The 114,621-nt window shown below is 49.2% G+C and carries 108 protein-coding genes and 1 tRNA gene (1 of these 109 only partly in view); 50 read left to right on the top strand and 59 right to left on the bottom strand.

What is annotated here, in order from left to right:
* Nucleotides 1–63, bottom strand: the 5' end (the start) of a protein-coding gene (ilvG, locus tag ABY802_RS00545) for an acetolactate synthase 2 catalytic subunit (RefSeq protein WP_372624960.1). The gene continues 1,587 nt to the left of window position 1, outside the view; the window shows 63 of its 1,650 coding nt (coding positions 1–63); its start codon is at nt 61–63; the stop codon falls past the left edge of the window.
* A gap of 390 nt (nt 64–453) precedes the next feature.
* On the opposite strand from ilvG, the gene ABY802_RS00540 reads away from it, so the two are divergent.
* Nucleotides 454–696, top strand: coding sequence for a DUF1289 domain-containing protein (locus ABY802_RS00540; RefSeq protein ID WP_372624958.1), 243 nt, complete (start codon nt 454–456; stop codon nt 694–696).
* Nucleotides 697–743: 47 nt separating this feature from the next.
* Here ABY802_RS00540 and ABY802_RS00535 read toward each other — a convergent pair whose 3' ends face one another.
* Nucleotides 744–986 carry a GlsB/YeaQ/YmgE family stress response membrane protein gene (locus ABY802_RS00535; protein WP_217670649.1) on the bottom strand — a complete coding sequence of 81 codons (243 nt, stop codon included), beginning with the start codon at nt 984–986 and terminating at the stop codon, nt 744–746.
* 245 nt (nt 987–1,231) lie between these two features.
* Here ABY802_RS00535 and ABY802_RS00530 point away from each other — a divergent pair, with 245 nt between their 5' ends.
* Both ABY802_RS00530 and ABY802_RS00525 read left to right on the top strand, forming a co-directional pair.
* Nucleotides 1,232–1,714 carry a DUF3015 family protein gene (locus ABY802_RS00530; RefSeq protein ID WP_372624956.1) on the top strand — a complete coding sequence of 161 codons (483 nt, stop codon included), beginning with the start codon at nt 1,232–1,234 and terminating at the stop codon, nt 1,712–1,714.
* Nucleotides 1,715–1,936: 222 nt separating this feature from the next.
* Nucleotides 1,937–3,625 (top strand): DUF4105 domain-containing protein, encoded by a 1,689-nt coding sequence (locus ABY802_RS00525; protein WP_372624954.1) that lies wholly within the window; start codon nt 1,937–1,939, stop codon nt 3,623–3,625.
* Between the two features lie 67 nt (nt 3,626–3,692).
* Here the strand turns inward: ABY802_RS00525 and ABY802_RS00520 are convergent, their stop codons facing one another.
* The 4 genes from ABY802_RS00520 to cysG all read right to left on the bottom strand — a co-directional run bounded on the left by ABY802_RS00520 (nt 3,693) and on the right by cysG (nt 7,321).
* The gene (locus ABY802_RS00520) at nt 3,693–4,274 is read right to left on the bottom strand and encodes an START domain-containing protein (protein WP_372624952.1); all 582 of its coding nucleotides are present in this window, start codon (nt 4,272–4,274) and stop codon (nt 3,693–3,695) included.
* Between the two features lie 25 nt (nt 4,275–4,299).
* Nucleotides 4,300–4,995, bottom strand: coding sequence for a 16S rRNA pseudouridine(516) synthase RsuA (gene rsuA / locus ABY802_RS00515; protein WP_372624950.1), 696 nt, complete (start codon nt 4,993–4,995; stop codon nt 4,300–4,302).
* A gap of 50 nt (nt 4,996–5,045) precedes the next feature.
* Nucleotides 5,046–5,831, bottom strand: a complete 786-nt coding sequence (cysQ, locus tag ABY802_RS00510) for a 3'(2'),5'-bisphosphate nucleotidase CysQ (RefSeq protein WP_372624948.1) — start codon at nt 5,829–5,831, stop codon at nt 5,046–5,048.
* A 68-nt stretch (nt 5,832–5,899) separates the two neighbouring features.
* Nucleotides 5,900–7,321, bottom strand: coding sequence for a siroheme synthase CysG (gene cysG / locus ABY802_RS00505; RefSeq protein ID WP_372624946.1), 1,422 nt, complete (start codon nt 7,319–7,321; stop codon nt 5,900–5,902).
* Between the two features lie 268 nt (nt 7,322–7,589).
* Between cysG and ABY802_RS00500 the strand changes: the two genes are divergently transcribed.
* From ABY802_RS00500 to ABY802_RS00490, 3 genes are read left to right on the top strand one after another with little or no spacing between them, the layout of a single operon-like run.
* On the top strand, nt 7,590–7,796 hold the full coding sequence (locus ABY802_RS00500; protein WP_372624944.1) for a hypothetical protein: 207 nt from the start codon (nt 7,590–7,592) through the stop codon (nt 7,794–7,796).
* A gap of 6 nt (nt 7,797–7,802) precedes the next feature.
* Nucleotides 7,803–9,542 carry a diguanylate cyclase gene (locus ABY802_RS00495; protein WP_372624942.1) on the top strand — a complete coding sequence of 580 codons (1,740 nt, stop codon included), beginning with the start codon at nt 7,803–7,805 and terminating at the stop codon, nt 9,540–9,542.
* A complete protein-coding gene (locus ABY802_RS00490; RefSeq protein ID WP_372624940.1) occupies nt 9,532–10,344 on the top strand; it encodes an SAM-dependent methyltransferase in 813 nt (270 codons plus the stop codon). The genes ABY802_RS00495 and ABY802_RS00490 overlap by 11 nt, the downstream gene beginning before the upstream one ends.
* 85 nt (nt 10,345–10,429) lie before the next feature.
* Here ABY802_RS00490 and ahpF read toward each other — a convergent pair whose 3' ends face one another.
* The 6 genes from ahpF to ABY802_RS00460 form a co-directional block, all read right to left on the bottom strand.
* A complete protein-coding gene (ahpF, locus tag ABY802_RS00485) occupies nt 10,430–11,974 on the bottom strand; it encodes an alkyl hydroperoxide reductase subunit F (protein WP_372624938.1) in 1,545 nt (514 codons plus the stop codon).
* Between the two features lie 213 nt (nt 11,975–12,187).
* Nucleotides 12,188–12,754: an alkyl hydroperoxide reductase subunit C gene (gene ahpC, locus ABY802_RS00480; RefSeq protein ID WP_372624936.1), complete on the bottom strand. Its 567-nt coding sequence runs from the start codon at nt 12,752–12,754 to the stop codon at nt 12,188–12,190.
* 273 nt (nt 12,755–13,027) lie between these two features.
* The gene (locus ABY802_RS00475) at nt 13,028–14,278 is read right to left on the bottom strand and encodes a mechanosensitive ion channel family protein (RefSeq protein WP_372624934.1); all 1,251 of its coding nucleotides are present in this window, start codon (nt 14,276–14,278) and stop codon (nt 13,028–13,030) included.
* Between the two features lie 81 nt (nt 14,279–14,359).
* Nucleotides 14,360–15,127 (bottom strand): phosphoadenylyl-sulfate reductase, encoded by a 768-nt coding sequence (locus tag ABY802_RS00470; protein ID WP_372624972.1) that lies wholly within the window; start codon nt 15,125–15,127, stop codon nt 14,360–14,362.
* Nucleotides 15,128–15,176: 49 nt separating this feature from the next.
* Entirely contained in the window at nt 15,177–16,895 is a 1,719-nt protein-coding gene (gene cysI, locus ABY802_RS00465) for an assimilatory sulfite reductase (NADPH) hemoprotein subunit (protein WP_372624932.1), read from the bottom strand.
* Nucleotides 16,895–18,706, bottom strand: a complete 1,812-nt coding sequence (locus tag ABY802_RS00460; RefSeq protein WP_372624930.1) for an assimilatory sulfite reductase (NADPH) flavoprotein subunit — start codon at nt 18,704–18,706, stop codon at nt 16,895–16,897. Before ABY802_RS00460 ends, cysI begins: the two co-directional genes overlap by 1 nt.
* Before the next feature lie 327 nt (nt 18,707–19,033).
* On the opposite strand from ABY802_RS00460, the gene ABY802_RS00455 reads away from it, so the two are divergent.
* On the top strand, nt 19,034–19,861 hold the full coding sequence (locus tag ABY802_RS00455; protein WP_372624928.1) for a DUF2884 family protein: 828 nt from the start codon (nt 19,034–19,036) through the stop codon (nt 19,859–19,861).
* A gap of 101 nt (nt 19,862–19,962) precedes the next feature.
* On the opposite strand, the gene ABY802_RS00450 is transcribed toward ABY802_RS00455, so the two are convergent.
* From ABY802_RS00450 to ABY802_RS00435, 4 genes are read right to left on the bottom strand one after another with little or no spacing between them, the layout of a single operon-like run.
* Nucleotides 19,963–20,931 (bottom strand): L-threonylcarbamoyladenylate synthase, encoded by a 969-nt coding sequence (locus tag ABY802_RS00450; RefSeq protein WP_372624926.1) that lies wholly within the window; start codon nt 20,929–20,931, stop codon nt 19,963–19,965.
* Nucleotides 20,928–21,722 carry a DUF6671 family protein gene (locus ABY802_RS00445; protein WP_372624924.1) on the bottom strand — a complete coding sequence of 265 codons (795 nt, stop codon included), beginning with the start codon at nt 21,720–21,722 and terminating at the stop codon, nt 20,928–20,930. Before ABY802_RS00445 ends, ABY802_RS00450 begins: the two co-directional genes overlap by 4 nt.
* Nucleotides 21,719–24,139 carry a putative inorganic carbon transporter subunit DabA gene (locus ABY802_RS00440; RefSeq protein ID WP_372624922.1) on the bottom strand — a complete coding sequence of 807 codons (2,421 nt, stop codon included), beginning with the start codon at nt 24,137–24,139 and terminating at the stop codon, nt 21,719–21,721. The genes ABY802_RS00445 and ABY802_RS00440 overlap by 4 nt, the downstream gene beginning before the upstream one ends.
* Nucleotides 24,136–25,503, bottom strand: coding sequence for an NADH-quinone oxidoreductase subunit L (locus tag ABY802_RS00435; protein WP_372624920.1), 1,368 nt, complete (start codon nt 25,501–25,503; stop codon nt 24,136–24,138). The genes ABY802_RS00440 and ABY802_RS00435 overlap by 4 nt, the downstream gene beginning before the upstream one ends.
* A 99-nt stretch (nt 25,504–25,602) precedes the next feature.
* Here ABY802_RS00435 and ABY802_RS00430 point away from each other — a divergent pair, with 99 nt between their 5' ends.
* The 4 genes from ABY802_RS00430 to ABY802_RS00415 all read left to right on the top strand — a co-directional run bounded on the left by ABY802_RS00430 (nt 25,603) and on the right by ABY802_RS00415 (nt 29,565).
* Entirely contained in the window at nt 25,603–26,478 is an 876-nt protein-coding gene (locus tag ABY802_RS00430; RefSeq protein ID WP_372624918.1) for a LysR family transcriptional regulator, read from the top strand.
* 85 nt (nt 26,479–26,563) lie between these two features.
* On the top strand, nt 26,564–27,625 hold the full coding sequence (locus ABY802_RS00425; protein WP_372624916.1) for a M20/M25/M40 family metallo-hydrolase: 1,062 nt from the start codon (nt 26,564–26,566) through the stop codon (nt 27,623–27,625).
* Nucleotides 27,626–27,811: 186 nt separating this feature from the next.
* Nucleotides 27,812–28,636 carry an ABC transporter permease subunit gene (locus ABY802_RS00420; protein ID WP_372624914.1) on the top strand — a complete coding sequence of 275 codons (825 nt, stop codon included), beginning with the start codon at nt 27,812–27,814 and terminating at the stop codon, nt 28,634–28,636.
* The gene (locus tag ABY802_RS00415; RefSeq protein ID WP_372624912.1) at nt 28,636–29,565 is read left to right on the top strand and encodes an ABC transporter ATP-binding protein; all 930 of its coding nucleotides are present in this window, start codon (nt 28,636–28,638) and stop codon (nt 29,563–29,565) included. Before ABY802_RS00420 ends, ABY802_RS00415 begins: the two co-directional genes overlap by 1 nt.
* Before the next feature lie 52 nt (nt 29,566–29,617).
* On the opposite strand, the gene ABY802_RS00410 is transcribed toward ABY802_RS00415, so the two are convergent.
* A complete protein-coding gene (locus ABY802_RS00410; RefSeq protein ID WP_372624910.1) occupies nt 29,618–30,898 on the bottom strand; it encodes an MFS transporter in 1,281 nt (426 codons plus the stop codon).
* A gap of 215 nt (nt 30,899–31,113) precedes the next feature.
* On the opposite strand from ABY802_RS00410, the gene ABY802_RS00405 reads away from it, so the two are divergent.
* The 6 genes from ABY802_RS00405 (at nt 31,114) to ABY802_RS00380 (ending at nt 35,518) form a co-directional block, all read left to right on the top strand.
* On the top strand, nt 31,114–31,560 hold the full coding sequence (locus tag ABY802_RS00405; RefSeq protein ID WP_372624908.1) for an NfeD family protein: 447 nt from the start codon (nt 31,114–31,116) through the stop codon (nt 31,558–31,560).
* Between the two features lie 30 nt (nt 31,561–31,590).
* Nucleotides 31,591–32,529, top strand: a complete 939-nt coding sequence (locus ABY802_RS00400; protein WP_372624906.1) for an SPFH domain-containing protein — start codon at nt 31,591–31,593, stop codon at nt 32,527–32,529.
* 83 nt (nt 32,530–32,612) lie between these two features.
* A complete protein-coding gene (locus tag ABY802_RS00395; RefSeq protein ID WP_372624904.1) occupies nt 32,613–33,305 on the top strand; it encodes an aspartate/glutamate racemase family protein in 693 nt (230 codons plus the stop codon).
* Between the two features lie 154 nt (nt 33,306–33,459).
* Complete coding sequence (locus ABY802_RS00390; protein WP_372624902.1) at nt 33,460–33,876, top strand: hypothetical protein; 417 nt, start codon at nt 33,460–33,462, stop codon at nt 33,874–33,876.
* Nucleotides 33,873–34,070 carry a helix-turn-helix transcriptional regulator gene (locus ABY802_RS00385; RefSeq protein ID WP_372624900.1) on the top strand — a complete coding sequence of 66 codons (198 nt, stop codon included), beginning with the start codon at nt 33,873–33,875 and terminating at the stop codon, nt 34,068–34,070. Before ABY802_RS00390 ends, ABY802_RS00385 begins: the two co-directional genes overlap by 4 nt.
* Nucleotides 34,071–34,162: 92 nt before the next feature.
* Nucleotides 34,163–35,518, top strand: coding sequence for an MFS transporter (locus ABY802_RS00380; protein WP_372624898.1), 1,356 nt, complete (start codon nt 34,163–34,165; stop codon nt 35,516–35,518).
* Here ABY802_RS00380 and ABY802_RS00375 read toward each other — a convergent pair.
* Nucleotides 35,515–36,423, bottom strand: a complete 909-nt coding sequence (locus ABY802_RS00375; protein ID WP_372624896.1) for a LysR family transcriptional regulator — start codon at nt 36,421–36,423, stop codon at nt 35,515–35,517. The two genes, ABY802_RS00380 and ABY802_RS00375, sit on opposite strands and share 4 nt — an antisense overlap.
* A 192-nt stretch (nt 36,424–36,615) precedes the next feature.
* On the opposite strand from ABY802_RS00375, the gene ABY802_RS00370 reads away from it, so the two are divergent.
* Complete coding sequence (locus ABY802_RS00370) at nt 36,616–37,062, top strand: DoxX family protein (RefSeq protein WP_372624970.1); 447 nt, start codon at nt 36,616–36,618, stop codon at nt 37,060–37,062.
* Between the two features lie 185 nt (nt 37,063–37,247).
* Nucleotides 37,248–37,934: a pirin family protein gene (locus ABY802_RS00365; protein ID WP_372624895.1), complete on the top strand. Its 687-nt coding sequence runs from the start codon at nt 37,248–37,250 to the stop codon at nt 37,932–37,934.
* Nucleotides 37,935–38,002: 68 nt separating this feature from the next.
* On the opposite strand, the gene ABY802_RS00360 is transcribed toward ABY802_RS00365, so the two are convergent.
* A complete protein-coding gene (locus tag ABY802_RS00360) occupies nt 38,003–38,290 on the bottom strand; it encodes an accessory factor UbiK family protein (RefSeq protein WP_372624893.1) in 288 nt (95 codons plus the stop codon).
* Nucleotides 38,291–38,414: 124 nt separating this feature from the next.
* Here ABY802_RS00360 and rep point away from each other — a divergent pair, with 124 nt between their 5' ends.
* A complete protein-coding gene (gene rep, locus ABY802_RS00355; protein WP_372624891.1) occupies nt 38,415–40,430 on the top strand; it encodes a DNA helicase Rep in 2,016 nt (671 codons plus the stop codon).
* A gap of 50 nt (nt 40,431–40,480) precedes the next feature.
* Here the strand turns inward: rep and ABY802_RS00350 are convergent, their stop codons facing one another.
* Together ABY802_RS00350 and ABY802_RS00345 are read right to left on the bottom strand one after the other, a co-directional pair.
* Entirely contained in the window at nt 40,481–42,334 is a 1,854-nt protein-coding gene (locus tag ABY802_RS00350) for a diguanylate cyclase domain-containing protein (RefSeq protein ID WP_372624889.1), read from the bottom strand.
* A 162-nt stretch (nt 42,335–42,496) separates the two neighbouring features.
* Nucleotides 42,497–42,889, bottom strand: a complete 393-nt coding sequence (locus ABY802_RS00345; RefSeq protein WP_372624887.1) for a cytochrome c5 family protein — start codon at nt 42,887–42,889, stop codon at nt 42,497–42,499.
* A 607-nt stretch (nt 42,890–43,496) separates the two neighbouring features.
* On the opposite strand from ABY802_RS00345, the gene polA reads away from it, so the two are divergent.
* Nucleotides 43,497–46,274, top strand: coding sequence for a DNA polymerase I (polA, locus tag ABY802_RS00340; protein WP_372624885.1), 2,778 nt, complete (start codon nt 43,497–43,499; stop codon nt 46,272–46,274).
* A gap of 484 nt (nt 46,275–46,758) precedes the next feature.
* Here polA and yihA read toward each other — a convergent pair whose 3' ends face one another.
* Nucleotides 46,759–47,391: a ribosome biogenesis GTP-binding protein YihA/YsxC gene (gene yihA, locus ABY802_RS00335; RefSeq protein ID WP_372624883.1), complete on the bottom strand. Its 633-nt coding sequence runs from the start codon at nt 47,389–47,391 to the stop codon at nt 46,759–46,761.
* A gap of 181 nt (nt 47,392–47,572) precedes the next feature.
* Here yihA and ABY802_RS00330 point away from each other — a divergent pair, with 181 nt between their 5' ends.
* From ABY802_RS00330 to ABY802_RS00315, 4 genes are all read left to right on the top strand, one after another.
* Nucleotides 47,573–48,199, top strand: a complete 627-nt coding sequence (locus tag ABY802_RS00330) for a cytochrome c (protein ID WP_372624881.1) — start codon at nt 47,573–47,575, stop codon at nt 48,197–48,199.
* Between the two features lie 558 nt (nt 48,200–48,757).
* On the top strand, nt 48,758–49,426 hold the full coding sequence (locus ABY802_RS00325; RefSeq protein WP_372624879.1) for a class I SAM-dependent methyltransferase: 669 nt from the start codon (nt 48,758–48,760) through the stop codon (nt 49,424–49,426).
* 31 nt (nt 49,427–49,457) lie between these two features.
* Complete coding sequence (gene yihI / locus ABY802_RS00320; RefSeq protein ID WP_372624877.1) at nt 49,458–50,015, top strand: Der GTPase-activating protein YihI; 558 nt, start codon at nt 49,458–49,460, stop codon at nt 50,013–50,015.
* Complete coding sequence (locus ABY802_RS00315; protein WP_372624875.1) at nt 50,015–50,494, top strand: DUF2489 domain-containing protein; 480 nt, start codon at nt 50,015–50,017, stop codon at nt 50,492–50,494. The genes yihI and ABY802_RS00315 overlap by 1 nt, the downstream gene beginning before the upstream one ends.
* Nucleotides 50,495–50,555: 61 nt before the next feature.
* Here the strand turns inward: ABY802_RS00315 and ABY802_RS00310 are convergent, their stop codons facing one another.
* The 3 genes from ABY802_RS00310 to ABY802_RS00300 all read right to left on the bottom strand — a co-directional run bounded on the left by ABY802_RS00310 (nt 50,556) and on the right by ABY802_RS00300 (nt 52,686).
* Nucleotides 50,556–51,851: an amidohydrolase family protein gene (locus ABY802_RS00310; RefSeq protein ID WP_372624873.1), complete on the bottom strand. Its 1,296-nt coding sequence runs from the start codon at nt 51,849–51,851 to the stop codon at nt 50,556–50,558.
* A 100-nt stretch (nt 51,852–51,951) separates the two neighbouring features.
* Nucleotides 51,952–52,491, bottom strand: a complete 540-nt coding sequence (locus ABY802_RS00305) for a DUF1285 domain-containing protein (RefSeq protein ID WP_372624871.1) — start codon at nt 52,489–52,491, stop codon at nt 51,952–51,954.
* A 119-nt stretch (nt 52,492–52,610) separates the two neighbouring features.
* Nucleotides 52,611–52,686, bottom strand: a tRNA-His gene (locus ABY802_RS00300).
* 158 nt (nt 52,687–52,844) lie between these two features.
* On the opposite strand from ABY802_RS00300, the gene ABY802_RS00295 reads away from it, so the two are divergent.
* The 3 genes from ABY802_RS00295 (at nt 52,845) to ABY802_RS00285 (ending at nt 56,898) form a co-directional block, all read left to right on the top strand.
* Complete coding sequence (locus ABY802_RS00295) at nt 52,845–53,678, top strand: mechanosensitive ion channel family protein (RefSeq protein WP_372624869.1); 834 nt, start codon at nt 52,845–52,847, stop codon at nt 53,676–53,678.
* Nucleotides 53,679–53,680: 2 nt separating this feature from the next.
* Entirely contained in the window at nt 53,681–54,433 is a 753-nt protein-coding gene (locus tag ABY802_RS00290; protein WP_372624867.1) for a YdiY family protein, read from the top strand.
* A 149-nt stretch (nt 54,434–54,582) separates the two neighbouring features.
* Complete coding sequence (locus ABY802_RS00285; RefSeq protein ID WP_372624866.1) at nt 54,583–56,898, top strand: EAL domain-containing protein; 2,316 nt, start codon at nt 54,583–54,585, stop codon at nt 56,896–56,898.
* On the opposite strand, the gene sbcC is transcribed toward ABY802_RS00285, so the two are convergent.
* Entirely contained in the window at nt 56,888–59,932 is a 3,045-nt protein-coding gene (sbcC, locus tag ABY802_RS00280; protein WP_372624864.1) for an exonuclease subunit SbcC, read from the bottom strand. The two genes, ABY802_RS00285 and sbcC, sit on opposite strands and share 11 nt — an antisense overlap.
* Complete coding sequence (gene sbcD / locus ABY802_RS00275) at nt 59,929–61,188, bottom strand: exonuclease subunit SbcD (RefSeq protein ID WP_372624862.1); 1,260 nt, start codon at nt 61,186–61,188, stop codon at nt 59,929–59,931. Before sbcD ends, sbcC begins: the two co-directional genes overlap by 4 nt.
* Before the next feature lie 341 nt (nt 61,189–61,529).
* Here sbcD and ABY802_RS00270 point away from each other — a divergent pair, with 341 nt between their 5' ends.
* Nucleotides 61,530–62,189: a PA14 domain-containing protein gene (locus ABY802_RS00270; RefSeq protein ID WP_372624860.1), complete on the top strand. Its 660-nt coding sequence runs from the start codon at nt 61,530–61,532 to the stop codon at nt 62,187–62,189.
* A gap of 118 nt (nt 62,190–62,307) precedes the next feature.
* On the opposite strand, the gene ssb is transcribed toward ABY802_RS00270, so the two are convergent.
* Nucleotides 62,308–62,904, bottom strand: coding sequence for a single-stranded DNA-binding protein (gene ssb, locus ABY802_RS00265; RefSeq protein WP_372624858.1), 597 nt, complete (start codon nt 62,902–62,904; stop codon nt 62,308–62,310).
* A gap of 18 nt (nt 62,905–62,922) precedes the next feature.
* Nucleotides 62,923–64,287: an MFS transporter gene (locus tag ABY802_RS00260; protein WP_372624856.1), complete on the bottom strand. Its 1,365-nt coding sequence runs from the start codon at nt 64,285–64,287 to the stop codon at nt 62,923–62,925.
* 458 nt (nt 64,288–64,745) lie between these two features.
* Between ABY802_RS00260 and uvrA the strand changes: the two genes are divergently transcribed.
* Nucleotides 64,746–67,568, top strand: a complete 2,823-nt coding sequence (gene uvrA, locus ABY802_RS00255) for an excinuclease ABC subunit UvrA (protein WP_372624854.1) — start codon at nt 64,746–64,748, stop codon at nt 67,566–67,568.
* Nucleotides 67,569–67,621: 53 nt separating this feature from the next.
* Here the strand turns inward: uvrA and ABY802_RS00250 are convergent, their stop codons facing one another.
* Complete coding sequence (locus ABY802_RS00250) at nt 67,622–68,083, bottom strand: isoprenylcysteine carboxylmethyltransferase family protein (RefSeq protein ID WP_372624852.1); 462 nt, start codon at nt 68,081–68,083, stop codon at nt 67,622–67,624.
* A gap of 180 nt (nt 68,084–68,263) precedes the next feature.
* On the opposite strand from ABY802_RS00250, the gene ABY802_RS00245 reads away from it, so the two are divergent.
* The 3 genes from ABY802_RS00245 to ABY802_RS00235 all read left to right on the top strand — a co-directional run bounded on the left by ABY802_RS00245 (nt 68,264) and on the right by ABY802_RS00235 (nt 69,780).
* Complete coding sequence (locus ABY802_RS00245; protein ID WP_372624850.1) at nt 68,264–68,596, top strand: hypothetical protein; 333 nt, start codon at nt 68,264–68,266, stop codon at nt 68,594–68,596.
* 87 nt (nt 68,597–68,683) lie between these two features.
* Entirely contained in the window at nt 68,684–69,181 is a 498-nt protein-coding gene (locus tag ABY802_RS00240) for a hypothetical protein (RefSeq protein WP_372624848.1), read from the top strand.
* Nucleotides 69,172–69,780, top strand: a complete 609-nt coding sequence (locus ABY802_RS00235; RefSeq protein WP_372624847.1) for a hypothetical protein — start codon at nt 69,172–69,174, stop codon at nt 69,778–69,780. The genes ABY802_RS00240 and ABY802_RS00235 overlap by 10 nt, the downstream gene beginning before the upstream one ends.
* 79 nt (nt 69,781–69,859) lie before the next feature.
* Here the strand turns inward: ABY802_RS00235 and ABY802_RS00230 are convergent, their stop codons facing one another.
* Nucleotides 69,860–70,015: a hypothetical protein gene (locus tag ABY802_RS00230; protein WP_372624845.1), complete on the bottom strand. Its 156-nt coding sequence runs from the start codon at nt 70,013–70,015 to the stop codon at nt 69,860–69,862.
* A gap of 151 nt (nt 70,016–70,166) precedes the next feature.
* On the opposite strand from ABY802_RS00230, the gene ABY802_RS00225 reads away from it, so the two are divergent.
* Nucleotides 70,167–70,385 carry a hypothetical protein gene (locus ABY802_RS00225; RefSeq protein WP_372624843.1) on the top strand — a complete coding sequence of 73 codons (219 nt, stop codon included), beginning with the start codon at nt 70,167–70,169 and terminating at the stop codon, nt 70,383–70,385.
* A gap of 123 nt (nt 70,386–70,508) precedes the next feature.
* Here the strand turns inward: ABY802_RS00225 and ABY802_RS00220 are convergent, their stop codons facing one another.
* From ABY802_RS00220 to ccoG, 9 genes are all read right to left on the bottom strand, one after another.
* Nucleotides 70,509–71,789, bottom strand: a complete 1,281-nt coding sequence (locus ABY802_RS00220) for a type II toxin-antitoxin system HipA family toxin (protein ID WP_372624841.1) — start codon at nt 71,787–71,789, stop codon at nt 70,509–70,511.
* Nucleotides 71,786–72,091, bottom strand: a complete 306-nt coding sequence (locus ABY802_RS00215; RefSeq protein WP_372624839.1) for a helix-turn-helix domain-containing protein — start codon at nt 72,089–72,091, stop codon at nt 71,786–71,788. The genes ABY802_RS00220 and ABY802_RS00215 overlap by 4 nt, the downstream gene beginning before the upstream one ends.
* A gap of 203 nt (nt 72,092–72,294) precedes the next feature.
* Nucleotides 72,295–73,041, bottom strand: a complete 747-nt coding sequence (locus ABY802_RS00210) for an RES family NAD+ phosphorylase (protein ID WP_372624837.1) — start codon at nt 73,039–73,041, stop codon at nt 72,295–72,297.
* Nucleotides 73,038–73,409: an antitoxin Xre-like helix-turn-helix domain-containing protein gene (locus ABY802_RS00205; RefSeq protein WP_372624835.1), complete on the bottom strand. Its 372-nt coding sequence runs from the start codon at nt 73,407–73,409 to the stop codon at nt 73,038–73,040. Before ABY802_RS00205 ends, ABY802_RS00210 begins: the two co-directional genes overlap by 4 nt.
* A 215-nt stretch (nt 73,410–73,624) precedes the next feature.
* On the bottom strand, nt 73,625–74,095 hold the full coding sequence (locus tag ABY802_RS00200; RefSeq protein WP_372624833.1) for a hypothetical protein: 471 nt from the start codon (nt 74,093–74,095) through the stop codon (nt 73,625–73,627).
* Nucleotides 74,088–74,621 carry a hypothetical protein gene (locus ABY802_RS00195; protein WP_372624831.1) on the bottom strand — a complete coding sequence of 178 codons (534 nt, stop codon included), beginning with the start codon at nt 74,619–74,621 and terminating at the stop codon, nt 74,088–74,090. Before ABY802_RS00195 ends, ABY802_RS00200 begins: the two co-directional genes overlap by 8 nt.
* A gap of 62 nt (nt 74,622–74,683) precedes the next feature.
* A complete protein-coding gene (locus ABY802_RS00190; RefSeq protein WP_372624829.1) occupies nt 74,684–75,325 on the bottom strand; it encodes a thiol:disulfide interchange protein DsbA/DsbL in 642 nt (213 codons plus the stop codon).
* A 51-nt stretch (nt 75,326–75,376) separates the two neighbouring features.
* On the bottom strand, nt 75,377–76,396 hold the full coding sequence (locus ABY802_RS00185) for a serine/threonine protein kinase (RefSeq protein ID WP_372624827.1): 1,020 nt from the start codon (nt 76,394–76,396) through the stop codon (nt 75,377–75,379).
* The gene (gene ccoG, locus ABY802_RS00180) at nt 76,383–77,705 is read right to left on the bottom strand and encodes a cytochrome c oxidase accessory protein CcoG (protein WP_372624825.1); all 1,323 of its coding nucleotides are present in this window, start codon (nt 77,703–77,705) and stop codon (nt 76,383–76,385) included. Before ccoG ends, ABY802_RS00185 begins: the two co-directional genes overlap by 14 nt.
* A 253-nt stretch (nt 77,706–77,958) precedes the next feature.
* Between ccoG and ABY802_RS00175 the strand changes: the two genes are divergently transcribed.
* On the top strand, nt 77,959–78,324 hold the full coding sequence (locus ABY802_RS00175) for a hypothetical protein (RefSeq protein ID WP_372624823.1): 366 nt from the start codon (nt 77,959–77,961) through the stop codon (nt 78,322–78,324).
* A 26-nt stretch (nt 78,325–78,350) separates the two neighbouring features.
* Complete coding sequence (locus tag ABY802_RS00170) at nt 78,351–78,773, top strand: DUF3010 family protein (protein ID WP_372624821.1); 423 nt, start codon at nt 78,351–78,353, stop codon at nt 78,771–78,773.
* A gap of 29 nt (nt 78,774–78,802) precedes the next feature.
* Here the strand turns inward: ABY802_RS00170 and ABY802_RS00165 are convergent, their stop codons facing one another.
* The 5 genes from ABY802_RS00165 to ABY802_RS00145 form a co-directional block, all read right to left on the bottom strand.
* Complete coding sequence (locus ABY802_RS00165) at nt 78,803–79,114, bottom strand: replication protein RepA (protein WP_372624819.1); 312 nt, start codon at nt 79,112–79,114, stop codon at nt 78,803–78,805.
* Nucleotides 79,101–79,799: a division plane positioning ATPase MipZ gene (locus ABY802_RS00160; RefSeq protein ID WP_290612048.1), complete on the bottom strand. Its 699-nt coding sequence runs from the start codon at nt 79,797–79,799 to the stop codon at nt 79,101–79,103. Before ABY802_RS00160 ends, ABY802_RS00165 begins: the two co-directional genes overlap by 14 nt.
* Nucleotides 79,800–79,996: 197 nt before the next feature.
* The gene (locus ABY802_RS00155; protein ID WP_372624817.1) at nt 79,997–80,764 is read right to left on the bottom strand and encodes a peptidylprolyl isomerase; all 768 of its coding nucleotides are present in this window, start codon (nt 80,762–80,764) and stop codon (nt 79,997–79,999) included.
* 144 nt (nt 80,765–80,908) lie between these two features.
* Nucleotides 80,909–82,894, bottom strand: coding sequence for a DNA topoisomerase III (locus tag ABY802_RS00150; RefSeq protein ID WP_372624815.1), 1,986 nt, complete (start codon nt 82,892–82,894; stop codon nt 80,909–80,911).
* A 1,813-nt stretch (nt 82,895–84,707) separates the two neighbouring features.
* Nucleotides 84,708–84,809, bottom strand: a complete 102-nt coding sequence (locus ABY802_RS00145; protein WP_372624968.1) for an AgrD family cyclic lactone autoinducer peptide — start codon at nt 84,807–84,809, stop codon at nt 84,708–84,710.
* Nucleotides 84,810–84,935: 126 nt separating this feature from the next.
* Here ABY802_RS00145 and ABY802_RS00140 point away from each other — a divergent pair, with 126 nt between their 5' ends.
* A complete protein-coding gene (locus ABY802_RS00140) occupies nt 84,936–86,006 on the top strand; it encodes an MBL fold metallo-hydrolase (RefSeq protein ID WP_372624814.1) in 1,071 nt (356 codons plus the stop codon).
* Between the two features lie 11 nt (nt 86,007–86,017).
* Here ABY802_RS00140 and ABY802_RS00135 read toward each other — a convergent pair whose 3' ends face one another.
* Both ABY802_RS00135 and ABY802_RS00130 read right to left on the bottom strand, forming a co-directional pair.
* Complete coding sequence (locus ABY802_RS00135; RefSeq protein ID WP_372624812.1) at nt 86,018–86,296, bottom strand: superinfection immunity protein; 279 nt, start codon at nt 86,294–86,296, stop codon at nt 86,018–86,020.
* Between the two features lie 50 nt (nt 86,297–86,346).
* Entirely contained in the window at nt 86,347–87,807 is a 1,461-nt protein-coding gene (locus ABY802_RS00130; RefSeq protein ID WP_372624810.1) for an amidohydrolase family protein, read from the bottom strand.
* Between the two features lie 181 nt (nt 87,808–87,988).
* On the opposite strand from ABY802_RS00130, the gene ABY802_RS00125 reads away from it, so the two are divergent.
* Together ABY802_RS00125 and ABY802_RS00120 are read left to right on the top strand one after the other, a co-directional pair.
* Nucleotides 87,989–88,513 (top strand): RNA polymerase sigma factor, encoded by a 525-nt coding sequence (locus tag ABY802_RS00125; protein ID WP_372624808.1) that lies wholly within the window; start codon nt 87,989–87,991, stop codon nt 88,511–88,513.
* Complete coding sequence (locus ABY802_RS00120; RefSeq protein WP_372624806.1) at nt 88,503–89,096, top strand: hypothetical protein; 594 nt, start codon at nt 88,503–88,505, stop codon at nt 89,094–89,096. Before ABY802_RS00125 ends, ABY802_RS00120 begins: the two co-directional genes overlap by 11 nt.
* A gap of 54 nt (nt 89,097–89,150) precedes the next feature.
* Here the strand turns inward: ABY802_RS00120 and ABY802_RS00115 are convergent, their stop codons facing one another.
* Entirely contained in the window at nt 89,151–89,960 is an 810-nt protein-coding gene (locus tag ABY802_RS00115; RefSeq protein ID WP_372624804.1) for a kinase, read from the bottom strand.
* Nucleotides 89,961–89,997: 37 nt separating this feature from the next.
* Between ABY802_RS00115 and ABY802_RS00110 the strand changes: the two genes are divergently transcribed.
* A complete protein-coding gene (locus ABY802_RS00110; RefSeq protein WP_372624802.1) occupies nt 89,998–91,305 on the top strand; it encodes a short-chain fatty acid transporter in 1,308 nt (435 codons plus the stop codon).
* A gap of 9 nt (nt 91,306–91,314) precedes the next feature.
* On the opposite strand, the gene ABY802_RS00105 is transcribed toward ABY802_RS00110, so the two are convergent.
* Nucleotides 91,315–91,935: an FMN-binding negative transcriptional regulator gene (locus ABY802_RS00105; protein ID WP_372624800.1), complete on the bottom strand. Its 621-nt coding sequence runs from the start codon at nt 91,933–91,935 to the stop codon at nt 91,315–91,317.
* A 3-nt stretch (nt 91,936–91,938) separates the two neighbouring features.
* Nucleotides 91,939–92,337 carry a GNAT family N-acetyltransferase gene (locus ABY802_RS00100; RefSeq protein ID WP_372624798.1) on the bottom strand — a complete coding sequence of 133 codons (399 nt, stop codon included), beginning with the start codon at nt 92,335–92,337 and terminating at the stop codon, nt 91,939–91,941.
* Between the two features lie 87 nt (nt 92,338–92,424).
* Here ABY802_RS00100 and ABY802_RS00095 point away from each other — a divergent pair, with 87 nt between their 5' ends.
* Entirely contained in the window at nt 92,425–93,876 is a 1,452-nt protein-coding gene (locus tag ABY802_RS00095; protein WP_372624796.1) for a PLP-dependent aminotransferase family protein, read from the top strand.
* 147 nt (nt 93,877–94,023) lie between these two features.
* A complete protein-coding gene (locus ABY802_RS00090; RefSeq protein WP_372624794.1) occupies nt 94,024–94,686 on the top strand; it encodes an SDR family oxidoreductase in 663 nt (220 codons plus the stop codon).
* 47 nt (nt 94,687–94,733) lie between these two features.
* On the opposite strand, the gene ABY802_RS00085 is transcribed toward ABY802_RS00090, so the two are convergent.
* The gene (locus tag ABY802_RS00085) at nt 94,734–95,018 is read right to left on the bottom strand and encodes a hypothetical protein (RefSeq protein ID WP_372624792.1); all 285 of its coding nucleotides are present in this window, start codon (nt 95,016–95,018) and stop codon (nt 94,734–94,736) included.
* Nucleotides 95,019–95,068: 50 nt separating this feature from the next.
* On the bottom strand, nt 95,069–95,272 hold the full coding sequence (locus tag ABY802_RS00080) for a hypothetical protein (protein WP_372624790.1): 204 nt from the start codon (nt 95,270–95,272) through the stop codon (nt 95,069–95,071).
* Between the two features lie 273 nt (nt 95,273–95,545).
* Between ABY802_RS00080 and ABY802_RS00075 the strand changes: the two genes are divergently transcribed.
* Nucleotides 95,546–96,925: a sensor histidine kinase gene (locus ABY802_RS00075; RefSeq protein ID WP_372624788.1), complete on the top strand. Its 1,380-nt coding sequence runs from the start codon at nt 95,546–95,548 to the stop codon at nt 96,923–96,925.
* Nucleotides 96,922–98,265, top strand: a complete 1,344-nt coding sequence (locus ABY802_RS00070) for a sigma-54-dependent transcriptional regulator (protein WP_372624786.1) — start codon at nt 96,922–96,924, stop codon at nt 98,263–98,265. The genes ABY802_RS00075 and ABY802_RS00070 overlap by 4 nt, the downstream gene beginning before the upstream one ends.
* A 9-nt stretch (nt 98,266–98,274) precedes the next feature.
* Here the strand turns inward: ABY802_RS00070 and ABY802_RS00065 are convergent, their stop codons facing one another.
* The 4 genes from ABY802_RS00065 to ABY802_RS00050 are packed head-to-tail and all read right to left on the bottom strand — an operon-like array spanning nt 98,275 to nt 102,661.
* A complete protein-coding gene (locus tag ABY802_RS00065; RefSeq protein ID WP_372624784.1) occupies nt 98,275–100,062 on the bottom strand; it encodes an amidohydrolase family protein in 1,788 nt (595 codons plus the stop codon).
* Nucleotides 100,062–100,811, bottom strand: coding sequence for an ABC transporter permease (locus ABY802_RS00060; RefSeq protein WP_372624782.1), 750 nt, complete (start codon nt 100,809–100,811; stop codon nt 100,062–100,064). Before ABY802_RS00060 ends, ABY802_RS00065 begins: the two co-directional genes overlap by 1 nt.
* Nucleotides 100,808–101,746: an ATP-binding cassette domain-containing protein gene (locus tag ABY802_RS00055; RefSeq protein WP_372624780.1), complete on the bottom strand. Its 939-nt coding sequence runs from the start codon at nt 101,744–101,746 to the stop codon at nt 100,808–100,810. The genes ABY802_RS00060 and ABY802_RS00055 overlap by 4 nt, the downstream gene beginning before the upstream one ends.
* Nucleotides 101,747–101,749: 3 nt before the next feature.
* The gene (locus ABY802_RS00050) at nt 101,750–102,661 is read right to left on the bottom strand and encodes an alpha/beta fold hydrolase (RefSeq protein ID WP_372624778.1); all 912 of its coding nucleotides are present in this window, start codon (nt 102,659–102,661) and stop codon (nt 101,750–101,752) included.
* Nucleotides 102,662–102,862: 201 nt separating this feature from the next.
* Between ABY802_RS00050 and ABY802_RS00045 the strand changes: the two genes are divergently transcribed.
* From ABY802_RS00045 to dgt, 3 genes are read left to right on the top strand one after another with little or no spacing between them, the layout of a single operon-like run.
* Entirely contained in the window at nt 102,863–103,954 is a 1,092-nt protein-coding gene (locus ABY802_RS00045) for a sensor histidine kinase (protein WP_372624776.1), read from the top strand.
* Entirely contained in the window at nt 103,951–104,547 is a 597-nt protein-coding gene (locus ABY802_RS00040) for a response regulator (RefSeq protein WP_372624774.1), read from the top strand. Before ABY802_RS00045 ends, ABY802_RS00040 begins: the two co-directional genes overlap by 4 nt.
* A 3-nt stretch (nt 104,548–104,550) precedes the next feature.
* Nucleotides 104,551–106,005, top strand: a complete 1,455-nt coding sequence (gene dgt, locus ABY802_RS00035; protein ID WP_372624966.1) for a dGTPase — start codon at nt 104,551–104,553, stop codon at nt 106,003–106,005.
* 23 nt (nt 106,006–106,028) lie between these two features.
* On the opposite strand, the gene ABY802_RS00030 is transcribed toward dgt, so the two are convergent.
* On the bottom strand, nt 106,029–107,807 hold the full coding sequence (locus ABY802_RS00030; RefSeq protein ID WP_372624772.1) for an alpha/beta fold hydrolase: 1,779 nt from the start codon (nt 107,805–107,807) through the stop codon (nt 106,029–106,031).
* A gap of 138 nt (nt 107,808–107,945) precedes the next feature.
* On the opposite strand from ABY802_RS00030, the gene ABY802_RS00025 reads away from it, so the two are divergent.
* Together ABY802_RS00025 and ABY802_RS00020 are read left to right on the top strand one after the other, a co-directional pair.
* A complete protein-coding gene (locus tag ABY802_RS00025) occupies nt 107,946–110,093 on the top strand; it encodes a winged helix-turn-helix domain-containing protein (protein WP_372624770.1) in 2,148 nt (715 codons plus the stop codon).
* A 109-nt stretch (nt 110,094–110,202) separates the two neighbouring features.
* Nucleotides 110,203–110,775 (top strand): DUF3617 domain-containing protein, encoded by a 573-nt coding sequence (locus ABY802_RS00020; protein ID WP_372624768.1) that lies wholly within the window; start codon nt 110,203–110,205, stop codon nt 110,773–110,775.
* 55 nt (nt 110,776–110,830) lie between these two features.
* Here the strand turns inward: ABY802_RS00020 and ABY802_RS00015 are convergent, their stop codons facing one another.
* Nucleotides 110,831–112,480 carry a methyl-accepting chemotaxis protein gene (locus tag ABY802_RS00015; protein ID WP_372624766.1) on the bottom strand — a complete coding sequence of 550 codons (1,650 nt, stop codon included), beginning with the start codon at nt 112,478–112,480 and terminating at the stop codon, nt 110,831–110,833.
* Nucleotides 112,481–112,704: 224 nt separating this feature from the next.
* On the opposite strand from ABY802_RS00015, the gene ABY802_RS00010 reads away from it, so the two are divergent.
* Nucleotides 112,705–113,682 (top strand): aldo/keto reductase family oxidoreductase, encoded by a 978-nt coding sequence (locus ABY802_RS00010; protein ID WP_372624764.1) that lies wholly within the window; start codon nt 112,705–112,707, stop codon nt 113,680–113,682.
* A 63-nt stretch (nt 113,683–113,745) separates the two neighbouring features.
* Here ABY802_RS00010 and ABY802_RS00005 read toward each other — a convergent pair.
* A partial coding sequence (locus ABY802_RS00005; protein WP_372624762.1) for a substrate-binding domain-containing protein occupies nt 113,746–114,621 on the bottom strand: 876 nt, incomplete at its 5' end.

The raw sequence follows: 114,621 nt of genomic DNA, 5'->3' as shown, positions 1-114,621 counted from the left end.
ACCAAAAATGGTATCCACACCATGCTGCTGCAACACCTTTAATACCAACTCTGCGCCTTTCATCTGTAACCTCTGTTGCTAATATTTTTTTAAAAGCCCTGAAACGACAAAACCCCCGGTCCTTGCGGAGCGGGGGTTTTGTTGGATTTCGCTTTAAGCTACTTTATTTTTCCAAAACACCGCCCCCGCGGAGATTAATAATCACCACGACCACGAGGACAATAATGTTCAGAACGGCAGCTAAACGCATAATTTGATTCTTACTTATTTGCTTGGTTGAATTCGTTTTTGTTATTCGGCTCTGTTTCGCAGAGCAATTAGCCTATAGAAATAGCCGTCTATCAGTCTGAAGTCAACCCATTTTTGTGATCTTGCTAAAAATAATCCACCATTTGCACCTTTGGCCTGCCACAACGTACACTAAGTATATTCAGCAACCAGCGCAGTAGCACTATGGATCAGCTAGAGCTATTCGACATAGCCAACCCCTGTATTGGGGTGTGCCAGAGCAACAACCGTGGTTATTGCCTGGGTTGCCTGCGCTCGCGTGACGAACGTTTTAACTGGCACCAGAAACCGGCTACCGAGCGGGCACATATTCTTAAGCTGCTGACCCAGCGCCGGGCCCGGCTTAATGCCAAAGACAACAAGAATCAGGATATACCGGAACAAGGTGAATCATTGGATTTGTTTTAATGCGAATCAGCGCGCGTTAGAACCCCGAACTGGGCGCCACAGAGTGGCTAGCTCTTTTTAATTAAGCTCACCACATAAATCAGCACTATCGCACCGACCGTCGCGGTAACCAGCGAACCAATAAAACCATATGACGCCAGCCCCAGTAAACCAAACAAAAAACCGCCCACAAAAGCACCGACAATGCCTACCAGCATATTGCCTAATAGACCAAAGCCTTTACCTTTCATAATATTGCCAGCAATCCAGCCTGCCAGCGCACCGATGATTAAAAAAGCGATAAAATTCATACTTCATCCTTATTAACTTAATGCTGAGTTAGCATAATTTGAGCGTAGTAGAAATAACAGGTTTTAAAAAGTCTTTTTATTCATCTTTATAAAATGAGCACCTTACAAATAGTCTTTTTTTCAACGTTAACGTTTACATTATTTATTTTTAAAAACAGCTAGATTTGCAAATTTAGAAAATGTATAAACTACGCGCCTCCATTTTCTGGGGTTTTGTAAATAATAAAAAATGAAAAGGAATTAACATGAAACTTTGCGCTATTTTAACACTATCCGTCACTATGGCTCTTTCTGCATCTGTACATGCAGCTAAAGCACCAGGTTCAGGCCCAAATCCATTTTCAGATTGCGGTATTGGCGCTGCTTTATTTTCAGAAAATAAAGTTTTAGCGGTAACATCAAATATTATCTGGGATATCGGTACTACTGCTGTAACGTCAGCAACAGCAAGTCCAGAGACATGTTCAGGAAAAAATGTTGATGCCGCGGCATTTATCTTAAACTCATACGACAGCATCATTGAAGATACAGCTCGTGGCGAAGGTGAACATTTATCTGCTCTGATGAACATCCTTGAAGTAGCACCTGCTAACCAAGCACAGATCATCAATGATGTGCGCGCACAGATGAGTCTGCATATTGCTGATGAATCCTATACTGCTGCTGATAAGCGTGAAAAATCAGAGTTATACTACTTCACTGTTATCAGTGCTGTAACCTCTGCATAATTTTTAAACAGAATAGGGAGCAAGCTCCCTATTCTGTTTTTGAGTCTATTGATGAATCGATTTATATTACTCTGCTGCCTTGCTTTTTTTTGCAATCTTATTCAAGCATCTACCTTTACGGCTACCGCTGAACTTGAACGAATTGCCGCCTCATCAACCTGGAAAAAACTGCTTGTATATTCAGACAATGGTCAAAGCTACATCAAGTCTAAGCACTTTTTTTTGTCAGAAGCTGGAAATACCGATCCGTTAAGTGAATTGCGCGCCACCTTAGCAGCCTTTTCTGCTCCTGTTAACGAAGCAGGTCCGGATAATCACGCGCAATGTAAATTTCCAGCACGTTTTAACTGGCTGAAACAACACGTTAATATCGCTGATTTTGGCATCACTGAAATTGAATGCCCAGAGTTTAGCCAATTTCTGCAGCAACAAAACGTCAAATCCATCAGTGTGATTTTTGCTACTGGCTTTCTCGGCAACCCAGCCTCTTATTATGGTCACTTATTACTGAAGTTAAATACCGGCGATGTAAGCAGCCAACAGAACATGCTGCAGGATACGGCCATAAATTATGGCGCTGACGTCCCGCCAGACGAAAATATGGCACTTTATGTTATCAAGGGTATTGTTGGGCAATACGATGCTTCATTTACGCAACAAAAATACTTTTATCATGCTGAAAACTATGGCGAGTCTGAACTGCGGGACTTATGGGAATATGAACTTGCGTTAGAGGCGCAGGATATCACCCTGCTGCTGGGGCACTTATGGGAATTACTTGACGCTGATTATCAATATTACTTTTTTAACCGCAATTGCGCTTTCCATATGGGTGAGCTGCTACAACTGCTGTTAGACAATAAGGTGACAAGCAGTAAGCGTCTTTGGATAACACCCCAGTCCATCATGCAGAATTTATCTACGACCACCTACCAAGGGCAATCATTAGTCAGGGAAATCAGATATCACCCATCCAGGCAAAGCCGGCTGTATCAACGCTTTTCGTTGCTTGATCGCCAACAAAAGATCGTTTTGTTTAACCTTGTAAAGCAACCAGAGTTACTGACTAATACTGATTTATCGCAATTTAAATTAACCGAACAACATCAGATAATTGACACTCTTATCGATTATTATCAATTTTTGCGTAAAGAAAGTGCAGGCTTAACGGATCCCAATAACAGCTACTACAAACAGGCAGTACTGTTGCGTTATCAATTGCCCGCGGGGCAATCTGCCGGCAATTTTAACGCAGACTCCCAACCTCATTTAGGCAGAAAGCCGAGTTATTCTGCAATACACATTGTCCGTTCAAACGATGAGAGTTATGGCCAATTGCAGCTTCGCCCCGCCTATTATGATGCGCTGGATGCAGCTAACAGTCATGTCAGATTTTCAGCATTGAGTATGGGAGAGTTGATCCTTGGATTCACCCATACCAAGCTTTTTCTAAAAGAGTTTTCGTTATTGAAAATTGAAAATATCAGAGCAAACTATACCGGCCTGCCTGGCGACCGGAATTACTCCTGGTATCTGGATATTGGTGCAAGCCAAACCACGGTTGGCTGCTTAGATTGTGAAGCCTATAAAGCCAATACGGGCATCGGTTATGGTTTCGAAGCTCTGTCAGCTTTTAATATTTCCGGTTTTGTCGGCGTTGGTTATCTTGGCGAAAAAATAGATAGTGCTGGCGGTTACCTTAGCACCAGACTGATTTCAACCTGGTATATCTCCGAGCAGGTATCGTCCAGGTTTGAACTGGAGCATCGATTTTTTAATGGTGGCACAAACGATCATTTGGCAAAGTTAAATGTCCGTTATGCCGTTTCGCAAGATTCGGATTTTCGGATCACCGTGAATAAAGACAGACATGCAACTGAACTGGGCTTAGTGTTGGGCTGGTACTGGTAATGTAGGTAAGGCTTACAAATGATGCAAATCAAGACGTTTCAGGTGACTTAAGTGGAACTGCTGGTGCTTACTGATATTGCTGTAATACAGCCGGTAGCCGCTCGAATGTGGTAAAAATCGACTTCAGCGCCACTTTGTCGGCAAGGAAGTGCGGTAAGTTACCAGCCGGATCAGCCTGCCCCTGATAATTAATCAGCAAGCTACCATCAGGCTGCGGCGTTAATGTCCATTTTGCCTGCACCTGCTGCATCCGGATATACCCTTTTGCCGTCGGGTACTCCGCGCCAACATCCTGTATATTCAGGGTCAGCTCGCCACTTTCTTTGTGTTGCGTCCAGACAGATTTGGTCACCATATCGCGATCCGATACTGGCCACATGGCGCTAAAGTAGGTATGAACGATATTAATGTCAGCGTCCGGATGGCTTATCAGTTCAGCTTTATCTGCATTAGCCGCCCACTTATCGATATTGCCGGTATCTTCAAGTAAGCGTTTAAAAGCCTCTACTTTGGAGCTGACTCTGGTTTTTGCCCGGATCTCTAGTAAATTATCTGAATCACGACGATACTCCACCAGCACGTCGCCGGCAGTTTTATACAACTGCCAATCATTTGTCTGCGCCAGCGCTACGCCACTGTGAAAAATCAAACAAGCTGCAAGCCAACGCAATGGTTTAAGCTTGCAGCTGCGACAATTCAGCCGCAGTAAGTGGCCGGTATTCACCTTCGGCTAAATCAGCCGGCAACTGCAAACCGCCGATTCTCTCGCGGTGCAATTGCTCCACCTTATTGCCAATAGCGGCAAACATCCGTTTCACCTGATGATAACGGCCTTCATGGATGGTCAGCAGCGCTTCACGCTCTGCCACTAATTCCAGTTCAGCAGGCAAGGTTGGGTCTTTTTCACCGCGCAGCATTACGCCATCAGCAAACAGGCTAGCAGCATCATCAGCAATGGGGTCGGCGGTCCATACCCGGTAAGTTTTAGCAATATGATGTTTAGGCGAGCTAATCCGGTGTGACCATTTACCGTCATCGGTTAGCAGCAACAAGCCGGTGGTGTCTAGATCGAGCCGGCCAACGGTATGCAGTCGCTCAACTATAGGTTCATCCAGTAAATTAAAAACAATGGGGTGCTCTGGGTCGTCATTGGCGCACAGAAACCCCGCCGGTTTATGTAGCATTAAGTAGCGCAGGCCAATAATGGCCAGTGGTTGGCCGTCCATCACTACGGAATCGCTGTCACTTACCTGCAACGCTGCTTGTTTCACTACTTCGCCATTAATACTGACCAGCTTCTGGCGGATCACTTTGCCAGCCTGACTGCGGGTCAGGCCGGTACAATCACATATAAATTTATCTAAACGCATAGCACTAGTCACCTGTAAATTAGGTGGTTAGTGTACCCTACCGGCTCGGATTAGTCGCCTGTTGCCGATACGAGTGCTGATACCATAAAGTTAGGGTTGAGCAGCTGTTCGCGCTGATACACCCTGCTGGCTATCCCATCAAAGCTGACGGAGGCACCGGCTTCAGTCGCCACAATATGACCGGCGCCGGTATCCCAGGCCATGGTGGGGCCAAAACGCGGATACACATCAGCGGTGCCATCGGCAACTAAACAAAACTTTAAAGAACTGCCGACCGGGACCATTTCATGCTGGCTAAACTGCGCCAGATAGCCGGCTAAATCGGGACTGGGGTGGCTGCGACTGCCCACTACTTTAACCAACTGATCGCGACTAGCCTTATTCACTTTTATTGGCTTGACGCCAGTTGCTTGCTTTAAAAAAGCCCCCTCATCTTTAGCCGCATAGTAAGTTTTCGCCAGCACCGGAGCATGTACCACACCTAACACCGGTTCGCCGTTATCGATTAGCGCAATATTTACCGTGAACTCGCCATTACGCTTAATAAACTCCTTGGTACCATCCAGTGGGTCTACCAGCCAGTAACGCTGCCAGCTTTTGCGAATATCCCAGCTGATATCAGCCGCTTCTTCCGATAAAACCGGCAAATCGGGGGTTAACTTTGTCAACTCAGCCACGATCAGTTTATGCGCCGCTAAATCAGCTGCAGTTAATGGCGAGTCGTCGCTTTTGGCGCTGATATTAAAATCGGCCTGGTCACGGCCATAAATGGTCAAAATGGCCTCGCCTGCCTGTTCGGCAATCTTAATAATGGCTGGTAATAAGGTTGCGGTCATGATGTCGTCCTTGAAAGGTTTGAAAGAGTAGTTGTTGCAATATATTTTGTGCTGCGAGTGTACCAGAATTAACGCAGCCGGGTTAACGGCTGGGCAAATACCGCGCTCTGTGGCCGCTTGCCAAACCAATGCAACTGCTGTTGTAAACTGACCACCTCACCAATAATCAACAGCGCCGGTGATTGCACCTGCTCGCTGCTGACTTTCGTGGCCAGCTCACTTAGCTCGGTGGTAATAATCCGCTGCTGCAGCCGGCTACCATTTTCGATAATCGCTACCGGGGTAGCTGGCGAGCGCCCGGCACTTATAAGCTGCTGCTGAATATGGCCTGCTTTCATCAACCCCATGTAAATTACCACGGTCTGATTAGGCTTACTCATGCTGCGCCAGTCGGGCTCGCTGCCATCAGGCCGGCAATGGCCTGTAACAAACTGGACGCTTTGCGCATGATCGCGATGGGTTAACGGAATGCCCGCATAGGCCGCACACCCCGCTGCAGCCGTTACCCCCGGCACCACCTGAAAGGCAATGTTGTGCGGCAACAGTGCCTGAATTTCTTCGCCGCCACGGCCAAAAATAAAGGGGTCGCCGCCTTTTAAGCGGCACACTTTTTTGCCTGATAGCGCTAAATCAATCAATATTTGGTTGGTATCCTGCTGCGCCACCGAATGCGCACCGGCTTTTTTACCCACGCAAATAAGCTCGGCATCACGGCGCACCAACTGCATAATTTCAGGCGAGACCAGATAGTCATACACCACCACATCGGCTTGCTGCATCAGCTGCAATGCTTTTAAAGTCAACAATTCCGGATCGCCGGGGCCGGCGCCTACCACATACACTTCACCGTCAAGCTGCTGCGGCTCTGCCAGCAACTCATTAAGCCGCCGTTCTGCCTGAGGTAACTGATTGGCTTGTACTTCGCGTACTACGTCGGAATTAAATACTTTTTCCCAAAACTGACGACGGGCGGCAAAGCCCTTTATTTTCGCTTTGACCTGATCACGAAAACGACCAACAAGTTGCGCCAGTGGCCCCAGGTGTTGGGGTAACAAGGTTTCCAGCTTTTCGCGTAACCGCCTGGCCAGCACCGGTGCAGTACCAAAACTGGATATGGCAATAATAATCGGGTTGCGGTCGATAATAGAGGGGAAAATAAAACCACACTTGGGCTGGTCGTCCACGGTATTGACCAGCATATTACGTTCAGTCGCGGCCTCAAATACTGCAGCGTTAACGTTATCGTTGTCGGTCGCGGCAATCACCAGTAATTTACCGTCCAGCATTTCCTCGCGGAAATAGCCGCTAATCAGCTGTGCTTTACCCTGCTGCTGCCATTCAGTAAATTCCGGGGCAAACTCGGGCGATACTACATAAAGCTTAGCGCCGGCACTTAACAAGGTGCCCGCTTTACGCAGCGCCACCGAGCCACCGCCAACAATCAGCACTGGTTTATCGGTTAATTTCACGAATAAGGGAAGATATTGCACGGCCGCTCCGCAAGCTGAAATCGTCAGCTGTTATTAGTGCTTAGAATAGCGCTGCAAGCCTATTTCGCAAAATAGCTTATAACGCTCAGATATAACCAAACGGAATTAGTGGCAAGCCACTTATGCAAAAGTTTCAATAATGGGTTGTTGTTAGCAAGTGCTTTTTGACTTACATTAGAGTGCAAAATAGCAGCAGTAATCGCCTTTGTAACCGACAACATGCTAACACTGCTTATGATACCCATCGCAGCATCTAACAGGATGTACTATGTCGACGTTAAGCCAGTTTATCAGTGATTTAGCCACCAACCTGAAATTGCAACAGCAGTACCAGCAAGACCCTGCGACCACCATGCAGAATTATGGCCTGCAAAGCCATGAAATAGACGCCGTGGTAGCGGGCGATAAAGCCAAAGTTGAGCAGTTAACCGGACATCCGGTGCAACCTGTTACTTTTATCTTCCCGGCAAAGTAATACGCTGTGCAACGGGCAGGATGGGTGTATATACCGCTGATAGTGTTGTTAGCGGCGTTTTCTGCTTTCAGTGCAGCTGACACTTTTCAACAACAGCTGGACAAGGCAGAAGCATTACGCACTCAGTCACCAACCCAAACCGCTGACATCGTTGCTCAGCTGGAGTTAAATTACCAGGCTCTGACTCCTTATCAGAAAGAGCAATTTACCTTTCTAAAAGCCTACATCTATGCATTTCAGGGCAAACAGGAAAATGCGATTAGCTGGGCTACCAAGGTTGCAGATAGTAAATACCCGGAAATCACCCTTAAAGCCAACTTGTTGCTGGCAACAGTTTATGAGCACAGAAAGGATTTCAGTAAGGCCTACTCGTTCTTGTTTGATGCACTAAAAGCAGGCATTTATCTGAACAACGAACCTCTACAGGTCAGTTTGTATACTGTTGCGACCCAATTACATATCAGTGCCAATGTTTACGACAAAGCCTTGGAATATGCGTCCAACATCGTCGATGTTGCCCGCTCTCCTCGCAGCTATTGTGTTGGCTATGCATTACAATTGAATGCAACAATAAAGTTAAACCAAACGTATACAAATGAAGCAGTTAATACAGCGAGACAAGCCTGCATCACAGCAAACGAGCCATTATTACTACACACCCTTAGCCTGTACATCGCTGAAATTGATGTAGATAAGGTGCCGGCTCAGGTTAAAACGGACATGCTGTCAGTAATGCCTGAGCTTAAAAAAACCGGCTATTTGTATTCAGTTATTCAGGCTGAATTTTTCCTGGGATCAGCTGAGCTACATCTGCAGAACTATGCAGCAGCAGAGGCATTACTTGAAAAGGTTTATCAGCAGACAATAACGTTAAATGATACGAAAACCGCCAATAAAGCGATGCTGTTATTAGCACAAACACATGAAAAATCAGGAAATACCGCAGCTGCTGTTAAGGCATATAGCCAACATTCTGTAGCGCTGATTCATTATATTGATGAGTTTAAAAAACGCAGCGTCGCCTACCATCTGGCACAGGCTGACTTTATGGAAAGTGAAAATAAACTCGCGCTATTAGAGAGTGCAAATGAGTTGTTGCAACTCGAAAGCAAGTTACAACAGGAACAAAAACTAAAAGCTCTGATGTTTGCTGTCGCTTTATTAGCATTGTTACTGCTGGTTATTTATGTTCTCAATAGCAAACGAGTAGCGTTAAACCGGCTGGCCACCACCGATTTTTTAACCCGCTTATTTAACCGCCGCTATTTTAACGAAACGGTTAGCAGACATCTCGCTAACCGTCGCCAGCAAGGCGAGTACAGCCTGATTATGTTTGATATCGATTTATTTAAACAAATTAATGACCAGTATGGCCATGCCGCAGGCGATAAAGTACTAAGTGCTATTGCCAGCTGCTGCCAGGCACTCATTCGGCAGCAGGATATTTTAGCCCGGGTGGGCGGTGAAGAGTTCGCGTTGTTTTTACCGGGTTGTGCCCTTCCACACGCGCAAGAGATAGCCGAGCAATGCCGGCAGAGCCTGGAGCAACTTGATATAGAGGTTGGTGATCGGAGCATTCAAATCACCGCCAGTTTCGGGGTTGCCACCAGCAGTAGCGCAGATTTTGACAATTTATTAAAACAAGCTGACGATGCGTTATATCAGGCCAAAACCGGTGGTCGCAACCGGATTGTGGTTTATCAACCGACCGATAGCAGCGCCAGCCAGGGCACCAATGTTAGCTGAGCAACGCCGTGGCAGCTTGTTGTGTCTGGGGCTGGGAGTTACTTTGGGTAGTCAGTTGACGATACTGGCGCGCGAACAACTTGCAACCGCTGATGTAGTATTTTTTCTCAGCAACAGCCATTACCTTGCCGGCTTTTTGCAGCAAATAAACCCCAGCTTAGTCGATTTACAGCCGTTTTATCAGGCCGGTCAGTCACGGCTCGAAAGCTACCACGCCATGCTGGAGGCAGTGATCACCGCGGTAACTACCGGCAACAATGTCGTCTGGGCCTGTTACGGCCACCCCGGCATTGCCAGCTGGCCACCGCATGAAGCCATACGTCAGCTAAAAGCCCTGGGCTACCAGGCGAAAATGGCAGCTGGCATTGGCGCCGACGCCTGCCTATATGCCGACCTGGGCATCGACCCGATGGCTGAGGGCTGCCAGCAATTTGAAGCCAGCCAGTTTTTATTTTATCAGCGCACTGTCGATGTCAGTGCTTATTTGCTGCTATGGCAGGTAGCGATAGCCGGCGATTTCAGCTTAGCGAAACTGGAAAGCGAAAGCCGCTATATTGAGACCCTGGTGCAGCACCTGCGGCAATGGTACCCGCCAGACCATCAGGTAATTTTGTATGAAGCCGCCGACTTACCAATCTGGCAGTTCCGTGCCGAGCAAGTCCGCTTAGCCGAATTACCGCAGGCAACCCTGAATCAGATCACTACCCTGGTGATCCCGCCACTTCGAGCGAAAACTATTAACCACAAGATGCTGGACCAACTCGGCGTGCCGGCCGACCATCCGCTACGGCAAAAGTCTTAACACTATAAAGAATAAAAAAAGCGGCAACCGAAGTTGCCGCCAAAGAGGGATGAGAGAGGTATCCCGTATTGCTAAACCTTAAAAGCTATTGCCTAATCAGATAATCAAATGCCCCCAGCGAGGCATTGGCGCCTGCACCCATGGCAATAATAATTTGCTTGTAAGGCACAGTAGTGGCGTCACCGGCGGCAAACACGCCAGGTAACGATGTCTGGCCGCGCTCGTCGACAATAATTTCACCACGCGGCGACAGTTCCAATGCGCCGCGCAGCCACTCCGTATTAGGCACCAAGCCAATCTGGACAAAAATACCCGCCAGTTCAACATGATGCGACTCGCCGGTTTTGCGGTCGGTATAATTAATGCCGTTTACCCGCTTACCATCACCGGTCACTTCGGTACTTTGTGCTTCGGTAATAATAGTAATGTTGCCCATTGAATTGGCTTTTTTAACCAGTACCGCATCGGCACGCAGTGTGGCGGCAAACTCCAACACGGTAACGTGCTCAACAATACCGGCTAAGTCGATAGCCGCTTCAATACCAGAGTTACCGCCACCAATTACGGCCACTTTTTTGCCTTTAAATAACGGGCCGTCGCAGTGCGGGCAGTACGCCACACCTTTACCGCGATACTCTTGTTCACCCGGTACATTCATTTCTCTCCAGCGCGCACCCGGAGCCAACACTAACGTTTTACTTTTTAATACCGCACCGTTAGCCAGCTCCAGCTCAACTTTGTCGGCTTTGCTTAACTTAACCGCGCGCTGGTTGTTCATAATATCGACGTCATATTCCCGCACGTGCGCTTCCAGCGCGTTTACCAGCTTCGGGCCTTCGGTGTATTTCACTGAGATAAAGTTTTCTATACCGACGGTATCCGCCACCTGACCACCAAAGCGCTCGGCCAAGATACCGGTATTCAGACCTTTTCGGGCCGCATATACCGCAGCAGACGCACCAGCAGGGCCGCCGCCAACCACTAATACATCAAAGTCGCCTTTGCTTTTCAGCGCCTCGGCCTGACGTTTTTCAGCGTTGACATCAATTTTCTGGATAATTTTTTCCAGGGTAATGGCCCCCTGGGAAAACAGTTCCCCGTTTAAGAACACAGACGGTACGGCCATCACGTTACGTTTAGCCACTTCGTCCTGGAACATCGCGCCATCGATCATCACGTTAGTAATGTTCGGGTTCACTGCCGACATAATATTCAGCGCCTGCACCACTTCCGGGCAGGTCTGGCAGCTTAACGAAATATAGGTTTCAAAAGCAAAACTGCCGGATAACTGGCGAATTTGCTCAATGGTATCGGCTTCTACCTTAATCGGGTGGCCACCTGAGTGCAGCAGAGCCAGCACTAACGAAGTAAATTCATGGCCCAGCGGCACACCGGCAAAAGTAATGTGGGTGTCTTTGGCTACCGAGCGCACCAACATAGCAGGCTTACGCTCCATAGCAGCATCATCGCGACGCAACGACACTAAATCTGACAGTTCGGCAATCTCAGTTGCCAGTTGTTCTACTTCTTTGGCTTTGGCGCTATCGTCTAAAGATACCACCAGCTCAACTTCCGTTTTTAGGTTCTGCAGGTAAGTTTTAAGTGTTTGCTTCAGGTTAGTATCTAACATAAAAACTCCAGAAAAATTAAGACGATAAAAAATCAGCGTAACAAAGCCTCAGCCTGAGTTTGCAGGCTGTAAGCATAATATTCGGGATAGTCCGGGCAGGCATTGCCTGCCCGGGTACCAAACCGTAGTTTGGCAGAAGGAAGCTGAGCTACAGCTTCTTAAGAAGGGCTGTAATCAGTTCCTGCTGCAGATAACTGCAGAGTGTTGCACTGCTTAGATTTTACCAACCAGGTCCAGTGAAGGCGCTAAAGTCGCTTCGCCCGGAGTCCATTTTGCCGGACATACTTCGCCATCATGGTTAGCTACATACTGAGCAGCCTGTACTTTACGGAACAGTTCAGCTGCAGAGCGGCCGATACCTAAGTCATGAATTTCAGCAACCTTGATTTCGCCTTCAGGGTTAATCACGAAGGTACCACGCAGTGCTAAACCGTCTTCTTCGATCATTACGCCAAAGTTGCGGGTAATGGCACCGGTCGGGTCGCCAATCATTGGGTAATTGATTTTTTTGATAGTCTCAGACGCATCATGCCACGCTTTGTGGGTAAAATGAGTGTCAGTAGATACTGAGTATACTTCAACACCCATTTCCTGGAACTTGGCGTAGAAATCAGCCAGGTCACCCAATTCTGTCGGGCACACGAACGTGAAGTCAGCAGGGTAGAAACATACTACTGCCCACTTGCCCAGAATGTCCTGCTCAGTTACCGGAACAAATTTGCCCTGATGAAATGCAGTGGCTTTAAATGGCTTAATTTTAGTATTGATAATTGAAGACATAGTCTTGCTCCTTTTTGTTGGTAATCTTAGTTAATACTTTCATTTAGTAATAACAGTTCGTAAATTTGTGCGTTCTCAATGCCCGTTATACTAACCAGTCAGCTTAAACTTTTAAAACGAATTAAATTAATCGGATTAATCGCTTTTATGAATTAGAAGCGAGTCACGCTGCTATTATCCCGGTTAACGGTGTAGGTTGCGTGCCAAACCAGTGCTAGAGATGAGGACAGGACGCTGATTTCTCAAGCGCCCTGTAGCTGTTTTTGATTAAGATTAGTCGTTGGCCTGGCTTAATTTAATGGCCCGGATATCCATACCACTGGGATGCTGATACACCCGAAGGCCAAACTCCGGTAAAATCGCCAGCAAATGATCAAAGATATCCGATTGAATACCTTCATACGCCAGCCAGGCAGTGGTATTGGTAAAGCAATACACCTCAAGGGGCAGGCCATTCGAGCCCGGTTCGAGTTGACGGGCCATTAATGTCATCTTTTGATGCACCCCGGGATGACTAGCTAAATACCGTTGCACATAGGCCCGGAAGGTTCCAATATTGGTGATGCGTCGGGTATTTACCGGCTCTTTACCTTGCTCTGCCAACTCACTGTTCCAGCTTTCAATTTCCTGCTGCTTTTCGGCCAGATAATCCTGCAACAGGCTAAAACGATTGAGCCGTTTACGCTCGTCACTATCTAAAAAGTGGACACTTTGCTGGTCTAGCATCAGGCTGCGTTTAATACGGCGCCCACCCGATTGCTGCATGCCGCGCCAGTTTTTAAAGGCATCCGTCATAAAACGACGGGTAGGTATGGTGGTAATGGTTTTATCAAAGTTTTGTATTTTGACCGTATGCAGCGCAATATCTATCACGTCACCGTCAGCATTAAGCTGCGGCATTTCCACCCAGTCGCCTACCCGGATCACGTCGTTTGAGGAAATCTGAACGCTGGCCACTAAAGATAAAATGGTGTCCTGAAATATCAACATCAGCACGGCTGCCATGGCACCCAGACCTGAGAGTAAGATCAGTGGGGATCGATCTATCAGCGCAGCAATCATCAGAATGATGGCAACGGTATACACCAGAATTTTTATGACTTGCACATAGCCTTTTATCGGCTTGGTTTTGGCCTCTGGCCGCTCTTCATATACCCGGTTAACCAGGGTCAGGATATTGGCGATGGCCAGAGCGATGGTTAGCACGACAAAGGCGTTGCAAACATTCACCACGATGGTGGAAACGGTTTCTGACACCCCCTCGATCAGGGCGATACCCTTTGAAATGATCAACGCAGGAACAATATTGGCAAGCCGGGCGACAAAAGCGGAATGCTGAATAACCTGATGCTGGCCATAAGCACTGGCCCGCAAGGCCCTGAAAATGCCGCGGATCAATACTTTTTTGACGATATAGTTACTGAGCCATGCTACCAGCAACAACAGGCCAATACTTAGCCAAAGACTGGCCTCAGGGTGTTGCTCCAGCAAGCCCTGGATAGTGCTGAAATCGTAATCCAACATATAGTTAACCAATCCGGGTTAATAACGATTTAAAGGTAGTCGCTATTATGCCCCGTTAAGTCACTTTTGCAACCCGCCGGCCTAGATGCCATCGCCATCCATATGCAGACCACACTCACGGCCAAAACCGTTAAAGCGGGTGTCTTCTTCGCTCATGCCAGGTTCAAATTTAACCGTGGAATGGGTATCACCTACCGACAAGTAACCCTGCTCCCATAACGGGTGATATGGCAGGTTATGTTGCTTTAAATAGTAAAATACGTCTTTGTTGCTCCAGTCGATAATCGGCTGCACTTTCACCACGCCCCGATTTATTTCAACTATCGCTTTGTCTGCCCGGGTACTGCTCTGGCTACGGCGTAAGCCGGTAAACCAACTGCCCGCATTTAATTCACGCAGGGCCCGCTGCATCGGCTCGACTTTATTTAACTGATTGTATTGCTTAGTGCCCTCGGCGGTTAACCACTGCTCGCCATAGCGCGCTAATTGCCAGTTGGCCGATAGCGCTGCCCGGTACACTCGTAAATTCAAGCTAAGCAGCTCGGTCAGCTGATCAATAAACTGGTAGGTTTCCGGAAATAAATAGCCCGTATCGGTTAATACCACCGGTATATCCGGCTGCTGCACCGTGATTAAATGCAGCATGACTGCGGCCTGAATACCAAAGCTTGAGCTGAGGATCGGCTGTGCCGGTAAATTAGTCAGCGCCCAGCGCACCCGCTCACTGGCACTCATCGGGCTAAGCAGATGATTAATGTCTGCCAGCCAGGCCTGCTGGGTAGCGCTATCCTGCTGCAAGATCTGCCGATAATCGGTTTCGACACTTTTGTACATGCTATTTCCAGCCATCGTATTCTCCGTTGGCGCATCAGCTTCACTAAAATGACGGTTCAGTGCATCAGGCATGAAAGTCAGTCTTGGATACTTTCACTTCAGCCACCACGCCTTTGCGAATGACAAAATCACCGAAACATTCTTTGCCATCGCGCTCAGCCGCCCATTGGCCAATTAAGGTATCCAGCTCAGCCAGAATTTGTGCTTCGCCGACATTATCCAGGTACAGCTTGGGAATGCGGGTACCCACCAGATTGCCACCCAAATACACATTGTATTTACCCGGAGCCCGGCCCACTAAGCCCACCTCGGCCAGCATCGCCCGGCCACAGCCATTCGGGCATCCGGTTACCCGCAGTACAATGTGATCATCAGCCAGCTGGTGCTTGGTCAGTAAGGCTTCTACTTTGCTAACCAACTCCGGCAAATAACGCTCTGCTTCTGCCATCGCCAGCGGACAGGTGGGAAACGACACGCAGGCCATCGAGTTTTTGCGCTGCTCACTGTGGTTGTCGTCTATTAAGCCGTGCTCACGGGCCAGTTGCTCAATTAAGGCTTTTTGCTCTGGTGGCACGCCGGCGATAATCAGGTTTTGGTTCGCAGTCATCCGAAAGTCGCCCTGGTGCACTTTGGCAATCGCAGCTAAACCGGTTTTAAGCGGTTTACCCGGAAAATCCAGCACCCGGCCATTTTCAATAAACAAGGTTAAGTGCTGCTTGCCATCAATACCGTCTACCCAACCAAAGCGGTCGCCACGCGTGGTAAACTCAAAAGGTTTCGCCGGCGCAAAGGGCACACCTACCCGCAGTTCCACTTCGGCTTTAAAGGTATCAACCCCAATCCGGTCGATGGTGTACTTGGTTTTGGCATTTTTACGGTTAACTCTGTCGCCATAATCCCGCTGCACGGTGACCACATGCTCGGCCACTTTTAAGGTGTGCTCCAGGCCAATAAAGCCCAATACTTCAGCTTTACGCGGATAGGTAGAATTATCGCCAAAGGTCATCGCCAGGCCACCACCGACCAGCACATTAAAGCCAACAAGCTTGCCGTGCTCGGCAATCGCCACAAAGTTTAAGTCGTTTGCATGCACATCTATGTCGTTATGCGGCGGGATCACCACCGTGGTCTTAAATTTGCGCGGCAAGTAGTTTTCACCCAGCACCGGTTCGGTTTCAGTGGTTTCAACTTTTTCTTCGTCCAGCCATAACTCGGCATAGGCACGGGTTTTTGGCAGTAAGTGCTCGCTTATCTGCACGGCCCACTGATACGCCTGCTGGTGCAGCTCAGACTCGACCGGGTTGGAGGTGCATAACACGTTGCGGTTAACGTCACCGGCAGTAGCAATTGAGTCAATACCAATGCTGTTTAAGAACTGGTGCATTGGTTTAATGTTTGGCTTTAATACGCCATGAAACTGAAACGTCTGGCGGGTGGTTAGCCGAATACTGCCATACATGGTTTTTTCAGCGGCAAACTGGCCAATAGCCAGCCACTGCTGCGGGGTAATAATGCCGCCGGGCATCCGTGCCCGCAGCATCACGTTATGCAGCGGCTCCAGCTTCTGGGCAGCGCGCTCGGCCCGGATATCACGGTCATCCTGCTGATACATGCCATGAAAGCGCACCAGCATAAAGTTGTCACCGTTAAACCCACCGGTAATCTCGTCGCCCAGGTCCTGCTTAATGGTGCCGCGTAAATGTTCACTTTCGGCTTTTAAACGCTCGTTATCAGACAACTTGCCGCTAACCTGCAGCTCGGGCTTAATGGGGTATTGGCTCATTAGTACACATCCTTCTGGTAACGCTTGGCTACCCGTAATTCATCTAAATATTGCTGGGCCTGTTCGGCAGTTTTATTGCCATGTTGCTGCACAATATCCAACAAGGCCTGATGCACATCTTTTGCCATACGGTTAGCATCACCACAAATATAGACGTGAGCACCCTGCTCCAGCCACTGATACACTTCGCTGGCATGCTTACGCAATTTATCCTGCACATACACTTTTTCTGCGGTATCACGGCTGAACGCCACATCAAGCTTAGTTAGTAGACCTTGTTTTAAATAGCCCTGCAGCTCGGTCTGATATAAAAAATCCTGGGTAAAATGCGGGTTGCCAAAAAACAGCCAGTTTTTACCGCTGGCACCGCGGGCATCCCGCTCCTGTAAAAAGGCCCGAAACGGGGCAATACCGGTACCGGGCCCAATCATCAGCACTGGCGTGTCGTCATTGGCCGGCAAACGGAAGTTATTATTGTGTTCAACAAATACCCGTACTTTGTCGCCCTCGGCTAAGCGCTCGGCTAAAAAGCCCGAGGCGCCACCCAGATGCGGCTGACCAAAGGCGTCGTAACGCACCACGGCGACCGTCAAATGCACTTCGTCTTCAACTTCTGCCTGTGCTGAGGCAATGGAGTAAAGCCGTGGTTGCTGTTTTCGCAACGCGTCAACCAATTGCTGCGCGCTAATGGTGCCGCCGGTTGCCGGATGTTCACGCACAATATCAATAATTTGCCGGTCGACCAGATAAGCCCGTAGTGCGGTTTTGTCTGCTGCTAATTGCGCCAGGGCCTCATTGGCGGTTGCCGCCGCGTATTTGTCGACAAATGCCGGATACGACTGGGTGAGCTCCAATTGTTCGGTTAGCGCCTCAGCCAGGCTTAAGCTCTGGTTAGCCAAGCTAACTTCAACTGCCGCTTCAAGACCGGTCAGGCTCAGTAATTCGCTGACCAGCGCCGGGGCGTTATTAAAATATAAGCCCAGGGCATCGCCTGGCTGATATGTTAAGCCCGAGCCTTCCAGCGAAATTTCAATATGCCGGACATCTTTGCTTGAATCGCGGCCGGTTATTTTCTGGTTGGTGTAAAGCTCAGCAGCAAAAGGTTGTTGTTTACTATACTGACTTGGTGCCGCAGTTGCCGCCTGTCCCGGCCAGTTAATCACTTCCGCCGACGGCGCGCTGGCAAATTCCGGCTCGACCACCTTGATCAGGGCATTATTCCAGCTGGTGGCAGCAGCATCGTAGTCTACGTCAAGATCAGCCCGGGCCTGTAGCCGCTGGCCGCCTAATTCAGCCAATCGCTCGTCAAAATCAGCAGCCGTTTTACAGAAAAACTCATAGCTGGTATCACCCAAGCCCAACACGGCAAATTTAAGTTGCGGCACTTTGGGGGCTTTTTTACTGAATAAAAAGTTATAAAAACTCACGGCATTTTCCGGCGGCTCACCTTCACCATAAGTAGAGGTGACAATCACCAGATACTGCTCATTCTTCAGCTGACTGCTTTTATAATCGGCTAAATCCACTACTTTCGCCGCAATATTTTTCGCTTTGGCTAATGCCGCCAAATTATCAGCAACATGGCGGGCATTCCCCGTTTGCGAGCCATACACTATGGTCAGGGTTGCGCTATTCGCTGCAGATGCGGCAGGCGCAGTAGCCTGACCACCCGCCAGTTGGGCACTGGCAGCAAGATAGCCACTGACCCAGGCCTGCTGAATAGGGTTCAACTGGCTGACCAGCCCCTGCAGTTGCTGCACCTGCTGCTCTGACAACGGGCTGGCTTGTGCCACTAACGATGATAAAAGCATAAAAACACCTGTATTAACTTTATACCGACATTTTAGCCATCCAAACGTATGCCAGTAAAAGAATGGATCTCTCTGCGTTATTCCAAATAGTAATTAAAAAGCAGAATTGTCGGGCATTGGTACGCCGCTCAGTCAAATAGCTTAGCGCCGCACTGCCGAGCTATCAAATTCGCTAATAAATGGCGTAAAAGGCTAACATCAACGCTGAATACAATTATTGCAGACTAAATAAACAAATAAAAACAAAGACATAAAATCTGGCATTGTCTTTGCGTTGTTACGTTGTCAATTAATAAATTGTGTCACAACCTAGCAAGGAACAACAAAATGAAAATATCTCTTATCGCCAGCGCAGTGGTTTGCAGCACCCTTAGCCTGAGTACCCTGGTATATAGCAACAGCGCCGCGGCACATAGCAATCAAAGCTGTAATATCGAATTTGATAAAGATTTAGTCATTAATAGTCGCAGTGTGCAGTTGCAGGACAGCGGCAACACGCTGTGGCTAATCAGCGACGAGGGTCGGCTAACCCTGCACGGTAAAACCATGAAAGTAGATAACGAAACCCGTGAATTACTGCGTGATTATCAGGCCGGCATTCGTCAGCAGACGGTTGAAACTGTTGCCCTGGTAGAAGATGCCCTGCTGATGGCCAGCGAGGCGCTAACCACGGTACTTAACGAGCTAAGTGGTAAATCACTGGATGAGTATCCGGCGATGCAACAGGCTTTAGCAAAAATCAGCGACGCTGCCAATCAGGTGGTGGTGCAAGATGGTGACAATACTTACCTGTATGACAGTCGGCTGGAAAACATCGATCAGGCATTTGGCCCTGAATTTGAACAGGCAATTGAAGAAGCTGTTACTCAGTCGATGGGCAGCATTATGATGCTGGTGGGCAAAGCGATGACCAGCGGTGAAGGTAATTTTGAGCAGCGGATGGAAGCCTTTGGTGCAAAAATGGAAAAATTTGGTGAAAACTTAGAGGCCAAAATGGACATCAAAGCCGCCGCACTAGAGCAACGGGGCGACGCACTCTGTGCCCAGGTAACCGAGCTGGATGCCCTGGAGACCCGGATCCAGCAACAGATCCCGGCGATGCAACAATATGATTTATTTCAAAAAGGCGATGGTGCATTCAGCGCTCACCGCTAAGCGGTAACTCCCAGCCACAACCTTTAGCGCAGGGTTTTTGCCTGCGCATTTTTTATGTCTTTTCGTGTACCTATATTAACTTAAAATGGGTCAGAGTGATTTTACGTGTAACTGGCTCTGCTTAACCGATCATGTATCGCGTTCCAGTCATCCCCGACTGGAGGCAGCTCACAAAAAATAGCCGTAACTTCCGACTGATCTGCTGCAAATAAAGTTTGATAAAGTAACTGGCCATAAGCGGCCGAAGTTTTTGGCATCGGGTATGACATAACCAGAGGCTGAGCGGCAAAATGACTGTAGTGAAGCAACGCGATTGGTTGCTTCAGCTTTGCCAGCTTTACTTCTAGCTCTGCAACTGAGTAACAGTACAATTTTTTATTTGGCTGATAGTGGGCGTCAACATTGCCCGGTACCGCAACGCTATGTTGTTTTGGTTGGGCCACAGGTTCGCCCAGCACTGCTGCAATGTCTGCAGCAGTGACCGGCCCGGCCCGGACGATAACCGGCTTGCTGCCGGTCAGGTCAACAATGGTTGACTCTAATCCATACTGGCATACTCCACCATCAAGCACCGCTGATATTCTGCCATGCATCGTTGCCAGCACCTGAGAAGCCGAGGTTGGACTCAGTTTTTTGTAAAGATTAGCAGAAGGCGCAGCAACACTGAGCTGGTATTGCTGCAGCAATGTCAGCAGCGCCGGATGTGATGGCATTCGCAAGCCGATAGTGTTCAACCCACCGGTGACCACTGAGCTGACATGATCAGCTTTTTGCAGCAATAACGTAAGCGGTCCAGGCCAAAAGGCATCGGCCAGCGCAAATCCGGCATTGCTGACATTTTTCGCCCACTGACCGATAGCCTTTTTATCCGGTACATGCACAATCAGTGGATGATTAGCCGGCCGGCCTTTGGCTGCAAAAATAGCTTTAACTGCCTCGGGGTTAGCAGCATCTGCCGCCAGACCATATACAGTTTCCGTCGGCACCGCGACCAACTGACCGTTTTGCAGAAAATTAGCGCATAATTTTATATCAGAGGCTGAATCTGAGCTTAGTAGCAGGGTCTTCAAGGGTTACATTCCTGACAATATTGCTGACTTGCATGAAGGGCAGCCACGGCAGTAGTGGTGGTATGATCACACTTTATACAACGTGCCTGGCGCTGCCGGGTCAAATTGGTTGGCGTTCCGCACGCCTCGCAGGGTAACCCCGGCAAGGCTTTATCTGGCCAGAACCCCGGGGTAGCGCATCGCGGGCAATCACTTTGCAAACGCCGGGCTAAATCATCCGCTGCTTGTTGAATATGCACGCGACGCTGCGGACTTAAATGAGCACGCAAGTCATAACTTAAGGTAACGTCGCCATTTGCGAGCCTCAGTAGTGCCAGATTATGCGCCTGGGATACTGTCAGGGCTTTTTTTAAATAGTCACCTTGCTGTAACAGCAAATGCTGCTCTGGCTCAATATCGGCCAGTGCCAGCTCTAAAGCTGCTGCGTCTTTAAGCTGCCATTGCCTGGCCAGCGAAGGACCGTAAAACCGCCCGGTGACCACCCAGCCCTCAGCGACGTTAACACAGCAGATCAGCTCCAGATTGTAGGTACCTATGCCGAATGGACCTACAGAGAAACTGCCTTCGCTGCCTAAGCCAATATCCAGCCCGGATAATTCAGCAGCGAGCGCGGCTTTGCGAAACGCACATTCCTGCGCTGTCATAAAACGCGGATATTCACCGGCAAAGCTGCCAAGGCTATCCGTGTCGAAACTATCAAGCTCGGTCAGTTGCCAGCCAAGCGGCCTAAGTGCAGGCGCAATTAGGCGTGCCTTATCATGCCGGGTTAACATCGCCACGGACAATGTCACATTGCCACCTTATGCCAGCCTTCGTGCTGCCACTGATGCAAAGTGCCATGCTGGTCCAGCTGATACAGCCACAGCCATTGGTTGTTTACCAGCGCCGCAACGTCATCTGAGCGGTGAATTATATTGGCAATGGCGTCTTTTGGCGCCGCAATCACCACCGTCAAACGTACAGGCTGATGCCGCAATTGTTGACCATCGTGTACCGACTGCCAGGCTAAACCATTGCGTAAATCACCACCATTTCCTTCAAAAACCCCAATATGGCCAGCAACCACATTGTGCAGCAACTTATTACCACTGCCGTATTTTTCCGGCGCTACCACCGAGGCGTAATATTGCATATTGATCCAGTTGGTTACCACCATTGGCGCGGTCATTATGGTGTGCAATAAGCTAAATTCCGGGTCTTTTTCGGCATGGTAATCATGTAAAAAACAGCGCCCCTGTAAATCCAAATCTTTGGTCAGGGTGCGCGGCGCCACGATAAACGCCGCATTGTTCGCCAGACCCCATTCTGGTCGCAGTTGTGCCCAATCGCGGCTTCGCGTCGTAAAAAAACGACTTAAGGCCGACGCGCTGGCCGGCTGCTCAGTAAATTGACTGGCCCGCTGCTGCCTGGCTGACTCACTGGCCTGGTGCAACCAACCAAGCCAGTTTGCCTCAGCGGGAGCCTGAAATACCTCCAGGGTGTCGGTAGTCGTGTGATGCATTGCCCCGTAGAACCGGGTGTCATTGGGAATATGCACGGTGTTTTGGCTATTAATCTCAGCCCGCACCTCACTACTATTGAGCAGCTGCGCCAGCACTTTTACATTAACCTCACCGGTCTGGCCACCACAGGCACCGCAATCCAGCGCTGCGGCATGCGGGTTATTACAGCTTGTGCTGCCATGCCCCACCAGCAATATGGTCGCTGCCAGGTTTTCAGTAAGACCCATCGCAGACAAAATACCACTTGCCAGCTCGGCTTGTTCCGCAATAGTAAGGGGTTGCTGCTCCTTGCAAAGATACCATTGGCCATCATCCAGATACCGGTTCATGGCGTGTGGTGCAGCGCTGCGAAAAAAAGTGCGCTTGATCAGACTGAGCAGTTTCGTGGGGCCGGCGGCTTCTACCATGCCCAGGCTGGATGATGCCAAGTCAAAGCTTTGCTTCCAACCCAATGCAGGTTGGCGTAACAGCGTGGCTTTTTCCGGACGCACCTGACGAACTTCCAGGGTCGGTGCCAGTAAGCCGGGTAGCTGGGGCCGGCTTAACTTGCTGTCAGCGGCTTTGTACGCAATAGGCAGGCCGAAGAAACCAGCAAAACCGAGGGTCTGGATCCCGGCATCCTGCTGCTCTAACACCCGGCGCATCGGCTCTGAACGAACATCGATGCAAAACGCGGCCTGCAGCGCCGGTCTGCTGGTCGTTGCACTCTCCTCGCGGGCCGACTGGCGCAGCTGCTGAAATAATGGCTGTTGCACGCTCAGTTCCAGTGCCCTCTGCCACACCTGACGAATACTCTGCTGAGCCTGAGTGTTAAGCATCATGGCTGTATACTGGGTACTCTGCCGGGTTAAGGCAGTGCTTAAGCGCTCATGACAACCCCCATCGCGCATACTGTGTTGCCATAATACCCAGTCCCAGCCCAGTAGCATATAAAGCAACTGGCATACTGCCTCATGCCCCTGCCGCCCAGCCAGTTGCTGTTGCCAGTCAAGCCAGGCCTGCCAACCTGCCCAGCCAGATAAGCTTTGCAGCAGATTTTCCAGATAAGCCAGTTTTGCCTGTTCATCGGGGCACCAAATTTGCAACCAGGGACTGAGCTGCTGTAGTAACAAAGACGGTTTTGCGGGTACAGTGGCAAATAACGAGGTTAAATTAATTCCGGTGAGTACCTGCAAGCCTTTGTCGTGGCAGACCACCGATAACCAGCTTTGGTAGGCATGATCTTCGCTGTCAGCCTGCACGCTAAAGCGTTCAGGATACTGATAGTAGAGTCCCATAAACTGGCTTAGCTGCTGCTGGATCAGTTGCGGCCAAGGTAAGGTTCGCTGCGCCGGGGTTTGTTCTGACAACAGTTGTGCCAATGATTGCCAGCGCCGCAACTCCTGGGTCTGTGCCAGCGCGGTTACCGCCTGGTCAAGCGACATGGTTAATTCCGCTTGCTGCAATGCCTGTTGCAGGTGTACCGGTGTTATTTGATGTTGCCACTGTGCTAAGTACCACTCTGCACTCATCAGGCAACTGGTACCGGCCAGCAGCTGCTGCTCAGCACACACCGAGCCAAAATGATGCTGGCGCTTCGGCCACCACGGATTTACTGCGATCATCTGATCCAGAGGCCATGCCGGAGCAATTTGACTGGCGGCCCTGGCAACCAGTGTTTGTAAATCACACGCTGTGCGCTGCTTTGCCATAGTGACGGTACTCATTTTACACTCTCCACCTGAGTCAGGGCGCTGATGTCCGCTGTCTTTTTGCTATGATAAGGCCATATTTTCAGGGTAACTCTGGTAGCCCACTCATCGAGGTAGCCACCGGCGTTCAACCAAATAAATACCCGGTTAACCGCCCGGTGCCGGCTGTGGTAGCGCAACAACACCGCCATCACAAACAGGCCGGAAAATACCAGGCTGGTTACAATATCAGCCAGCGGCCCTAAGACGCTGCCGGTTGGTATGATGTGCTGCAACAAATATTTGCCACTGAGGTAAAGTGCTAGTAATCCAACGCCATAAGCCAACGCCAGCATAACCCGCACGGGTCTGCGACTATCGGCCCGCGCCATGGATGGCATCAGCAGCACCGTAATAGCCAATACCAACAGCACCGCACTACTCAGGCTGGAAAGGGGCAGTAACTGATGGGCCAGTGCCACCAGCAATGCGGCAGCCAGCAACGCCAGAATCCAGTGACGGGTTCGCGGTTCAATTTGATCGGCCAGCTGCGCCGCCAGGTAATGATTGACCGCATTGCCGCTGTATAAAAAAGCATAAGCTTTGTAGCATGAGTGCGCCAGCAAGTGCAGTAATGCCAGGGTGTATAAACCCAGCGCAATTTCTACCAGCATCAGCCCCATTTGCGCCACCGTTGACCACGCCAGACGCACCTTAATACTTATCCGGGTAGTCATGATCAGTGCTGCCAGCACTGAACTTGTCAGAGCAGCGACCAGCAGTAGCGTAGCGGCGGGAGCACTGAGACTAAGCAGCGGTGAGAATATCAGCAGCAAAATACCACCGAGATTAATGATACCGGCATGCAGCAGGGCGGAGACTGGCGTGGGTGCCTCCACCACTTGGATCAGCCAACCGTGCAGGGGCAGCTGGGCGCATTTAATCAGCGCCACGATGACCAGCAAAGCAACGGCAAGATGGCCGGTTATGCTCAGACTGCCCAAAATACTCGCCTGGTTAATCAGATTGCTAATATCTGCGGTATTAAACTCGAGATATAACAGGATAAACGCCAGAGCCAGCAGTATTTCACCGGTGCGGGCACTTAAGGCTTTTTTATGGGCTGCCAGCTGGGCACGGGGACGTTCAGGATAAAACAACAATAACTGTTGCAAGCTAAGACTGATCCAACACCAACCTAACCAGAACAGCAACAGATGGTTGCTTAACAGAGTAAATACCGTTGCGCTCAGGGTCAGTGCTAACGACCGCATAAAACGCAGCTTGTTCGGCTCGCCAGCTAATGCGGTTGCGCTATAACGCCAGATAACCACAGCCAGTAAGGCTATTAGCGCCAGCAGCACCATCTTTAACGGGGTGACAGTCAGTAACGAATTCATCGCAAACCTTTAATTTTAATTAACTGGCGCTATTGTGTGCAGCAAACTACTATAAGTAAAATACATAATAAAAAACAAATCATTCACTAAAAGAGAACTATGAGCCGGTTAAACTATCATCATCTCTATTATTTCTGGCAGGTAGCCCGCGGCACCAACCTGACGGAAACCGCACAGCGCCTGCATGTTTCACAATCTGCATTGTCTTCTCAGATAAAGCAGTTAGAGCACAGTATGCAGGTACAACTGTTCCGCCGTGAGAACCGCCGATTGGTATTAACAGAAAGCGGCTACCAGACCCTGAAATACGCAGAAGATATTTTCAGTCGTGGTGCCGAGCTTGAACAATTACTGTCGCAGGGCATGCAACCTCAGCACAGCCCCATCCGGATTGGCACCTTAGCGACCATGTCACGAAACTTTATCGAAAGCTTTATTACCCCGCTGCTAAGCAAAAGTGAGGCACGCTACAGTTTGCTCTCAATGAACCAGACCACGCTGTTAAATGCGCTGGCTCAACATCAGCTGGATTTGGCATTGACGAATATTGCGGTGCAGGGCAATGATAATCAGTTGTGGCAATGCCGCTTACTAGCCAGGCAACCTGTCGCCGTAATTGGCCCGCCTGGCAAACATGCTGGTAATAAGCTCAGCGACTACACAAGACAGCGCTGGGTGTTACCGCCTGTGCAAAGTCCGGTGCGCACGGCGTTTGATGCTCTGGCAGCACAATTCCAGTTACAGCCTGACATCATCGCCGAGGCCGACGATATGGCGATGCTGCGCTTGCTGGCCCGCGACAGCGGCGCGCTGGCCGTTATCCCGGAAGTGGTGGTAAAAGACGAGTTGCAAAGCGGCCGCTTGCATAAGTACCTGGCGCTACCACAGATTTACGAAAACTTTTATATTATTACCACCCAGCGTGAGCTGTTACACCCACAACTAAACCTGCTGCTGCAGGCGTTCGCACATTAAAATGGGTCAGAGTGATTTTTTTGCATCGGCAGCAGGCTGTTATTTGGTAAGCTGTCTGCAACTTAAAAAGCAGTAAGGAATATTAATGTCTGTTGTGAAAAGACTTTACCTGGCGGGCGCGGCTGCGTTAGTGATTGCCGCTATTTTGTTATACACCCTGGCCTGGCCGGCGTGGCAGCAACAACTTACCCAACAGGAAAGCGAGCGGCTGGCGCAGTTAGTTGCCGAGGCCAAACCTGCTGCACCGCAAAATCGGTTAAACCCACAGCGGATGTTGGCAGATTTAAACTGGCTGGCCCATCCTGATCGTCAGGGACGCAAACCTGGCACTGCCGGCGGCATTGAGGCCCGTAACTGGCTGGCCCAGCAATTTGCCGATATTGGCTTGCAGAGCGCTGGCACTGATGGTTATTTTCAGCCTTTTCGCGTAGATGAGCACTTTGTATTCAGCCGCTGGTTAGCGGGCAAAACCGCCACCGTGCCGGCAGCAGAAAATGCTGCAAATGTGCTGGGATTATTACCAGGAACTAACCCGGCCTTAAAACCGATAGTACTGACGGCGCATTATGACCATCTGGGTAGCCATGATGGTAAGCTGTTTGCCGGCGCTGATGACAATGCCTCTGGTGTTGCCACCTTATTGGAGTTGGCGCGTTATTTTAGCCAGCACCCGACGGCTCATCCATTATTGTTTGTGGCACTGGATGCCGAGGAAGGAGGCTTACAAGGCGCGGTCGCGTTGTTTGAGCATCAGCTGTTGCAACCAGAGCAGCTGGCTTTTAACGTCAATATGGATATGCTCAGCCGCGATACTAATCAATTACTGTTTGCCGTTGGCAGCTACCAGCAACCCTGGCTGACGCCGCTGTTACAAAAGCTGCAGCAGCAAAGTGCGGTAAAAATCATTGCGGGTCACGACCGGCCCTGGTACCGGGCTGGCAACACCCAGGACTGGACCTTAAGCTCAGACCATGGCGTATTTTTTCAACAGCAGGTACCCTTTATTTATTTCGGGGTGGCTGATCATGAGGACTACCACACTGTGCGGGATACAGCCGATAAAGTCGACCGTGATTTCTATGCTCAGGTCAGTGAAAGCATTTTAAGCTTTATTCAATTGCTGGATCAGCGCCTTAATCAGGGTTAAACCGTTGACGGTCTGATAGCTGACGAAGTGGTGAGAAAAACCACTTTGTTGGCCATTATTACACTAAGCAGCACGTTCATGCCTCACATAACTACTTAAGATACTAATATATAACAACTTAAAATATGGCACTCTTTGTGCAAAATCACGGATAGCACAACATAGAAATAATAAAAGGAAGTGTTTATGCCAATGATAATGTTACTACGGCAGATCCGGCTATTCAGTCAGGTCGAGCTATCCCGCCTTTGGCTGACCCGCCGCGGCTTGATGACCCTGGCGGCGACTGCGGTAGTCTGGTTTTTTTTGCTACGTTATGCCATTGCTCCGGCCAGCGACATTTTGCAGGAACCTAATTTTCAGAAATCCTTAACCGCTGCCTTTGGCATGTTGGGCTTAAATCAGCTGCTGAACTGGCCAGCGCCAGAACTCACCTTGTACTGGATGCTAAGCCTGATATTACTGCCCTTTTTAAGCCTGGTATTTACCGCGAATCAGCTATCGAGCGACGCCGCTCGCGGCACCTTACGCTTTATTAGCCTGCGTAGCAGCCGCACTGCGATTGTGCTGGGCCGTTTCTGCGGTCAGTTACTGGTACAGCTGTGCCTAATTCTGTTGTCACTGGCTGCAACCCTTGCCATCAGCGCGGTGCGACAAGGCGGCCTCAGCTGGCAGGCTATTGAAGCTGCCTTACTGATCAGCTGTCATCTGCTGATTGTGTTAATGCCTTTTACAGCCCTGATGACCGTATTCTCGGCCTGGGCCCGCTCGTCACGGCTGGCACTAAGTTTAGCCATTGTTAGCCTGGGGGTAATATTTGGCTTACTTAGCTGGCTTATCTATCATCAGCCAGATACCGCATTTTTACTTCAATATATGCCGGGCGCTCAGATATGGCAGCTTATTCCGGCGCAGGGTTGGCAAAGTTTGCAATTGGCGGCGCTGCCGCTGGCACAAACTGCGGTATTTCTGGTGATTGCCCAGCAAATTTTAAGCCGGAGGGCGCTGTAATGAAGAACATTATCAAGGTAACAGACTTATCAAAAAGTTATGGCCGCCATCAGGTACTGAACAAAATCAGTTTTGAAGTAAATAAAGGCGAAACCGTGGCGCTGATTGGCCAGAACGGCGCTGGAAAAACCACCTTATTCAGCCTGTTATGCGGCTACATCAAAGCGGATAGCGGTAAGATGCAGCTACTGGGAGGACAAGCTGGCAGTCAGGCGTTATTTGGCCAGGTTGCTGCCCTGCCGCAAGACGCCCAGCTGGATCCGGCGTTTAGCATTGGCCAGCAACTGAGCTTTTATGGCCAGTTACAGGGGCTTGGCGCCAGTGAGGCAAGGGCAGAAACCCAGCGGGTATTAGCGCTGGTAGACTTAGCAGCGCACTATCATACCAAAGCCGGTGCCCTTAGCCATGGTATGCGTAAGCGCGCGTGCATGGCGCAGGCTTTTATTGGCTCACCAGCACTTATTTTGCTGGATGAACCCACGGCCGGGCTGGACCCTGCCAATGCCTTGCATATTCGGGAACTGATCGGCGATTTAAGCCAGCACGCCAGCTTTTTAATCAGCTCTCATAATATTTTCGAGCTGGAGCGGCTGTGCAACAAAGTGCTGTATCTGCAAGATGGTAAGCTGCAACAGCATCATGCTAATACGGCAGAAGCTGCGGCATACCTCAGCTTGCAATTGCTTGGCAGCACCACCGTTGACAGTAATGAGGTTTGTCAGCAACTGCGTCAGCTGTCTGGTGTACTGGAGGTAACTGCCAACCGTAATCAAGAATATCAGCTTAGTTATCAGCCGCAGGCAGTAGATGATTTTGACATCAGGTTATTGCAATGTCTGGTTGCAAACGGTTGGCAGTATAAAACACTTAGCAAGGGCAAAAGCCTGGAGCAACAGTTGTTTGCTCAAAAGAACGCGGCGATGGTCTGAACGGGATAACATAAGTTAGATAAAATCAGTTAAACAGTGTTGTAACGCAATTTTATGCCTCTGGCAACGTTACCGCATACCACAAGCCCGCCAGGCAACTGGCGGCAAAAAACCACAACACCGCGGGTAAAGACCACCAGGCGATAGCACTGCTAACGCCTCCCACAACTAGCAGTAACACGCCGATTATTGAGTTACTTACTGACACATAGTCGGTGCGTTTGTTGCCGGACGCCATATCCAGCAGATACGTTTTGCGACCTACCCGTACTCCCGCGTGGCCAACACTGAGCAATAAAAACACCAGTAAATAAACATACAACGCCAGTTGGTCGAAAAACAGCTGCAGCGCCGCTAACACGCTGCAACCTACCAAGGCCATTGCGGCAGCGATAATCATCACGCGCCGGCTGCTGTTATCTGCCAGTTTACCCCAGAACACCGCACTGAGCGCGCTGGCCAGACTGGTGCAAATCAGAAACCACGCCAAGGTCTGGCCATTGCCATGCTGTTGCTGCGCAAGTAATACCAGAAAAGGCGACACCAGTGCCGAGCCCAGCAACAAGGCACGGCAACATAAAAACTGGCGAAAATGACTGTCGGTTTTGAGTAAGCTAAGGTTCTGCCATGCCTGTTGCAGGGCATTACTGCCGCCATCGGTTTGCCCGGGCTGCTCCTGCACCTGACTGAATAATGCCGCTGCACTAAACCACAGCAGCGCTGCCGCGGTTAACAGCACCACATATACCGTCAGGTTGTCGGGCTCCTGGCGTAATAACCACAGCGATACCAGCAGTGTTAGCACCCCCGAGGCTGTGCCGGCAATGCCGGTAAGCTGCCCCCGCTGTCCCTTGGGTACGGTTTTTCCTTTCACATCTTTCATCGCTACCGAACACAAACCACGGCCCAGACTAAAAAGCACCAACAGGCCAATGATTGCCAGACCAGCGGCTGCGCCCTGCCATGCACTGACCGCCAGCGCCATTCCCAGCACACAACTGCCTTGTACTATACTGCCGGCAATCCAGAACGTTTTACGAATAGCATAGCGGCGCACCCAGGCACCAATCAGCAGTTGCGGCAACATCGAGCCGGATTCACGAATAGGAACCAGCCAGGCTACCATTGCTGCTGGGGCACCAACCACACTCATCAGCCAGGTCAGCACCGTTTTCGGGCTGGTTAATAAATCTCCCAGACTTAGCAATAGCTGGCTTAGCAGCAGCAACACAAAGTTTTTCGGTACTTTGGTACAGGCACTGTCCGGAATATCCTTACAGGCCCGGGCGTCTTCTTCATTTACCAGTAATTCGTATATTTTTCGCTCTGCCATCGCCTTAATTCATTAATCCTCGAATATCCATAAAGTAACCCCCTGCATGGCCGGGTGCAAGCCACAACTTATATTGCAGAAGTTGATAACGGCAACAGACATAGTTTTTTACAAATCAGTCTCTCTAAAATCAGTAGCAAGCTATTAAAATGATTGACCCTTTTATCTAACATCAGGTACTGTTTGTGGCTGAATTTCTTCTACAGGATAAAGCTATGAGTATCGCAATGATCTGGATCATCGTTGGCGTGCTATTAATTCTGTCAGAACTGCTGGCAACCAGCATTGTTGCAGTATTTCTGGGTATCGGGGCTATTGTCGTCGGCATTTTACTGCAACTGGGCTGGATAGAGTCTGCCACCATGCAATACCTTATTTTCGGAGCGGTCAGCCTGGCACTGTTGCTGCTTGCCCGAGGCCACTTTAAACGCTGGTTTACCGGTTATACGGCTGACAGCGGCGAACAACCCAGCAGGCTGAAAGATGATATTGGCAACCGGGTTATTGTGCTGGCCGATTTTCAGCAGGGAGCCGGCCGGGTAGTGCTGAACGGTGTACAATGGGACGCTCGCTCTAACGAGCACCTGAAAGCCGGCGAAGTTGCCTGGGTTATTGCTAATGAAGGCATTCATTTAATTGTATCGGCGCAACAGCCGGTTTGATATTTAGTCATTTAAAAGGAAATACGGAAAATGGAAGAATTTGATATTCAAACCGTACTAACGCTGGGCTTTGCAATAGCGGTAGTCATTACCATTGTTAAATCTGCCCGGGTAGTACCACAAAAATCTAACTTTGTAATTGAACGCCTTGGTAAATACTCCCGCACGCTCGACTCTGGCTTTCATATTCTTATTCCGTTCATCGACAAAGTGGCCTATACCCACAGTTTAAAAGAAGAAGTTATAGACGTAGAGCGCCAGACCTGTGTTACCAAAGATAACATTCAGGTAGGCATTAACGGCGTGCTGTATTTGCAGGTAGTCGACCCACATAAAGCCAGTTACGGCATTAACGATTATCGCTATGCCGCATCACAATTAGCGCAAACCACCATGCGTTCAGTGATCGGCCAGACTGACTTAGATAAAACCTTTGAAGAGCGGGCAAAAATTAATGAAGAAGTGGTTAAAGCACTGGACGAAGCGGCATCGCCGTGGGGCATTAAAGTGCTGCGCTATGAAATTTCTGACATTGAACTGCCACTAAGTATTAAAGATGCCTTAGAACAGCAAATGCGCGCCGAGCGGGAACGTCGGGCGGCTATCGCCAAATCGGAAGGTGAACGTCAAGCCATGATCAACGTATCTGAAGGCCAGAAGCAGGAAGTGATTAACCTGTCAGAAGGTGACAAGATGCGTCAGATCAACGAAGCCGAAGGTCGCGCCCGCGAAATCGAGCTGATCGCTATTGCCACAGCTGAGGGTATCCGCCAGATTGCTGAAGCGATTAACCACCCTGGTGGACAAGAAGCAGTGAGCCTGCGGGTAGCCGAGCAATATGTAAAAGAATTCGGTAACCTGGCCAAAACCAACAACACCATGATAGTTCCAGCAGAACTGGCTAATATCGGCGGTGCGGTAGCTGGCTTAACCGAAATACTGAAAATTGCCCGGCCGGGTGGTAAGTAAAAACTGGCCACGTTAAAAAGTTTTATTTTTGAGTTATTTAAAAGCCAGCTGCATGCTGGTTTTTTGCTTTTTGAGTACAACGTATGAAAACAATTGGCTTAATCGGTGGCATGAGTTGGGAGTCGACCATTCCTTACTACCGCATCATTAATGAAACCGTTAAACAGCAACTTGGTGGGCTGCACTCGGCCAAAATTGTCTTATACAGCGTTAATTTTGCAGAAATTGAGCGCATGCAACGCGCTGGCGACTGGCACGCTGCCGGCAAGTTGCTGGCTGATGCCGCAACACGCCTTGAAGCTGCCGGTGCCGACTTTATTGTGCTGTGTACCAATACCATGCACAAAGTGGCAACTGCTATTGAGAATGCGACAACCCTGCCGCTACTGCATATTGCCGATGCCACCGCCTTGGCGGTTAATGCTGCAGGTTATAAAACGGTTGGTCTGCTAGGCACCAAATTCACCATGGAACAGCCTTTTTACACGGCCCAGCTAAAAGAGCAGCACGGCCTGAACGTACTTGTGCCCAATGAAGCAGCGCGCCAGCAGGTGCACCAGATAATTTATAATGAGCTGTGTTTAGGAAAGGTTTTAGCAGAATCGAAAGAACAATATCGGCAAATCATTACCGAACTGGTGGCACAAGGTGCCGAAGCCATTATTCTAGGCTGCACTGAAATATCCCTACTGGTATCGCAGCAAGACTCACAGGCGCCCTTATTTGATACCACCAGTATTCACGCCCAAAGTGCGGCTGAATTGGCGTTGGGGTAAGAAAAGTGTAGGCGACTATTTAAAACCCAGAACCGCAACATCTATAAAACCTTACAAAATGATAAGCAAGCTTGACACGTCAGCAATATTACTCTAACCTGCAAATGTCAAACACACTTTACTTAAAGTCAAGCAACATTTACGAGGTATCATTATGAACGACACGACATCCACTACGTTGGCGCAGCGCTATAAAGCGTCTAAAAAATCACTATTTATCTGGACATTGGGATGGTTATTGTCTCTAGCGCTGCTGGCTTTTGGACCTAAGCTAATCTGGGACTTTAACGTCATTGTTAGCCTGAGCATTATTGTCGTTAACTTGTTTTTTGGTTATCGGATGATTATCACTAATAAAAAATACCTGGATGGCTTAGATGAGCTGCAACGCCAATTGCACTTAAACGCGATGGCGATATCGCTTGGGGTTAGTGTGGTATTTGGGGCTATTTATGGCTTATTGGAACCCGCCCGTTTACTCGAGTCGACACCGAGCCCTTCTAACATTTTATTTGTTATGGGCATTTCATATTTTGTCAGTTTGGTACTTAATTTTCGGAAATACCAATGAAGAACCGGCTAAAAGTGTTGCGGGCAGAACGCAACTGGACCCAGTCTGACCTGGCAAAAGCACTTGATGTGTCGCGCCAAACCATTAATGCGATAGAAAATGGCAAATTTGATCCCAGTTTACCGCTGGCGTTTCGTGCCGCCAGGATCTTTGGTTTGGCGATTGAACAAATTTTTGATGACAGTGAGCATTAATCAGCGTCAGCACAGAGCAGGATATCTCTGCTTGCCTGACCGATTATCAGGCACTATGGTTAAGCTATTGTTTTAATGAAAGTGAGAAAGCTGTGTTTTTAAAGCAGGCGCTGTTACCCATTTCGTCGTTATTTATTTCGATAGCCTTTCTGGCTACTGGCTACGGCATGCTGATGACCTATATCGGCTTGTATTTAAAGCAAGCAGGCCTGTCAGAAATGGCTATCGGTATCATTAACTCGGCCTTTTTTCTGGGCGCCTTGCTGGCAGCGGTATTTAGCCAGAAGCTAATTGTTACCGTAGGACATGCCCGCAGTTTTTCAGCCTTTTCGGCACTGATGGTCATGGCCTTTTTAGGCCATACCTTGCATTACGATCCCTGGCTATGGGCGGGTTTACGTCTGCTGTCCGGCTTTGCGTTTTATGCCTTATTAATTGTGCTGGAAAGCTGGCTGAACGAAAAAAGCAGCTCGGCAGACCGCGGCCGGGTATTGGCGGTGTATACAGTGGTGTTTTTTATGGCGACGGCCATTGGTCAGCTGATTTTAAGTCTGGATGTCGCGTCGCATGTGGTATTTGTGCTGGGGTCCGTGCTGGTGCTGGCATCGCTGTTTTTAGTGGCCATTACCCGGATCAGTCAGCCTGTGCTGCCACCATTTGAGCGTTACAGTTTACCCCGGGTATTACATATTGCACCGCTGGCACTGGTAGGCAGTGTTATTGGTGGTTTTTTTGTTGGTGGCTTTTACACCATGGTGCCGGTGTTTGTGCTAAATACCTATGGCCAGCAATCGGTAGTGGCCACTTTTATGGCCATTTCAATTTTAGGAGGCTTGCTGGCGCAGTGGCCGGTCGGTACCCTGTCTGATCGCTATGGCCGGCGTAAATTACTGGCCTGGGCCGGTTTATTTAGTGCGGCAATTTGCCTGTTACTGGCGCTGTTGGCAACGCAAACCTGGTTATTCTATTTGCTGGGTTTTTTACTTGGAACCAGTTTATTTAGTATTTATCCGCTGAGTGTGGCCCGGGCCAACGATAGATTAGACCATGGTAAAGATCTGGTAGAAGTTAGCCGCAGCTTATTGTTTGCCTATGGCATAGGCTCTTTTTTGGCACCGTTGCTGCTCGGTGCTGTATTAGGCATATCTGGCGGGTTGTTTTTTAGTGTGCTGGCCGTAGCAGCACTGTTACTGGGTGGTTATGCCTTAACCGCAGAGCGTATTGCCAATGAGCAGTTAAGCGTGTTTGTCGCGGTACCCGCAGCCTCTGGCGCATCCCTTGCCCAACTGGACCCGCGCCAGGATGACGGGTGGGTCGAAGACCATAAACCGGCATATCCTGCACCGGCAGACAGCATGCCCCGCACTGAACCCACCATTACAGATATCACTGAAACCAAAGACGCTGCGCCAGCTTCGGCACAACCAGAACGACACAATAAGGATTAATTAGCGCTGAAAACCTGCGGCCATGGGTAACTGCATAACTGCTGGCAAAACCAGCTTAGTGCGTTGCCCTGTTGTTGTTTATGCCAGGCCAGATAGAGCTTTGCGCTGTCGCGCGGAATACTGTGCTGCTTGGCAATCAGCTCACCACATGCTAACTGCTGTTGCACCAGATGTCGGGGTAAAAAGCCAACACCCAAGCCCTGCTGCTGAGCGCTAATTTTTTGAGCCAGATTAGCCACCACCACTTTTTGTCTGGTATCGAACAAGCCACTGGACAGCTTTTGGCTGTCGATAGCCGAGTCAGCAACGATAATGGCAGTTTCCTGTTGCACGTCAGCCAGTGTAATCACTTTGTCACGTTCAGCCAGCGGGTGGTGTGGCGCTATCGCAAAGACAAACTCGACCTCCCCCAGCAGCTGTAACTGATAGGCCCCGCTATGCTGGCTAGCCGGCACGCCTATCGCAATATCGGCCCGTCCAGTGTGAAGTGCCTCCCAGCCTCCGGCCATTACCTCCTGACGCAGGGCCACCCGGGTTAACTTGCCCAGCTGCAAAAACTGGCTGATTAAGGCAAATACTGGTTCCACTGGCACGACGCTGTCGAGTGCCAGAGTAAGCTCCGTTTCCCAGCCACTATCCAGTTGCTGCACGGCTTTTTGCAATTGGTCGGCGGCTTTGAGCAACTCGCGGCCCTGTTGCAGCAATAACTGGCCGGCCGGGGTTAAGCGGGCCTTTTGTTTCGTGCGGTCAAATAAACTGACCCCGAGGTTTTGTTCCAGCTGTGCCATGGTGTAACTGAGCGCCGAGGGCACCTTGTACAGTGCCTCGGCCGCTGCCGCAAAACTGCCTTTGCGATCAATTGCATCGAGCGCCCGCAGCGCATCTAAATTAATCAGTTGCTGCATATTCTGCTTAACCTATACCGATTACCAACTCCTAGCTTATGTCATTATTCAAAATATTTGAACCAATAATGCAAAATGCTCCGCTTTTTAATTCAGGATAACAGGACTATCTTTAGCATATCGACAGGTTGCTTGTGGTCGAATAAACAATCCGGCTTTTACTAACCATTAAATAATTTGAAAGGTGATATGATGAAGACATTAATTGCAAAGCTTACTACTACCCATGCTGGCTGGTCAGCGCTGGCACTGCGCATTCCAGTCGGTATTATTTTTGCCGCACACGGCGCTCAAAAACTGTTTGGCTGGTTTGGTGGTTATGGCCTGCAAGGCACTGCCGGCTGGATGGACAGTATTGGCTTAAGCCCGGGCATGCTGATGGCATTGTTAGCCGGCGCGGCCGAGTTTTTCGGCGGTCTTGCTCTGGTGATTGGCCTGTTAACCCGGCCGGCCGCAGCAGCCTTGTCGGTAGCCATGCTGGTGGCTATTTTTGCGGTACATTTTGAAAATGGCCTGTTTATGGCGAATAACGGTTATGAATTTGGTTTGGCGCTGTTAGCAGCCAGTGTTTCGCTGCTGTTTAGTGGCGCAGGCAAATTGTCGGTTGATAACTTACTGGCCCGTAAACTAATTAGCTAACTAGCCCGAACTACAAGCCAAACCTGCAAGCAGGGTAGCTGGTGTGCTGACGAAACAGCAGCAGGGATGCTGCGCAGGCTGAAGGGGCACAGGGATGTGATCCTTGAAGCCGGTAGAGTCAGTATTCCAGCTATCCTGCCAATACGCCAAAACTAATATCTGTTTAACAAAGTTAGGAGTGCCTGATGATTACCCTACGCAAAGCTGAAGAACGTGGCAAAGCGAGTTTTGGCTGGCTGAAAAGCCGCCACAGTTTTTCCTTTGGCAGCTATTACGACCCGGCGCATATGGGCTTCTCAGCCCTGCGAGTCATTAACGATGACTGGGTAGCCCCCGGTGCAGGTTTTGATACCCACGGCCACCGCGATATGGAAATTATTACTCTGGTGTTGCAAGGTGCCATTGTTCATAAAGACTCCGCTGGTAATGAAAAAGTACTGCCGGCCGGCGAATTTCAGTTAATGAGTGCCGGTAGCGGCGTGTACCACTCGGAATTCAATGCCAGCCAGAGTGAACACCTGCGCTTTTTGCAAATTTGGATAATGCCTGACCGACAAGGCGGTGCGCCCGGTTATCAGCAAAAGCATTTTGCCGAAAAAACCGGCTTAACCCTGATTGCCTCAGCCGATGGTCGTGACGGCAGTTTAGTACTAAAACAACAGGCCCAGCTGCTAAGGTTAAGCCTGAATACTAACGATCAACTTAACTACCCGATGGCCGGCAGAAAATGCTTTTTGCAGCTGATCAGCGGCGAGCTAAAGGTGGCTGACCAGATTGTGCGACCGGGTGATGGATTAATGATCAGCGCTGAAAGCGCGTTGCTGTTACACGCGGCTAAGCCTAGCGAAGCACTGTTGTTTAATTTGCCATAATAGCCAGTCAGGCGCCATCCAGAGTCACCGGGCGAGCGCGTCAGCCGCTATCGCCCTGTACAGGAATTTTACTGCTGATCGGCCGTAGGTAAATCTGTTTGTGGATCGGCAGTCACATTTTGGGCCAGTAAGGCCGCTACCTGCTGTTCCAGTTGTTCCACCTTTTCCCGGGTGCGCAATAGTACCTGGCGCTGCACATCAAACTCTTCCCGACTGACAAAATCCAGATTAGCCAGTTTTTGTTGCAATACCTGCTTTACTTTGGCCTCAGTATCGTCGGCAAACTGCTTTATTTGTGGCGGCAAGGCATTGCCTATTTGTTTAGCGATATCTTCAATTTTTTTCGGATCAATCATAATGGTCTCCAGTTAGCCGGTTTAGCGCAGTAATAACGCTATTCTACGGAGATAAATCCAGAACGCGAATGCTATTTACTGCTAATTTTGGTTACAATGCCTGCCCGCTGGTAAGGTACAGGTTATGCAGTTAAATTCGCAACAAAACGCCGCTGTTACATTTATTGCCGGGCCCTGCCTGGTGCTGGCTGGCGCCGGCAGTGGTAAAACCCGGGTTATTATTAATAAAATTGCCTACTTAATTCAGCAATGTCAATTGCCTGCCCGCCATATTGCGGCGGTAACCTTTACCAATAAAGCAGCGCGGGAGATGCGCGAGCGCATTCAGGCGCAATTGCCCAAAACTGCGACCCGTGGCCTGACTATCTCTACTTTTCATACCTTAGGCCTTGAGATCATTAAAAAGGAATATCGGCATATAGGCTATAAAGCTAGCTTCAGCCTGTTTGACGATCAGGACAGTATGGCGTTGTTAAAAGAGCTGACCGCCAATGAATTTCAGGGCGACAAAGACTTATTAAAAGCACTGCAAAGTAAAATATCCGGCTGGAAAAATGATTTAACCCTGCCGGCTCTGGCGATAAAGCACGCCAGCGATCCGCAGAGTATTAACTTCGCCAATTATTACCAGCAATATAGCGACCAGCTGAAAGCTTACAACGCACTGGATTTTGATGACTTAATTCTGATCCCGACCCTGCTGTTTCAACACAATACGGAAGTACGGCAAAAGTGGCAGCAGAAAATTCAATATTTGCTGGTCGATGAATATCAGGATACCAACACCAGTCAGTACGAACTGGTTAAGGCACTGGTGGGTGAGCGCCAGCGCTTTACCGTGGTTGGCGATGATGACCAGTCTATTTATTCCTGGCGCGGTGCCAGGCCGCAAAATCTGGTGCTGCTTAAAACAGACTTTCCGAATTTAAAAGTAATTAAGCTGGAGCAGAATTACCGCTCGGCCGAGCGAATTTTAAAAGCAGCCAATATTCTGATTGCCAATAACCCGCATGAATTTGAGAAAAAACTGTTTAGCCAAAATAGTTACGGCGTGCCATTAAGGGTACTGCCCTGCAAGCATGAAGAAGATGAAGCAGAGAAAGTGGTGGCGGAAATTATTTCGCACCGCTTTATTAACCGCAGCGAATATCGTGATTATGCCCTGCTGTACCGGGGCAACCATCAGGCAAGGGTGTTTGAAAAGGCGCTGATGACCAATCGAATTCCTTATAAAATTTCCGGTGGTACCTCGTTTTTTGCCCGCAGCGAAATTAAAGATGTCATGGCCTACCTGCGGCTGTTGGTTAACCAGGATGATGATAACGCCCTGCTGCGGATTATCAATGTACCACGACGAGAAATTGGTGCCGCCACATTGCAGCAGGTTGGCAATCTGGCCAACGAGAAGCATATCAGCTTATTCGCCGCCTGCTGCGATATGGAATTATCCATGCACTTGTCGGCCAGGGCGCAGCAAGCGGTGCAGCAGTTTGCTAACTGGATTAATCAGGTGGCTGATAACGCGAAACGCGCGGATCCAGCTGAGGCGGTGCGTGATTTAATCCGGCAAAGCCACTATGAAGCCTGGCTGTTCGAAACCAGCAATAGCCCTAAAGCGGCAGAGATGGCGCTGAAAAACGTTAATGAGCTGTATCGCTGGATCAGCACCATGCTGGAAGGTGATGACGAACACGAAGCCATGACCCTGCCAGAAGTGGTCACCCGTCTCACCCTGCGCGATATGATGGAGCGCCAGCAACAGGAAGATAATGCTGATCAGGTGCAGTTGCTTACCCTGCATGCTTCTAAGGGCCTGGAGTTTCCTTATGTGTTTATGGTGGGCATGGAAGAAGGTTTGTTACCGCATCAGAGCAGTATTGATGAAGATAATGTGGAAGAAGAGAGACGGCTGGCTTACGTGGGCGTTACCCGCGCTCAACGCGAATTAATTTTCACCTATGCTAAAGAGCGTCGCCAATATGGTGAAGTAATACGACCTGAACCAAGCCGCTTTTTGCACGAATTACCGCAAGACGATCTGGAGTGGCAGCAGGCTGCTCCGGTCAAAACCGAACAGCAACGGCAACAAACCGGCCAGGCCCATCTGGAACGACTGCGTCAGATGTTGAAAAAAGAATAAATTGCATTGTGCCGGCAAGACAATAGAAGGACCCTGCTTCAGCGAGTATGTTATTCGGCGCCCAGAGCACGGAGCATCTGATCGCGCATCTTGTCCTGGAATATGGCATAACGGCCCCGGCCCAGTGCCTTGGCATGATACATAGCAGCGTCGGCATCGCGTAATAATTGCTCGCCGTTACCGTACTCTGCTTGCATTAACGCTATACCAATACTGACCCCGGAATTTACCTGCTGGCCTTCCAGGTAATAAGGTTCACGGACTTTTTCAATAATCCGCTGCGCTATATCCTCAGCGTCATGCTCGCCCTGCAGGTTCTGCAACAAGACGACAAACTCATCACCGCCAAGCCGGGCAGCCAAGTCGTGCTCCCTTACCGCACTCAAAATCCGTTTACTGGTTTCTATCAGAAAGGCGTCACCAATATGGTGGCCCAGCGTGTCATTAATTAATTTAAAGCGATCCAGGTCAAGAAACAGCAGTGCCATTCCAACTTCTGGTTGCCGTTTATAAAGTGCAAACTGGCGTTTGAGCTGTTCCAAAAACATCTGACGATTGGCCAAGCCAGTTAACAAATCATGGTTAGCTTCGTAAAATAACTTTTGCTCGGCTTTTTTCCGCTCTTCTACCTGTAACCGTAAGAATAAATTGGTTTGACGAAGCTCGCGAGTACTCTCGAATACTTTACGTTCCAGTTCTTCCTGATGCTGTTTTTGTTTTTCTGCTGCCAGCTTGCGCTGAATGGCAACGCCGATGTGCTGCGACACAAAGCGCAATATATTAAGCTCCTGCTCTGTGTATTCGTAGGCATTGTCATACGATTGCACAGCAATAACCCCGATAACCCGTTGGTCTATCAGTAAGGGTGCGCCTAACCAGCATGAAGACAGTCTCGCACGCTGCATGGGGTCTGCCATCCCACGGCGGATCTCGCCCTCTGATGCTAATTGTTCAGCCGCATCGGTGTTAATTAAGCGCGCCTCAGCACACCGAATAACATACTCTGTGAAACCGCGGCTAATCGGCCTCTCCCGCGCCGGGGGCGAGTATTGATCAAGATAAAACGGAAACGTTAGTTTTGTCTGATCGCTATTGAGCAATGCGATATAACAGTTATCTGCCGACATTAATCCGGCCAGTACTTTATGCATGGCTTTATAAAAGCTTTGCATATCACGGCTGCTGGCTGTCAGCTCAGAAATTTCATACAAGGCAGCCTGCAATCGTTCAGCGTTAGTACGCTCTTTAATTTCTTTCTGCAACGACTGGTTTATCAGCTGTAATTGCTGGGTTCGCTCCTGTACGGTCAGCTCAAGCAATTCACGGCTTTTTACCCGATCGAGTGCCGTAACAGTATGACCGCCAATGCTGAGAAACATGGCCAACTCTTCATCGCCATAACGGTAATCACTGTCGTAAGTTTGAATTGCCATGACACCGATAAGTTGCTCATCACGCCACAATGGAATACCCATCCAGTGGGTACACTCGGAGCCCTGCGCCTGGATATCGCCGTTAGCGAGCATGGCATTGAACTGCTTATTATCACACAGCAGTGGCTGGCGGGTTTTAGTAACGTATCCGGTAAGGCCTGAGGAGAAAGAACTGGAAGGAACTTGTTTGATAATTTGCTGATCTTTTTCGTCGGAAAAATACTGCAGCGAATATTGTTCGGTAGTGCCGTCATAAAGGACCACATAAAAATTTTCGGCATGCAGCAGCTCTGATACCATTTTATGGATAGCCGGATAAAACTCCCGCATATCACTGATGGTGCTGGCCAGTTCAGACAGTTTTAGCAGCGCTCCCTGAATCGTATAAGCCTGCTTATAGCGGCTAATCAGGGTCGTTAGCCGGCGGGCTTTGGCTTTTATCAGTTGGAGTTGTGATCCGTTTAGCTTCAACGTATTTCTGCTCTGCTTCTGCGGGTTTGACAATGACTCTTATTATGCACAAAGTTTCGCCACATGGAAGCAGTCAAGGGTTAAACATGTGGTAAACCGTGCCTTTTTTAAAAACAAAAGCCGTGCACTGCACGGCTTTGTCAATTTAACGCAATAACCCTGTTACACGCCGTCGGTCATAAACCGGATAGCAGCGGCAATTTCGTCTTCACTACAGGTGGCACAGGTACCCATCGCCGGCATATTGTTAAAACCTTCTATAGAGTGTTTTAACATCACATCAAACCCCTGGGCAATCCGTGGCTTCCAACTATCAGCACCTGGCTTAGGGGCATCTAACGCACCCGTACCGTGACACGCTATACATGCGCCGTTGTATACTTGCTCACCCGACCGCGGGCCAGTGGCGGCAGCAGCCACTTCAACTTGCTGGCCAGCAATATACACCTGACCTACCGGCGCAATGCGTTTGGCTAATTCTTCGTTATTGTCAGTGCTGGCGGTCGCACCAACCGCCAGCAGCATTGTGGCCAGCGCAAAAGTTAATTTCTTCATTAAATATTTCCCATAGCTCAAGGCAGTTTCATATTGATGGCATTATAGCCTGCAAGCTAATGCAATTAAAAGACTGCATTGCCGATCTGAACTGTTGATTAATTAATCAGTCCGGCATCAACGGTAATTACGGATAAATGATCCGGTGGGATCAACCAAGAATTTGCCAGTGCAGTACCCCGCTAAGCCTTGCCAGTATTGCTATATGCTTTTAGCGTCTTTAACAGCTAACCTTTAATAGCGAAATTATTTAAAACAACTACTATGCTTCGGTCAGGTTTGTGGTAGTCTATTCGACCTACTCAGTCAGGGAATGATTAAGTTGCCACATTTCCCCAGACCTCGTAGAAAGTTTTTCCACAAAGTGGATGTAAAAATAATAATAACAAGGGCGTTCGCGATTTCCCCCTCAGTTACTATATAGATCAAGCAGTTAATCAGTATTCTTACCCATCATTTTTTTAAATGCGTGGTATTTCCCTATTAGTTTTACACAAAGTTATCCACAGCTTATCAGCCAAAATTCATCTTCGCTTGCTGCAGCAATTCTGGCTGTCACCTGTTGGCTGTGGCATCCTATAAAAAATTTCCAGAGGACAGCTTAACCATGGTCTATATTCCAAAGAATCCGTTGATCTTAGTTGATGGTTCTTCTTACCTCTTTCGCGCTTATCATTCTCCGCCGCATTTAACCAATTCCCGTGGAGAAGCCACTGGTGCTATTTATGGCGTGATTAACATGCTGAAAAGCTTGGTACGTCAATACAATCCCAGCCATATGGCTGTGGTTTTTGATGCCAAAGGCCCAACTTTTCGCAATGAAATGTACAGTGAATACAAAGCTAACCGCCCGCCAATGCCCGACGATTTGCGCAGTCAGATTGAACCGATACATCAAATTGTGCGAGCCATGGGCCTGCGACTGTTGTGCATCAGTGGTGTAGAAGCCGATGATGTTATTGGTACCTTAGCAAGACAAGCCAGTTTAGCTGGCCGCCATACCCTGATCTCTACCGGCGATAAAGATATGGCGCAACTGGTGGACGGGCACGTTACCCTGATCAATACCATGACAAATACCCTGCTGGATCCGGAGTCGGTGGTCAGCAAATTTGGCGTAGGTCCCGAGGCGATAATCGACTATCTGGCACTGATGGGCGACAAAGTCGATAATATTCCTGGTCTGCCTGGTGTTGGTGAAAAAACTGCATCAGCGTTATTGCAGGGGCTGGGATCAATTGACAACATTTATCAGCACCTTGATAAAGTTACTGAACTTAACTTTCGTGGTGCCAAAACCATGGCTGCGAAACTGGCCGAGCACAGACAGCAGCTGGAATTGTCATATCAGTTGGCCACGATAAAAACCGATGTGGAACTTAATTGTCAGCTGGATGATCTGGCAATCGAACCAGCAGACCGCCAACAACTTGCTGAATTATATAAACTTTGTGAGTTTAAACGCTGGCTTTCTGAGATACTGCAGGATAATCCGGCGCAGACATCATCGGCCGGTGAATTAACGCCAGCAGCAGAGCTGCTGGAACCGGCGGCTGTGCCACCGACCTTAGATCGCAGCCAATACCAAACCATCCTTGAGCAGCAGGAATTCGAGATACTGCTGGAGGCAATAGACAAAGCTGAACTCACTGCATTTGATACCGAAACCACCAGCCTGGATTATATGCAGGCCGAGCTGGTCGGGATGTCTTTTGCGGTCGCGCCGGGCCAGGCCTGGTATTTACCATTGGCGCATGACTATGTTGGTGCGCCTGAGCAACTGGACCGCGACGAGGTGTTAGCCGCCTTAAAGCCCTGGCTGCAGGATAAGAACAAAGCAAAAGTTGGCCAGAATCTTAAATACGATAGCAGCGTGCTGGCACGGTATGACATTGCGCTACAAGGTATTTGCTTTGATACCATGCTGGAGTCATACGTGTTTAACTCGGTAGCGAGCCGGCATGATATGGATAGTCTGGCGTTGAAGTATCTGGGACACAGTAACATCAGTTTTGAGGACATTGCCGGTAAAGGTGCTAAACAACTTACCTTTAATCAGATTGCTCTGGAACAGGCAGCGCCGTACGCCGCAGAGGATGCCGACGTTACCCTGCAATTACATCTGAAGCTGTGGCCACAACTTAGTGCCGAGCCCGGTCTGAAAAAAATCCTAACCGACATCGAAGTACCGCTACTGACGGTATTGAGTAAAATTGAGCGTAATGGCGTGCTAATCGACAGCACCGTTCTAGCTCAGCAAAGCCAACAGTTGGCTGAACGCATTGATGAACTGGAAAAACAGGCGTACGAGCAGGCAGGCCAGACCTTTAACATGGCTTCGCCTAAGCAACTACAGGAAATTCTCTTTAACCAGATGGGGCTTCCGGTATTGAAAAAAACCCCGGGCGGCACCCCGTCTACTGCAGAAGATGTACTGGCAGAACTGGCGCTTGAATATGAGTTTCCCAAATTGATTACCGAGCACCGCGGTTTAAGTAAATTGAAATCCACTTATACCGATAAGCTGCCAAAAGTGATAAATCCGACAACAGGTCGGGTCCATACCTCGTACCATCAGGCTATTGCCGCCACGGGCAGGCTAAGCTCTACCGAACCTAATCTGCAAAATATTCCTATTCGCAGTGAAGAAGGCCGCCGCATCCGCCAGGCTTTTATTGCACCGACAGGGAAAAAAATACTGGCAATCGATTATTCTCAGATTGAATTACGGATAATGGCGCACCTCTCAGGCGATAAAGCCTTACTCGATGCCTTTGCAAAAGGCTTAGATGTCCACAAAGCAACTGCTGCTGAAGTGTTCGGTGTTACTCTCGATGAGGTCAGCAGTGAACAACGTCGTCAGGCTAAAGCGGTTAACTTTGGCTTAATTTACGGTATGTCAGCGTTTGGTCTGGCGAAACAACTGGGGATCAGCCGTAGCGACGCCCAAAGTTATGTCAATCGTTATTTTGAGCGGTTTCCGGGAGTGCTACGTTATATGGACGATACCCGCAAACAGGCGCATGAACTGGGCTATGTTGAGACCCTGTTTGGTCGCCGTTTATATTTGCCTGATATTAACGCCCGAAATATGGGGCGGCAAAAAGGTGCGGAACGGGCCGCTATTAATGCCCCAATGCAGGGTACGGCAGCCGATATTATAAAAATGGCCATGATTAAAGTAGATAGCTGGCTCGACAGCCAACCCACATCTGAGGTGAAAATGATCATGCAGGTACACGATGAACTGGTGTTTGAAGTACCTGCCAGCGACTTACAGCGGGTACAAACTGAATTAGTTGCCGTTATGGAAACTGCAGCCAGCCTGAAGGTGCCGTTACTGGCTGAAGCAGGCAGTGGCGACAACTGGGATCAAGCACACTGAGCATGTTCATACCCCCTGCAAAATGGTAATTAAATTACATTAAATAGCTAAATAGCTCTGAAAATGATTTTTTGTTGTTTTATTACATAAAAAACTTGCAATCGCTGGCTGAGTGGTTAAAATTTGTCGGGTAGGGTACAGAGGTAAGATGTTCTATCTTTCAGCGCGAGGCCACTGGTTAAGCCAGGTTCGGTAAGCAATAGAAAGTAGGCTTATTTAGCCGCCCCGCTGTTTTCAGCGGGGCGTTTTTTTATCTAAAATTCAGTAAACGGTAAAAAATCACGATAAAGCTGAAATTTTGCAATATATTTTAGAGTAAATACTTCAAACCGAGCGGATTTATTGTATAATGTTACAGTCTTAGCAATAGGACACCCTGTTGATTTGAATTATTAGCTTCTCCCCGATTGCTATAACCGACACCTGCTGGTGTCGGTTTTTTTATGGCTGAAGCTTTATTAAGTTCGAGGTAGCAACATTATATTCATTCGGGCGGATTGTGCTCATTACTGTCATGACTAAACCAGTGATCCAACGTCTGCTCAAATTCATCCATCCCCAGCTTGGTCAGCGAACTAAACATATGTACTGTAACATCACCCATAAAAGCTAACGACGCTTCACGAACTTCCAGCAAGGTTTTTTTACGGGCACCGGATCCCAGTTTGTCGGCTTTTGTCAGTAAAATAAGCACCGGTAAATCACTTTGTACCGCCCAGTGCACTAATTGTTGATCTAAATCCTTAAGAGGATGACGAATATCCATCAGTACGACCAACCCTTGCAAACTCTGCCGCTTCTCCAGATACTGCGACAATGACTTTTGCCACTTTTCTTTTACCGCCAGCGGCACTTTGGCAAAGCCGTAACCCGGCAAATCGATCAGTCTTTTATTTTCTGCAAAGGTAAAAGTGTTAATCAGTTGAGTACGGCCAGGTGTTTTACTGGTTCTGGCTAAACTATTTTGTCGGGTAAGCGTATTTAAAGCACTGGATTTTCCTGCATTGGAGCGACCGGCGAAAGCGACCTCAATACCACTATCTGCCGGTAATGCCTTAATATCGGGGGCGCTGGTTAAAAAACTAGCTTGTTGGTAATTGAATTTTGCTTTGTACACAGCCTGCTCCGGCGGTTAAATTTGGGCCATTGTAACGGATCTGGTGGATCGGAAGAAGCTTTTGCAGCACAGATGGGATTTTACTTTGGGCAGTTTCGTGTAAAATGGCGTAATAAATTCTTATAAACTCACTTGGTTGCCAGTTTGCTGGCGGTTTAATGCGGACAGAGACGGATATAAAATGAAAAAACTTGTACTTCCACTGACGCTGTTAATCGGTTTAATCGGTACAGCCCACGCTTTTGATGGCGATGCTGAAGCAGGCAAAGCAAAAGCAACAACCTGTGTCGCTTGCCACGGTACTGACGGCAATAGCATGGTTGATATTTACCCTAAAATTGCGGGTCAGCATGCTGAGTACCTGTATAAGCAGTTAACTGATTATAAACTGGGTATGACCACTGGCGGCAAAGAAGGCCGTAACAATGCCATTATGTTTGGTATGGTCGCATCGCTAAGTGATCAGGATATGAAAGATCTGGCAGCTTATTTTGCTTCGCAAACCATGAGCAGTGGTACAACCCCGGAAAATGTGATTGCAAAGGGCCAGCAGTTATATCGCGGTGGTGACGAAGCGCGCGGTATCGCGGCCTGTATCGCCTGTCATGGTCCACGCGGTGTAGGTACCAGCCTGTCGGGTTTTCCCAGAATATCCGGTCAGCATGCCGCTTACCTGAAAGCGACGTTGCAAGAATTTCACAATGGCACCCGTGCTAACGATATGAATGGCATGATGGGTGATATCGCCAGAAAACTGACCGATGAAGATATTGAAGTATTGTCGCAATATTTAGGCGGTTTACACTAATCTGTTCCGCCGGACAGAGGTTAAATCTTGTCCGGCGCGTTATTTTTGTGAGATATCTCTCACAACTCTGTGCGAAATTAACCAAATTAATTTTAAAATTGAACTTTTCTGACTTCGCCTGAAATCTCTAAATCATTGTTTTTAATGATATACCCGCATATTAAACCATTAAAATTGCATTTTTTTTCAACAGAGACTTGTCATCTGCTCAGATCAGAGTAGATTAACTACAGTTACGTTTAGTAACAAATAACAACAGGGACATGCGCAAGCGGCAAGGAAGTAAGTGCCGATATCGGTACACTCTATTTGGCATCAGGAAGGTGCATAGCGTTGTAAAACGCCCAAGGATGAGTAATAAAGTACCAGGATGGTCGTAAAGAATAAAATTTTATACACGGAAGATAAGCAACAATATAGGGAACTTGAATTAACAGGGTCGTTGTAAACGCATCAGGATGATTTAGCGAAATTGAGAGAAGTGTCCACCTAGACACGAGTATAAACGGGGCGATAAGGCTATCTTATCGCCCTTTTGTTTTGTTGAAACTGCATTTTTTGAGAAAAACCCAACCAATGCCTGCCAATCTCTATTGCCCGCTGTGTCAGACAACTCATACCCGTTTTTATGTTCAGGATAAGCAACGTCAGTACTTTATTTGCGACACCTGCACATTAGTCTATGCCGATCGCGCCAGCCTGCTAAGCACGCAGGCCGAACATGCTCAGTACCTGTTGCACAATAATGATTTAAACGACGCCGGTTACCGGCGTTTTCTGAGCAGAGTAAGTGAACCATTGTTGGCCAGGCTTAACCGTACCGGCTTAGCAGGGCTTGATTTTGGTTGTGGGCCCGGTCCATTACTGGCAAAAATGCTGACAGAGGCTGGCCATCGCATGCAGGTATGGGACCCGTATTTTGCGGCTAACCCCGCCGCCTTGCAGCAACAGTACGATTTTATCAGTTGCACCGAAGCAATGGAGCACTTCATTAACCCTGCTATTGAGTGGGCAACCTGGCAGCAGCTGCTAAAACCTTCGGGCATACTGGCAATAATGACTAAGCGCTATACCGATCTGGATGCATTTAGTCGCTGGCATTATAAAAATGATCCGACTCATGTCAGTTTTTTTCATAACGATACTTTTTGCTATTTGGCGGCGCAGGCAAAAATGACTGTAGACTTTGTCACGAATGATGTGGTGATCCTGCGGAAATCTGGTTAAAATATGCGCCCTTTTTTACAGGTATCCTGTTATGACGCGTCAAAAGAAAAGCCGTAATGCCGGCGACAATGGTCAGCGCCATTTGCCAGCTGCAGAAGCCCGCAAACTTCGCCAACCCAAAGAAGAAACCAAGAAAAAAGGCGCGGGCAAAAAATCCGGTAGTCGTAATTCGGTTATCGAACAACAAGCAGAGCAACTGGCTGGCCAAAGTGGGCCCAAAGATCCCAGAACCGGCAGCAAAAAACCGATTGCGCTTGTGGCAGAGCCGGTAAAGGCGCCACAGGTTAAAGCAGATTTGCAGCCTAAAGCGCGGTTAAGCAAAGCGGTAGTGACAGGTCTAAGCGCAGCAGAAGAGCTGACGCTGATTGAAAACGATGCAACGTTGCAGCAATTGCTGGAGCGGGTTGAGAATAATGAAATTCTGACCGGTAAAGAAGCCAAATACTTTAACGCCAAGACCGCCAGATTGGAGCAACTGCTGGAGGAGCTCGGTCTGACGGACAATGCAGTGCCTGACACCGATGACGATCCATTAGCTCAGCTTGAGCGTACTGATTGGCGTAAGTCAATATTAGGTGATGAGGACTAATGCAAAACGTTTGGGTGATCATACTGCTGGTAGTTGCGGTAGCAATAGTAGCAAGTCTGGCGTTTTACGCTGGTAAGCTATTGTTGCTGTTACAACAGCAAACTAAACATCAGGCGCAGTTAGCGCAAAGAGAGCAGCAACAGCAATTACAGAATCAGCTGTATGTTGAGCAAAGTATTTATACCATTTGCAAGGCCGTGGATGCCGACCAGTGTGAGTTGTCAGAAGGTGCATTACGGGTATGGGTGTTGCTGAATCGCTTGCCAGAGCAGCAACAAGGCCCGCTTACTGAAGATTATCCCGGTATGTATCAGATGTATCAGGTAGTAAAAGAAATGCCAACTCATGACGTACGGAAACAACAGAGTAAACAGGCCACGGCAGAGCAAGATAAGCAACGGCTACAGGCTGAAAAAGACCTGGCGCCGCAAATTCAGGCCGATGTCAGCAGATTACTGCAGCGGTTCAAACCCGCTTAACCGGCTTTAGCTTTACGGCCTGAATGTTGCGCTTTTCAGGCCATTTCATTCAGCAGTTTATCTAATTAACAGTAACGGGTTTATAAATCGTACCGGCTTTCATTACAAAACTGACATCACCCATCGCCCGGATATCCTGTAACGGATCTCCGGATACCGCAATAATATCAGCAAATTTACCAGGTTTAATGCTACCCAGTTCTGTTTCCACTCCTAACAGGCGAGCTCCTTCTATCGTTGCCGACTGAATAGCAACCATGGCAGGCATACCCGCCTCTGTCATATAAATGAACTCCCGCCAATTGTCACCATGAGGAAACACCCCGGCATCGGTGCCAAACGCAATTTTTACTCCGGCTTTATAAGCCTCACCAAAGGTTTGTTGAATCAACTTGCCGATATTTGCGGCTTTAGGTCGCACTAACTCCGGGAAAAAGCCGTTTATTGCTGCTTTTTCTGCCGCCCATTTGCCAGCGCTAATGGTGGCAACATAGTAAGTACCGTGTTTTCTCATCAGAGCAAACGTCTCTTTATCCATAAAGGTGCCGTGCTCAATAGAGTCTACTCCGGCTTTTATCGCCCTTTCCATACCCTCTTTGCCGTGCGCATGCACCGCAACCTTCATATCATAATCGCGGGCAGTTTCCACTACAGCGGCAAACTCAGCATCGGTAAACTGCGGATTAGTGCCGCTTTTAGCCACGCTAAGTACGCCACCGGTACCGGTAAGCTTTATCAGGTCGGAGCCCTCTTTGTAGCGCTGACGCACGGCTTTTCGTGCCTCATCCGGTCCATTAATCACCCCATCCTTCGGGCCAGGATCACCCATCTGAGCATAAGCTACCCCATTAGTGGGATCGGCATGACCGCCGGTAGTAGCAATAGATTTGCCTGCTGCATAAATTCTGGGGCCGTTAACATAGCCCTGCGCTATTGCCTTGCGCAATGCCACACTAATCTGATAATTGTCACCCAGTTCACGCACCGTGGTGAAACCTGCCATCAAGGTCTTTTCGGCAAACACCGCTCCACGCAAGGCAAAATCTGCCTCATTCAAGCGATGTCCCTCACTGTACACGGTGGGGCTGAATTGGGTGTAAAAGTGGGTATGCATATCCATCAGGCCTGGCATCACCGTCTGTTCTGTCAGATTTATTACCTGATCACCACTGGCTGGCTGACGATAGCCCGATTCTAAAGCGGTAATGATCTCACCTTCAATAACGATGGTTTGCTCGGTTAATACCTTACCGCTCTCAACGTTAATAATCTTGCCGGCATGGATCAGTGTCGCCGCATTTAAGGTAGTGCTGCAGCAACAAACAGCGACTGCAATGGGTAATAGTGCTCTGCGCATAATGAATTCCCTTATTAAGATGGCTCAATGTGCACCTGCCCGCTGTTGCTTAGCAACCATACTGCGGCACAGCCCATCATTTGTCAGTTGAAATGCAGGTTCAGGCCAGCACCCCCAGGGTAAACGGATAACCGGCACTTTTCAGTTGATAATGACGTGCACCATCGCAGTAAACTTCACTGGCTTGTTCAATCAGCTGATAATAGGTATTGCGATTTAACCTGGCCGATAAACCCCGCCACAATTGCAGATAGGGTAAAGGTTGCTGCTGAAAAGATTTTAAACGTATCGGATACTCTGGAGTAACACTTACCGCGTCGCCAATATTCGTAGTAAGCGTAAGCAAAGGCCCGTTTCTGGTGTCTTGCCACTGGCTGGCAACCACCAGAAATGGCGCGTCTTCAACCTGGATCCGCACCTTTTCCACCGGCGTTTGCAGAAAGAACTGCTGTTGCTGACAAATTAATACCGAGGCAAATAATCGCACCATCGGTTGGCGACGAATTTCACTACCCTGATACAACCAACGACCATCTGCAGTAATTAACAACGGTAAATCGCCGCAAAATTCAGGTTGCCAGCTTTCTACCGGTGCCAGATTTGGGCGCTGTAACTGTTGTTGAAGCGAGGCTAAATCCATGTCGAAAGTATATTTTACAAATCAGATAATAACCATAGGGCGCAGGTCGCTTGGGGTCAAGCTTAACTCTCAAAACCAGACATGCAGCAAGGAAGACGGCAAAAGTGGATAGATAAAGATGGGGTGACTGATGGGGCTCGAACCCACGACAACCGGAATCACAATCCGGGGCTCTACCAACTGAGCTACAATCACCGCCGTTTACGCTGCATATTTTAGCTAAAATTGCTGCGGCAACCAAGTTTTTTTAGATTAAGAATGTCACCAGCGTACCATCCGGACCATATCATTGCTAAACTTGCCGGGGTTTTGCAAAAATTGAACCTGATTTATTTTAAATTAAGGGGTATTTAATGGAAGAGATAACAACGTTATATCAGGAAAATCACGAAGTCATCCTGGGCTACTTGCTGCAACTGGCCGCCGCTATTGTCATCTTTTATATTGGCCGCTTTGTCGCCAAAGGTTTGTCTCGCTTACTGGAGCGAGGCCTGATTGCACGTTCCGTAGATAAAGCTGTCGTCGCCTTTTTGGTCAGCATTGTTTATGCCATTATTCTTATCGCGACGGTATTAATGGCCTTGTCGCAAGTTGGCGTGCAAACCACGTCCTTTATCGCTATTCTGGGTGCAGCCGGTCTGGCTATTGGTCTGGCGCTGCAAGGCTCGCTGGCTAATTTTGCCTCCGGAATATTGATTATTCTATTCCGCCCATTTAAAGCCGGTGATTTTATTGACGGCGGTGGTGTATCCGGTACTGTCGAAAAAATAGAGATTTTCCAGACGCAAATGAAAACCCCGGACAACAAACGGGTTATTGTGCCAAACGCCCAGATCACCAGTAACCCCATCACAAACTACTCGGCAGAGCCGATCCGGCGCGTCGACCTGGTGATCGGTATCAGTTACGATTCAGACTTATTACTGGCAAAGAAATTACTGGAAGACATGTTGAAAAACGATGAGCGAGTACTGGCAGACCCGGCATTCAGCATTAAGGTTGGCGCGTTAGCTGACTCATCTGTAAATTTAAACGTTCGGCCCTGGGTAAATTCGGCTGATTACTGGGGGGTTTACTGGGACACTCTGGAAAAAGTGAAATTAACCTTTGATGCTAACGGCATTGGCATTCCATTTCCGCAAATGGATGTGCATTTGTTTAAAGATCAAACAGACACTAAGGAGTAAGCATGAGGTTATTCACTGTATTGGCGCTGGGCAGCTTTGCCGTTAGCAGTGCCCTCAGTGCCCAGGAAGCAGGTACAAAAGATGATAAGATTTGGAAAACATCTGCAGAGCTGGGGGCTATTACCACCTCAGGTAATACGGTAGGTACTTCAATTACCGGTAAAATTGATGCCCGCCAGGAGCTGGAATCGTGGAGTAATCAGTATATTTTCAGTGCGTTCTTTAAAGAAGATGAAAAACGCGATGCCGAAGGCAACACAATCACCGAACGCTCTGCTGAACGTTATCTTATTTCGGCCAAAGGTGCGTACAAGCTGGACACTGAGCACGATAATTTATTTATTATCGGCTCGCATACCAGCGATAAGTTTGGCGCCTTTGAAAAATACAATACTGTGGCTGTCGGTTACGGTACGCGGTTGTATCAGGCCGAAACGCAGCATTTGGACGCAGAAATAGGTCCGGGTTATTTTTCCGGCACCCGAGCTACCGGTGAGTCAGAGAGTGGCTTAATTGTCCGTGGCGCTGCGGCATATCAGTGGCAGATTAGCGAATCGGCTGCGTTCAGCCAAACCCTCAGTGTGGAATACGGTGGCGACAACACCCGCACCATCGCTGAAACGGCTTTAACCGCAAAGATTAATGGCGCCATGCAAATGAAAGCCGCTTTTATGATCCAGAATGACTCTGATGTTCAATCAGATAAAGAAAACACCGACACCCAAACCTCACTTACCCTGGTCTATTCTTTTTAACCGTTCTGTGCCTTAGTCAACTGCCATGACTAAGGCATTCTTATCTAATAAGAATTTCTATTAATTAATGTTTTATTTTCTATTTTTACACTATGCTTAACCTTCTCATCACCGATAACGGTGTTTCACTATTTGTGCCAGAGAAGTAAATGATGAAACATAAAGGCGCCGCCAAAACACTACGGTTTTACCCGATAATGGGTGGATTAATTTATGTTTTGCTCGGTGTTAGCTGGATATTGTTCAGTGATAATGTCTTGATCATGCTCACTGACAATCCAGAACAGCTTAACCGATATCAAACTTACAAAGGGCTTTTTTATGTTGGCCTGACCGGATTACTGGCCTGGCTGCTATTACGTCAGCATCAGCGTCTCACTGTTTCTTTGCAAGCGAGCGAACAAGCGTTCAGCGAAACGTTTGAGTTTGCCGCCGCAGGTATCGCCCACGCCAACACAGAAGGCCTGTTTTTGCGGGTAAACCAACATTTTGCTACTATGCTCGAATACAGCCCCGCTGAGATGCGCAATTTATCTTTCCATCAGATCACCCATCCGGAAGATTTGGAGCACGATCAGCAGCAGTTTAGCCAGCTGCTGCAAAAGATCACCACAAGCTACACCCTCGAAAAACGTTACTTTAGCAAAACCGGTAAAGTGGTCTGGGTGAAACTCGCGGTTTCCAAAGCACCAGAAAGTGCGAATACCGCCCCTTATTTTATCGCTGTGGTACAGGATATTTCAGCGCAAAAAATGGCTGAACAGCAATTACTGGAAAGTGAGCTGCGTTTTCGTACCCTATTGGATAATGCACCGCAAATCTCAGTGCAGGGATACGATGAGTCGGGCACCACTATTTATTGGAATCGGGCCAGTGAATTGATTTATGGCTACACCAAAGAAGAGGCGCTCGGGCAAAGCTTGCTGGAGTTAATCATACCGGAGGAAGCCCATGATGAAGTTCGTCAGGCCATGACCTATATGGCTGAGCACGCCGAGCCGATCGCTGCCGAAGAATTAACCTTAAAACGTAAAGATGGTTCGCTTATTTCAGTGTTTTCTAATCATGCCGTGGTCAAGTTACCAGATAAGCCTCCACAGATTTTCTGCATCGATATTGATTTAACTGAACGTAAACGTCAGGCGAAAGAACTGGCGTTTTTAGCCGAATTTGACCCGCTAACCCAGCTTCCGAATCGGCAACATTTCAGCAATCGTTTAGCGAGTGCGGTCAAACTGGCCAAGCGCAACCAGCAATTTCTGGCGGTAATGATCCTCGATCTGGATCATTTTAAAGATGTAAATGACAGCTTTGGACATCAGACCGGAGATGCGTTGTTATTACAGGTAACGGATCGTCTGAATCTTTGTTGCCGGGAAACCGATACGCTGGCCCGCCTTGGCGGTGATGAATTTGTGTTTCTGGTGGAGCAGCTGGCGCAGCCTGAAGATGCCGCCAGAATAGCAGATAAAATTCTGCAGCAACTGCACGCCCCCTTCACTCTGGGCCGCCACAACGATATTACCGTGGCAGCTTCGGTCGGTATCTGCATTTATCCTACCCACGCCGATAGCGCTGAAGCCCTGTTACAGGGAGCTGATGCCGCGTTATATCGCGCTAAAGCGGATGGTCGCAATACGTATAGCTTTTATTCTGACAGCCTGACTCTGCAGGCCAGGGCACGTTTAGTATTAGAGCAGCGCTTACGTAACGCGATGAAACAGAATCATTTAACCTGTTATTACCAACCGCAACTGGATATGCAAAGTGGTCGGATTATTGGCGCAGAAGTACTGCTGCGCTGGGTTGATCCTATTGATGGCATAATAGGTCCGGATACGTTTATTCCGCTGGCTGAGTCGACGGGCCTGATCCATCCAATTGGCAACTTTGTGTTGCAGCAAGCCTGTAAGCAAGGCCAGGCCTGGCACCTGGCCGGCTTGTCTGACATTAACCTTGCCATCAATGTCTCAGCCCAGCAATTTAATAAAGGTGACCTGCAACAAAAAATTACCAGTATTTTGCGCGAAACCGGGTTTAACCCGACCTGCCTGGAACTGGAAGTTACCGAAAACGCCTTGATGGGTGACGAAGATGTGGTCATTAAAACCATGACCGCACTGCGTAAGCAAGGTATAAAAATGGCCATAGACGACTTTGGTACCGGCTATTCATCTTTAGCCTATTTAAAACGCTTGCCTTTGGATGTGTTAAAAATCGACAAACGCTTTATTGAGAACTTGCCCCACGCCGAAGACGATCAAAGTATTACCAAAGCAATCATCGACCTGGCACACAACCTGAGATTTAAAGTGCTGGCCGAGGGTGTCGAAACAGCTGAACAGCTGGATTTCTTACGCGAGCAACATTGTGACTATTATCAGGGCTATTATTTTAGCAGACCGGTGCCCGCTCCAGAATTTGCAGAGCTGCTAAAAAAACAACGCAACCCTGCTACTGACTGATCCGGATTTGGCTGTAACCTAACCCTTGTTGTTTCTCAAGCCTGATTTGCACCGGCAACCGCTGTTTCAGTGCTTCAACATGGCTGATAATGCCGATCATTTTACCGCTGGCATTAAGCTGATCCAACGCTGCCAATGCACTTTCCAGTGTATCAGCATCCAAGGTTCCAAAGCCTTCATCCAGAAATAATGAGTCAATGCTGGTTTTGGTACTGACTAAATCTGATAACGCCAGCGCCAGCGCCAGGCTTACCAAAAAGCTCTCGCCCCCAGACAAGGTTTTGGTATCCCGGGCGGCATCGGCCTGCCAGGTATCAAGCACCTGTAACTCTAACTCTGCACTGGGGTGACGCGCCAACTGATAGCGGTTATGCAGCAATTGTAATTGACGGTTGGCCAGCACCACTAGCTGTTGCAGCGTCAGGCCCTGAGCAAAACGCCGGTATTTAGCGCCATCTGCCGAACCAATCAAACTGTTAAGCCTTTGCCAGAGCGCCAGCTGCTGCTCTGATTCAGCAATTTTTGCCAGCAAACTTTGCTGATTGGCACGCCGTTGCTGATCGCTGTTTAGCTGATGTTGCAGTTGCCCTTGCTGCCCGGTAAGTTGCTGTAATTGCTGTTCCAGCTGCTGTAACTGCTGCTGCACTTGTTGCTGCGGTAGTGATGTTAGCTGTTGCTGCTGCAATACATTGAGCTGCTGCTGGCGATCGCTGAGCAAGCGATTATTGGCCACTTCCGCTTGCTGCAATTTTTGCTGCATCGTAGTCAGCTGTTGTAATTCAGCATCAGTTAGCAAGGCCGCCAGAAATGCAGCCTCATCAGCGAAGTTACTCTGTGTCAGCGCCTGTTGCCACTGCGTAGTAGCTTGCTCAGTCTCAACAACTAGTTGCTTAAGCTGGCGCTCTAGTACTTGCTGCTGACCCTGCCAGTGCTGCAATTGCTGTTGCTGCTGTTGCAGCTGTTGCTTCAGCTCTGCCAGCTCAGTGACATTACCACTCACCTCAGGCTCGGCTTGCTGTAAGGCTTGCCATTGCTGACGCCATTGGCTCACTTCGCTCTGCTGTGCCGTTTGCTGCTCTGTTAAGCGTTGCTGTTGCTGCAGAATTAACTCCAGCTTGTATGTCAGTTCAGTTTGTTTGCGCTCGGTCTGCTGCTGCGTTTGAGCCAGCTGCTGCAACTGTTGCTGCTGTTGCTCCAGCTGCTGTAATTGCTGTTCGGTCATCGTCAGCTGTTGCTCCAGCTGCTGATAATGCGAGCTTAGCACCTCAGCCAAGCTCGCCGTTGCGGCGTGCTCTGGCAGCGTAATATCAACACCTTGCTCCAGTCCCGTTAACAAAGCTGTCAATGCGGTGCTCAGCTCAGCTAACTCCTGCTGCCGCTCAGTGCTCTGACGTTGTAGCTGCTCTGTTTCACTTTGCAAACGGGCCTGACTGGCCCGGGCAGCCTCGCCGGCTTGCTGGGTCTGGCTTAATTCGGCCTCTTTTGCAGACAGTTGGCTGGCGGTAGCCGAGCCATCTAGCTGCTGATATTCAGTCACCGCCGGATGTTCGATGCTGCCACATAACGGGCACGGCTGCTCTGGTTGCAAATGATTACGATGCTCAGATAACTGCATAATCAACTGTTGCTGTGCCAGCAATTGTTTCTTATCCGCGATTTGCTCGCTCAGTGCTTTGAACTGGCCGCGCAAGGTTGTTAACTGCTCGGTCAACACGGTTAGCTGCTGCTGTTTGCTGTGAAGTGACTGTTGTACTTCGGCCTGCTGTTGTTGCCATTTGTGCTGTTGTGCGACCAGCTGCTGTGCTTGCTGCAGCTGGTACAAGCGCTCTCGCTGTTGTTGCTGACGCTGGCGCAGGCTGCTGGCATCGCTGCCGTTGGTTAAGTCGGCAATGTTCTGCTTTAAGGCCTTGTACGCTGCGCTATCTTGTTGCAGCGTCGTTTCAAGCTGACGTTGCTGCTGCTGCATAGCCTGCTGTTGCTGGTGCAGCTGTTGCTGTTGTTGCTCTGCCTGCTGCTGCAACCTTTCCAGGCATTGCCAGCCTTGCCACAGCAAGCGGCCTTGCTCAGTGCTGGCAGCTGTAATTCTGGCCTGCACTTGCTGCTGCTCATCAGTGAGCTGCTGTTGTTGTTGCTGAGCCCGTTGCCTTGCCTGATAGAGCGGCAATAACTTGCTGGCGGGCTGGTACCGCTTTAAACGGTCTAACGCTGGCTTTTGTCTGGCCTGTTCTGTATTGAGTTCAGCGGCTTCCTGCCGGGTTTGCTGTAATGCCTGTTCTGCCGCAGCCACACTTTGACACCACTGCTCTAATTTGCGCTGGTTATTTACGGCATGTTGCTGTGCCTCCATCTGTACCTGAATGTTGTTCAGCTCCATTGTCAGGCTTTGTAGCTGCTCAGCAGATAATAATTCGGTGGCCGAGGCTTTCGCTTGCAATAACTCCAGCGCTGTCTTGTGCTCGCGGGCATCGCTGAATACCTGCATCGATATCCGGCCATAAATATCGGTGCCGGTCAGCTCTTCTAGCAGCTCGGCCCGCTCATTAGCATCGGCATTTAAAAACGCCGCGAAGCTACCCTGCGCTAATAGCATTGATTTGGTAAAGCGGCCAAAATCCAGACCCGTCAGATCGGTAATCAGTTTTAGTTTTTCATTGGTTTTTTCGGCTAGAATTGTGCCATCCAGCCTCGCCAGCTCTACTTTTGCCGCCTGCAGATTACCTTCCGCCTGACCGCGCGCCCGGCGCTGACTCCAGAACGCCCGGTATCCCTGACCGGCCACTTCAAACTCCACTTCTGCCAGGCACTCGCTACTGTGTCTGCTCATCAGCTCATTACTGGTGGGCGAGGTTTTTAGACGTGGGGTTTGGTGATACAACGCCAGGCATATCGCATCTAAAATGGTGGTTTTACCGGCGCCGGTAGCACCAACAATCGCAAACAGACTGGTGCTGTCAAAAGGAGGCTTGCGAAAATCGATGCTCCACTCACCTCGCAGTGAGTTCAGGTTTTGCAGTCGTACTGCTAAAATTCTCATGGCTTCGCGGGCTCTTTCTTTGGCTCTGGTTCAGCTTGCTGTGCTGCATCCTGCACGGTGGCCAGTACTTGTTGATGCAACGCACTCAGCTGCTGTTGCTGCTCAGTCGTCAGTGTTTCGTCTGCCAGCCGCGCTTGCCAGACGTCAGCTGGCGCTAGCTCAGCCAGACTGGTTTGCTTGAGTTGCTGCAAGCTTGCGCCACTATTATTGCGCTCACGGCGCAGCCGCAGCAATTCTACCGGCTTATCGATAAGCAGCTGCTCTACCCGCGGCTGTAGATCGGTTAAATAGCCATCACTGCTGCTGATCACCACTTCCAGCCACAGGGTATCATTCACGGCCAGCTTATCCAGCTGCGACGTTAACATGGCCGGTAAGCTGGCCAAATCGGTTTTGATACTGGCTAATGACTGAAAGCACGGAATAGCGATGCTGCTGATTGTTTTTTGCTGGTTGCTGAAGTCGACTAACCAAAGCTGTTTTTGCTGCCGGGCTTCATCAAAGCTCAGTGGTATCGGTGAACCACTGTAGCGGATGTCAGTATTACTGTTAAGCTGCTGTGCCTGATGAATATGGCCCAGCGCAATATAGTCGGCTGGCGGAAACGCACTGGCCGAGAACGCCTCTAAAGTGCCAATGTAAATATCGCGCACCGACTCAGACTGGCTAACCCCGACAGTGGTTAAATGGCCCGTCATAACAATGGGTAACTGTAGCTGGTGCTGCTGATTATACTGCTCGGCCAGGGCAAACAGCTGCTGGTAATGGCTGGCAATCGCCTGTTGCAGGTTTTGTTGTTTCTGCTGACCGCTCTGGCCGGCCTGACTTTGCAATAGATCGCGAGAACGCAAAAAGGGTACCGCCGCCAGCAAGCAGGCGGCCTTGCCGTTTTTATCCTGCAGTACTAATAATTGCTCAGTCAGCTCAGCTGGAATAGCGGGTATCACCGTGGTATTCAGTTTTGCTAACAGCTGTTTGCTCTCCGCCAGCACCGCCGGCGAGTCATGGTTACCGCCCAGGACCACTAACTGACAAGCTGTTGGCTGCAGTTCAACAATAAACTGGTTATATAATTCGCGGGCGTAACTGGGCGGGGTGGCAGTATCAAATATATCGCCTGCAACAATAATGGCATCTATATTCAGCTCTGTTACTTTCGTCACCAGCCAGCGCAAAAACGCTGCATGTTCGCCAGCGCGGCTTTTACCAATAAAGTGCTGGCCTAAGTGCCAGTCAGACGTATGAAGAATCCGCATATCAGCGCTGCTGCCCACCTAATGTAAAAAGCCTGACGATGCAGGCTTTACTTATTACTTCGTGCAATTTTAGCCTCCGTTTTCGCTTACTCTGTTATCACTTCAGTGAAAAGTCAGGCTAATACAATACAGTGAATTAGCGCTGATTTCCTAGACACACCTCTATTTTATTTAAGCTAAAAACAGCCAAAGTGTCAGTTATTTTTACATCTTGATAATTTCAGAACGCCGAATTTAGTTAAGCAACTGAATTTATTGATTTTAATTTTATGGCATTAAATTTGCTAATCGTGCCACGCAAGATAAAAAGCTAATAAATTCAATATTTTAAGGAAGTGTTAATGAATTTTTTATGGATTAAAGGTGCAATTGCTGCATCAGTGTTGCTTTTCTCTGCTGTAGCCAATGCAGGATTAATTATGGTTGAGCAATATAACGGATACCAAAGTAATAACGTAAACAACCTGATTAGCTATGCTAACAATAATATTGCCACTACAGTTAGCTATTGGGAATATATAGACTTTACTGATGACCCAGCAGGCTTTGCCGGATTAATCCCTGGAAGCAGTCCCTGGCCTTCTGCTGCCGCAGCAGGTGTATCTGGTACTGCACATCCGTTAAATAATACATTTTTCGCTAAAATAACCGGTGATTTTACTGTTTTGGCGTTTGATCAATATTACTTCCGGACATTTAACGATGACGGCGTATTTTTGTTCGTTGATGGCGAGTTGATTCTGGCGGACACTAATTATCACCCAGAAGAACTGTTTATCGTTAGCAAAGAATTAGCGGCAGGGTTGCATTCGTTTGAGCTGTACTTTTTCGAAGCTGGTGGAGAAGCGTCTTTAGAATTCAGCGTTGCAGACTCATCGCAAAACTTTGTGCACTTTAATGCGCCAAATAGTCCATTCATTATCGTTGACGTACCAGCACCTGCGTCATTGGCTATATTTGCTCTTGGCTTACTGTGTTTGGTCCGTCGCAAAGTCCTCTAGCCACAAGCTGATACCACAAAAAGCCAATAGTACGCTATTGGCTTTTTTTATTGAAAAAAAGGCCGCAAGAATTGCGGCCTTTAGAGAAGAAAGTATACCAATTAAAAACTATTCCAGTTTAGAACGGAATATCGTCGTCAAAGTCGATTGGTGGTTCCATTGGTGGGCGTTGTTGCCCCTGAGCTGGCTGGTTGCCACCTTGCTGCGCCGGCTTCTGATAGCCGCCTTGTTGCGGTGCATTCTGAGATGGCTGCTGATAGCCACCGCCTTGTTGCGGTTGCTGGTAACCGCCACCTTGCTGGGCCGGTTGTTGTGCCGGACGCTGATAACCACCTTGCTGGCCGCCACTCATGCCGCCACTCTGTTGCTGACCATCACCGCGACCATCCAGCATTTGCAGCTCGTTAGCAACGATTTCAGTGGTATAACGTTCAACACCGTCTTTGTCAGTCCACTTACGGGTTTTCAGCTTACCTTCAATATAAACTTTGCTACCTTTACGCAGATACTCACCGGCAATTTCGGCCAGGCGCTGATAAATCACCACCCGGTGCCATTCGGTTTGCTCTTTTTTCTCGTTGGTATTTTTATCGGTCCAGCTTTCTGAGGTTGCCAGCGTCATATTGGCAACAGCACCGCCCTGTGGCATGTAACGCACTTCCGGGTCAGCGCCCAGATTGCCGATTAAGATAACTTTATTAATTCCACGCGCCATGCGTTTTCTCCTGAAAAATTAGGGTTGGCCGATGCCAACTAATGATCTGGCCTGTGCCAGATCAAATTGCTGCGAACTGACTTTTAAATAACAGCGTTGTTCAGTCAGTAAAATTGTCACTTCCTGCACACCGCTAAGGGCCGCTAACTGGCCAGCCAGCTTGTTGGCGTCTTGCTCTGATGCCACCTGCACCGCCAACGACAAGCGCTGAGCCCGGGCAGGCACCCGCATCGTCCGGGCAATAAGCAACCATATTAAACCAATACCGGCCAGCACGGCAAACACCATTACATAACTAAATTTCTGGGCAACCAGGCCACCAATAACGCCGCCGGCGAAGGCTCCAAAAAACTGACTACTGGAATAAATACCCATGGCGCTGCCACGCTGGCCGGCAGGCGCTACCCTCGACACCATTGCAGGTAAGCTGGCTTCTAAAAAATTAAAGCCGGTAAAAAATAACAATAACGCGGCAATTAACCAGGCCAGTCCGGTGGCAGTAAACGCCAGCAGCATAGCAATAATTAACAGCGCAATCGCCAGCAGAAAATAGCCTTTTTCCTGCTGACGGCGCATAGCAATGATCATCATCGGCACCATCAGCAGAAATGACCCCAACAGCACCGGCAAATAAACTTGCCAATGCTGATCAGCGGCCAGCTGATATTGGCTGAACAACACCGGCAGTGCCACAAACATAGCGGTTAACATTAAATGCAGCAGCATTACGCCAATGTCCAGCTGTAACAGCTGACGGTGTTTTAACATATTAAGTAAAGTGGCCGGCACCGCTAATGTCTCAGCAGCCGGCGCTTTACTAACGCTTTTCGGCACCAGAAAGGCAACAATTAACATGGCGCAACAGGCCAGTGCCGCGGTAAACCAGAATACACCACCAAGGCCCGCCCACTTTGCCAGTAGCGGCCCGACAATCATCGCCAGCGCAAAGGATAAACCAATACTGGCACCAATAATCGCCATTACTTTTGGGCGCTGCTCATCGCGGGTAAGATCAGCTGCCAGCGCAAGTACTGCGCCGGCAATAGCACCGGCGCCTTGCAGAATTCGGCCAAAAGTGACCATATAAACCGACTCCGCCAGTGCGGCGACAACCGAGCCACCGGCAAATAACGCCAGGCCCAATAACATGACTTTATGCCGGCCAATCCGATCAGATAACCAGCCAAACGGAATTTGTAAAATAGCCTGCGTCAGACCATAGGCACCAATGGCCAGGCCTATCCATAACGGCGAGTAGCCAATCAGTTCCGTGCCATACAGCGCAAAAACCGGCAGTAACATAAACAGGCCGAGCATCCGGGTCGAGAAGACCAGGGCCAGCGACAGCGCAGCGCGTTTTTCCAGAGGGTTCAGTTGATCCATTAATTTTAATTAACAACCAGAATAAGCGCGCAAGTGTAACATAGAAGCCGCGCGCGTTAACGGGATAAACGCTAACAAACAGCCGTTTTGCGCTATTGTTATGGTCTGAGTTCAGTTTTTATATTCAGCTTGTAAGCCAGTTTAGTCTCCATGCCGTATTGGCATAATCTGATCATAGTACCTGGTGTTTCGGGTTACACCATGATCAGCTACGCGAGGATTAGAACCCCATGCGCTTCGGGTTACAACACCCGCCCCGGCTCGCCACAGCAACTCGACTTTACTGGCGTAAAGCCTCAGACACTCTGTGGCGACCGAAACGGGGTTCTAACCCTTCGCTAGCCCAACCAATATAACCCACCAAACTAAGTAAGCTGGGTTGGTTGGTTTTTTATTAATGCCATGTAGTGTATATTTGTACAGCTTCGTGCCTTTACTGCTGATAACCGGAAACCGCTATGGATAAAATCGACATTCGGGGTGCCCGTACCCACAACCTGAAAAACATTTCGCTGCAAATACCGCGCGATAAACTTATTGTGATCACTGGTTTATCCGGTTCTGGTAAGTCGTCTTTAGCATTTGATACGCTGTATGCGGAAGGGCAGCGCCGCTATGTCGAATCGTTATCAGCGTACGCCCGGCAGTTTTTAAGCATGATGGAAAAGCCCGATGTCGATCATATTGAAGGCTTATCACCGGCTATTTCTATTGAGCAAAAATCAACCTCGCATAACCCGCGCTCGACCGTTGGCACCATTACTGAAATATATGATTACCTGCGGCTATTGTTTGCACGGGTGGGCGAGCCGCGCTGCCCAATACACGACCAGCCATTAGCAGCACAAACTATCAGCGAAATGGTGGATAAAGTGACTGAGTTTCCGGAAGGCACCAAATTAATGGTATTGGCCCCGGTGGTGCAGGAGCGCAAGGGGGAGCATGTCAAAACCCTGGAAAACCTGGCGGCGCAGGGCTATATCCGGGCAAGGATTGATGGCGAAGTGTGTGACTTATCAGACCCGCCAACCCTCGACCTGCATAAAAAACACACTATAGAAGTGGTCATCGACCGGATTAAAGTGCGTGACGATATTAAGTTGCGCTTAGCAGAATCATTTGAAACCGCGCTGGCGTTGTCCGGCGGCGTTGCCAAAGTAGCGTTTATGGACGAGCCTGACGCGGCCGAGTTGGTGTTTTCTGCTAACTTTGCCTGTCCCACCTGTGGCTATTCGATGACCGAGCTGGAACCGCGACTGTTTTCATTTAATAATCCGGCCGGCGCCTGCCCCAGTTGTGATGGCCTGGGGGTAAAGCAGTTTTTTGACCCGAATAAAGTGATTGTCAGCAACCAGCTGAGCCTGGCCGGCGGTGCTATTCGTGGTTGGGATAAACGTAACTTTTATTATTTTCAAATGCTTAAATCTTTGTCTGAGCATTTCGGTTTTAAGCTGGACGTGCCCTTTAGCAGCCTGACTAAAAAACAGCAGGACGCCATTTTACAGGGTAGCGGCAGCACTGTGGTCGATTTTAAATACCTGAACGACCGCGGTGATGTGGTACTGCGCAGTCATCCGTTTGAAGGTATTTTGCCTAATATGGAGCGGCGCTACCGCGAAACAGAATCTAACTCGGTGCGCGAAGAACTGAGTAAATATTTGGCGACTCAGGCCTGCCCCAGCTGTCATGGCACCCGGCTGCGCACCGAAGCGCGCCATGTGTTTATTGGTAAAACCAACCTGCCCGAAATAGTTGAGTTATCTATTGGCGACTGTCTGGCGTTTTTCCAGCAGCTTAGTCTGCAGGGACAAAAAGCGAAAATTGCCGAAAAGGTATTAAAAGAAATTCAGGATCGGCTGAGCTTTTTGGTCAATGTCGGCCTTAATTACCTGAATTTATCGCGCAGCGCCGAAACATTATCGGGCGGCGAAGCGCAGCGTATTCGCTTAGCCAGTCAGATTGGCGCCGGTTTAGTCGGGGTAATGTATGTGCTGGATGAGCCATCGATTGGCCTGCATCAGCGTGACAACGAACGGTTGCTCGGCACCCTTACTCATCTGCGAGACCTGGGTAACACCGTTATCGTGGTAGAACACGATGAAGATGCGGTGCGGCTGGCCGATCACGTTATTGATATCGGTCCCGGCGCCGGAGTGCATGGTGGCTATATTGTGGCGCAGGGCAGTCTTGAGCAAATTATGGCCGAACCGGAGTCATTAACCGGCCAGTATATGTCGGGTACCCGCAAAATTGCCGTACCGGAAAAACGCACGCCGTTAACTGATAAATGGCTGGAAGTGACCGGTGCCACTGGCAATAACCTGAAAAAAGTTGATTTGGCCATTCCGTTCGGGGTAATGACTTGCATAACAGGGGTGTCTGGCTCAGGTAAATCGACCCTGATTAACGACACCCTTTACCGGGTAGCGCACCGGGTACTGAATAAAGGTGAAGGCGCAGATCCGGCGCCACATCATGAAATTAAAGGCCTGGAGCATTTTGATAAGGTAATTGATATTGACCAGAGCCCAATCGGCCGCACCCCGCGCTCGAATGCAGCCACTTATACCGGCATTTTTACTGCGGTGCGTGAGCTGTTTGCCGGCACCCAGGAAGCGCGCTCGCGCGGTTATCAGGTCGGCCGCTTCAGCTTTAATGTTAAGGGCGGGCGCTGTGAGGCCTGTCAGGGTGATGGCTTAATTAAAGTAGAGATGCACTTTTTACCTGACGTATACGTGCCGTGCGATGTCTGCAAAAGCAAACGCTACAACCGCGAAACGCTGGAAATAAAATACAAAGGCAAAAATATTCACGAAGTGCTGGATATGACCGTGGAAGATGCGCTGGCCTTTTTCGAAGCGATCCCGGCGGTTAAACGTAAACTGCAAACCCTGCAGGATGTGGGCTTAACCTATATTAAGCTGGGCCAGTCAGCGACCACCTTATCGGGCGGTGAAGCACAACGGGTAAAACTGGCGCGTGAGCTCAGTAAACGCGATACCGGCAAAACCCTGTATATACTGGATGAACCGACCACCGGTCTGCATTTTTACGATATTCAGCAGTTACTGAACGTACTGCACCGGCTGCGCGATCACGGCAATACCATCGTGGTGATTGAGCACAACCTGGATGTAATAAAAACGGCTGACTGGATAGTAGACTTAGGTCCCGAAGGCGGCAACGGCGGCGGCAAAATACTGGTCGCCGGTACCCCTGAGCAGGTCGCGGCATGCAAAAAGTCATACACCGGCCAATATTTAAAGCCGTTGCTTGGCTAAGTGTAAGGCGGCGAGTTGATGACGGGTTAAAGCTTTAAATTAAGGCGCTGGTATTAAAGCCAGCGCCTGACCTGTGCCTGATACGCCTGATACTCCGCGCCAAATTTTTGCAGTAAAAATCGCTCTTCCGGTGCTATCTGAAAGCGGTTCATGTACAGCACAAACAGCGGCAGCAAGGCAAAGGCTGCCACATTTATTAAGTAACAAGCCCATGCCGTTAACAGCAGTAAAAACCCCAGATACATGGGGTTGCGGCTATAGCGGTAAATACCTTTAATCACCAGGCTGGACGTTTGCTGCGGCACACGCGGGTCTACTGTTGTTTCAGCGCGGCGAAATGCCAACACGCCAAGTACCGCCACCGCTAAACCCGCACTAGCAAAGCCCACCGCTAGCACCCAACTCCAAATAGCAGGCAAAGCCAACGACGGTAGCAACTTTGCCAGTAACCACATTAACAGCGCAAAAACCGCCACCAGAATCACCGGCGGTACTTTAAGTTCTAGTTCTTGCATAGCTGTCGTCCAGGATTTTTTATTTGGGCATAATACTACTTATCATACCTTGTAGGCACCTGCTCTCCGCTACTATCACTGAAGAGCTGGCACATAAAAGCACACAAAATATAAACAATATAATTGCAATTTATTGATTTATTATTAAGATACTAGTTTCGACTGGTAAAAGGAATAGCTATGGCAGCTCGTAAGGGATTAAAGCAGGCGCAGCGTTTTCAATCAGAACAGAAGTTGGCTGAAGATTTGGCTGAAAGCAAAGCGGATATTTATGTGCTTAACGCACGGGAGCTTGCTGAGTTCTGGTTGACAGTGCAGCGGCAAGAGGGCAAATCACAGCCTCAAATCGAAAATACATTCAAACATCTGACAGGTTCAGATTCAACAACTCAAATATTAACTCTCGGCCGTGATTATGGAGCTGCGGGCAATGATCTGGCCACTATGTTAGTTCTGGGAACAGATTTGAAGCGTGGTAGCCGCTTCTTCGAAACTTACAGCATGGTTACTTAGAATGGTCGGAATTACATTATTTTTAAGGGTAATCATCGGGCTCGTCTAATAGTTAAAGGCACTCGCTATCTGGCGACAAATACCCTGATGATAAAAATGGCAGTGGGTACAGAGGGTCTGAAAAGCTCAGCCAAAAGTGGTTTTCTTGTTTCGGTGATCTTCTCCGTATCTTTACATAGCATTCAATGGCTGTTTGAAGATGAGTATCGTTGGACGCACTGGCTGGGAGGTATTTCTACAGATCTAGTTAAGATTGCCATCGCCAGCACTGCTGGGTATTTAGCCGCTGCAGGTGCCGCTCTGTTTATGGGTTCAGCTGTTGTTGCTGTAGTACCAATTATTATCGGGGTTGCTGTATCCTTGCTGGTTGGTTACACACTTAATGTAATCGACAAAAAATTTGAGATTACTAAATCTTTGATTCAGTGGTTTGAATATCAGGAAAAATCTTTACTGGATAAGGTCAATGCAGGTATTGTTTATATCACATCCTCAACAGTCCGGTATGTTAAGCGTAGCCTTTATAAATCTGCGACAGACAAAATCAATCAGTTGATACGAAGAAGACCTGAACTATGGCTTTAACGAGTAAGCAGAATGCTGCAGGTATTGGTTTGTTGCTGTTTTGCCTGCTTTTGTTGCCGCTGATTATCTGGGGTTTGCTATACGATCTGTCGAATCAACACCAGCTGGTTAAAAGTGGAAATCAGTTAATAATTCACAGCAGCATGCATGGTTTAGCATTTGGCGGCGGCATTTTCTGCTTAGTACTTATCGTTTGGATCGCAACCAGGTTAATTATTCACAAGTTTAATGTGCTTGCCTTGCCCTCAGAGAAAAAACTTAACCGGGTTTTCAGCGGGCTATTACTAGTTAGTTTTGTGCTAATGCCCTTAGGCTATTATGGTGTTAGCCATTACTGGGAAAACCAAATGGCTGCAAAGGGCTATCAATCCTGCCCGGCGTCAACGTTGCTGTTTACCCGGGTCACTTATAGCGCCTGGACGCTGAACCCCGCCCTTTGTTACGACAGTGACGTAAAACGCCTGGTAACCCGTGGCTCATGGAATGAATCTGATCAGGTTGAACAAGTGCTTGAGCAACGGACGAAACAACAAGAAGCGCGCAGGCAGTTTTTGTTGCAGGAGGAGCAGCTTAAACGCTCCCAGGATACTCAATCATAATAATCAGATTACGGTTATTACAGCCAGTGAAGCCATTAGCCTCGATTTAAAACCATAAACTACAACCAACGCCTGAACTTTACTCTACAACTTCAGGTAGCTCAGCAAAGCTACTACCATGGTGCAGCCAAATGGTAATGTCATTGGTAAGTTGTGGCAACGGCACCTTATTCTTACCTTTTAACGCACACTCCCAAACCAGCAATACCCGCCAGCCCAATTCGCGCAGCTTCAAATCTCCGTCAAACCACAGTTAATCAAAAATTGAAAAGTGCCATCATAAAACAGATCCTGATGCATAACTCTATCCAAAAACTTAAGAGCTAACATCGTCCAGCGATGTGACTTATAATGCTACGGACTATAAGACACATTGGGTGTCAATTATGGATCTAGAAAGTAATAATAACGATTATTTTAAGCTGCTTAGTAAAAAGCTCGAGCATGTGTACTGTATAAACTTTAACGACACTGGCTATACCGAGAGCGAATGGTTAGATCGGTTTGGCGATATGCCATTAGACGAAGCTATATTAGCCTACGCACAAAAGTATGACCTTACTCCACTAAATAATTTTGCGATAACACCCAATAATAATTGTTAAATCAAGCCGGCATGGGCAGTTTGCCATCCACCAAAAATTGAGTAGCGTTGAATTGGTAAATTTGTGTGTCGCCATTTTGTTTTAACGCTACCTGCCCGGCGATCTCTTTTAACATAAGGGTAATTAAATATTGAACGCAGATTCCTTCATTATTTGCTCTGCCCGGCTAATCCCCAGCCGCTTCGCAACGGCTTGCCAGTGTTTAACCGCACTTAGCACTTCGTCGTGAATTTGAGTTGCCTGGATTTGAGAAAGCCGAAAGAAACCTTTTACATCAAAGGCTAACTGGTAGTCTAAGGCGTTGTCTGTATCAGTAATGTTCAGGTGTAGGCCTTGTTTACCAACGATGGGGTTTAAGTCATAAGCAGGTGATAACTTCCAGCCATTCTTAGTAAGTAAAAAACCATGATTGCGCAGGTGATCATCCGTATTAGACACCGCAATATTAAAGACGATACGCCGCCACAATTGTGCTAAATCAGCTTCTGTTTGTGCTCCCTGTTTGGAAAGAAACTCAGCAATTTCCAAATAACTGGCACCTTGAGATTGTTCGCCATCATAGTATTGCAGCTGAGTCATAGCCGATGAAAAATGCAGCCGCTGCTCTCCCTGCCGGTCAAAGCGCTTTGTTAAAAAGGTATGGTGTTGCGATGAAAACTGCCTGATCTCACTTGGAAACATCTCAACGCCAGCCGCTAAAGCTAGCTCATAACAGACCATCTCCCACGCACCAACATCATGGGTATCATTTATATTAGGAAATTTAGCTATCCATAATTGATTTTGTTCATCGGTTACACAGGCTTTTGGTCTGGCACCGCCTAAAGATGAACCTGGCGCAATCAGCATTTTTAGCCAACGATAATACTCGTCACTGTCGATGTTATCGTCTTTTTCAATTTGCATGGCGGCGTGCTCTAACTCACGTAAAGATGCCATTGGCGGTGCAACAAACTCGACATGATTGTCTAAGAAAGGGTTGTCTGAAAAAGAGGCATCTAAACAATCAGTATTGTCAGCTCGCTTAAATCTGATCCCTCCCATTCGGTAAGAATCATGTACGCCCAGCAAGTAATCCAATTCATTTAATCGACTCGTTGCCCGAATGTCCTTACGCGCTTCAATAGCAGCGCGGCGTTGCATCAAAATTCGCCCCCAACGATCGGGAGATGAGTCCAGAAAAGCCCGGAAGTTTTTATCGGCTTCGTCATTGTAAAGTTCACCAGCATATAGTGTCAGCATAGGGTCTATTTGCAAGCGATAAGGTGACGTAAGAAATACTTTATTGTACGCAAAGCTAAACACACCACCCCGACTTGATTCACTGTAAGCAAGGTGCCCAACCAATAATGGCTGTTCAATTGGATGCCAGTCGGCATATACCTCGACGATTTCACGGCTCATCTTGAACCTTCCAGCAATTTTATATTCTGCAGCTTGATGCCAACTTCATCATGAGCAGCCATTTCTGCAAAGTTACTTTCCATTCCCAACACGGCCATGATCTTCAGGTAAGTGCCGATAGCAACACCAGGGTCACCAGCGAATACCTTGTTCACGGTTTTATGATCAAAGCCAGTTCGCTCACACAATAATTTTTTAGTAAATCCACGGCGTTTCATGGCTAACAACAAGTCCTCACCAAAATGCGTAAGGATTTTTCGCTGTTTGGGAAACAGAACATTGTGCAAATCACGCTTAGCCATACATCACCTTGTAGGACTATATTCCTACTATTCTATAAATAATAGGAATATAGTCCTACTTCATCACATTGGCAACTATTAGGAGAAATTAAGAGGACTATGATCCCATATAAGCGCTATTAATAGGGTTAATATCCCACTATAAGATACTCCATACATAATTGATGAAGTTGATAGCACGATTTCCCAGCTTTGCTAATTATTCAAGCCGGCCGTGGCAGTTTTCCGTCAACCATAAATAGCTCTGCGCTGAATTGATATAGCGCGCTGTCGCCTGCTTGTTTAAATACCACGTGTTCGGCGCTTAGCTCGCACAGCCACTGGCTGGTGCTGTCGGGTTGCTTGTGGGTAAACGCAGCTGCGCTAAACAGGCCAATACACAGTTGCTGTTGGGGGTGGCGGGCAGAGCAATACTGAAATAATTCTACCCCGGCGCTGCGCATAGCAGTACCTAATGGCTGGGTTTGCTGGTAACTGGTTTTATCGGTAAGCGTTTGCTGATAAGCGCTAAACGGTGGTTGCTGTAAACACACTCCTTTGTCGGAGTAATAGCTGGCACTAAGCAAGGTATGTTCGGTGCGCAAACTGGCTTTGGGCGGCGCGGCGTCCATCGAGTGCCAGAACAATAGCCGGTAGTAAGCTGACTCAGCCAGACAAACTTCCGCTGTGCTGCCAGCATAAAAAATACCATGCTCGTGCACGCTACCAAAACGTGAGCCCCACTTTAGCGGTGGATAACGAAACGGCGTTTTCAGCAGATAGTGTAAATCAGTCGCCGCAGCGGGTAACGCTGGCTTGGTGCTTTCCAGCAATTGCTCAAGCAAGGCCTGCTCTGCCAGGGTATCGACCAGACTGAGGGTAGCCACCTGTTGCTGGCTTTCTACCAGCCGGTGCAGCTGGCCACTTAGCTCAGTAATATGTTGCTCACCGCGGCAGGCCTGCCAGATCAAAGTTTTCCTCTGAGTGCGTCAACCACCTGCAATACCTGAAACAGGCCACTAATGCTTTGCACCTGCTGTGCCGGCACGCCACCGGTAATAGTATTGTTAGTGTGCATAAAGTGTTTAATCCAGGCTGGATCACCGCCGGCCAGGGTATACACCGCCCGGGCAACCCGGATAAACAATAGTGCGAGCTCGCCCTGCTTGGATGCCGGGTCCAGCGACAAACTCTGTTTTAAGCGGCTAACCGCGGTACGATGCACACCTAACACCGCCGCCAGCTCGGCTTGCTTTAAGCCTAATTGCTCACTTGCATTAAGTACGGCTTTTGCCAGCACGGCATCAGCCGTTGCTACCGGTTTTAGTAATGCGCTCATATCACTCACCATTTGATGAAATTTCACAAATAATAGCTCAAATGTGTAAATAGCACAATTTTTGCGGCAAATAATACTGGCTGATGCCACAAAAAAGCGGCAACAAAATTTGTCACAAAAACCGCTTATGCGACGGGCCTGTTAAAAGTATAGGAGCAAGGCGAGGGTGAAGCTGCTGGTTAACAGCTGGTGCCCACTGCGGTGGAAATAGCCGACTAGCCAACCGTGCCAAGCCGTAATTTAACCAGGTAATGCCGTAGCTGAGCCACCCGCTCTGAACGGTTAAACAGCTGATATAGCGTTAGCCAGTCTGCAGGTGGCATCCAGCATACGCCATTTTGCCAGTGGCAGCGCTCTGGGTTAAAGTGCCAACGGGTTATGCTGTCATCCTGCCTTACCGCAATGCCCGCCATCAACTCTATATCTGGCCAGCCTGCCCGGCTAAAGCGGGCGAAGTGTGCAGTGGCGTATTCACTATGAGGTGGTGAGTGTTGCAACTGATACTCTGCTGTTAATATATGACAACTAGCGGCAAAGTCATCCTCGCTACATACAATATCAATATCATTTGGTGTCACTTCCAACCCTAAGTGCCACAGCAGACAACTGCCACCAACACCAAACTGAAATGGGCGCAGTAAATCAGACAACTGCTGCAGCTGTATCAGTAACTTATTATTATTCATCTAATGCCTTTATCAGTTGCGCTAAATACGCCAGTTTCTCATTGTTTAATTGGCGGTAGTCAAAGTACGGACACACCAGCAGCCGGTTAAACTTGTCTATCGCAAACTCGTTATTCAGCCAGGTTAACTGCGCCGCCAACCCTGCATCAAGCAGGGCCTTAGCATGGGTTCGGCCGGCAATAATATGCACGGTTCTTAATTCGGGTTGCAGTTCAGGCGCGCTAAAAAGCAGCGCAGTATTACTGCCGGTCTGCAATAAAAACTGATCCCGATACTGCTGCCAACTGACAGCCTGGCGGCTAAAGGTAAACTGCTGAGCATCCAATACAAACAGCAATTTGCTATACACATTAAACACCTTGCGCCAGCCATTGCCGCAGGCACTATTTATCAGCGCAATTTCGCCGCTTTGTAGCGGCTTTAGTTGTTGTAACTGAGCGTATTCTGCCATCGGCGGCCGCCTGGCAATATATACCCGGATGTCAGCTGTATCTTCGCCAAAACCAATGTCTGAAGTGTTATTCATACTGACCCGACCAAAAATAAAAAAGGGTGGCCACGGCCACCCCAGAAAATACAATGTAGCAATTAAGCGTCTTTGGACAACAAATAGCTAATTAACTCCTGCAGCTCGTTTTCCAGATCGCGCTGGTTCAGGGCTTCATTCAGAATTTTGTATTTGTCGTTTACCACCAACATGGGTACTGCACTTAACACACGGCTTTCTGATAGCTCGGTTTGTTCTTTCTTCATCTGGTTGGCCGCGCCACGCACTGAGAAGCTGCGCATGGCTTTTTCATACTCTTCAGCAGTAATGTCGTTAATCAGCATCAGACTGCGCACGTCATCTTCATTTACGAACGGTACCCGGCTACGATGGATCTGATTAAAAATAGCCGATGCAACCTGATCGCCCTTACCCATGTTTTTGCCAACAAGGTAGGCACGGGCCAGCATATTCTGAATTTCCGGCGACGCGGCACGGATAAAATCGACGTGGACTTTCTGAAATTCGGCGTTGTCAGGCAATTTTTTGGCCAGGCTTTGCGCTACCGGTTCAAACCCATAGCAGCCGCCACAAAAGAACGAAAAATATTCTTTAACTACCGGCTTAGCTGATGCTTTCTCGGCAATCACCTGATAATGCTTACCTTCAACAAATTTTGAATTGGCACTTACTGCTAATGGCAATAACAGTGCAACCAAACATAGTGATAACAGCTTTTTCATTTTAACTTACATCCTTAATCGGGCCGACTCAGCCGCTAGCTTAACAAATTGTCAGTAGCCTGGCACCAATGATAATGGCGGTTGCTGCAATAATGCCAGTTGTTCTTTCAGCACCAGACATTGTTGCTCCCAATATTTATCAGTAGCAAACCAGGGGAAGCTCTGCACAAAAGCCTGATCTTGCCAACGCCGGGCTAACCAGGCCATATAGTGCACTATACGCATTGCTCTGAGTGGCTCGATCAGTTTTAGTTCCGCAGGATCGAAATCACAATATTGCTCATATTCGTCAAGCATCAGCTCTAAGGTCAGTCGTTGCTCTTGCTGATCACCGGACAACATCATCCACATATCCTGAATTGCCGGCCCGGTGCGACAGTCGTCCAGGTCTACAAAGAAGGGTCCCTGGTCAACGTAGAACAGGTTACCGGCATGACAATCACCATGCAGTCTAATTTGCCGGCCGGGTTTATATTGCCTGCCCGCCTCGGTAATGACCTGTTGCAGCACCGTGTCAAAAGCCAGTCGCATATAATCGGGGATCAATTCCAGCTTGTTCAGTACTTGTTGGCTTTGCAGCAGGTGGCTGTCGATGCTGAAGGTTGGCCGGCTGACAAAGGTTTTTTTGGCGCCAACCTGATGCATCCTGCCAAGAAAGCGCCCTAACATCGCCAGCTGTTCGTCGTTGTCTACTTCCAGCGTTCGCCCACCGCGGCTAGGGAACACCGCAAAATAATAGCCCTGATACTGCAGTAAACTGTCGCCGTTAAACCGCAGTGGCGCCACCATAGGAATATCGGCATCGGCCAGTTCAAAGGCAAAATCATGCTCTTCCTGAATTTGCTGTGGACTCCAGCGCTCTGGCCGGTAAAACTTCACCACATATTTTTGCGCTTGCTCGCTGTGATCCGGGTAAGCCGTAAACTGATATACCCGGTTCTCATAGCTGTTTAATGCCAGTAAGCCGCTACTGACATCCAGACCTAACTGCAATAACGCATCCAGAATAAGTTCAGGCCCAAGGGTGGCAAAATCAAACCGGCTGATGACTTCACTGTTAACGGCCGGCAAAGAATTTATTCCCCTGGCTGACGCTGTAGCCATCTTCTGACAATTCAGTCACCTTAAATTCAATATCCAGAATGGGTTTAGCAGCGCTGTAAGGGTCAAGTGCCAGGCTTACCGGCACATTAAGATTGTCGCCGCCAGCGATGGTAACTTGCGTCAAGCCAATCCAGGTTATCCCCGCCACGCCCGAAACCTCAAGCTGATAACGTTTTTCCTGCTGCGATTTATTAATAATGCTAAGGGTGTAAGTATTTTCGACCAGCCCTTCAGGTGTTTCACGATACAGGGCACCCCGGTCGCGAATAATATCCAGCTCCAGCGGTTTGCGCAGGTACAGGTTGGTGGCAAAAGCACCGCAAACAATAAGCAGAATAATAAAGTAGCCTACCAGTTTTGGCCGGAATACCTTAGTGGGTTTGCCGTTTAAGCTATGCTCTGTGGTGTAGCTTATCAGGCCGGGTGGGTAGCCCATTTTTGCCATTGTATCGTCGCAGGCATCAATGCAGGCGCCACAGTTAATACATTCATATTGCAGGCCATTGCGGATATCTATCCCGGTTGGGCAAACATGAACACACAAGTTGCAGTCAATGCAGTCGCCAAGGCCTTTTTCTTTATAATCGTTATCTTTGCGGCTGCGGGGACCGCGGGTTTCGCCACGTTGCTCATCATACGTTACGGTAAAGGTATCTTTATCAAACATGGCGGACTGAAAGCGGGCGTAAGGACAAATGTGAGTACACATAATTTCCCGCATCCAGCCGGCGTTGCCATAAGTACAGGCTGCAAAAAACAGCACCGAAACAACAGCCCAGAACCCGGCCTGAAAAGTAAAAAACTCGATAAATAAAGGGCCTACGGGCGTAAAATAACCAACAAAGATTAATGCTGTTAATAGCGCGAAAGCCAGCCAGCACACGTGGGTCAGCGCCTTTTTAACAAACTTAGCGATTGACCAGGGGGCCTGGTCCAGAGTCATGCGTTGGTTGCGGGTGCCCTGAATTTTTTCTTCAAACCACATAAAAATAAAGGTCCATACCGACTGCGGACACAAATAGCCGCACCACACCCGACCATAAAAAGCGGTAACAAAAAATAAGGCATAAGCAGCTATAACAAAAATCCAGGCCAGGATAGTGAAATCCTGTGGCCACAAGGTCAGGGCAAAAATATTAAACTTTTGCTCGCCAATGTTTAGCAGGATAGCCTGTTTGCCGTTGTACTGGATCCATGGCAGCAGCATAAACAACGCCATAAAAATAAAACCCATATTGCGCCGCAAACTCTGATGTAAGCCTTTAACTGAGCGCACGTATATGCGGTCCCGCGAAGCATATTTCGCTTGGTTTAATTGCTCAGGTTTATAGGTTTCCACCTTCACAGGTATATTTTTTATATCGATGCGGTTGTTATCCACTGCTACCTCTTACCAGCTGCTGTGCTGGGGCAAGTATAACAGCCTTGACCAGATAATATTTGATATAAAATAAGCCTCAGAGCAGCAGATGCACCGTTGCCAAAAATACTTTACAATAGTGGCTGCGATTTTTGAGGTGCGCTATCAGATGAAAAAGTTTTTCTGGCTTGCTGTGATTATTTTGTTACTTCTTACGTTCTCTGATCATGAGTTACTAAGACCCTATCGTGATCAGTTATATGGCCTGATTCTGGATAACGCCCCCAGTTCCGGAAAAATGTCTGATGAGCAGGCACTACGGCAAATTAAAAAGCAACTTAATGAGCTTGCTGCTAACTGGGGCGAAGGCCAGCAACAACAATTAGCCAAGGCTGCAGAGACGAAACAAAGCGTATTAACTTTTCATCAGCGTTACTGCGTAAATCGCGACTTTAATCCTATTTTATTTGGTGAGCCACTCCGGCAAAGCTGCAGCATTATCAGCAGCCATATGGAAGCCCTGACCAGCCCTTAACCGGGCAAAATTGACTGAGAAATACTATGCGTGTATGTGGAATTGAAATTAAAGGCAGTGAGGCAATTTTATGCCTGATGACATTAAAAGACGGTTTGTTCGATTTACCGGAATGCCGGCAAACCCGCTTAGCCCTGAGCAACGATAAAGACGCTGAAAGCTTACAAAAATTTCAGTTTAATCTGGCCAAACTAATTGAAGATTATAAAATTGAACAACTAGTGGTGAAAGAGCGGCCACAAAAAGGTAAATTTGCAGGCGGTGCTGTTGGTTTTAAAATCGAGGCGGCAATCCAGCTCATCAGTAGTTGTCCCAGCGTGATATTGTCCGTCAATGCCATTAAAGAGAAACTGAAACAGCATCCGCTACCTGTTGATTTTAAAGACACCGGTTTAAAAGGGTTTCAGGAGACTGCTTTTATTATTGCCTACGCATTTTTAGCAAAATAAGCAGCGTCACCGTAAATAAAGAGGCCGGCTTAGTCAGCGCCGGCTTTATTTTTTCTGTCGGGAATGTTCTGAAACTCAACGTCCGCTCCCTGAATGGCACGCAGAATTAACCGGCGTACTAATTTAGACTTCGCTTCACCGGTCAGCTCGCTAAGCTCATTTAACGCGGCTATCGCTTCCTCACTTAAAGTAAAGGTAGCATGGCGCATCGGCAGACGGCTGTTTTCGCCCTCTTCCGGCATTTGCTTACGTAAACTGACTATACGCGGCAAACCCAGCGCATAGTTATTTGCGTCATCAATAAACTCGTCAGCAGTAAAAGCCGGTTTACTTGACGGCAAACACTTTTTCTTCAGGTCGCTCAGCGCCATCTTCTTGTATCGCCTTCATTGCCAGAAGTTCTTCAATAATTGCCCGGATTTCATTGGCAGCTTTGCCGTCGCCATCGACATCCATTACCGATAAGCCTTTCTCTTCGCTATCATCATAAATATTCCTGCTGTAGGTAATATTTTCCAGCACCCTGATGTTGAACGACGCGCAAACCTCTTTGGCATCGAGGATCCGGGCAGCCTGATTAGGTAACGAAGGACATTGGGTCATGACGCATCCAACAATCATATCCGGATTAACGACATTACAGGCACTGACCAGATCTTCCAGATGTTCCAGGGTTTTCAGATCGCGCCGCTTAGGGCGCAACGGAAACAGCACATGGCTGGCTACAACCATCGCAGAACGCAAGGCTACGCTATCCTGGCCACCACAATCGACCACCACCACGTCGTAATGTTTCTCAAGGCTTTTTAACTCGAACCGAATTTTGCCGTACATCTGAACACAATTAATCCAGGCCAGGCTGGGATCGGTGTGCCGCTCTTGCACCCAGTCTGATGTGGTTCGTTGCGGGTCGCAATCTACCAGCATGACATTTGCCTGTTTTTCACGGGAGAAATACACTGCAATATTCTGCGCCAGACAACTTTTACCACTACCGCCTTTTTCACCACCAACTAACACGATCATTCACGCCACCTTTTTGAAATGCAATGACATACCCATGTCATTATGACCACAGTATGGTAAGTGTAGGCGAGGAAATGAACAGTAATGCTGACTATGAGGAATTATTTTCTATAAATATGGCTTTTTAGCGAAGCTTGTCTGCTAAGTAGCGCGTCAATATAAGCAACACTACTTAGCTATACCCAAATTCCAGCACATTACTGCTGGCGGCGGCGCCACCATAATAGTGGCCCAAGCAACAGTAACCCCAGGCTGCTGCTGCCGCTGCTACTTTCCTCGGGGTCGGGTAGCAGGGTATTGGGTTGTGGATTTAAACCTGCAGCACTATCTGGTCTGGCATCTACCACAGTAATACTCTCAACCGTAACCATATTTGCGGCACTGAGCGGCACATTATTCGCACGATCATTGGCAGTATAGTTGCGCAGTGGTAATCCCTGAATTCCGTTAAAACTATAGGTAGGCAGGCTGGCAATGGCCATCACCACTTCCATGTCTGCAGCGCTTATCTGACCGAAAACGGTATAAGCACCTTCAACAGTATCCAGTTTAGGGCTGCCGGCACTGTTATCCGTTAAATTAATAAACCACTGACTGGTTGCACTATTGGGGTTACCCGGAACTTTCGCCATCGCGATGGTAGCCCGAACGTTAGAAAGTTTTGGTTCGTTAACAATAGCGGCATTTGTTTGGATCGGGGTCAGCGGCAGTTGTTCTACAAATCGAAAACCGCCGCCCTGGATAATAAAGCCGGGAACGGAACGATGCACAACGGTCTGATCATAGCGGCCACTATTCACGTAAGCCAAAAAATTCTGTACCGTTACCGGTGTGGTTTGATCAAATAAATTAACCTCAAAATCACCCAGACTGGTTTTTACCTGAACGATGGTTGCTACTGCCTGCTGGCTGGCCAGTAGTAAAGTTACCGCAACCACAGATGAAACAAATATATTCTTAATCAAAGCGCTCTCCCGCACAGGTCGTTAAATTTGTGCAGTGAGCATAATCAGCTATCACCCCGCTTACCAGCGCGATTACACTTATTAACTAATTCATACAGTTGCCAGCGCCTTTGTACCTGCAATAGATCCAGATCGGAGTGTCACTTAGCCGCGATCAGTTTGCGGCTTACTGGCCGTTTTTTTATCATTACCTTTGAACAACACTCGTTTTTTCGTTGTTTTTTTGGGCCATTTTTTCATCTGTCCACTGCCCAGCCCTTGAGGTATAACCGCACCAGCCTGACTAATTAACTGTTGCAGGTTAGCCGTTAAAGGCTGCATAAAGGACTGGTAGCTTTGTTCGCGCTGACAAATATTATTCAGTCCCGCTTCCCATTGGGCCGTCATATCCGGCAATGATGCTTCAGGCGGTAATGCCGCTATCAGTGCCTTACCGGCAATGGTTGAGCGAATGTGCTTACCTTCCCGCTGCAAGAAATTCCGTTTAAACAGCAGCTCAATAATTCCTGAGCGCGTTGCCTCAGTGCCTAAACCATCAGTGTCTTTTAAAATGCGTTTAATCTGAGGGTTCGTGACATAACGGGAAATGCCGGTCATTGCGCTTAACAAACTAGCATCGGTAAATGGCGCCGGCGGCTGCGTTTGTTTTTCAAGTAAGACACTGTCAATACACAGTAGCTGCTCGCCAGGTTGCAGTTTCGGTAAGCCTGTTTGTAACGGCGGTTCAGTATCCGTAGCGGCGCTTTTACGACTTTCATTATTACTGGCCGCAGGTAACAAGGCTTTCCAGCCTGCTTGCTCTTGCTTACGAGCTTTTGCCACAAAACAACCACCAGCAATCCGAACTTCCACCGTGCTATCGGTAAAGGTGCATGCCGGATAAAACTGCATCAGGTACTGACGGGCAATCAGGGCATAAAGCTTGCGCTCTGTTGCATCAAGCCGATTGCCAGACAGCGTTTTGGCTGTCGGAATAATGGCGTGGTGCGCGGCGACTTTGCTGTCATCCCAGGCTTTACTTTTTAACTGTAAATTTGCACCTGCAAGCGCGGCTTCTAACGCGGGTTCGTTTGCTGCTATTGCCTGTCCGACTTTACCCGCCTCGGAGAAGTGCGCGGTGGGCAGGTGGCGGCTGTCTGATCGCGGGTAGGTAATTAACTTGTGCCTCTCATACAATTGCTGACAGCTGTCTAACACCTGCTGAGCGCTGAAACCATATGCCTTGGCAGCGTCAATCTGTAATGCTGATAAACTGTAAGGCAACGGTGCATACTGTTTTTTATCTTGTTGCTGCACTCTGATAACCTCTGCCGGCTGGCCTTTTACAGTCCGTTGCACTTTTTCCGCCAGTGCTTTAAGTAGTACCCGGCCTTCGCTGTCCTGGTAGGGCTCACATGCTGCGCTAGGTTGCCACTGTGCGTTAAAGGTGGAGCCGTTATTGGTTTGCAGTTCCGCCTGCACCTGGTAGTAGGTCGCGCTGTTAAAACTGGCGATTTCCAAGTCACGTCTGACTACCAGGCCAAGTAACGGGGTTTGTACCCGGCCAACTGACAATACTCCCTGATATCCTGCAACCTGGCCGCGCAGCGTATAAGCCCGCGTCATATTCAAACCATAAAGCCAGTCGGCACGACTACGGGCCAAAGCTGAAGTAGACAACGGTACAAAGTTGGTATTAGGTTGCTGCTGTTTTAGTGCCTGGCGAATTGCTGCCGCATTAAGATCATTGATTAATAAACGTTTAACATTATCACGTTTCGTTTTAGGTACTTTGCACCAGGCGATAACTTCATCTACCAGCAATTGCCCCTCACGATCAGGATCACCGGCGTGGACCAGCATATCTGCCTGCTTTATTAATGTCTGCAGGATACTCAACTGCTGCCGGGCAGACTTTCTGGCTTTCAGCTGCCATTGATCCGGAATAATAGGTAGATGCGCAGCCTGCCAGCGTTTATAATCGGCGTTGTAGTCCTGCGGTTCTGCTTGCTCCAGCAAGTGACCGATGCACCAGCTGATAACATCACCATTGGCCAGTCGGATACATCCTGTGTCTTTGTGCTGAGGTTTAGGCAACACGGCAGCAATGGCACGTGCCATACTGGGTTTTTCAGCAATGTAGAGAATCATAGCAGCTACCAATACTGTATAAATTAACAGTTAATTTAGTTGTTCTGCCAGATAAATGCAAAAATTATGTGATAAAAATTTAGTTTTTCTACAAAAAAGACTACAGTATGCTTCTTGCGACTGTTTAAAGTTGTTCTGCAAAATCAAAGTAGTGAATCGGATGTATAACTATGACCCAATATAGTGAAGTCAAAAAGATCTGTGACGAATTGCAGCAAGCTGGCAAACCCGTCTCTCTTGATTATCTTTTGGCAAAAGTGTCTGGTGCCCAGGCCAGCCTGGTTGTGCATTATCAAAAATGGCGTAACGAGCAGGCAACCCGGATCCCAACGGCAGCTGAAACTGCGTTTAGTGAAGACTTTGTTACAGCTTTTCAGCGTGAAGCGCAGCAACACGCCAGTAAACAACTTGAGCAGTTAAATGAACAGTTAGCCCAAGCTATCCAGGCTGAAGTGCAGGCGGCAGATCATAATCAGCAAATTCAGAAAGATCTTGAGCAATTACAACAAAAACGCTCTGAGCTTGAAGTCAGCCTTGCCCATCAGCAACAGCAACTGGCAGTGCAGTCTGAGAAATATAGTGCGGTAAAGGATGAGCGCGATCAGGCTTTGCAGCATGCCAAAAGTCAGCAGCAGGAACTGGCCGACTCAAAGCAGTTACAGGAAGAACAGCAGATGCGGCTGGATCAGCTGCATAATGAACTGGAAATTGCCGCCACCGAACGCCAGCAAAGCGAACAGCAATTACAGAAACAACTTGACGCTGCGGCCAACGACTTGCAACAAGGCGAGCAAAAGCTGCAGCAATTGCAGCAACAGTTAGCAGACACCAATAACCAGTTAGCCGCCAATGAACAGGCTGCCGCCAAGGCTGCTGATGATCTCAAAGCATTGCAACAGAGCAATGAACAGCTACAACAGCAATTGCAGCAGCAAAGCGAACAACACAGCCAGCAGCTGGCTGAACTGCAACAACAACTTAGCGCAGCAAATTCAGAGCAACAGGCCTTACAGAATAAACTGACGGAAGCGCTGGAGCTGGAGCAGAAACTACTTGAGCAACAGCAACTCAACAAGCAGCAGTTGCAGGATTTAGAGAAATATCAGGCTTCAGCTAAAAAATTTGCCGCTGAGCAACAACAAAGCAGCAACGAAATTGTTGAACTGCAAACCATGCTTAGCGAGTTTGAGAATAAACTGCAGCAAGCTACCAAGACAGAAATGCAGGCCGTGGCACAAAGCCGCCGTTTGCAGTTGCAGCTGGACCAACTACAGAAAGCTCAGGAAGAGGGCGGTAATGTCAGTACGAACAACGGCCAGCAAGATGCTATTGTTGCTGAGCGTGACAGAGCCTTACAACAGATTGCTGAACTGGAAGCACTACAAGCCAGCCTGACTGAAGAGCGGGATGCCGCGCTGGATCAGGTGGCGATTGAACAGAAACAGTTGGCTAAGTTACAGAGCAAGCAACAGCCAGATAATAACGCTGAACTTGAAGCCGCGCTGATCGCCCAGCAGCAATTGGTAGCCGATCACAAGACGGCATTAGACAGTTTGAAAGCAGAGCGGGAAGCGGCGCAGCAAGAAGCCGACGCCCAACGCAATCTGGTGAGTGAACTGCAACAGCAAATTGACCACCTGCAGCAGGTACAAAGCGAACAAGGAAGCGATCAGCCAGATCTACAGCAACTGGTCGATCAGCTTCGTGCCAGCAATAATATGATGAAAGATCAAAGTGCCATTACTGCTAACCATCAGGCCGAGCAACGCGAAACCATTAAGCAACTGCGGGATGAGTTACAGCAACAGCGGGATCAGATGCAGGAAATGCTGGTTGATAAAAATGGTTGGTCAAAGCAAAAGCAGCAATTAGAAGAGCAAGTGAGTTTCGTGAAAAGTAATGCCACTGCTACCATTGAACGGCTTACCCGCTATCGTGAACAGGCGCAGGAGAAAATTGAAAAGCTGGAACAAAAATTACGTGATCAGCAAAAAGATTCTGCTAAAGCCCACTAAAAATAAATATATATTTTCATGTACTTATGAATAACTCCTATTGCCGGCAAGCTGCTTTTCTGTGGCTTGCCATTTTAATAAGCAGTGGCTGTTCTACCCCCAATAATATCGATAGCCGAACCGGACAACCTGACAATGCCGCTGAGTTGATTGCTAGTCAGCAGCCATTTCGCAATCTGTACTATGGCAATATTCCTTATCCGGCTAATTGTGAGCAGGACTGCTACCTGCCACACCCGCTGGTTGACTGCAAAACCCCGGCTGAACAATGCCGATATACCGGCCCGCAACGCCCACCTGAAATAAAAAGTGGCTTCAGTGTCCACTGGCTGGGCCATGCCAGTTTCAATATTACGACGCCTGATGGCCAGCAAGTATTGCTGGATCCGGTAACCGGACAATTTGACTGGCCGGTAAACTGGGCAGCACATTTAGTGGGTACCAAAGCACGGCCGGCCACACCAATGGTCAGTGCTGAACAATTGGCCGCCACTGATGCAGTGCTGTATTCCCACCTGCATTATGATCACTTCAGTACCCGCGACATCAGACGAATTGGCAGCAACGCCCATTACTACCTGCCCTATGGCATGGCAGCCTATCTACCAAAGGGTGGTTATAACGCTACCGAGATGGCCTGGTACAGCAGTGCCCAGCAAGGAAAACTGACTATCCATGCCCTGCCTGCCCGCCATTTTAATAGCCGCACCTTAAGTGATGAAAATCAGGCGTTGTGGGCTGGCTGGTTACTTCAGCATGGTGATAAGAAGCTGTTTTTTGCCGGGGATACCGGCTATTCGCAGCATTTTAACGATATAAAGCAAAAATACGGTGCTATTGATATTTGTCTGCTGCCAATAGCCTCCTACCATGGGCCAAATTACCGTGCCGTACACATGACCCCGGAAGATGCCTTGATGGTGGCCGGCGAGCTGGACTGTAAAGTGATGATACCCTGGGGGTATGGTAATGCCAGCTGGCAGATGGGCGATATCAGCTCGCACTCGCCACTACTACGCTTACTGAATATGCAGCAGCAACTGGATAGCCAGGTGCCGCTGCTTATTTTAAATGAAGGCGATGCGGTAGCATTATAACCGTGCGCAGATTATGCCACCGGCTTTAAGCGGGCTTTGGCGGCCAGCTTGTCACCCAGTTTACCGGTCACTGCCCAGACACATAATGCCACCCAGGCAATCACCGAAAAACCCGCTGGCACATTTAACAAAGCAATTTTACCGGCATGCCGGCGATTCAGCAGTAGCGCTAGCAGGCTGGGTAAAAACCATACCACTAGAAAAAACAGACCAAATACCAGCAGAAAAGCCCAATCCGCTTGTTGCCAGGCGCTGCTAAAAGTAGCGATAAATTGATTTAAAGTTTCCATTTTTTATCCTTATTTTTTATCAGTAAGTTGTAAGTTGTAAGATGTTGTGGTTAAAGCTCAATATCAGTCAGCGAAGCTAATCGTGCTTTTAGTTCGTCTACTCGCCAGCGGGTGCCTTGCTGCACTACGGTATGCACTGTATTCAAAGCGTCGAGCGCTGCCAGTGGATTGGCTTGCAAGACAATAAAGTCGGCAACATAGCCGGCCTTCAGTTGGCCGTGGTCATGCAACCCCAGATGATTTGCGCCGCCATGGGTGGCAAGTTGTAATACCTGCCAATTGGTTAGGCCGGCCCCTTGGCTGAGCTCAAGCTCGCGCAGGTAAAAGGGCCCGCTGGCTACACTGTCGGTACCAATTGCCAATGGCACGCCGGCGTCATACAACCGTTTAAATAATTGCTGCACTTTAGGTAATTGCTGTTTTGCGGTAGTGACTTCTTCCGCAGTCCAGTCGTAACTTGGTGCTGCCAGTGTGGTACGCCAATTTTTACGCATTTTCGGGTGAAACACCCACATATCAGGCTCTGAATACAAACTGTCCAGCTCCCGGGCGAAATAAATCAACTCGTTCGCTACCAACGTTAAATCAATCCGTGTTTGCTGGTGTGCCAGTGTGGTGAAAAGCCGTTGCATCGGGGCGTTGTCATAGTCAACATGCTTGAACCAGCTGTAAGTGAACCGGCCGCTATGCGGGTTTTTACGCTCAGCAAGATAAGCCGCTTTGCCCTCACCGTTTAACAGCTCGGCGCTGGTGGGCAGCGCATGAGTTAAGGCGTCGATCCCAAGGTCTGCCGCAAACTGCCAACTGACACTATCAAGATGAGCAATGGCTTTCAGCCCTTCGGCATGAGCTAATCGAATACCCATCGCCACTTCATCTTTGCTCAGACCCTGATAAAGCTTTATATACTCTGCACCCAGTGCTTTTTGCCTGGATATTTCAGCTTGCCAGGCCGCTTCATTTTTGGGATAGACTGAGCCGCCCAGTATTGGTGTCGGTTCAAACACAAAACCGGCGTAACTCAGTTTAGGACCGGGCCAATTACCGGCCTGCTGCTGATGAACATATTCAGCATTGGCCTCTGTCTCACCGGCTGGACTAAATGCTGTTGTTACGCCAGTAGCCAGCGTACTGATGGCATGATAGCGGGTGAGCTCACTGTGGCCTTTTAAGGTAATGACCGGATTGCCATTTTGCATTTCTACGCGCATAGGCCCGGCGGTCAGGTGCAAATGCACATCAATCAAGCCGGGCAACACATACTGATCCTGCAAATCAATTTGCGTTGCCGCTATCGGTAACGAATTATTTGCTTGCAGCTGACCCATTTGCACAATGCGCCCGTCCTGCACCAGCAGCCAACCATCATTAAGTTGCTGCTCAGTAGCCGGATTAATTAACGTTGCATTGTGATACAGCACCGCCACTTGCTGTGCTGGATTTAAGCTATCCGCCTGAACTCCAGCCACCAACACATTAGCTATCAGACAAACTAATAAAGATTTTTTCATGGTTCGTTTCTCGCTTTTAGATGTTTGTTGGTTAAGTCGTGGCGGGGTTACCAGCTGTTACAACATTTTTTTTATTTATTTATGTAACACTTTGCCAACACCGGCAGACTTACCGATGGCATAGTGATAACGTTGATATGTAAATCAAAACAATAATAAGACATTGAGCGGAGAGGCTTTTTTGACTCGTTCTAACACCAGCACAGCAACGCCTGAGCAGTTTTTACTGGCGCTATGGCAACAATATCAGGGCGCCATCAGCCGCACATTAATGGCATCGGAAGCAGACGCCGCTGCACGGCAGGATTTAAAACAGGATATTTTTCTGGCGCTGCACCAGTCGGCTGAGCGGTTACAAACGGCTGAGCTGCCGCGGGCATATCTGTTCCGGATTGTGCATAACGTCACAGTTGATCATATTGCAAGGGCGCAGCGCCATAAATGGCAACCGCTGGATGACGAGACTCAGCAACAGATGCTGCAAGATTGTCCTTCTGCAGAGGTAGCTGAAAAGCAACAAAGCCAGCAATTAATGCAGGCAGTGCGGCGTTTATCTCCCGCCAACCGTCAGGTTATCTTGCTGGCAATGGAAGATTTAGACGCACCGGAGATCGCAGAAATTCTGCAGATAAGCCATGGTGCGGTGAGGGTGCGGCTTAACCGCGCCAAAACAGAGTTGATGGAGGTAATGCAACATGGCCGATAATTTTGACTTTGCCGCGCTGGCAAAAAGCTGGCAACAACAAGACACCCCTGCTGACATTATGCCGGGTGAGGCAGATTTGATTCAGGCCCGCCAGCGGCAACGCCAGCAAAAGCTGCTGATGTATGGCGAATGGCTGGGCGGGTTAGTGATGGCTGCAGCGGCATGCTGGTTGGTATTGACTATGCCAGATGCGCTGGGTTATCTGTCGGCAGCATTTCTGGCGCTGGGAGCAATATGTACTTTATACGTCAGCTGGCAGGTGCACCGGCCTATTCTGGCGTATGCCAACTGGAGCAGCAACGGGCTGCTGCACTTTCGCTACCGCGCCTGTCAGCTAAGCTTGCGCTACTATCGATACACCCAGCTTAGCTTTGTTGCTTTGCTGCTGTTTACTGCAGCACTCTGGCTATTACGGTGGTGGCAACCGGCTACAGCATCAGTCGACTTGTTAATGTTTTACAGTCTGATTGTCTCGCCCCTCTGCTTGTTTGGTATCTATCGGTTACAGCAAAAAGCCCGGATGAAAACCTTTGAACTTCTGCATTTAACTAAATTGACTGCAGATTTTGAACAGCAAGAATAACAATCAGCATTAAATACCAATAAAGTCTGAGTTGAGATAGCAGCATTGTTGCAGTCAATCAGCAGTCAGTAGCGTCGGGGTCTGCTGCTGATCAAGCCGTACAATATAGTCGGCAACTGCAGGTAACTGTTGCCAGCTAGCCTGGGTTAGGCGCTGAAACGTTTGCATAAAGTGAGCGAGCTGCTGCTCGTTCATGCCTTTGCCCCTGCGTTGCCACAGCTGTTGTTCTTGTTTGGCCCGCCAGCGACAGACGCAATCCCAGTCGGGTGCTTGAAGCCAGATTAGCGGCTTTAATAGACGCCAGTAGTCGGCGTAAAGGCCAGCCAGCTGTGCATTAACATAATAACGCCACACTGCATGTTTATCCTGCTGCGCTTCCAGGGCATTAACAGGTAGGTTTAGTTCAGCCGCCGATTGCGCTTTAATCCCCAGGCACCAGCCTTCTACAATTAGTAGCCGATACTGCTGCGCCGGCAGCGCAGCGACGGGTTCATCCAGCGCTTTATCAAACTGTGGCAATGATACCGGCGTGCCCGCCAGCACAGTATTAGCATCAGTAATGGCCTGCTGAATATTATGGCTGCCGGGCACGCCGCGCATAGCCAACAGCGGATGAACCGTTTGCGCCAGTTGCTGACGATGGGTTTTACTTAAGTAATAATCGTCCAGTGACACAGTTGCTGCAGCGATTCCCTGTGTGCGGAGAAACTGTACCAGCGCGCTGGCTAAGGTGCTTTTGCCGCTGCCCTGAGCACCACTAATACCAATCACAGCAGGCTGACCATTCATCAGGTCGGATTGCAGTTTATTGGCTAATCGGGCTAAGGTAGCCTGATACTGGTTGCTGGCAATAAAGTCAGCCATGCTGAATGCCCAAACACATAATAATAACGAGCCCCTTATGCTAAACGCTGCCGCTAAACCCCTGGTAAAACTGGTTGACCGTTACCTGCCAGATCCTTTTATCTTTGTCTTGTTGCTAAGCATAGTGGTTTTTGCTGCCGCTGTAATCGTTGAACAACACGCACCGCTTCAAGTGTTACAAATATGGGGTGACGGCTTCTGGGGGCTGCTAAGCTTTTCCATGCAGATGCTGCTGGTACTGGTGACCGGTTTTATGCTGGCCAGTACGCCATTGGTTACCGGCGTGCTTAACCGCCTGGCAAGGCTGGCTAAAACAGCCGGGCAAGCCATTATTATGGTAACCGTAGTCTCGCTGATTGCCAGCTGGCTGAATTGGGGTTTTGGCTTAGTGGTGGGTGCCCTGTTCGCCAAAGCACTGGCTCACAACGTTAAAGTCGACTATCGCTTGCTGGTAGCCAGCGCTTACTCTGGTTTTATTGTCTGGCATGGTGGCCTGGCAGGTTCAGTACCACTTATTATCGCCACCCCTGGCCATTTTACTGAGTCGGTTATCGGGGTTATCAGCACCAGCAATACCATCTTTGCCGGCTTTAACCTGTTGTTGCTGGCAATACTGTTTGTCGCCATTCCGCTGGTCAATTATCTGATGCTGCCCAAGGCCGCCGACAGCGTGTATGTCGATCCGGCCAAATTGCAGCAAGATATCCTACCGGATAGCAAAAATACACGCCCTGCTGATAGACTGGAAAACAGCATGTTGCTGGGTGTACTGGTGGGCGTTGCCGGTATCGGCTATTTAATCCAGTACTTTGCAGCGGGCGGTGGCCTTAACCTGAATATCGTCAATTATCTGTTTTTATTTCTGGCCATTCTGCTGCATGGTTCACCACGGCGATTACTGCATAGCCTGCAACAGGCGATACAGGGCGGTGCCGGCATTATTATTCAGTTTCCGTTTTACGCTGGCATTATGGCCATGATGGTGCAATCGGGTCTGGCACAAAGTATGTCTCAGTGGTTTGTTAGCTTTGCAACAGCTGAAACCCTGGCATTCTGGAGCTTTATAAGTGCCGGCATCGTCAATATTTTTGTGCCCTCAGGCGGTGGCCAGTGGGCGGTGCAGGCGCCCATTATGCTGCCTGCGGCAATAGAACTGGGTGCTGATGTTAGCCGGGTTGCCATGGCAGTGGCCTGGGGTGATGCCTGGACTAATCTTATTCAACCATTCTGGGCCTTGCCGGTACTCGCCATCGCCGGCTTAAAAGCCAAAGATATTATGGGCTTTTGTCTGCTGCAGCTAATCATTAGCGGAGTAATCATCAGCCTGGTGTTGAGTTTTGCCTGAATATTGTTATCACGATAGTCCCGCCCCCAACTTATATTGCTGCATTACCGCGGCAAGTGCTTGCGCTTCAGGCTGCGGGTTTGCGCTTAACGCAGCAAATACGCCCTGTTGATCTGCAACACTTCTGTGCTGGCCGAGCTTTAACTTACCATTTAACTCAGAAATAGTGACCTTAACACCAACAATGCCTCTGGCCAGCTGCTGCTGATATTGCTCTGGCATTTTCAGCAGCGCTACTGCCTCGTCGGGTTCATATTTAGCGATTTGCTGCGCAAGTATTGCTCTGGTATTTCTATCATCAAGCAATTCTACCTGCCCCAGCACCTGGGCCACTGCATAGTCCCAGGTTGGCACCGCTTTTTCACTTTGATACCAGCGCGGCGAAATATAGGCATGTGGCCCGGTAAAAGTAATCAGCACCTGTTGCTTATCTAATTGCTGCCAGTGTGGGTTTTGCCGGGCCAGATGACCATACAATACGCCGTTCTCCCCTTCATCCCGCTGTAACAACCAGGGTACATGACTACAGAAAAATGGCGTGCTTACCAGGGTGCCGAAACTGTGCTGGTCGATAAAATCGTGCAGGGTGTTTTTATTGGCAAAGGCCATATTCGGCGGGCAATAAAGCATACTTTATTCCTTACGCGCTATGGCAAACGCATTACTGAGCGGGCTAAAGCCGACCTTAGGGTAATAGGCCATCGCCGTTGGGGCACTTAACAGCAGCTGCTGCACCTGGGGGCCGGTAACCCGCTGCACCTCTGCCAGCAACTGCGCGCCAACGCCCTGTTGCTGTACCGCTTTATCCACCAGTAAATCTGCGATATACACTACAAAACTGTAATCGGTTAAACAGCGGGCCAGCCCCACCAGCTTGTTATGCTGGCGTGCCGTAATAATTAAGTTGGCGTGTTGTAACATGCGCTGCATCCGCCCGGGCTGATCGGTCGGCCGATTAATACCCGATGCAACATACAACGCAATGGCCTCATCGAGCTGAAGCGAAGGTTCGATGGTAAATAGTAATGACATTAGCGGTACTCCGGTTGTGTATCAGGCTATTTAACCGCTAAACTGGCATGTTATAAATAACCAGTTTTCACAAATGGAGCTTACCAGTTGCCCGCTTTCCGTCTGAACACTGATACCCTTACCCTAACGGGTAGCGGTGAATTACAGCAGCAGCTTTACCTGAGCTTGCGTCAGCAACTATTAAGCAAGCCCTGGCCTGCCGGGGCATTATTGCCATCCGAGCGGCAACTGGCGGCTGATTTACACCTGAGCCGCAGCACGGTGCAACAGGCGTTACAGCAGTTAGTAGCAGAGGGCTATATTGAGCCACAACAGGGGCGCGGCTATGCCATTGTTGCAGCATTGCCTGATAGCTTTTTCGCCGCAGAGCACAGCAGCACGACAGCAACTGTGGTGTTACCCAGCCAGCATTATGGCTTAACGGCAAAAGCACCTTCGCCGGCAGGTCGGCTACAACCTGGCGTATCGGCATTGCAGCAATTTCCATTTAGGCTATGGCAGCAGTTACAGCAGCGCCATGCTGACCGGGCCGTATTGTGTGGCATGGCTGGCGATCCCCTAGGCTACGCACCACTGCGCCAGGCTCTGGCTCTGTATCTGCGTCAGTCGCGGCAATTAGTGTGTGATGAAAACGCCATTTTAATCACCACAGGCGCGCAGCAGGCGCTGTTTATTGCTGCAAAATTAGTCGCCAGCAGTGGCCAGCATGTGTTAATAGAGTCACCGGGCTATCCGCGGTTAAAGCAGGCATTGCAATTGGCAGAATTGCAAATTAGCTATGCTCCGGCCGCTGGCACCTGTGGACTTGACCCCGCGCTACTACCGCGAAACAGCCACAACAAAGCACTGTTTTTAACACCATCACACCAGTACCCGTGCGGCGGCATTATGCCGCTAAGCCAACGGCTGGCGCTGCTTAACTGGGCTACAACTGAACAATGCTGGTTGATTGAAGATGATTACGACAGTGAGTTTCAATACCGGCACCGACCGATGGCCAGCTTACAGGGCTTAGCCGGCGGCCAGGGCGTAATGTTCGCCGGCTCCTTCAGTAAAACCCTGTTTCCGGGTCTGCGCTTGGGTTATCTGGTGCTGCCGCCAGAACTGGCGGGCCAGGCGAGTGCCATTCAGCAAGCCTTACATGGCGATGTGGCCCTGCTACCGCAGGCAGTGCTGGCCGATTTTATCGACGAGGGTCATTTTAACCGTCACCTGCGTAAAATGCGCCGCTATTACCAGCAGCGCAAGCAGCTAGCGGTAACCCTATTGCGACAACACCTGCCACACGCCAGCTTGCTGGCGCAAGACGCTGGCCTGCACCTGACAGTGTTGCTGCCAGAGTTGACCGATGATGTGACGCTATGCCGGCAGTTAAATAGCCAGGGTTATAAAGTACAACCCTTTAGCCGCTACTGCTTTGTAAATGAGCCCGAACGCGGTTTAATAATTGGCATAGCGGATGCCGATGAAAATATGCTGTTGCAGTTAATCAACTTGCTTAAAACTTTCAGCTTCATACCTGAAAGCACCATGTCATGAACCGTTGCCCGCTAAATAACAATAAACTAATAACCAGCTGCGCCTTGAATTATGCCGTCGCTAACCGGATATCCTGTTTACAATTTATCAGTTCACTTCTACATATCAACAGCGTTTTCTAAACAGGCTTATAGCAGGAGCAGCACTATGCAACATATCGTGATTACCGGCGGCAATAAAGGCATTGGCCTGGCGCTGGTCAAGCAATATCTGGCAAAGGGTGACAAGGTATCGGTGATTTGCCGCCAGCCATCGCCAGAACTGGCCGATTTAGATGTTACCCTGTATAGCGGAGCTGAGTTGAGTGATCCGCAGAAAATCAAAGAAATTGCAGTTAAATTCGCCGATAACAGCATAGATGTGCTGATTAATAACGCTGGTATCTTTTGTAATGAAACCCTGGATAACTTTAATGAAGACACTATTTTAAAGCAGTTGCAGGTAAACAGCATTGCGCCCGTGCTACTAAGCCAGCAGCTACTGGGCGCGATAAAAGACGGTGGCAAAATAGCGATGATCACCAGCCGGATGGGTTCCATTGCCGATAACGATTCAGGCAGTTATTACGGCTACCGGATGTCAAAAGCGGCGCTCAATGCTGGCAGTATGTCGCTGGCGAAAGACGTCGCGCCGCGCAAGATCAGCGTTGGCATTTACCATCCGGGCTATGTGCAGACTGAAATGGTGGGTTTCGGCGGCGATATCAGCCCCGATGAAGCGGCCCGCCGTTTAAGCGGCCTGATTGCTGAACTCAGCCCGGCCAACAGCGGCAAGTTTTACCATAGCAATGGCACTGAGCTACCCTGGTAAATCAGACCTAAACACAGAGAAGCCGGCGTAAAGGCCGGCTTATTTAATCAGTGTTTGCTGTCTAACAACGCCTGCAATTGTTGCAGTTGCTCTTTAGTAAGCTCGGCGTTTTCCAGCAGATGTTTAATCGCGCTGAAGCTGTGTTCACCCACTTCACGCTGAATTTCGATGTGTCTTAATTTTGCGTGCTTGCCATGCTCAATTGCCTGCTGATGGATTTCAATCAGCTGCTGTTGCTCATGACCATCGACGTCTTTGTGAATAATAACGTGTTTAATACCGTCAGCATGATGCCAGCTGACACGCGGCGGATGAGGTGGCATCGGCGGCATTGGCGGGGCTTCACTCAGTAACTTTTCCAGCTTTAGCTGTTGCTCTGGCGCTAGCTCAGCACTGAATTTTTGCCACTCTTCACTGTCGCGCCAGTTCTCACCACTAAAACGCCACTCTTTTTCTCGCCGTCTTGCATTACCACAATCCGGGTTTCATGCTCTGTCTCTGGCGCAGGCTGCTCTGCTTGCGCCTGGGGTAAAGCACAGCCTGTTAAAAACGCGATTAAAGCGGCATTGACTATTATCATTTTCATCTTGTTGCTCCTTTAAATCCTTGTTACGCAAAATGCACTTTACTAATGAAAGTTTAATGCCAATATTTTTATTTATTTAAATCAACAACCTGGAATAATTACCAGCAGAAACATCCCGATATCTGCTATTGTGTATCCCGATATCGGGATAAAACGTCCGCAAACCACTTACCATTGCCGCCGGTTACCTGGCGAACCACCGTCGTCAGTAGCTTTGGCAAACTGGCACGGTCGTTGTAAGTTAGCACTATTCGTAATATTGAGAGCGGCAGTATGTCAATTCGCTGGGCATTGAGTTTAGGCATAATTTGCCTGTTATTGGTTATGGCGGCTAGTCAGATTTGGCTGGTACGGTTTTTTCAGGGCCAGATAGAACAGCAAATTAGCAGCAGTAGTTCAGAAATAACCCGGGTAGTACTAGCACAAACCGCGGATCAGCTGGAAACCATAATCCGCAGGCCGCCCCGGCCTCCGGCGCCGCCAGTACCCGCCAACGGTGAGGCACCGCGCGAGCAGGCCGAATCGCGCGAACACAGGGTGCGGATTATTGAGATTGAAAAAGACGGCCGGCAACTTAGCATTGAATCACTTGCTGATATTCACGGGCAGCAGGAGCAGCAAGCGGTAGCGCATTTACTGCAGCAAATAGCCGCCGAAAAACTGCAAGATCGCGCGGAACAACTGCACCGCAGTGGCCGCTTTAATCAAGCCGGGCCGCTGATTGCTGAATTTACCCGTTATACCATGCTGCTGATTGCCGCCAGCACCGCACTGGCCATGCTAATTGCGCTATGGCTTGGTCACCGCCTTATTCAGCCACTGCAACGGCTGGTAGCGGGTTTTAAACAGTTGCAACAGGGCCACCTGGGGCAGCAGGTGGCCACAACAGGTTTAGCAGAGTATCGTTTTGTCAGCGAACAATTTAACCAGATGAGCAGCCAGCTGGCCGCTTTGGCCGCGCAAGCAGAGCAACATCAGCAGCAACAGCATCTGGCCGAACTGGGCGAAATAAGCCGGGGTATGGTCCACGCGCTGCGCAACCCCATTCATACTTTAAGCTTATTGCTGGAACAGGTTGCCAGCAGCGACGATCCGCAGTTGCGCCTGCGTTTAAGCGAGCAGGCCGAGCAGAAAATGCAACATATCAACCGTAACCTGACGGCAATGTTAACCCTAAGCTGTGCCGATATTGATCGCAGCCAACCGGTATCACTTCAAAACGTCATTAATGATTTGCTGCTGGAATTCAGCACCAGGCAATTACGTTTTACGGTCAGTGGCGCTGGCAACGTCTGGCTGGCAGGAGCCGAAGCAGAACTGCGCAGTATTTTTCATACCGTGTTAGCAAATGCCGCTGAAGCGTCCGGCGGTAAGGGCAAGATCAGCATTGACGTGCAACCGCAGGCGCAGCAGTTACACATAACAATTTGTGACGATGGGCCGGGGCTTAGTCCCGATATTGCCAGTCGCTTATTCAGCCCGCATTGCTCAAGCAAAGCCGATGGTGCCGGCATGGGCTTGTATATCGCCAGCAGGCTGCTGAAGCTTTACTATCAGGGTAGCATTAGCCTGGAAAACCGTGCAGGCGGTGGCTGCTGCGTCACCATTTTATTTAATAAAATCGACACCTTTACCGCAGCTGGAGCGCAATGATGACAGCTGGAATTCTGCTGGTAGAGGATGATAACCAACAACGCCAGTTACTATGTCAGCTGCTACAAGCCGAACAGTATCAAGTATTTAGTGCCGCCACGGTGGAAGATGCCTTAGTGCTGTTAAAACAGCAACCGGAAATAGAACTGGTATTTAGCGACTGGAAGCTGGGGAATTATACCGGCTTAACTATCCTGAATTACGTGCGCAGCAACTTACCAGAGCTGGGCTTTGTGGTGGCGACAGCCTATGGCTCGGTCAGCCATGCGGTCGAAGCGATTCAGGCAGGCGCCGATGACTATTTAACCAAGCCGTTTAAACGCCAGGAGCTACTGCTAGCCGTTAGCAAAGGTTTAAACGCCAAGCAGCTACGCAGCCAGAACCGGCAATTAAGTCAGCAACTTAGCGAGCAGCGCCAATTGGTAGACTTAATTGGCAAGGCGCCCTGCATGCAGCAATTATTTCAGCGAATTAACCGGGTATCGAACAGCGATGCCACGGTGCTGATCAGCGGTGAAAGCGGTACCGGTAAAGAGCTGGCTGCGCGTGCCCTGCACCAGCTGTCACGCCGCAATAAAGGCCCGTTTATCGCAATCAACTGTGGTGCCATCCCCGAGCAACTGGCTGAAGCAGAGCTTTTCGGTGCAGAGAAAGGCGCCTATACCGGCGCTCATCAGGCGAAAGCCGGTAAGTTTGAAGCGGCTGCCGGCGGTACACTTTTTCTGGATGAAGTGGCCGAGCTGCCATTAAGCCTGCAGGCGAAACTGTTACGCCTGTTGCAGGAAGGCAAAGTAACCCGGCTGGGCAGCCATCAGGAGATTACCCTGGATGTGCGGTTAATTGCTGCCAGTCATCAGGACTTAGCGCAGGCCGTACAAGAAGGTCGCTTTCGGGAAGACTTATATTACCGCTTAAATGTGGTGCCACTGCATATGCCGGCGCTACGTCAGCGCAGTGAAGATATTCCGCAGCTAATTCAGCATTTTTTACAATTAAGCCAGAAGCGCTATCAGCTCGCCCTGGCACCACTGAGTAAAACCACTCTGAAACAATTAATGGATTACCCCTGGCCGGGTAACGTAAGGGAACTGGCCAACCGGATTGAACGCTTTGTTTTACTGGGCGATGAGCAGGAGCTGCTGGCCGGCTTAACCCATAGCACAAACAGCCCCGGCCAATTTGTATTGCCAACTGAAGGACTAAACTGGCAGCAGCATGAGCGCGACTGCCTGTTGCAGGCCCTGAACCGCGCCGGCGGTAATAAAGCCCAGGCGGCCAAATTGCTGCAACTACCTTATAAAACTCTGCTGTATCGGCTGGAAAAATATCAGCTGAATTAATACGGTAGATTACTCCAGCGTTATATCATCCAGCTCAAACTGGAACTCGCCTTCTGGCCCGTTCCATATCAACATCGCCACCGCTTCGGTGTTCAGCCCTTTAAATACCGAAAAAGGCGCCACTATAGTTTGCCAGTCGGCAGTCACTGCAAAGCGGTGGCTTACCGGCATAAAGCTGCCGGCTGAGAACGCATCCAGCCGGTACTCGCCCGGGGTACCAAGAATGCGAAAGCGGATACCCTTGATATCGCTGACATCACTGCCGCTTTCGATGCTACTGCTCGTTTGCCAGGCAACCCCCGCCCAGGGGTAGCTAAAACCAGGCCGGGTTACGCCGGTTACCTGCAACACACCTTGCTGCATACTAATTTCTGCTGATGACTTACCCTGCATCATGCTGTCGCTGCTGGCGGCAAAACCACCGCTGCGGGCGCTTAGGTCAGTAGTAAAATCAGCCACCAGCCCTGCAGCTATTTTTGCAGTTTCAGCTGGTAATTCAGGTTGGTGTAACCAACCATTTTTCCAGATAGCTTGCGGCGCCAGTAAGGTGGTTAAGCCGGCCATCGGGTCACTAGCCAGCAGTAGCATATCCGCCTTGTAGCCAGGCCGTAAATACCCCACGTTCTCTAAGCCAAAGGCCCTTGTCGGAGCCGAGCTGGCGCTCTGTAATACTTGCAACACCGGCACGCCGGCCCGCTGCAACAACACCATTTCAATAATTAAACTGACACCATGGGCGGTATTCGGGTTGGGCGCATCAGAGCCTGCCAGTACTAAAATACCTGCATCGGCCATTTGTTTCGTATTATTTACCAACAACTGGTAACGGTCTGACGGGATCAGCGACGGGTTAAAACGCTCAGTTAAACTGCTTATCGCGGCAGGCGTCAGCGCAGCTGGCGGGGCATTGAGCAGCAATTCTTCATTTATTTTATTGGCGAGCATACCTTCCATTACCGTCATGGTTGGAATGATAAAGCGTTGGCCGCCAGCCATCTGCTGCAGCAAAGTGTTGCTTACCGACTCGCTGAAAAAGCTGTGCACCAGGCCATCTGCACCCGCCGCTATTGCTTCTTCGGCCGACGGTAAATCTGCAATATGCACCACCGCCAATACGCCCTGTGCTTTGGCTGCTGCAATTACTGCAGTAAGGGTAGCCAGATCAATCGAAGGCCTAAAACGACGTAACGCTTTATCCGAGGTATAAACAATTTTGATAAAGTCAGAGCCTTCAGCCAGCCTGTCCGCTACAAATTTAGTAGCTTGTTCGGGACGCTCAATTACTGGTATTGCTCTGCCGTACTGAGTGCCATGGCCTTTGGCTGCGCTAACCAGTGTGCCTGCGCCGTAGATATCAGCCTTATTTGTTTGGGGCGTGCTGGCTCTGGCGGCCTTTTGTGTTGCCAGAAACTGATGATCACCAAACATATCCAGCACCGTGGTGACGCCAAAATTCAGCGCCTGCTGCAGTGCATCATCCCAGGCATGGACATGTGCATCGATAAGCCCCGGTATCAACCATTGGCTGTTGCCATCTACCCATGGCAGCGCAGTATCTGGTTTTTCCAGGTAAAGTTGCTGCACCCGACCGTTTGTTATTTCGATAAAACGCTCTTCGCGCCATTTTTCGCCATCAAAAAGCTGTACCGGCCCAAGAATAAAACTGTTATCCGTTAGTTCTGCCGGGCTGGCTGCCTTGGGAATCGGTGCCGGGCCAGTCTCTTGCTGTGGCTGGGGCAACAGCAGAAAAAATACTACCAGCAACGCTGCGATTAACATTATCACCAGACTTTTCATTATTTAGCTCCTGTATAGCGGCGAAAGACCAGCACACATAACCTCATCAGTACCATAGTGGTCAGCCCCAATATCGCCAGATGCAATAGCACTGGCTGGCTCTGATCCATAGCCACGATCTTCAATCCCAATTGCGATAAATGGTAACTCGGCCAGATCCAGGCCAGTTGCTGCAAAAAAGCGGGCAACATAGTGACAGGCAGCCACAACCCCGATAAAAAGGCCATTGGCAGGTACAACAGGTTCACTACACCGGGCGCTGCTTTGTCACTCAGGGTTAAACCCAGTAGTAAGCCAATCAGGGCGAAAGGCACTGTCCCCACCAGCAACAGCAGCGCTAACCCAAGCCACTGGCTGTGCTCCAGCCGCACGTCGCCAAAGATAGCGGCCACACTGAATAACATCAGAATAATCAGCATCGCAAACACCAGGCTGGTGGCCATTTTCGCCAGCAAATAAGCACTGACCGGCATCGGTGACAAACGCTTTAACGTTAACCAGCCCTGCGCCCGATCGCTGGCGATATTCATGGCAAAGTTAAACATCGCCGGGCCCATAATGCCAAAGCAGCAATACGTCACCAGCATATAAGCGGCATGACTGCTGCTGCCAGAAGGACTGAACAGCACCCCAAAAAAAACATAAAACACCACTGGAAAGGCCAGCGCCGGCAGCACAAAACCCGGGGTGCGCCAAACACTGATTAAGTCGTACCAGGCTTCTTTTTGATATATCGCAACGCTACTCATGCGGCTTGCTCCTTATTTGTGCTGCTGCGCTCAGCAGCCGGTGCGGTAAGTTGTAAAAAGGCTTGCTCCAATGCCACCTGCTTTACTTCCAGCTGGCTAACATTGCTATCCTGAGTCAGCAACGCCAATAGGGTTTGCTCAGCATGGCTGCTTTGTAGGGTAACCGTGCCCTGCTCACGGCTAAGCTGCAATACCCCGGGCAGCGCCAGCAAAGCCTGATCACTAAGTGCCGTGCAACATTGCACCAGCTTATAGCGGGTTAATGCTTTTAATTCAGCCGGGCTGCCACTGGCAATAAACCGGCCCTGATGCAGCACCATAATCCGGTCTGCCAGCTGTTCTGCCTCTTCCAGATAATGAGTGGTTAACACTACAGCCACCCCTTGTTGTTTAAGCTGGCGGATTTGCTGCCATAAATTGCGTCTGGCTTCTACATCCATACCCAGCGTAGGCTCATCCAGAAATACCAGTTTCGGTTTGCCTGCCAAAGCCAGAGCAAACAGCAAGCGTTGTTTCTGGCCTCCTGACAACCGGCCAAACCGCACTTTGGCTTGTGCTTCCAGACCGGCAACACTTACCAGCTCGGTAGCGCGATATCCGTTCTGGTAATAACAGCTGAACAAATCACACTGCTCGGCCACCGTTAAATTAGCGCTCAGGCTGCCAATTTGCATCATCACCCCACATTGCTGCCGCAGTGCCATGCTGCGGGTAGTGCCTTTTTGACTCTGACCTAACACCTCTATTTCGCCGCCATCTGCGCCGATTAACCCTAAAACAGCGGAGATAAGCGTAGTTTTTCCAGCACCATTAGGGCCAAGAATACACAACACTTCGCCGGCGGCCAGACTAAGATCAACACCGTCTAACACCGTCTTGCCAGCAAAACGTTTCACCAGGCCGGAAACCTTTACCTGTGTTTGCATTGCATTCATCAGTTACTCCTGCTCAGGTTTCGCTAAAAACTGTATAATTTGCTGGTTCAGCCACTCTGGCGCATCAGCCATAATAAAATGCTTAGCATCAGGGGCGAAGGCAAAGCGGTGATACTGCGCCGGTGCATTCGCTAACTGATTTTCATAGTTTTGCTGTACTTGCTCCGGCGAGCTGTAAGGCGCACCATTTTGTAACGCGCCCAGCGTTAGCACCGGCACCCGGATGTTGGCCAGCTGCCCCCGCAAATCAGCTTGCATTAGCTCGCCCATTACCCGGCCAGAGGTTTGGCCGTCAGATCGCATCATATTCGCGACGATCTGCTGCTGCCAGTCTTCGTCCGATGCCATGCTTTTTGCCATCGCCATCGGGTCAAACCGTTGTGGCTGCTGCGGCTGTTGCTCATTATTGCTGCCCGCGGCCTGGCTAAATAAGGCACCTAAGGCTGGCAAGCCATCAACATTTACTGCACCGCCAATCTGCTCTGACGCATTGGCCGCCAGCGCCAATGCCAGATAGCCGCCCAGGGAATGGCCGATAATTACTGGTTTATCCAGCTGTTGCTCGTTGATATAACGTAAAATCGCCTGCTGCTGAATTGCCAGATAACCGTCCCCCCAGCTTTGCATCGGTATCGGTTTTACCCCGGCAAAACCGGCCAGGGTGAGCACATGCAGCTGATAATCGGCTTGTAACGCCTGTACCGTGCTCTGCCACACCTCGCCCGATGACGCGACGCCAGGGATAAGAATAATCGCCGGGCCCTGACCGGTAACCTCAATCTCAAAACAGGCACACGCCTGTTGCTGCTCAGTTGCAGCCCCGGCATGTCGCGCGCTGGCCTGTGGGCTGAACAGACTGCCGGTTAACCCTAAAGCCAAAGCCAGTGTTAAAACCTTCAAATGTGATGTTTTCATTTTATCTACTCCGTTAGTGTTCTAAGTGTTTGTCAATGTTTGATATTGAGGTTGTCAGGATAAGTGTGCAGGCGTTCAGGTGCAGGTATGGTTTGTCATCAATTGCGGCTGACAACTGTCATACGACACTGTGACCTTTGTCACTGGCATAACCACCTGTTGCTGATTACACTGGCAGTCAGAACAGGTCGGGAGAAGTAGATGACGTCATTCGACAAACTGGAAAGCAAACTAAGCTGGGTTTATCTGATAAACCTTATTTTCTATATTATTCCGCTACTTACGGTGAGCTTCTCGCTATGGCAGTACTTGTGTATGGCAATAGCACTGTTAGCGTTTCTGGGCTGTTACTTCTGGGCTTATCGCTGTAATCGGCAGCAAATGCACTGGCCCATTGCCGGCATTGTCGTAGTGGCCGCGCTGATTACCCCGGTTAACCCGGGTTCCATTGCGATGTTTGCTTATGCCGGATTTTTTATCGGCTTCGCCTATACTTTGCGCCGCTATCTGCTGCAAATAATCCTGCTGGTTGGTTTGCTTATTTTATTGGACCTGCTGCTAAATATACGTTGGAACCTGTTTTTAGTGATGGGCATTCCTATTGTGCTGGCCGTCAGCATGCTGGGCCGGGCAGAGCAGGCAAAGCTGCGGCATCGCGTGGCCCAGCAGCAAAGTGAAGATGAAGTGAAACAACTGGCCACCATGGTAGAGCGGGAAAGAATTGGCCGTGATTTACACGACATTCTTGGCCACACCTTATCCAGCATTATTTTAAAGGCTGACCTTGCAGAAAAGCTGCTGGCACGCCAGCAAACTGAGGCCGCCCAGCAACAATTAACCGAATTAAGCGAGATTGCCCGCGCTGCCTTAAGCCAGGTGCGGCAAAGTGTTTCGGGCTATACGCATCAGGGGCTGACTGCGGAAGTGGCCAAGCTACTTAGCCGGCTGCGCGACGCGGGCTTTGCGGCAGAACTTACCGGCAAGATCCCTCAATTAGATTGCCGCCGGGAAACGGCAGTGGTGTTAGCACTAACCGAACTGGTGACTAATGTAATGCGCCATAGTAAAGGCGACAGCTGCCAGCTGCGCTTTACAGAGCACGCTGATACCTTGCATATTTACTTAAGCGACAATGGTCAGCAAGCTGACGTAAAAGAAGGCAATGGTATTCGCGGCCTGCGTGAACGTCTAGCGGCGATTAATGCAACCCTTACTTTGGAGCACCAGCAGGGCCTGACCGCCACGATTAAGCTGCCCCGGCAACCAATCATGTTACAGGAAGCAACCGAATGAACATTTTACTGGCTGAAGATCAAGCCATGGTCCGCACTGCCCTGGCCAGCTTGCTTCGTCTTGAAGCCGGCTTTGCAGTCACTGAAGCCGCAGATGGTGCGGCAGCCTTAGCGCTGTTAAAAAACCAGACTTTTGATTTGCTGCTAAGTGACATTGAAATGCCAGGCTATACCGGTATTGAGCTGGCGCAATATGTGCAGCAGCAACAGCTGGCGACAAAAGTGGTGATCATTACCACCTTTGGCCGCGCCGGCTATGTAAAAAGAGCAATGGATGCCGGGGTCGGTGGTTTTTTATTGAAAGATGCGCCGGTCGAGCAACTGATACAAGCGATACAGCAGGTGATGGCAGGGAAAAAAGTGGTCGATAGCGAGCTGCTGTTAAACTCGCTGGGTGAGCGGGACCCGCTTAGTGACAAAGAGCGTCAGGCACTGCGCCTTGCTGCCGATGGTAAAAGCACCAATGAGATTGCTGGCGCGCTGTATATTGCCGAGGGTACCGCACGTAATTATTTGTCAGAGGCTATTAGCAAGCTGCATGCTGCCAACCGGATTGATGCCGCAAGGATCGCCCGCCAGAAAGGATGGTTATAATTGATGGATTTTCGCACTAAAATTAAAGCTGATCGTCTGTTGCAAAGCCGCAGTGGCGACTTGCAAAGCGCGCTGGAAAGCGATCGCGGCCGGATTATTAATTCCGCTGCAGTGCGCCGCTTACAGCAAAAAACTCAGGTATTTCCACTGGAGCGTAATGCGGCGGTGCGTAGCCGGCTGACTCATTCACTGGAAGTGCAGCAAACAGGTCGCTTTATTGTGCAGACGATATTTCGGTTATTATCAGCGGAGCAGCAAGAAGCCTTTGGTTTAATGGGGTTAGAGCGTTCAATAGAATCGCTGGTAGAAATGGCCTGCCTGCTACACGATGTCGGCAACCCGCCCTTCGGCCATAACGGTGAAAGTGCAATTAACCACTGGTTTCGCCAGACATTGCCTGAATTAAACCGCTGCCATCAGCTGACAGATAACACCTTATGGCAAACGTTATGCTGTGAGCTTACCCAGTTTGAAGGCAATGCCCAGGCCATCAGGCTGGTGCATAGCCTGCAGCGAATGAACCTGACTTATTCGCAAACCGCCTGCATTTTAAAATACACCCGGCAGGCAACGGCCAGCAAACCAGACAGCAATCATGCCCAAAGCTATTTGCAAAAAAAGCCCGGCTATTATTTTGCTGAGCAACATTTTGTCGAAAACCTGTGGCAGGAGCTGGATACCACCCCCGGCAACCGCCATCCGTTAACCTATATTATGGAAGCCGCTGATGACATTTCCTACTGCCTGGCCGACCTGGAAGACGCGGTAGAAAAAGGCTTGTTCAGCCTGGCTGAATTAGCAACCCAGCTTAACCTTGCTTATTCCCGGCTTGAACCACAAGGCAGGCTGATTGCCACTCATAGTGGTGGCAGTGAGAGCTTTTCGGCGCTGGTAAAAGCGGCTCTGGAGAAAGCCGCCGCCGAACCGATTAACAAAAGCTCTGAGTTTTTTATTAAGCTTCGGGTCGGGATGATCCACCCGCTGGTGCGTCATGGCGCAGAGCAGTTTATTGCCAATATTGAACCGGTTTATCATGGCAGCTTAAACCGGGCATTACTGGAAGATGGCAGTCAGTATCATGCCATTACCAGCACCTTTAAGCAGGTCGCCCGCCAGTTTGTGTTTAACCAACCCGAAGTGGAAACTCTGGAACTGCAGGGACAGCGCATTATTGCCGGCTTGCTGCAAAGCTACCAGCCGTTACTGCTGTTAACGGCTGCTGATTTTAGCGCCGTGCTGGCGGATCAGGGCTACCAGTTTGGCCGAGAACAACGGCTGGCACACCGCCTGCCCAAAAAACATGTTGCGGCTTATCAGCTGGCGGTTGCGGCTATCGGCACCGAGCACAAGGCCCTGGAGCTTTATTATCGCTGCCGGTTACTACAGGACTTTGTCAGCGGCATGACAGACCACTTCGCGTTTGACGAATATCAAACGCTGGTGCAGTGCACAAATTAATTGCCCGCTATGCTGATAAACAGTTAAGGCAATTGTAACTGGGCGAATAACCAGTCCAGTGCTGCTTTAATTTTTTCCGGTTGCTCCAGCGCCACCAGGTGGTCACTGTTGCTTAGTGCAATATACTGGCCATTGGCCTGCTCTGCCTGCTGTTGATTCCAGTTATTACTTTCTTGCTGCCATAAGCGCAATAGTTCAGCATTTTCCGGGCTGGCATCAATTAGAGCCTGCTCAAAATCAGTATCTATTACCGATACCGGTATTGCCGTTAACATCGACAGGGCAGCGTAGGCGTCTAAATCGGCGGTATAGGCGGCAATCTCCCGCGCCCGGCTCTGCTGGTGACTAATCAGCAGACGTTGCTGGCTTATCAGATCAAAATATTGCCAGTCCATCAGCGGGTTGTTGCCCACCAGCTGTTCCACATGACTGCGTTCGGCCTGCAGTTTTTCGATCGTCCGGTCGTTCCAGGCACCACTGGCCAGATGCGGAATTAATGCCTCAAGGTTGGCCAGGTACCAGTCGGCTGGATAGCCCTGGTAAACGCTCAAGGCATTGGAGGCAGTCACGTCCGGGTCCAGTAGCAGCATCGCTTTGATATCAATAACCTGATGGTGCTTTTCATAGAAAAAACGCGCGCTGATACTGGCGCTGGCCATCGCTACAACGACAACTTGCTGCTCATCTAGTGCTTGCAATACTGCGGCTAAATCATTGGCAAAACGCCGGTACGACACGTCCTCTGCAACATCACTGAAGCCATTGCCCAGCCTGTCGATACTGTACACCCGATATTTTTCTGCCAGTACGGGTTGCAATAAGCTAAACCAGGCACTGTCACTGTGGTAGTTTTCGTTGGGCCCGGCTAGCAGCACTACCGCCGGGCCGGCGTGTTGCTTACCCATTAGCCTTACATGAAAACGCTTATCGTCAACTTGCACCAGCTTAGAGGCTGCAGGCAGGCGCGGCGTATCCAGTTGCTGAAAAAATGTCAGAATTTCAGCCGACGTATCAAACGAATTGAACCGCCACTGATGCTGGCCCTGCTTAATACTAAATAGTTCGGCTTTTTGAAGACCATTACTAAAACTTAATATTTCGACCTGATCATTTGTTGTAGTCTGCTTTTGCGCCACCGGTAAACTGCTGTTTAATGTCGCAAAGCGGGTTATCGCCTGAGTTGCCGATACCAGGCCGAAGTTAGAATGGGTGTAACCATTGTACGGTAGCACATTGTCGTCTTTGCCCATTACCATCATGATCGACACCGGTTGCGCAGGCGCACAGCTTTGCCACAACTGATCTGACATTGGTGCTGCAACCACCGCAAAAGCTTTAAAACTGCTACTGCGATTACACGCTAAATTCTGGGTAAACAGGCCGCCCTGTGAAAAGCCAACAGCATAAACTTCACCCGTCTCAATGTGGTGTTTTGCGCTGACATCGGCAATAAGCGCATCAACAAAGCCGAGATCGTCAATACCCAGCCGATGGGCAATATTGCAATTACAGCCTTCATTCCACTCAGTGGTGCCCGCTTGCGGATAAGCGACAATATAATCATCACTATAGCGAGTGAAGTTAGCCGTATTTTGCATATCGGCACTGAAGCCGCCTGAGCCATGAAATGCCAGCAACAATTTATATTGTTGTTGCGGTTGATAACCAGCAGGGAGTTCCAAAAAATAACTGCGATCGCCTAACTTAATTTGGTTGCTTTCTTGTTGCGCAGGATCACCGCTACCGCAGCCGGCTATCAGCAGTGCTGCCCATAATAGTAAAAATCTTCGTTGTAATTTCATATTACTTTCCTGTTAACATAACGTCTTCAGTCAAGCTAATACCAGGCCGCAAATATAGCGATAATGGCCAGATGATTAATTTATGATGAAAAGCTTACTTATTTTTTAATCAATTTAAACAAGGAGTTGCAGCGGACGATGGACAACAGGCACTGGCAGCTGGGCCAGCTTATATTTGACCCACAACGCCGTATCCTGCAACTAAACGGGCAACATTGTGCGTTAGAGCCCCGACAGGCAGCACTTTTGTTGTTTCTGGCCCAACGTGCCGGCGAGCCGGTTAGTCGCGAACAGCTGATAGAAGAGATATGGCAAGGACGAGTGGTTAGCGAAGGCGCCATTAACCGTGCGGTAAGTTTATTGCGAAAAGCCTGCGCCAGCCTGGATCCCGCGACGGATTACATAGCGACAATTCCTAAATTGGGCTATTGCCTGCTGGCAGACGCAAGCCTGATAAGCACAACACCAGCACGGGACAGTCAACCCAGCACCCAGCATGCTACATCGCCCGCGGCAGAACACCATTTGCAGCAAATCGCCGCAAAAAAAAAGCGCCATGTTGAACCCGTCGCCGCTAAAAGCCGCATAATGATATGGCCCTTTATTATCCTGTTGCCGCTGATTTTGACGGTGGGCTGGGCCTGGTTACAATTTTCCCCTGACGCCGGTAAGGAGCAAAAAAACGTTCTGATCCCAATCCCGGTCACCAGCTTCGACGGTGCAGAGTTTAATATCAGTAGCAGTAACGATGGCCAGCTGCTATATCATCGCCGCGATAGTGCCGGTAAAATTCAGTTGTGGCTTGGGCATGGTCAACAGGACGAATTACTTACCACTTCGCCTGCGCATGCCAGTAATGGGAGCATCAGCCCCGATGGTTACCAGGTAGTTTACCGCAGGCTAGACGGTAATCAATGCCAGATAATATTATTAACACTGCAACCGGAACCGTCTGAGCGGGTGTTGTTTGATTGCCCTGCAGACAGCGCATTTCAGGCTAGCTGGGGCCCAGACAGCGAGTACTTTTATTACCGGGTCCGTCAGGACAAAACTCAGCCTTATCTGGTTTATCGATACCAGATTGCCACGACAAACCAGCAACAGCTAACCCTGGCCGATCCCGCCAGTTTTAACGGCGCCATCGCCCTGACCCTAAGCGCAGATGGTAAACAACTGGCTATTGCCAATTATCTTACCCCCGATAACAGCCAGCTAAAGCTATATAAACTCATCACGGGTCAGCCACCGCAATTGCAGCAAACTACAGACCTTAATATTGGTGTTGTCGATTTAACCTGGCCGGCTAACCGGCCGTTACTGCTGGCCAGTAGCAATCAGGTGTACCAGCTGGCTGAAGATCTTAGCTTACAGCACTACTTTTACTCGCAGCAGCTTATTAACTCGATCAGCAGTAACCAACAGCAGCTGCTTTTTGCCAGCCAGCAGCAACAAGCCGATATCTGGCGCCAGCCGCTGAAAAAAGGGGCTGATAGTTCTGCAACCGCCGATAGTGCAATCCCCCTGATTGCCAGTTCAAGGCTCGACATACTGCCCCGGGTTAATCAATTAGATAGCGAACTGTTGTTTTTAACTACTCGCCAGGGAGTCCACCAAATCTGGCGTAAACCCCTCAATGGTCCGGAGCAGATGTTGTCAGCTGTGCCGGCACCGGCCGGTTTTATCCGGCTTAGCTGGTCTTTTGATCAACGCAGTGTGTATTTCAGCCAACAAGGGGCGGTGTATCAACTGGAGCTGGATAATGCTCAGTTAACTCAGTTATTTTCTGCCGAACATCAGGCCTTCGTCATTAACCCCGGCCCGGATAATAACAGCCTGATCTACAGCAGTAATAAAACGGGTGACTGGCAACTATGGCGCTATTTTCTAAACGGCAAACATCACCTTCAACTCACTACGCAGGGTGGCTATAGCGGTTTTATAACGGGTGATACCCTGTATTACAGCAAATTTCATCAGGATGGCTTATGGCAACTCGATATCGGTGCAAACGGCGCCGGTAATGAAGAAAAACTGCTACTGGCCGATTTTGATAAAGTTAACTGGCTTAACTGGCAGTTGCAGGACCAAAGCGTGGTGTACTACCAGCCTGGTGCAGGCATCTACCACCAGGCACTGGCTAGTGATGCCACACCTGAGTTACTGCTGGCCTACAGCCCTGAGCTGGTACATCACTATAGTGTCAGTAATCAGGCAATTTACTATGTAAAACGTCAGCCGCCACAGGGTGATATCTATCAGTTACCTTTGCCATCACACTCACCATAATTGCTTCAGACCATTCTGAAGTAGCCCTGTACTTTGCGGTTTTAAGGGTTAGCTTCTATGCTTGCTGTTGATTTACGTTGTCTTGTTTACACGGTCATGGAGGATACTTATGCACGCTTATAGCACCAAGCCAAATTACTTTGCCAAGCTAAAGTATTTCACTGCCAGCAGTACGCTGTTCAGTGCACTGCTAGGGTTTAGCCTGCCCGCCAGTGCTGAAAAGCTGAAACTGGATGTTGAACCGGGCTTATGGCAACACAGCTTTACTATACAAACAGCCAGCGGTGAGCTGGAGCGGGCAATGCAACAACTGGAGCAGCAACTGGCCAACATGCCAGCAGCACAGCGCCAGATGATGGAGAAAATGATGGCAAACCAGGGTATGTCTTTTGATCTTAAAGGCAGCTCGATGCAGGTTTGTCTGACCCAGCAGCAGATTGATCGCGGCCAGCTGCCGCAACAGGATGGCTGTCAGCAGCAACTTAACCAAACCGGAGATAGCAGCTATCGTTTCTCTTTTAGCTGCGACACCAATCCACCGACCAGTGGTGAAGGCGAAATGACATTCAGCAGCCGAAAGGCATATAACGGCAGTGCCAGATTTACCACCAACGTTAATGGCAAAGCGGAACAGATGACCATGCAGCAAAGCGGCAAATGGCTTAAAGCGGAGTGCAGCTAGCCACAGCGGGTTTAACTTTAAGGTTAAACCCGGCTACAGCTAGAACGTGTTACGTTTAATCCGTTTTAAAGCGGCTAACCTGGCCACTTAAACCAGTCGCTACCTGCTGCAATGCGTCGACGGCGCCACGATTTTGCTTCATTGCAATGGTCGTTTCACGCGACATCGTCGCAATTTGCTCTATGTGCCTGGCAAGCTCAGATACCGCTGCCGATTGCTCGTTGGTCGATCGGGACACATCGCGCACATTATGCAGCGAATCTTCCGCCTGTAGGCGAATTTGCTCGAGCATGGTCGCCGCTTGCTTGGCTAGCGCCAACCCTTGCGCGACCCGCGGGGCTGAGGTTTCCATTCCTTGCACCGCTTGCTGAGTTTCATCCTGTACTAACTGGATCATACCGGCAATTTCAGTGGTGGCCTTGCTGGTTCGTTCAGCCAGTTGCCTTACTTCATCTGCTACCACCGCAAAACCGCGGCCTGATTCACCAGCACGGGCGGCTTCTATCGCGGCATTTAATGCCAGCAAGTTGGTTTGTTCAGCAATGCTGCGAATAACTCCGGCAATCCCGGCAATATCTTTAGAGCGTTGCTGCAAGCTGCCAATCTGACTGGCAGACTGTTGCACGGTTTCCGCTACGACACCGATTTCGGTCGCGGCATCTTTCACCAGTTTGGCGCCCTGTGCTGATAACTCTGCTGTTTTCTCTGAATTCTGCTCGGTCAACTGCACGGTGTTAGCCACTTCTTTCAGACTAACGGTCATCTCTTCAATGCTGGCAGCAGAGGCCGTCGATGACGTCGCTTGCAACTCAGAGGCCTGCAACGCTTCTTTGGACGCCACATCCAGCTCACCCGCCTGCGTAGATACAGTATTCGCTGCGTTTATCACCTCTTTTAAGGTCTGGCGCAACTGTTGTTGCATCATCGCGACTGCCGCTAACATACTGTTCGGCTGGCTGTCTTTAATTTGGGTTGTCAGGTCGCCACCGGCAATCTGACTGACAATATCAGCCGCCAATCCCGGCTCACCACCCAGTGCGTCGCGTAAATAACGGCTAATGTACCAGGCTGTCAGACTGCCAATAAAAATAGCCAGTAACGTTAACAAAACCATTGAAATAGCGAATGTTTCCGCCACATCCAGAGTATAGGCTGTTGCCTGCTGGTTTTTTTGTTCCTGATAATCGATAAAGGCATTAATACTGGCTAACCAGTCCACAAAGGCCGGGCTCATTTGCTGCAATAACAACTGCTGGGCCGCAGCTTGCTGGCCTTGCTGGCGCAGCCGGATAACCTCGGCTGCCAGCGGCTGAGCGCGCTGCTCTACCTGATGAATGGTATCCAGTAAGCGCCGCTCAGCAGCACTGATGTCATTCGTCGCCTGAAACAGCTGGTCCATGGGCTGGCGGGACTTCAGATAAAACGCTTCCAGTTGCTCAATGCTCATCAGAACTGGTGCAAGGTCTGTAATGTTAGGAACCAGAGTAACATCGCGCAGGGCAATCGCCCGGTCGTGCACACTGCCCCGGAAATTAATGGCATAACGCTGCTTTACAGAGTTCACTTCAGTAATTTCGGTCAGGGTGTGGTTTATCTGGCTTACCCGCTGCACGCCAAACAAGGTCAGCCCCACCATCAGCAACAACACCACCCCAAAACCTAAACCTAGCCGCATTGCGACTGTCATTGCTTGTTTATTCTGCATATTCTCACCCCAGTGCTGCATGCGACTGTACAACATGTAAACGTTTTTCATGCTAAATTAGGCGTGCAGTATACGCATGTGTTGTTAACAAATACCAATGAATTAAACGAACGTTCGATTCGCATTTTTTGGTGTATTCACTTTATGTTTTCGCAAACTTGTTTAACAATAATAAGCTTCGTGCGCTGCCATACCGCATCTGTTAACTGCATCCGGGAATTATTATGTCTTTACAACACACGCCACTGGCACATTATCTGGCTAATACCAGCCGCCTTATTTTTGGTTGTATGAATTTGGGTGGTGGCTGGAATAACAATGCCATAAGCGTTGATGATATTAAACAAACTCATGCGGTAATTGATGCCGCGCTGGATGCCGGCATTTGTATCTTTGATCATGCCGATATTTATACCTTTGGTAAGGCTGAGCAGGTATTTGGTAAGGTATTGGCAGAGCGTCCCGCGTTGCGCCAGCAAATTTCGTTGCAATCTAAGTGCGGCATTCGCTTTGCTGATGAACGCCAGGTGCAGCGTTACGATTTCTCAGCCAACTGGATAACCTCGTCGGTCGATAACATTTTACGCCGGCTGCAGATTGAGCAGCTGGATATCTTGTTATTGCACCGGCCCGACCCGTTAATGCAACCGGAAGAAGTGGCCGCAACCTTTGCCAGCCTGCGCGAAGCCGGCAAGGTAAAACATTTCGGGGTCTCAAATATGCAACAACATCAGATCGGTTTGCTGCAAGACACGTTAATTGAGCCGTTAGTGGTAAACCAGCTGGAACTTAGTTTAAGTCATCTGGCCTGGCTGGATGAAGGCACTACCGCAGGCTGCAGCGGTCAGCCGCCGGTTAACTTCAGCGCGGGGACTATTGAATACTGTCGCCGTCAGCATATTCAACTTCAAGCCTGGGGCAGTTTAAGTCAGGGATTGTTTAGCGGTAAAAATGTCAGCAACCAGCCGGAGTATATTCAGCATACGGCTAAACTGGTGCAACAGCTAGCGGCAGAGTATCAGGCAAGTGAGGAGGCAATAGTATTGGCCTGGTTAATGCGCCATCCGGCAAATATACAACCAATAATTGGCACCACTAACCCCAAGCGAATTGCGGCCTGTACTCAGGCAACAAGCGTGCAGCTTAGCCGCGAGCATTGGTATACCCTTTATGTTACCGCCCGCGGTGCGCCCTTACCCTAGTTGTTATACGCGAGAGTTTTTATAAGCAAAAGTCGATACAAGCAAGAGTAACCACAAGCAAGCTTAGTCAGCAGCAGCCTCGGCCACCGAATCACGGGGAATAAGATGCGGATTAAATAGTTGCTGCACCTCAATTCGGCTTTGCTGATATACCTGTTTCATTACCCAGCGCGCCGCCATCTGACCCATGGCGCTTACCGGATAGTCTATAGTCGTTAATTTAGGATAGGTGTAGTAGGCAAAATTAACGTTATCAAACCCGATTACCGAGAAATCTACCGGTACATCATACCCCAGCTCTCTGGCAGCCGTCAGCGCACCGGATGCCATTTCATCGTTAGCACACACCAGCGCACTAAATGGCCGGCCGCTGGCCAGTAGCGCCTGCAAGCCTTTGCTGCCGCCGGTTTCCCGAAAGTCACCTTCAAAAAACAGGGCGTCATCCGCGGTTAACTGATACTCGCTCAATGCCCGTTGATGACCATGAAAGCGATCACGGGCATCCGTTTTCCACATTGGACCGGCAATATAGCCAATATGGCGATGCCCCTGCTGCAATAAATGAAGGGTAGCTAAATAACCACCCAGTTCGTTATCCAGACTGATACAGCGATCGGCCAACGCTGGAATATGCCGGTTTAATAATACAAATGGGATGTTATGTTTGTTAAGGTCAATGAGGTACTTATCGCTAACCGCCTCAACGTGCAAAATAAGTGCGTCACAATTACGGCTGCGCAAAAACTCTATGCCATCCTCTTCAGTGGCACGTTCACTGTGTCCGGCAGCAATAATGACATGCTTACCCGCAGCGCGAAATTCCGCTTCAATACCGGTTAGCATCTCGCCATAAAAAGGACCATGCAGTTCTGAAACCAGAATACCGATGCTGTTAGAGCGACTGGAGGCAAGTGACTGCGCAATTGAGTTAGGCCGGTA

It is taken from the genome of Arsukibacterium sp., assembly GCF_041616895.1.
Classification (GTDB): Bacteria; Pseudomonadota; Gammaproteobacteria; order Enterobacterales; family Alteromonadaceae; genus Alishewanella.
Note: the sequence above shows the minus strand (reverse complement) of the source record. Positions and strands in the feature narration are given on the sequence as shown.

What these genes read in the sequence shown, in the direction of transcription:
- ABY802_RS00540 (WP_372624958.1), top strand. Translation starts at nt 454, where the DNA reads ATGGATCAGCTAGAGCTATTCGACATAGCCAACCCCTGTATTGGGGTG.
- ABY802_RS00535 (WP_217670649.1), bottom strand. Translation starts at nt 986, where the DNA reads ATGAATTTTATCGCTTTTTTAATCATCGGTGCGCTGGCAGGCTGGATT.
- ABY802_RS00530 (WP_372624956.1), top strand. Translation starts at nt 1,232, where the DNA reads ATGAAACTTTGCGCTATTTTAACACTATCCGTCACTATGGCTCTTTCT.
- rsuA (WP_372624950.1), bottom strand. Translation starts at nt 4,995, where the DNA reads ATGCGTTTAGATAAATTTATATGTGATTGTACCGGCCTGACCCGCAGT.
- cysQ (WP_372624948.1), bottom strand. Translation starts at nt 5,831, where the DNA reads ATGACCGCAACCTTATTACCAGCCATTATTAAGATTGCCGAACAGGCA.
- ABY802_RS00500 (WP_372624944.1), top strand. Translation starts at nt 7,590, where the DNA reads ATGTCGACGTTAAGCCAGTTTATCAGTGATTTAGCCACCAACCTGAAA.
- ABY802_RS00490 (WP_372624940.1), top strand. Translation starts at nt 9,532, where the DNA reads ATGTTAGCTGAGCAACGCCGTGGCAGCTTGTTGTGTCTGGGGCTGGGA.
- ahpF (WP_372624938.1), bottom strand. Translation starts at nt 11,974, where the DNA reads ATGTTAGATACTAACCTGAAGCAAACACTTAAAACTTACCTGCAGAAC.
- ahpC (WP_372624936.1), bottom strand. Translation starts at nt 12,754, where the DNA reads ATGTCTTCAATTATCAATACTAAAATTAAGCCATTTAAAGCCACTGCA.
- ABY802_RS00475 (WP_372624934.1), bottom strand. Translation starts at nt 14,278, where the DNA reads ATGTTGGATTACGATTTCAGCACTATCCAGGGCTTGCTGGAGCAACAC.
- ABY802_RS00470 (WP_372624972.1), bottom strand. Translation starts at nt 15,127, where the DNA reads ATGGCTGGAAATAGCATGTACAAAAGTGTCGAAACCGATTATCGGCAG.
- cysI (WP_372624932.1), bottom strand. Translation starts at nt 16,895, where the DNA reads ATGAGCCAATACCCCATTAAGCCCGAGCTGCAGGTTAGCGGCAAGTTG.
- ABY802_RS00460 (WP_372624930.1), bottom strand. Translation starts at nt 18,706, where the DNA reads ATGCTTTTATCATCGTTAGTGGCACAAGCCAGCCCGTTGTCAGAGCAG.
- ABY802_RS00455 (WP_372624928.1), top strand. Translation starts at nt 19,034, where the DNA reads ATGAAAATATCTCTTATCGCCAGCGCAGTGGTTTGCAGCACCCTTAGC.
- ABY802_RS00440 (WP_372624922.1), bottom strand. Translation starts at nt 24,139, where the DNA reads ATGAGTACCGTCACTATGGCAAAGCAGCGCACAGCGTGTGATTTACAA.
- ABY802_RS00435 (WP_372624920.1), bottom strand. Translation starts at nt 25,503, where the DNA reads ATGAATTCGTTACTGACTGTCACCCCGTTAAAGATGGTGCTGCTGGCG.
- ABY802_RS00430 (WP_372624918.1), top strand. Translation starts at nt 25,603, where the DNA reads ATGAGCCGGTTAAACTATCATCATCTCTATTATTTCTGGCAGGTAGCC.
- ABY802_RS00425 (WP_372624916.1), top strand. Translation starts at nt 26,564, where the DNA reads ATGTCTGTTGTGAAAAGACTTTACCTGGCGGGCGCGGCTGCGTTAGTG.
- ABY802_RS00420 (WP_372624914.1), top strand. Translation starts at nt 27,812, where the DNA reads ATGCCAATGATAATGTTACTACGGCAGATCCGGCTATTCAGTCAGGTC.
- ABY802_RS00415 (WP_372624912.1), top strand. Translation starts at nt 28,636, where the DNA reads ATGAAGAACATTATCAAGGTAACAGACTTATCAAAAAGTTATGGCCGC.
- ABY802_RS00410 (WP_372624910.1), bottom strand. Translation starts at nt 30,898, where the DNA reads ATGGCAGAGCGAAAAATATACGAATTACTGGTAAATGAAGAAGACGCC.
- ABY802_RS00405 (WP_372624908.1), top strand. Translation starts at nt 31,114, where the DNA reads ATGAGTATCGCAATGATCTGGATCATCGTTGGCGTGCTATTAATTCTG.
- ABY802_RS00400 (WP_372624906.1), top strand. Translation starts at nt 31,591, where the DNA reads ATGGAAGAATTTGATATTCAAACCGTACTAACGCTGGGCTTTGCAATA.
- ABY802_RS00395 (WP_372624904.1), top strand. Translation starts at nt 32,613, where the DNA reads ATGAAAACAATTGGCTTAATCGGTGGCATGAGTTGGGAGTCGACCATT.
- ABY802_RS00390 (WP_372624902.1), top strand. Translation starts at nt 33,460, where the DNA reads ATGAACGACACGACATCCACTACGTTGGCGCAGCGCTATAAAGCGTCT.
- ABY802_RS00385 (WP_372624900.1), top strand. Translation starts at nt 33,873, where the DNA reads ATGAAGAACCGGCTAAAAGTGTTGCGGGCAGAACGCAACTGGACCCAG.
- ABY802_RS00375 (WP_372624896.1), bottom strand. Translation starts at nt 36,423, where the DNA reads ATGCAGCAACTGATTAATTTAGATGCGCTGCGGGCGCTCGATGCAATT.
- ABY802_RS00370 (WP_372624970.1), top strand. Translation starts at nt 36,616, where the DNA reads ATGAAGACATTAATTGCAAAGCTTACTACTACCCATGCTGGCTGGTCA.
- ABY802_RS00365 (WP_372624895.1), top strand. Translation starts at nt 37,248, where the DNA reads ATGATTACCCTACGCAAAGCTGAAGAACGTGGCAAAGCGAGTTTTGGC.
- ABY802_RS00360 (WP_372624893.1), bottom strand. Translation starts at nt 38,290, where the DNA reads ATGATTGATCCGAAAAAAATTGAAGATATCGCTAAACAAATAGGCAAT.
- rep (WP_372624891.1), top strand. Translation starts at nt 38,415, where the DNA reads ATGCAGTTAAATTCGCAACAAAACGCCGCTGTTACATTTATTGCCGGG.
- ABY802_RS00345 (WP_372624887.1), bottom strand. Translation starts at nt 42,889, where the DNA reads ATGAAGAAATTAACTTTTGCGCTGGCCACAATGCTGCTGGCGGTTGGT.
- polA (WP_372624885.1), top strand. Translation starts at nt 43,497, where the DNA reads ATGGTCTATATTCCAAAGAATCCGTTGATCTTAGTTGATGGTTCTTCT.
- ABY802_RS00330 (WP_372624881.1), top strand. Translation starts at nt 47,573, where the DNA reads ATGAAAAAACTTGTACTTCCACTGACGCTGTTAATCGGTTTAATCGGT.
- yihI (WP_372624877.1), top strand. Translation starts at nt 49,458, where the DNA reads ATGACGCGTCAAAAGAAAAGCCGTAATGCCGGCGACAATGGTCAGCGC.
- ABY802_RS00315 (WP_372624875.1), top strand. Translation starts at nt 50,015, where the DNA reads ATGCAAAACGTTTGGGTGATCATACTGCTGGTAGTTGCGGTAGCAATA.
- ABY802_RS00310 (WP_372624873.1), bottom strand. Translation starts at nt 51,851, where the DNA reads ATGCGCAGAGCACTATTACCCATTGCAGTCGCTGTTTGTTGCTGCAGC.
- ABY802_RS00305 (WP_372624871.1), bottom strand. Translation starts at nt 52,491, where the DNA reads ATGGATTTAGCCTCGCTTCAACAACAGTTACAGCGCCCAAATCTGGCA.
- ABY802_RS00295 (WP_372624869.1), top strand. Translation starts at nt 52,845, where the DNA reads ATGGAAGAGATAACAACGTTATATCAGGAAAATCACGAAGTCATCCTG.
- ABY802_RS00290 (WP_372624867.1), top strand. Translation starts at nt 53,681, where the DNA reads ATGAGGTTATTCACTGTATTGGCGCTGGGCAGCTTTGCCGTTAGCAGT.
- ABY802_RS00285 (WP_372624866.1), top strand. Translation starts at nt 54,583, where the DNA reads ATGATGAAACATAAAGGCGCCGCCAAAACACTACGGTTTTACCCGATA.
- sbcC (WP_372624864.1), bottom strand. Translation starts at nt 59,932, where the DNA reads ATGAGAATTTTAGCAGTACGACTGCAAAACCTGAACTCACTGCGAGGT.
- sbcD (WP_372624862.1), bottom strand. Translation starts at nt 61,188, where the DNA reads ATGCGGATTCTTCATACGTCTGACTGGCACTTAGGCCAGCACTTTATT.
- ABY802_RS00270 (WP_372624860.1), top strand. Translation starts at nt 61,530, where the DNA reads ATGAATTTTTTATGGATTAAAGGTGCAATTGCTGCATCAGTGTTGCTT.
- ssb (WP_372624858.1), bottom strand. Translation starts at nt 62,904, where the DNA reads ATGGCGCGTGGAATTAATAAAGTTATCTTAATCGGCAATCTGGGCGCT.
- ABY802_RS00260 (WP_372624856.1), bottom strand. Translation starts at nt 64,287, where the DNA reads ATGGATCAACTGAACCCTCTGGAAAAACGCGCTGCGCTGTCGCTGGCC.
- uvrA (WP_372624854.1), top strand. Translation starts at nt 64,746, where the DNA reads ATGGATAAAATCGACATTCGGGGTGCCCGTACCCACAACCTGAAAAAC.
- ABY802_RS00250 (WP_372624852.1), bottom strand. Translation starts at nt 68,083, where the DNA reads ATGCAAGAACTAGAACTTAAAGTACCGCCGGTGATTCTGGTGGCGGTT.
- ABY802_RS00245 (WP_372624850.1), top strand. Translation starts at nt 68,264, where the DNA reads ATGGCAGCTCGTAAGGGATTAAAGCAGGCGCAGCGTTTTCAATCAGAA.
- ABY802_RS00240 (WP_372624848.1), top strand. Translation starts at nt 68,684, where the DNA reads ATGATAAAAATGGCAGTGGGTACAGAGGGTCTGAAAAGCTCAGCCAAA.
- ABY802_RS00235 (WP_372624847.1), top strand. Translation starts at nt 69,172, where the DNA reads ATGGCTTTAACGAGTAAGCAGAATGCTGCAGGTATTGGTTTGTTGCTG.
- ABY802_RS00225 (WP_372624843.1), top strand. Translation starts at nt 70,167, where the DNA reads ATGGATCTAGAAAGTAATAATAACGATTATTTTAAGCTGCTTAGTAAA.
- ABY802_RS00220 (WP_372624841.1), bottom strand. Translation starts at nt 71,789, where the DNA reads ATGAGCCGTGAAATCGTCGAGGTATATGCCGACTGGCATCCAATTGAA.
- ABY802_RS00215 (WP_372624839.1), bottom strand. Translation starts at nt 72,091, where the DNA reads ATGGCTAAGCGTGATTTGCACAATGTTCTGTTTCCCAAACAGCGAAAA.
- ABY802_RS00205 (WP_372624835.1), bottom strand. Translation starts at nt 73,409, where the DNA reads ATGAGCGCATTACTAAAACCGGTAGCAACGGCTGATGCCGTGCTGGCA.
- ABY802_RS00200 (WP_372624833.1), bottom strand. Translation starts at nt 74,095, where the DNA reads ATGAATAATAATAAGTTACTGATACAGCTGCAGCAGTTGTCTGATTTA.
- ABY802_RS00195 (WP_372624831.1), bottom strand. Translation starts at nt 74,621, where the DNA reads ATGAATAACACTTCAGACATTGGTTTTGGCGAAGATACAGCTGACATC.
- ABY802_RS00190 (WP_372624829.1), bottom strand. Translation starts at nt 75,325, where the DNA reads ATGAAAAAGCTGTTATCACTATGTTTGGTTGCACTGTTATTGCCATTA.
- ABY802_RS00175 (WP_372624823.1), top strand. Translation starts at nt 77,959, where the DNA reads ATGAAAAAGTTTTTCTGGCTTGCTGTGATTATTTTGTTACTTCTTACG.
- ABY802_RS00170 (WP_372624821.1), top strand. Translation starts at nt 78,351, where the DNA reads ATGCGTGTATGTGGAATTGAAATTAAAGGCAGTGAGGCAATTTTATGC.
- ABY802_RS00160 (WP_290612048.1), bottom strand. Translation starts at nt 79,799, where the DNA reads ATGATCGTGTTAGTTGGTGGTGAAAAAGGCGGTAGTGGTAAAAGTTGT.
- ABY802_RS00150 (WP_372624815.1), bottom strand. Translation starts at nt 82,894, where the DNA reads ATGATTCTCTACATTGCTGAAAAACCCAGTATGGCACGTGCCATTGCT.
- ABY802_RS00145 (WP_372624968.1), bottom strand. Translation starts at nt 84,809, where the DNA reads ATGGTAGCAGTGGCATTACTTTTCACGAAACTCACTTGCTCTTCTAAT.
- ABY802_RS00140 (WP_372624814.1), top strand. Translation starts at nt 84,936, where the DNA reads ATGAATAACTCCTATTGCCGGCAAGCTGCTTTTCTGTGGCTTGCCATT.
- ABY802_RS00135 (WP_372624812.1), bottom strand. Translation starts at nt 86,296, where the DNA reads ATGGAAACTTTAAATCAATTTATCGCTACTTTTAGCAGCGCCTGGCAA.
- ABY802_RS00130 (WP_372624810.1), bottom strand. Translation starts at nt 87,807, where the DNA reads ATGAAAAAATCTTTATTAGTTTGTCTGATAGCTAATGTGTTGGTGGCT.
- ABY802_RS00120 (WP_372624806.1), top strand. Translation starts at nt 88,503, where the DNA reads ATGGCCGATAATTTTGACTTTGCCGCGCTGGCAAAAAGCTGGCAACAA.
- ABY802_RS00115 (WP_372624804.1), bottom strand. Translation starts at nt 89,960, where the DNA reads ATGGCTGACTTTATTGCCAGCAACCAGTATCAGGCTACCTTAGCCCGA.
- ABY802_RS00110 (WP_372624802.1), top strand. Translation starts at nt 89,998, where the DNA reads ATGCTAAACGCTGCCGCTAAACCCCTGGTAAAACTGGTTGACCGTTAC.
- ABY802_RS00105 (WP_372624800.1), bottom strand. Translation starts at nt 91,935, where the DNA reads ATGCTTTATTGCCCGCCGAATATGGCCTTTGCCAATAAAAACACCCTG.
- ABY802_RS00100 (WP_372624798.1), bottom strand. Translation starts at nt 92,337, where the DNA reads ATGTCATTACTATTTACCATCGAACCTTCGCTTCAGCTCGATGAGGCC.
- ABY802_RS00090 (WP_372624794.1), top strand. Translation starts at nt 94,024, where the DNA reads ATGCAACATATCGTGATTACCGGCGGCAATAAAGGCATTGGCCTGGCG.
- ABY802_RS00085 (WP_372624792.1), bottom strand. Translation starts at nt 95,018, where the DNA reads ATGCCGCCGATGCCACCTCATCCGCCGCGTGTCAGCTGGCATCATGCT.
- ABY802_RS00080 (WP_372624790.1), bottom strand. Translation starts at nt 95,272, where the DNA reads ATGAAAATGATAATAGTCAATGCCGCTTTAATCGCGTTTTTAACAGGC.
- ABY802_RS00075 (WP_372624788.1), top strand. Translation starts at nt 95,546, where the DNA reads ATGTCAATTCGCTGGGCATTGAGTTTAGGCATAATTTGCCTGTTATTG.
- ABY802_RS00070 (WP_372624786.1), top strand. Translation starts at nt 96,922, where the DNA reads ATGATGACAGCTGGAATTCTGCTGGTAGAGGATGATAACCAACAACGC.
- ABY802_RS00065 (WP_372624784.1), bottom strand. Translation starts at nt 100,062, where the DNA reads ATGAAAAGTCTGGTGATAATGTTAATCGCAGCGTTGCTGGTAGTATTT.
- ABY802_RS00060 (WP_372624782.1), bottom strand. Translation starts at nt 100,811, where the DNA reads ATGAGTAGCGTTGCGATATATCAAAAAGAAGCCTGGTACGACTTAATC.
- ABY802_RS00055 (WP_372624780.1), bottom strand. Translation starts at nt 101,746, where the DNA reads ATGAATGCAATGCAAACACAGGTAAAGGTTTCCGGCCTGGTGAAACGT.
- ABY802_RS00050 (WP_372624778.1), bottom strand. Translation starts at nt 102,661, where the DNA reads ATGAAAACATCACATTTGAAGGTTTTAACACTGGCTTTGGCTTTAGGG.
- ABY802_RS00045 (WP_372624776.1), top strand. Translation starts at nt 102,863, where the DNA reads ATGACGTCATTCGACAAACTGGAAAGCAAACTAAGCTGGGTTTATCTG.
- ABY802_RS00040 (WP_372624774.1), top strand. Translation starts at nt 103,951, where the DNA reads ATGAACATTTTACTGGCTGAAGATCAAGCCATGGTCCGCACTGCCCTG.
- dgt (WP_372624966.1), top strand. Translation starts at nt 104,551, where the DNA reads ATGGATTTTCGCACTAAAATTAAAGCTGATCGTCTGTTGCAAAGCCGC.
- ABY802_RS00030 (WP_372624772.1), bottom strand. Translation starts at nt 107,807, where the DNA reads ATGAAATTACAACGAAGATTTTTACTATTATGGGCAGCACTGCTGATA.
- ABY802_RS00025 (WP_372624770.1), top strand. Translation starts at nt 107,946, where the DNA reads ATGGACAACAGGCACTGGCAGCTGGGCCAGCTTATATTTGACCCACAA.
- ABY802_RS00020 (WP_372624768.1), top strand. Translation starts at nt 110,203, where the DNA reads ATGCACGCTTATAGCACCAAGCCAAATTACTTTGCCAAGCTAAAGTAT.
- ABY802_RS00015 (WP_372624766.1), bottom strand. Translation starts at nt 112,480, where the DNA reads ATGCAGAATAAACAAGCAATGACAGTCGCAATGCGGCTAGGTTTAGGT.
- ABY802_RS00010 (WP_372624764.1), top strand. Translation starts at nt 112,705, where the DNA reads ATGTCTTTACAACACACGCCACTGGCACATTATCTGGCTAATACCAGC.